Origin of the sequence: Pseudomonas sp. TR47 (genome assembly GCF_044143025.1) — a bacterium.
Lineage (GTDB): Bacteria > Pseudomonadota > Gammaproteobacteria > Pseudomonadales > Pseudomonadaceae > Aquipseudomonas > Aquipseudomonas putida_E.
This window is the reverse complement of the sequence record NZ_JBHFCS010000014.1, coordinates 1-114,627: the sequence shown is the minus strand read 5'-3', so window position 1 is coordinate 114,627 and position 114,627 is coordinate 1. Positions and strand designations below refer to the sequence as shown.

99 protein-coding genes and 1 other RNA gene (1 of these 100 only partly in view) are annotated in these 114,627 nt (G+C 63.1%); 53 read left to right on the top strand and 47 right to left on the bottom strand.

The genetic code is table 11. The features are described 5' to 3' along the window. The 18 genes from fliP to ACEWE8_RS16105 all read left to right on the top strand — a co-directional run. Nucleotides 1–43 carry the 3' end of a flagellar type III secretion system pore protein FliP gene (fliP, locus tag ACEWE8_RS16190; protein ID WP_012315511.1) on the top strand. The gene continues 725 nt to the left of window position 1, outside the view, so 43 of the gene's 768 nt are visible here — the last part of the coding sequence; its start codon lies off the left edge, out of view; it ends in the stop codon at nt 41–43. Nucleotides 44–64: 21 nt separating this feature from the next. Continuing rightward, on the top strand, nt 65–334 hold the full coding sequence (fliQ, locus tag ACEWE8_RS16185; RefSeq protein WP_012315510.1) for a flagellar biosynthesis protein FliQ: 270 nt from the start codon (nt 65–67) through the stop codon (nt 332–334). A gap of 7 nt (nt 335–341) precedes the next feature. Beyond that, nucleotides 342–1,118, top strand: coding sequence for a flagellar biosynthetic protein FliR (fliR, locus tag ACEWE8_RS16180; RefSeq protein WP_012315509.1), 777 nt, complete (start codon nt 342–344; stop codon nt 1,116–1,118). A 2-nt stretch (nt 1,119–1,120) separates the two neighbouring features. After that, nucleotides 1,121–2,263, top strand: a complete 1,143-nt coding sequence (gene flhB / locus ACEWE8_RS16175) for a flagellar biosynthesis protein FlhB (RefSeq protein ID WP_046785347.1) — start codon at nt 1,121–1,123, stop codon at nt 2,261–2,263. 241 nt (nt 2,264–2,504) lie between these two features. Beyond that, on the top strand, nt 2,505–4,634 hold the full coding sequence (gene flhA, locus ACEWE8_RS16170; RefSeq protein ID WP_046785346.1) for a flagellar biosynthesis protein FlhA: 2,130 nt from the start codon (nt 2,505–2,507) through the stop codon (nt 4,632–4,634). Nucleotides 4,635–4,645: 11 nt separating this feature from the next. After that, entirely contained in the window at nt 4,646–5,953 is a 1,308-nt protein-coding gene (gene flhF, locus ACEWE8_RS16165) for a flagellar biosynthesis protein FlhF (protein ID WP_046785345.1), read from the top strand. A gap of 93 nt (nt 5,954–6,046) precedes the next feature. Further along, nucleotides 6,047–6,880: a flagellar synthesis regulator FleN gene (gene fleN, locus ACEWE8_RS16160; RefSeq protein ID WP_011534890.1), complete on the top strand. Its 834-nt coding sequence runs from the start codon at nt 6,047–6,049 to the stop codon at nt 6,878–6,880. After that, nucleotides 6,877–7,617 (top strand): RNA polymerase sigma factor FliA, encoded by a 741-nt coding sequence (gene fliA, locus ACEWE8_RS16155; protein WP_012315498.1) that lies wholly within the window; start codon nt 6,877–6,879, stop codon nt 7,615–7,617. The genes fleN and fliA overlap by 4 nt, the downstream gene beginning before the upstream one ends. 104 nt (nt 7,618–7,721) lie before the next feature. Next, on the top strand, nt 7,722–8,096 hold the full coding sequence (locus tag ACEWE8_RS16150) for a chemotaxis response regulator CheY (RefSeq protein ID WP_115274187.1): 375 nt from the start codon (nt 7,722–7,724) through the stop codon (nt 8,094–8,096). An 18-nt stretch (nt 8,097–8,114) separates the two neighbouring features. Next, nucleotides 8,115–8,903, top strand: coding sequence for a protein phosphatase CheZ (locus ACEWE8_RS16145; RefSeq protein WP_046785344.1), 789 nt, complete (start codon nt 8,115–8,117; stop codon nt 8,901–8,903). Nucleotides 8,904–8,915: 12 nt separating this feature from the next. Next, entirely contained in the window at nt 8,916–11,147 is a 2,232-nt protein-coding gene (locus ACEWE8_RS16140; protein WP_046785343.1) for a chemotaxis protein CheA, read from the top strand. 46 nt (nt 11,148–11,193) lie between these two features. Further along, nucleotides 11,194–12,324: a chemotaxis response regulator protein-glutamate methylesterase gene (locus ACEWE8_RS16135; protein ID WP_046785342.1), complete on the top strand. Its 1,131-nt coding sequence runs from the start codon at nt 11,194–11,196 to the stop codon at nt 12,322–12,324. Beyond that, nucleotides 12,324–13,064, top strand: a complete 741-nt coding sequence (locus tag ACEWE8_RS16130) for a flagellar motor protein (protein WP_012315493.1) — start codon at nt 12,324–12,326, stop codon at nt 13,062–13,064. Before ACEWE8_RS16135 ends, ACEWE8_RS16130 begins: the two co-directional genes overlap by 1 nt. 3 nt (nt 13,065–13,067) lie before the next feature. Next, nucleotides 13,068–13,925, top strand: a complete 858-nt coding sequence (gene motD, locus ACEWE8_RS16125; RefSeq protein WP_046785341.1) for a flagellar motor protein MotD — start codon at nt 13,068–13,070, stop codon at nt 13,923–13,925. Nucleotides 13,926–14,016: 91 nt separating this feature from the next. Beyond that, on the top strand, nt 14,017–14,808 hold the full coding sequence (locus tag ACEWE8_RS16120) for a ParA family protein (protein ID WP_046785340.1): 792 nt from the start codon (nt 14,017–14,019) through the stop codon (nt 14,806–14,808). Further along, nucleotides 14,805–15,680, top strand: coding sequence for a CheW domain-containing protein (locus tag ACEWE8_RS16115; RefSeq protein ID WP_046785339.1), 876 nt, complete (start codon nt 14,805–14,807; stop codon nt 15,678–15,680). Before ACEWE8_RS16120 ends, ACEWE8_RS16115 begins: the two co-directional genes overlap by 4 nt. 42 nt (nt 15,681–15,722) lie before the next feature. Beyond that, the gene (locus ACEWE8_RS16110) at nt 15,723–16,202 is read left to right on the top strand and encodes a chemotaxis protein CheW (RefSeq protein WP_003254393.1); all 480 of its coding nucleotides are present in this window, start codon (nt 15,723–15,725) and stop codon (nt 16,200–16,202) included. 1 nt (nt 16,203) lies between these two features. Further along, nucleotides 16,204–16,599, top strand: coding sequence for a DUF2802 domain-containing protein (locus ACEWE8_RS16105; protein WP_046785338.1), 396 nt, complete (start codon nt 16,204–16,206; stop codon nt 16,597–16,599). Nucleotides 16,600–16,705: 106 nt separating this feature from the next. On the opposite strand, the gene ACEWE8_RS16100 is transcribed toward ACEWE8_RS16105, so the two are convergent. The 3 genes from ACEWE8_RS16100 to ACEWE8_RS16090 all read right to left on the bottom strand — a co-directional run bounded on the left by ACEWE8_RS16100 (nt 16,706) and on the right by ACEWE8_RS16090 (nt 21,509). Beyond that, nucleotides 16,706–19,501 carry a dermonecrotic toxin domain-containing protein gene (locus ACEWE8_RS16100; RefSeq protein WP_046785337.1) on the bottom strand — a complete coding sequence of 932 codons (2,796 nt, stop codon included), beginning with the start codon at nt 19,499–19,501 and terminating at the stop codon, nt 16,706–16,708. A 122-nt stretch (nt 19,502–19,623) separates the two neighbouring features. Continuing rightward, nucleotides 19,624–19,956 carry an EscU/YscU/HrcU family type III secretion system export apparatus switch protein gene (locus tag ACEWE8_RS16095; RefSeq protein WP_046785336.1) on the bottom strand — a complete coding sequence of 111 codons (333 nt, stop codon included), beginning with the start codon at nt 19,954–19,956 and terminating at the stop codon, nt 19,624–19,626. Continuing rightward, nucleotides 19,953–21,509 (bottom strand): flagellar hook-length control protein FliK, encoded by a 1,557-nt coding sequence (locus ACEWE8_RS16090; protein ID WP_395589328.1) that lies wholly within the window; start codon nt 21,507–21,509, stop codon nt 19,953–19,955. Before ACEWE8_RS16090 ends, ACEWE8_RS16095 begins: the two co-directional genes overlap by 4 nt. A gap of 133 nt (nt 21,510–21,642) precedes the next feature. On the opposite strand from ACEWE8_RS16090, the gene ccmA reads away from it, so the two are divergent. From ccmA to ACEWE8_RS16015, 15 genes are all read left to right on the top strand, one after another. Continuing rightward, on the top strand, nt 21,643–22,275 hold the full coding sequence (ccmA, locus tag ACEWE8_RS16085) for a cytochrome c biogenesis heme-transporting ATPase CcmA (RefSeq protein WP_046785334.1): 633 nt from the start codon (nt 21,643–21,645) through the stop codon (nt 22,273–22,275). Then, entirely contained in the window at nt 22,263–22,940 is a 678-nt protein-coding gene (ccmB, locus tag ACEWE8_RS16080) for a heme exporter protein CcmB (protein ID WP_371316859.1), read from the top strand. Before ccmA ends, ccmB begins: the two co-directional genes overlap by 13 nt. 46 nt (nt 22,941–22,986) lie before the next feature. After that, nucleotides 22,987–23,751 carry a heme ABC transporter permease gene (locus ACEWE8_RS16075; protein WP_046785333.1) on the top strand — a complete coding sequence of 255 codons (765 nt, stop codon included), beginning with the start codon at nt 22,987–22,989 and terminating at the stop codon, nt 23,749–23,751. Beyond that, a complete protein-coding gene (gene ccmD / locus ACEWE8_RS16070; RefSeq protein WP_039601249.1) occupies nt 23,751–23,927 on the top strand; it encodes a heme exporter protein CcmD in 177 nt (58 codons plus the stop codon). The genes ACEWE8_RS16075 and ccmD overlap by 1 nt, the downstream gene beginning before the upstream one ends. Further along, nucleotides 23,924–24,379 (top strand): cytochrome c maturation protein CcmE, encoded by a 456-nt coding sequence (ccmE, locus tag ACEWE8_RS16065; protein WP_046785332.1) that lies wholly within the window; start codon nt 23,924–23,926, stop codon nt 24,377–24,379. The genes ccmD and ccmE overlap by 4 nt, the downstream gene beginning before the upstream one ends. An 11-nt stretch (nt 24,380–24,390) precedes the next feature. Further along, the gene (locus tag ACEWE8_RS16060) at nt 24,391–26,364 is read left to right on the top strand and encodes a heme lyase CcmF/NrfE family subunit (protein WP_177010805.1); all 1,974 of its coding nucleotides are present in this window, start codon (nt 24,391–24,393) and stop codon (nt 26,362–26,364) included. Continuing rightward, nucleotides 26,361–26,897: a DsbE family thiol:disulfide interchange protein gene (locus ACEWE8_RS16055; protein WP_012315479.1), complete on the top strand. Its 537-nt coding sequence runs from the start codon at nt 26,361–26,363 to the stop codon at nt 26,895–26,897. The genes ACEWE8_RS16060 and ACEWE8_RS16055 overlap by 4 nt, the downstream gene beginning before the upstream one ends. After that, on the top strand, nt 26,894–27,370 hold the full coding sequence (locus tag ACEWE8_RS16050) for a cytochrome c-type biogenesis protein (RefSeq protein ID WP_046785330.1): 477 nt from the start codon (nt 26,894–26,896) through the stop codon (nt 27,368–27,370). The genes ACEWE8_RS16055 and ACEWE8_RS16050 overlap by 4 nt, the downstream gene beginning before the upstream one ends. Beyond that, complete coding sequence (gene ccmI, locus ACEWE8_RS16045) at nt 27,363–28,553, top strand: c-type cytochrome biogenesis protein CcmI (protein WP_046785329.1); 1,191 nt, start codon at nt 27,363–27,365, stop codon at nt 28,551–28,553. The genes ACEWE8_RS16050 and ccmI overlap by 8 nt, the downstream gene beginning before the upstream one ends. Before the next feature lie 12 nt (nt 28,554–28,565). Then, nucleotides 28,566–28,985, top strand: coding sequence for a lipoprotein (locus ACEWE8_RS16040; protein WP_039601243.1), 420 nt, complete (start codon nt 28,566–28,568; stop codon nt 28,983–28,985). Between the two features lie 115 nt (nt 28,986–29,100). Continuing rightward, on the top strand, nt 29,101–30,039 hold the full coding sequence (locus tag ACEWE8_RS16035) for a 2-hydroxyacid dehydrogenase (protein ID WP_046785328.1): 939 nt from the start codon (nt 29,101–29,103) through the stop codon (nt 30,037–30,039). Between the two features lie 51 nt (nt 30,040–30,090). Continuing rightward, nucleotides 30,091–30,879, top strand: a complete 789-nt coding sequence (locus tag ACEWE8_RS16030; protein ID WP_046785327.1) for a PhzF family phenazine biosynthesis protein — start codon at nt 30,091–30,093, stop codon at nt 30,877–30,879. Between the two features lie 177 nt (nt 30,880–31,056). Continuing rightward, nucleotides 31,057–31,464 carry a GFA family protein gene (locus ACEWE8_RS16025; RefSeq protein ID WP_046785326.1) on the top strand — a complete coding sequence of 136 codons (408 nt, stop codon included), beginning with the start codon at nt 31,057–31,059 and terminating at the stop codon, nt 31,462–31,464. A 72-nt stretch (nt 31,465–31,536) separates the two neighbouring features. After that, on the top strand, nt 31,537–31,875 hold the full coding sequence (locus ACEWE8_RS16020) for an FKBP-type peptidyl-prolyl cis-trans isomerase (RefSeq protein WP_046785325.1): 339 nt from the start codon (nt 31,537–31,539) through the stop codon (nt 31,873–31,875). A gap of 211 nt (nt 31,876–32,086) precedes the next feature. Beyond that, nucleotides 32,087–32,749 (top strand): hypothetical protein, encoded by a 663-nt coding sequence (locus ACEWE8_RS16015; RefSeq protein ID WP_046785324.1) that lies wholly within the window; start codon nt 32,087–32,089, stop codon nt 32,747–32,749. 122 nt (nt 32,750–32,871) lie between these two features. Here ACEWE8_RS16015 and ACEWE8_RS16010 read toward each other — a convergent pair whose 3' ends face one another. The 3 genes from ACEWE8_RS16010 to ACEWE8_RS16000 all read right to left on the bottom strand — a co-directional run bounded on the left by ACEWE8_RS16010 (nt 32,872) and on the right by ACEWE8_RS16000 (nt 36,037). Continuing rightward, a complete protein-coding gene (locus tag ACEWE8_RS16010) occupies nt 32,872–33,600 on the bottom strand; it encodes an aspartate/glutamate racemase family protein (RefSeq protein WP_046785323.1) in 729 nt (242 codons plus the stop codon). Between the two features lie 16 nt (nt 33,601–33,616). Continuing rightward, on the bottom strand, nt 33,617–35,149 hold the full coding sequence (locus ACEWE8_RS16005; protein WP_046785322.1) for an NCS1 family nucleobase:cation symporter-1: 1,533 nt from the start codon (nt 35,147–35,149) through the stop codon (nt 33,617–33,619). 450 nt (nt 35,150–35,599) lie between these two features. After that, nucleotides 35,600–36,037 carry an Lrp/AsnC family transcriptional regulator gene (locus ACEWE8_RS16000; protein WP_039603292.1) on the bottom strand — a complete coding sequence of 146 codons (438 nt, stop codon included), beginning with the start codon at nt 36,035–36,037 and terminating at the stop codon, nt 35,600–35,602. A gap of 133 nt (nt 36,038–36,170) precedes the next feature. Here ACEWE8_RS16000 and ACEWE8_RS15995 point away from each other — a divergent pair, with 133 nt between their 5' ends. After that, the gene (locus ACEWE8_RS15995) at nt 36,171–37,067 is read left to right on the top strand and encodes a DMT family transporter (protein WP_046785321.1); all 897 of its coding nucleotides are present in this window, start codon (nt 36,171–36,173) and stop codon (nt 37,065–37,067) included. A 98-nt stretch (nt 37,068–37,165) separates the two neighbouring features. Then, the gene (locus tag ACEWE8_RS15990) at nt 37,166–38,101 is read left to right on the top strand and encodes a class I SAM-dependent methyltransferase (protein ID WP_144415444.1); all 936 of its coding nucleotides are present in this window, start codon (nt 37,166–37,168) and stop codon (nt 38,099–38,101) included. 57 nt (nt 38,102–38,158) lie between these two features. On the opposite strand, the gene ACEWE8_RS15985 is transcribed toward ACEWE8_RS15990, so the two are convergent. The 8 genes from ACEWE8_RS15985 to gcl form a co-directional block, all read right to left on the bottom strand. After that, complete coding sequence (locus tag ACEWE8_RS15985) at nt 38,159–39,157, bottom strand: sulfate ABC transporter substrate-binding protein (RefSeq protein WP_395589327.1); 999 nt, start codon at nt 39,155–39,157, stop codon at nt 38,159–38,161. Nucleotides 39,158–39,245: 88 nt separating this feature from the next. Continuing rightward, complete coding sequence (locus ACEWE8_RS15980) at nt 39,246–40,070, bottom strand: ion transporter (protein WP_046785318.1); 825 nt, start codon at nt 40,068–40,070, stop codon at nt 39,246–39,248. A gap of 45 nt (nt 40,071–40,115) precedes the next feature. Next, entirely contained in the window at nt 40,116–40,985 is an 870-nt protein-coding gene (locus tag ACEWE8_RS15975) for an urea transporter (protein WP_046785317.1), read from the bottom strand. A gap of 191 nt (nt 40,986–41,176) precedes the next feature. After that, nucleotides 41,177–42,592 (bottom strand): pyruvate kinase, encoded by a 1,416-nt coding sequence (gene pyk / locus ACEWE8_RS15970; protein WP_046785316.1) that lies wholly within the window; start codon nt 42,590–42,592, stop codon nt 41,177–41,179. Continuing rightward, nucleotides 42,589–43,863, bottom strand: a complete 1,275-nt coding sequence (locus tag ACEWE8_RS15965) for a glycerate kinase (RefSeq protein WP_395589326.1) — start codon at nt 43,861–43,863, stop codon at nt 42,589–42,591. Before ACEWE8_RS15965 ends, pyk begins: the two co-directional genes overlap by 4 nt. A gap of 166 nt (nt 43,864–44,029) precedes the next feature. Further along, the gene (locus ACEWE8_RS15960) at nt 44,030–44,923 is read right to left on the bottom strand and encodes a 2-hydroxy-3-oxopropionate reductase (RefSeq protein ID WP_039603965.1); all 894 of its coding nucleotides are present in this window, start codon (nt 44,921–44,923) and stop codon (nt 44,030–44,032) included. 180 nt (nt 44,924–45,103) lie between these two features. Further along, nucleotides 45,104–45,886, bottom strand: coding sequence for a hydroxypyruvate isomerase (gene hyi, locus ACEWE8_RS15955; protein WP_046785314.1), 783 nt, complete (start codon nt 45,884–45,886; stop codon nt 45,104–45,106). Between the two features lie 68 nt (nt 45,887–45,954). After that, the gene (gcl, locus tag ACEWE8_RS15950) at nt 45,955–47,730 is read right to left on the bottom strand and encodes a glyoxylate carboligase (protein ID WP_046785313.1); all 1,776 of its coding nucleotides are present in this window, start codon (nt 47,728–47,730) and stop codon (nt 45,955–45,957) included. 256 nt (nt 47,731–47,986) lie between these two features. Between gcl and ACEWE8_RS15945 the strand changes: the two genes are divergently transcribed. Continuing rightward, a complete protein-coding gene (locus ACEWE8_RS15945; RefSeq protein WP_012315453.1) occupies nt 47,987–48,427 on the top strand; it encodes a heme-binding protein in 441 nt (146 codons plus the stop codon). 105 nt (nt 48,428–48,532) lie between these two features. Here ACEWE8_RS15945 and ACEWE8_RS15940 read toward each other — a convergent pair whose 3' ends face one another. Then, on the bottom strand, nt 48,533–49,144 hold the full coding sequence (locus ACEWE8_RS15940; protein WP_039604598.1) for a TetR/AcrR family transcriptional regulator: 612 nt from the start codon (nt 49,142–49,144) through the stop codon (nt 48,533–48,535). 132 nt (nt 49,145–49,276) lie between these two features. Here ACEWE8_RS15940 and ACEWE8_RS15935 point away from each other — a divergent pair, with 132 nt between their 5' ends. Beyond that, nucleotides 49,277–50,191 (top strand): DUF808 domain-containing protein, encoded by a 915-nt coding sequence (locus tag ACEWE8_RS15935; protein ID WP_046785312.1) that lies wholly within the window; start codon nt 49,277–49,279, stop codon nt 50,189–50,191. 99 nt (nt 50,192–50,290) lie between these two features. Here ACEWE8_RS15935 and ACEWE8_RS15930 read toward each other — a convergent pair whose 3' ends face one another. The 7 genes from ACEWE8_RS15930 to puuE form a co-directional block, all read right to left on the bottom strand. Continuing rightward, nucleotides 50,291–51,073, bottom strand: coding sequence for an outer membrane protein OmpK (locus ACEWE8_RS15930; RefSeq protein WP_039601601.1), 783 nt, complete (start codon nt 51,071–51,073; stop codon nt 50,291–50,293). A 353-nt stretch (nt 51,074–51,426) separates the two neighbouring features. Further along, on the bottom strand, nt 51,427–52,212 hold the full coding sequence (locus tag ACEWE8_RS15925) for an outer membrane protein OmpK (RefSeq protein WP_012315449.1): 786 nt from the start codon (nt 52,210–52,212) through the stop codon (nt 51,427–51,429). Nucleotides 52,213–52,353: 141 nt separating this feature from the next. Then, nucleotides 52,354–53,709 carry a nucleobase:cation symporter-2 family protein gene (locus tag ACEWE8_RS15920; protein ID WP_039601600.1) on the bottom strand — a complete coding sequence of 452 codons (1,356 nt, stop codon included), beginning with the start codon at nt 53,707–53,709 and terminating at the stop codon, nt 52,354–52,356. 158 nt (nt 53,710–53,867) lie between these two features. Then, entirely contained in the window at nt 53,868–55,196 is a 1,329-nt protein-coding gene (locus tag ACEWE8_RS15915) for a urate hydroxylase PuuD (RefSeq protein WP_046785311.1), read from the bottom strand. A 43-nt stretch (nt 55,197–55,239) separates the two neighbouring features. Further along, nucleotides 55,240–55,743: an ureidoglycolate lyase gene (locus ACEWE8_RS15910; protein WP_012315446.1), complete on the bottom strand. Its 504-nt coding sequence runs from the start codon at nt 55,741–55,743 to the stop codon at nt 55,240–55,242. Nucleotides 55,744–55,800: 57 nt separating this feature from the next. Next, nucleotides 55,801–56,316, bottom strand: coding sequence for a 2-oxo-4-hydroxy-4-carboxy-5-ureidoimidazoline decarboxylase (gene uraD, locus ACEWE8_RS15905; protein WP_012315445.1), 516 nt, complete (start codon nt 56,314–56,316; stop codon nt 55,801–55,803). After that, nucleotides 56,316–57,242 carry an allantoinase PuuE gene (gene puuE / locus ACEWE8_RS15900; protein ID WP_046785310.1) on the bottom strand — a complete coding sequence of 309 codons (927 nt, stop codon included), beginning with the start codon at nt 57,240–57,242 and terminating at the stop codon, nt 56,316–56,318. Before puuE ends, uraD begins: the two co-directional genes overlap by 1 nt. A gap of 377 nt (nt 57,243–57,619) precedes the next feature. Between puuE and uraH the strand changes: the two genes are divergently transcribed. Next, nucleotides 57,620–57,973 carry a hydroxyisourate hydrolase gene (gene uraH, locus ACEWE8_RS15895; RefSeq protein WP_012315443.1) on the top strand — a complete coding sequence of 118 codons (354 nt, stop codon included), beginning with the start codon at nt 57,620–57,622 and terminating at the stop codon, nt 57,971–57,973. Nucleotides 57,974–58,272: 299 nt separating this feature from the next. Here the strand turns inward: uraH and ACEWE8_RS15890 are convergent, their stop codons facing one another. Then, the gene (locus ACEWE8_RS15890) at nt 58,273–59,622 is read right to left on the bottom strand and encodes an NCS2 family permease (protein WP_012315442.1); all 1,350 of its coding nucleotides are present in this window, start codon (nt 59,620–59,622) and stop codon (nt 58,273–58,275) included. Nucleotides 59,623–59,906: 284 nt separating this feature from the next. On the opposite strand from ACEWE8_RS15890, the gene ACEWE8_RS15885 reads away from it, so the two are divergent. Continuing rightward, nucleotides 59,907–60,662, top strand: coding sequence for a GntR family transcriptional regulator (locus ACEWE8_RS15885; RefSeq protein WP_046785309.1), 756 nt, complete (start codon nt 59,907–59,909; stop codon nt 60,660–60,662). Nucleotides 60,663–60,783: 121 nt separating this feature from the next. After that, on the top strand, nt 60,784–61,482 hold the full coding sequence (gene aqpZ, locus ACEWE8_RS15880; RefSeq protein WP_046785308.1) for an aquaporin Z: 699 nt from the start codon (nt 60,784–60,786) through the stop codon (nt 61,480–61,482). Here aqpZ and guaD read toward each other — a convergent pair. From guaD to xdhA, 4 genes are all read right to left on the bottom strand, one after another. Next, nucleotides 61,479–62,783, bottom strand: a complete 1,305-nt coding sequence (guaD, locus tag ACEWE8_RS15875) for a guanine deaminase (RefSeq protein WP_046785307.1) — start codon at nt 62,781–62,783, stop codon at nt 61,479–61,481. The two genes, aqpZ and guaD, sit on opposite strands and share 4 nt — an antisense overlap. A gap of 10 nt (nt 62,784–62,793) precedes the next feature. Beyond that, nucleotides 62,794–63,639 carry a xanthine dehydrogenase accessory protein XdhC gene (gene xdhC / locus ACEWE8_RS15870; RefSeq protein WP_046785306.1) on the bottom strand — a complete coding sequence of 282 codons (846 nt, stop codon included), beginning with the start codon at nt 63,637–63,639 and terminating at the stop codon, nt 62,794–62,796. Nucleotides 63,640–63,801: 162 nt separating this feature from the next. Continuing rightward, nucleotides 63,802–66,201, bottom strand: a complete 2,400-nt coding sequence (xdhB, locus tag ACEWE8_RS15865) for a xanthine dehydrogenase molybdopterin binding subunit (protein WP_046785305.1) — start codon at nt 66,199–66,201, stop codon at nt 63,802–63,804. Beyond that, a complete protein-coding gene (gene xdhA / locus ACEWE8_RS15860) occupies nt 66,194–67,648 on the bottom strand; it encodes a xanthine dehydrogenase small subunit (protein ID WP_046785304.1) in 1,455 nt (484 codons plus the stop codon). Before xdhA ends, xdhB begins: the two co-directional genes overlap by 8 nt. 267 nt (nt 67,649–67,915) lie before the next feature. Between xdhA and ACEWE8_RS15855 the strand changes: the two genes are divergently transcribed. The 5 genes from ACEWE8_RS15855 (at nt 67,916) to ffs (ending at nt 76,086) form a co-directional block, all read left to right on the top strand. Next, the gene (locus tag ACEWE8_RS15855) at nt 67,916–68,575 is read left to right on the top strand and encodes a GntR family transcriptional regulator (protein ID WP_012315435.1); all 660 of its coding nucleotides are present in this window, start codon (nt 67,916–67,918) and stop codon (nt 68,573–68,575) included. A gap of 3 nt (nt 68,576–68,578) precedes the next feature. Continuing rightward, the gene (gene smc, locus ACEWE8_RS15850) at nt 68,579–72,067 is read left to right on the top strand and encodes a chromosome segregation protein SMC (protein ID WP_367903709.1); all 3,489 of its coding nucleotides are present in this window, start codon (nt 68,579–68,581) and stop codon (nt 72,065–72,067) included. A gap of 204 nt (nt 72,068–72,271) precedes the next feature. Next, nucleotides 72,272–73,156 (top strand): cell division protein ZipA, encoded by an 885-nt coding sequence (zipA, locus tag ACEWE8_RS15845; RefSeq protein ID WP_039601674.1) that lies wholly within the window; start codon nt 72,272–72,274, stop codon nt 73,154–73,156. A 275-nt stretch (nt 73,157–73,431) separates the two neighbouring features. After that, nucleotides 73,432–75,762, top strand: a complete 2,331-nt coding sequence (ligA, locus tag ACEWE8_RS15840; RefSeq protein WP_046785302.1) for an NAD-dependent DNA ligase LigA — start codon at nt 73,432–73,434, stop codon at nt 75,760–75,762. A gap of 227 nt (nt 75,763–75,989) precedes the next feature. Next, an RNA gene (ffs, locus tag ACEWE8_RS15835) (signal recognition particle sRNA small type) lies at nt 75,990–76,086 on the top strand. A 36-nt stretch (nt 76,087–76,122) separates the two neighbouring features. Here ffs and ACEWE8_RS15830 read toward each other — a convergent pair. Beyond that, the gene (locus tag ACEWE8_RS15830) at nt 76,123–76,536 is read right to left on the bottom strand and encodes a helix-turn-helix domain-containing protein (RefSeq protein WP_046785301.1); all 414 of its coding nucleotides are present in this window, start codon (nt 76,534–76,536) and stop codon (nt 76,123–76,125) included. Nucleotides 76,537–76,618: 82 nt separating this feature from the next. Here ACEWE8_RS15830 and ACEWE8_RS15825 point away from each other — a divergent pair, with 82 nt between their 5' ends. From ACEWE8_RS15825 to recR, 4 genes are all read left to right on the top strand, one after another. Beyond that, nucleotides 76,619–77,104 (top strand): DUF2938 domain-containing protein, encoded by a 486-nt coding sequence (locus tag ACEWE8_RS15825; protein WP_046785300.1) that lies wholly within the window; start codon nt 76,619–76,621, stop codon nt 77,102–77,104. Between the two features lie 138 nt (nt 77,105–77,242). Further along, nucleotides 77,243–79,312 (top strand): DNA polymerase III subunit gamma/tau, encoded by a 2,070-nt coding sequence (gene dnaX, locus ACEWE8_RS15820; RefSeq protein WP_046785299.1) that lies wholly within the window; start codon nt 77,243–77,245, stop codon nt 79,310–79,312. A 63-nt stretch (nt 79,313–79,375) separates the two neighbouring features. Then, the gene (locus tag ACEWE8_RS15815) at nt 79,376–79,711 is read left to right on the top strand and encodes a YbaB/EbfC family nucleoid-associated protein (protein ID WP_012315418.1); all 336 of its coding nucleotides are present in this window, start codon (nt 79,376–79,378) and stop codon (nt 79,709–79,711) included. A 204-nt stretch (nt 79,712–79,915) separates the two neighbouring features. Continuing rightward, the gene (gene recR / locus ACEWE8_RS15810; protein WP_012315417.1) at nt 79,916–80,518 is read left to right on the top strand and encodes a recombination mediator RecR; all 603 of its coding nucleotides are present in this window, start codon (nt 79,916–79,918) and stop codon (nt 80,516–80,518) included. 111 nt (nt 80,519–80,629) lie between these two features. Here the strand turns inward: recR and ACEWE8_RS15805 are convergent, their stop codons facing one another. The 16 genes from ACEWE8_RS15805 to ccoN (ACEWE8_RS15730) all read right to left on the bottom strand — a co-directional run bounded on the left by ACEWE8_RS15805 (nt 80,630) and on the right by ccoN (ACEWE8_RS15730) (nt 96,233). Beyond that, nucleotides 80,630–81,178 carry an adenine phosphoribosyltransferase gene (locus ACEWE8_RS15805; protein ID WP_003254303.1) on the bottom strand — a complete coding sequence of 183 codons (549 nt, stop codon included), beginning with the start codon at nt 81,176–81,178 and terminating at the stop codon, nt 80,630–80,632. Between the two features lie 55 nt (nt 81,179–81,233). Continuing rightward, nucleotides 81,234–81,968, bottom strand: coding sequence for a Crp/Fnr family transcriptional regulator FnrA (gene fnrA / locus ACEWE8_RS15800; protein ID WP_012315416.1), 735 nt, complete (start codon nt 81,966–81,968; stop codon nt 81,234–81,236). A 185-nt stretch (nt 81,969–82,153) separates the two neighbouring features. Continuing rightward, nucleotides 82,154–83,536, bottom strand: coding sequence for an oxygen-independent coproporphyrinogen III oxidase (gene hemN / locus ACEWE8_RS15795; protein WP_046785298.1), 1,383 nt, complete (start codon nt 83,534–83,536; stop codon nt 82,154–82,156). A gap of 108 nt (nt 83,537–83,644) precedes the next feature. Further along, nucleotides 83,645–84,328, bottom strand: coding sequence for a sulfite exporter TauE/SafE family protein (locus ACEWE8_RS15790; RefSeq protein ID WP_046785297.1), 684 nt, complete (start codon nt 84,326–84,328; stop codon nt 83,645–83,647). Further along, on the bottom strand, nt 84,321–84,533 hold the full coding sequence (ccoS, locus tag ACEWE8_RS15785) for a cbb3-type cytochrome oxidase assembly protein CcoS (protein WP_046785296.1): 213 nt from the start codon (nt 84,531–84,533) through the stop codon (nt 84,321–84,323). The genes ACEWE8_RS15790 and ccoS overlap by 8 nt, the downstream gene beginning before the upstream one ends. Before the next feature lie 13 nt (nt 84,534–84,546). After that, on the bottom strand, nt 84,547–86,991 hold the full coding sequence (locus ACEWE8_RS15780) for a heavy metal translocating P-type ATPase (RefSeq protein ID WP_046785295.1): 2,445 nt from the start codon (nt 86,989–86,991) through the stop codon (nt 84,547–84,549). A 188-nt stretch (nt 86,992–87,179) separates the two neighbouring features. Further along, nucleotides 87,180–87,707, bottom strand: a complete 528-nt coding sequence (locus ACEWE8_RS15775) for a FixH family protein (RefSeq protein ID WP_046785426.1) — start codon at nt 87,705–87,707, stop codon at nt 87,180–87,182. Between the two features lie 15 nt (nt 87,708–87,722). Beyond that, nucleotides 87,723–89,138, bottom strand: a complete 1,416-nt coding sequence (gene ccoG, locus ACEWE8_RS15770) for a cytochrome c oxidase accessory protein CcoG (protein ID WP_046785294.1) — start codon at nt 89,136–89,138, stop codon at nt 87,723–87,725. Nucleotides 89,139–89,414: 276 nt separating this feature from the next. Beyond that, the gene (ccoP, locus tag ACEWE8_RS15765; RefSeq protein WP_046785293.1) at nt 89,415–90,395 is read right to left on the bottom strand and encodes a cytochrome-c oxidase, cbb3-type subunit III; all 981 of its coding nucleotides are present in this window, start codon (nt 90,393–90,395) and stop codon (nt 89,415–89,417) included. Beyond that, entirely contained in the window at nt 90,392–90,589 is a 198-nt protein-coding gene (locus ACEWE8_RS15760; protein WP_012315408.1) for a CcoQ/FixQ family Cbb3-type cytochrome c oxidase assembly chaperone, read from the bottom strand. Before ACEWE8_RS15760 ends, ccoP (ACEWE8_RS15765) begins: the two co-directional genes overlap by 4 nt. Nucleotides 90,590–90,594: 5 nt before the next feature. Further along, on the bottom strand, nt 90,595–91,203 hold the full coding sequence (ccoO, locus tag ACEWE8_RS15755) for a cytochrome-c oxidase, cbb3-type subunit II (protein ID WP_046785292.1): 609 nt from the start codon (nt 91,201–91,203) through the stop codon (nt 90,595–90,597). Next, the gene (ccoN, locus tag ACEWE8_RS15750; RefSeq protein ID WP_012315406.1) at nt 91,203–92,645 is read right to left on the bottom strand and encodes a cytochrome-c oxidase, cbb3-type subunit I; all 1,443 of its coding nucleotides are present in this window, start codon (nt 92,643–92,645) and stop codon (nt 91,203–91,205) included. Before ccoN (ACEWE8_RS15750) ends, ccoO (ACEWE8_RS15755) begins: the two co-directional genes overlap by 1 nt. 406 nt (nt 92,646–93,051) lie before the next feature. Further along, nucleotides 93,052–93,993: a cytochrome-c oxidase, cbb3-type subunit III gene (ccoP, locus tag ACEWE8_RS15745; RefSeq protein ID WP_046785291.1), complete on the bottom strand. Its 942-nt coding sequence runs from the start codon at nt 93,991–93,993 to the stop codon at nt 93,052–93,054. Then, on the bottom strand, nt 93,990–94,181 hold the full coding sequence (locus tag ACEWE8_RS15740; protein WP_012315404.1) for a CcoQ/FixQ family Cbb3-type cytochrome c oxidase assembly chaperone: 192 nt from the start codon (nt 94,179–94,181) through the stop codon (nt 93,990–93,992). The genes ccoP (ACEWE8_RS15745) and ACEWE8_RS15740 overlap by 4 nt, the downstream gene beginning before the upstream one ends. A gap of 5 nt (nt 94,182–94,186) precedes the next feature. Continuing rightward, entirely contained in the window at nt 94,187–94,795 is a 609-nt protein-coding gene (gene ccoO, locus ACEWE8_RS15735) for a cytochrome-c oxidase, cbb3-type subunit II (RefSeq protein WP_023381403.1), read from the bottom strand. 13 nt (nt 94,796–94,808) lie between these two features. After that, a complete protein-coding gene (gene ccoN / locus ACEWE8_RS15730) occupies nt 94,809–96,233 on the bottom strand; it encodes a cytochrome-c oxidase, cbb3-type subunit I (RefSeq protein WP_012315402.1) in 1,425 nt (474 codons plus the stop codon). A gap of 49 nt (nt 96,234–96,282) precedes the next feature. Between ccoN (ACEWE8_RS15730) and ACEWE8_RS15725 the strand changes: the two genes are divergently transcribed. Next, the gene (locus tag ACEWE8_RS15725; protein ID WP_046785289.1) at nt 96,283–96,975 is read left to right on the top strand and encodes an alpha/beta family hydrolase; all 693 of its coding nucleotides are present in this window, start codon (nt 96,283–96,285) and stop codon (nt 96,973–96,975) included. A 111-nt stretch (nt 96,976–97,086) separates the two neighbouring features. Here the strand turns inward: ACEWE8_RS15725 and ACEWE8_RS15720 are convergent, their stop codons facing one another. Then, entirely contained in the window at nt 97,087–97,371 is a 285-nt protein-coding gene (locus ACEWE8_RS15720) for a pyrimidine/purine nucleoside phosphorylase (protein WP_012315400.1), read from the bottom strand. A gap of 93 nt (nt 97,372–97,464) precedes the next feature. Next, entirely contained in the window at nt 97,465–98,010 is a 546-nt protein-coding gene (locus ACEWE8_RS15715; protein WP_046785288.1) for an exonuclease domain-containing protein, read from the bottom strand. Between the two features lie 163 nt (nt 98,011–98,173). Here ACEWE8_RS15715 and ACEWE8_RS15710 point away from each other — a divergent pair, with 163 nt between their 5' ends. Next, on the top strand, nt 98,174–98,974 hold the full coding sequence (locus ACEWE8_RS15710) for an ABC transporter substrate-binding protein (protein WP_046785287.1): 801 nt from the start codon (nt 98,174–98,176) through the stop codon (nt 98,972–98,974). A 64-nt stretch (nt 98,975–99,038) separates the two neighbouring features. Continuing rightward, nucleotides 99,039–100,052, top strand: a complete 1,014-nt coding sequence (locus tag ACEWE8_RS15705; RefSeq protein WP_046785286.1) for a GNAT family N-acetyltransferase — start codon at nt 99,039–99,041, stop codon at nt 100,050–100,052. A gap of 81 nt (nt 100,053–100,133) precedes the next feature. On the opposite strand, the gene ACEWE8_RS15700 is transcribed toward ACEWE8_RS15705, so the two are convergent. Then, nucleotides 100,134–100,664: an RNA polymerase factor sigma-70 gene (locus ACEWE8_RS15700; RefSeq protein ID WP_046785285.1), complete on the bottom strand. Its 531-nt coding sequence runs from the start codon at nt 100,662–100,664 to the stop codon at nt 100,134–100,136. Between the two features lie 305 nt (nt 100,665–100,969). Here ACEWE8_RS15700 and ACEWE8_RS15695 point away from each other — a divergent pair, with 305 nt between their 5' ends. Beyond that, nucleotides 100,970–113,923, top strand: coding sequence for a non-ribosomal peptide synthetase (locus ACEWE8_RS15695; RefSeq protein WP_395589325.1), 12,954 nt, complete (start codon nt 100,970–100,972; stop codon nt 113,921–113,923). The last annotated feature ends 704 nt before the right edge of the window (nt 113,924–114,627 follow it).

The window sequence follows — 114,627 nt, the reverse complement described above, 5'->3', positions numbered from 1 at the left end:
GCTGATCATGGGCACCCTGGCCGGCAGTTTCGGCGGCGTCTGACGCCGTCAAGGAGAGCCTTGCATGACCCCTGAAGTTGCCGTCGACCTGTTCCGCGACGCCCTGTGGCTGACCACGCTGATGGTGGCCATCCTGGTGGTGCCGAGCCTGCTGGTCGGCCTGGTGGTGGCGATGTTCCAGGCCGCCACGCAGATCAACGAACAGACCCTGAGCTTCCTGCCGCGCCTGCTGGTGATGCTGGTGACACTGATCGTCGCCGGGCCGTGGCTTACGCAGAAGTTCATGGAATACATCACGGGCCTGTACACCAGCATCCCGCAGCTGATCGGTTGAGGCTGCCATGCTGGAGCTGACCGACGCACAGATCGGCACCTGGGTCGCCACCTTCATCCTGCCGCTGTTCCGGGTGACCGCGGTGCTGATGACCATGCCTATCTTCGGTACCCGCATGCTGCCGGCGCGCATTCGCCTGTACGCGGCAGTGGCCATTACCGTGGTGATCGTGCCAGCGTTACCGCCGTTGCCTGAATTCGACCCGCTGAGCTTGCGCGGCCTGTTGTTGTGCGGTGAGCAGATCATCGTCGGGGCGTTGTTCGGTTTTTCGTTGCAGTTGCTGTTCCAGGCGTTCGTCATCGCCGGGCAGATCATCGCGATACAGATGGGTATGGCCTTCGCATCGATGGTCGACCCGGCCAACGGCGTAAACGTGGCGGTGGTCAGCCAGTTCATGACCATGCTGGTGAGCGTGCTGTTCCTGGTGATGAACGGCCATCTGGTCGTGTTCGAGGTGCTGACCGAAAGCTTTACCACCTTGCCGGTGGGCAATGCGCTGGTGGTCAACCACTTCTGGGAGATGGCCGGGCGCCTTAGCTGGGTATTTGGTGCCGGTCTGCTACTGATCCTGCCGGCAATCGCTGCGCTACTGGTGGTGAACATCGCCTTTGGCGTGATGACCCGCGCCGCACCGCAGTTGAACATCTTCTCTATCGGTTTCCCGCTGACACTGGTGCTGGGTATGGGCATCTTTTGGGTGGGCCTGGCCGATGTTCTTTCCCACTACCAGGCATTGGCCAGCGAAGCGCTGCAATGGCTGCGTGAACTGGCGAGGGCGCGCTGAGCATGGCTGAGAGCGAGAGTGGTCAGGACAAGACAGAAGACCCCACCGACAAACGCAAGCGCGACGCGCGCGAAAAAGGTGAGATCGCCCGGTCCAAGGAGCTGAACACGGTGGCGGTGACCCTGGCGGGTGCCGGCGGTTTGCTGGCGTTCGGTGGGCACCTGGCCGAGACGCTGCTGGAAATGATGCGCCTCAACTTCAGCCTGACCCGTGAAGTGATCGTCGACGAGGGTGCCATGGGCGCCTTCTTGCTGGCCTCGGGCAAGATGGCGATCTGGGCAGTGCAGCCGGTGCTGATCTTGCTGTTCGTGGTGGCATTCATTGCGCCCATCGCGTTGGGCGGCTTTCTGTTCTCCGGCAGCCTGCTGCAGCCAAAATTCAGCCGCATGAACCCGCTGGCGGGGATCAAGCGCATGTTCTCTATGAATGCCCTGACCGAGCTGCTCAAGGCCGTTGCCAAGTTCGTCGTCATCCTGGTGGTGGCGTTGGTGGTGCTGGCCAACGACCGCCAGGCGTTGCTGGCGATCGCCAACGAGCCGCTGGACCAGGCGATCATCCATAGCGTCCAGGTGGTGGGGTGGAGTGCATTGTGGATGTCGGCGGGGCTGTTGCTGATTGCCGCAGCAGACGTGCCGTTCCAGCTTTGGCAGACGCACAAGAAGCTGAAGATGACCAAGCAGGAGGTCAAGGACGAGTACAAGGACAGCGAAGGCAAGCCTGAGGTCAAGCAACGGATTCGCCAGTTGCAGCGCGAGGTGTCGCAGCGGCGCATGATGGCTGCCGTACCCGATGCGGATGTGATCATCACCAACCCGACCCACTATGCCGTGGCGCTGCAGTATGACCCCGAGAAGGGTGGGGTGGCACCGCTGCTGCTGGCCAAGGGTACGGATTTCATTGCCTTGAAAATTCGCGAGATCGGGGTCGAGCACAAGGTGCAGATTCTAGAGTCGCCTGCGCTGGCGCGTGCGATCTACTACTCCACCGAAGTCGAGCAGGAGATTCCCGCAGGGTTGTACCTCGCGGTGGCGCAGGTGCTGGCGTATGTGTTCCAGATCCGTCAGTACCGGTCCGGCAAGGGCAAGCGGCCGGAGCCGTTGAAGGAAGATCTGCCGATACCGCCGGATTTGCGGCGTGATGGTTGAGGTATACAGGTAATTGGCCTCTTTTTTGTAGGAGCGGCCTTGCGTCGCGAAGGGGCTGCGATGAGTCCCCTGGTTGTCAGCGGCGCTGCATGAATTGCCGGGGCTGCGATGCAGCCCTTTCGCGACGCAAGGCCGCTCCTACAGGCAAATAAAAGTGACCTGAGCAAAGTTGGAAAGCTTCTTGCAAAGCCACACCCAAGCGCCCCTTGGGCGTCAAAGTTTTGCTTGAAGAGGGCTCTCGGTGGATCGCAGTCAGTTAATCAACAACGCACGCCACAACCTGGCCGGCCTGGGCCGGGGCAACCTGGGTGTGCCGCTGTTGCTGCTGGTGATGTTGGCAATGATGATGTTGCCGATACCGCCGTTCCTGCTCGACGTGTTCTTCACCTTCAATATCGCGCTGTCGATCGTGGTCCTGCTGGTCTGCGTGTATGCCTTGCGGCCACTTGATTTTGCCGCCTTCCCCACCATTTTGCTGGTCGCGACGCTGCTGCGACTGGCGTTGAACGTCGCCTCCACGCGCGTGGTCATGCTCCATGGCCAGGAGGGCCATGGTGCCGCAGGCCAAGTGATCCAGGCTTTCGGTGATGTGGTGATCGGCGGCAACTATGTGGTCGGTGCGGTGGTGTTCGCCATCCTCATGATCATCAACTTCGTGGTGGTCACCAAGGGGGCCGGGCGCATCTCTGAAGTGAGCGCGCGTTTCACCCTCGACGCCATGCCCGGCAAGCAGATGGCGATCGACGCCGACCTCAACGCCGGCCTCATCGATCAGGCCCAGGCCAAGGCGCGGCGCGCTGAGGTCGCCCAGGAGGCCGAGTTCTACGGTTCGATGGACGGTGCCAGCAAATTCGTGCGCGGTGACGCCATCGCCGGCCTGTTGATCCTGTTCATCAACCTCATCGGCGGCATGCTCATTGGCATGCTCCAGTACAACATGTCCTTCAGCGAGGCCGGCAAGGTCTACGCGCTGCTGACCATCGGTGACGGTTTGGTGGCGCAATTGCCATCACTGCTGCTGTCCACCGCTGCCGCGATCATGGTGACCCGTGCCTCCGGCTCCGAGGACATGGGCAAGCTGATCAACCGGCAGATGTTCGATTCGCCCAAAGCGCTGGCGGTGTCGGCAGGCTTGATGATCGTCATGGGCCTGGTGCCGGGCATGCCGCACTTCGCTTTCATCAGCCTTGGCCTGTTGGCCGGCGGTGGTGCCTATCTGGTGTGGAAGAAGCAGCAGAAGGCCAAGCTCGCCGCGCAGCAAGAGGTGCAACGCCAGCAGGACCTGTTGCCGTCGCCGCAACGGGCGATGGAAACCAAGGAGCTTGGCTGGGATGACGTGACGCCGATCGACATGATCGGCCTGGAGGTCGGCTACCGCCTGATCCCGCTGGTCGATCGCAACCAGGGTGGGCAGTTGCTGGCCCGGATCAAGGGGGTGCGCAAAAAGCTCTCCCAGGACCTGGGCTTCCTCATGCCCACCGTGCACATCCGCGACAACCTCGACCTGCAGCCCAGCGCCTACCGCCTGACGCTGATGGGCGTGATTCTGGCCGAGGCCGAGATCTACCCGGACCGCGAGCTTGCCATCAACCCGGGGCAGGTATTCGGCACCCTCAACGGTATCGCCGCCCGTGACCCGGCCTTCGGCCTGGAAGCGGTCTGGATCGATATTGGCCAGCGCGCCCAGGCGCAGTCGTTGGGCTACACCGTGGTCGATGCCAGTACCGTGGTTGCCACGCACCTCAACCAGATCCTGCAGAAGCATTGCCATGAACTGATCGGCCACGAGGAAGTGCAGCAACTGCTGCAGGTGCTGGCCAAGGCTTCGCCTAAACTTGCCGAAGAGCTGGTGCCTGGTGTCATTTCCTTGTCGGGGCTGCTCAAGGTCCTGCAGGCACTGCTCGCCGAGCAGGTGCCGGTGCGTGACATTCGCAGCATTGCCGAGGCCATCGCCAATAATGCCGGCAAGAGTCAAGATACCGCCGCGCTGGTGGCGGCAGTGCGCGTCGGATTGTGTCGCGCCATCGTGCAAAGCATTGTCGGCGTTGAGTCCGAGCTGCCTGTGATCACTCTTGAGCCAAGGTTGGAACAGATTTTGCTCAATAGTCTGCAAAGGGCCGGGCAAGGTCAGGAAGACGGTGTTCTTCTGGAGCCGAGCATGGCCGAAAAGCTGCAGCGTTCGTTGATCGAAGCGGCCCAGCGTCAGGAGATGCAGGGCCAGCCGGCCATCCTTCTGGTTGCCGGCCCGATCCGAGCCATGCTGTCGCGCTTCGGCCGCCTGGCTGTACCGAATTTGCATGTTCTGGCGTATCAGGAAATACCGGATAACAAGCAAGTCACCATCGTTGCCACCGTGGGCCCCAACGGCTGAGGTAGTGGGTTATGCAAGTTAAGCGTTTTTTCGCCGCCGATATGCGCCAGGCCATGAAGCTGGTCCGTGATGAGCTGGGCTCCGACGCCGCCATCATCGGTAACCGGCGCATCGCTGGCGGTGTCGAACTGACGGCCGCGCTGGACTACAAACTGTCCGCGTTGGCCCCGCGCGTGCCCAATGCCGAGCTCGAGCACGAGCTGCGCAAGACCCAGACGCGCATCGCCACTGCCCAGGCCGAGCTGGACAACCGCAGTGATGCCACCGAAGGCAGCCGCCAATTGTTCGCCGGCCAGTCGCTGACCGCCTCGCAGCCGTTGATCGAACCGCATGTGGATGTACCGGCCCCTGCAGCACCTGCTGCGCCGGCACCGGTCGACCCGCGCCTGTTCGATGCCATGCGCTCTGAGCTGTCGGGCCTGCGCGAGCTGCTTGAAGTGCAGCTTGGCTCGCTGGCCTGGAGCCAACTGCAAGGCAGCAAGCCGGCGCAGGCCAACCTCTGGCGCCGGCTGCAGCGCATCGGCCTGTCCGGGCCGATCGCTCGCGAACTGCTTGACCTCACCGCCGAAATCGAGGAGCCGCGCCAGGCTTGGCGAATGCTGCTGGCGCACTTGGCACGCATGATCGAAGTGCCTGAGATCGAACCGATCGAAGAGGGTGGTGTGATCGCCATGGTCGGCCCCGCCGGCATGGGCAAGACCACCACCCTGGCCAAGCTGGCGGCGCGCTATGTGCTCAAGTACGGCCCGCAGAACCTGGCCCTGGTCAGCATGGACAGTTTCCGCATTGGTGCCCAGGAGCAGCTCAAGACCCTGGGGCGCATCCTCAACGTGCCGGTGACCTATGTAGACCCCGGCCAGTCGCTGGCCCAGGCGTTGGAGCCGCTGCTGCGCAAGCGCGTGGTGCTGATCGATACCGCCGGCCTGCAGGCCAGCGACCCGGCCCTGCGCATGCAGCTGGAAAGCCTCGCCAGCCGCGGCATCGCCTCGAAGAATTACCTGGTGCTGGCCACCACCAGCCAGAAGCAGGTGCTGACGGCTGCCTATCACAGCTACAAACGCTGTGGGCTGGCCGGCTGCATCCTGACCAAACTCGATGAAACGGCGAGCCTCGGCGATGTGCTGAGCCTGGCCATCAGTCATGAACTGCCCGTTGCCTATCTTACCGATGGCCCGCGCATTCCTGACGACCTGCACTTGCCGCGGGCGCACCAACTGGTTACCCGCGCGGTCAATGTGCAGTTGCAGGACGAGCCCAGCGAAGAGGCCATGGCCGACATGTTCGCTGATCTCTATCACAACCCAAGGAGAGCGGGTTGATGATCAAGCGTATGCAAAATACCTACACCAAGGGGGCCGTAGTCATGCCCCACGTGTGGCTTGGGTCCAAGCGAGACAAGGTGAACAACGAACATGGGTAGCATGCATCCCGTACAGGTGATCGCCGTAACCGGTGGCAAAGGTGGCGTCGGCAAGACTAACGTTTCAGTGAACCTGTCCCTGGCGCTGGCCGAGCTCGGCCGCCGGGTCATGCTGCTGGACGCCGACCTGGGCCTTGCCAACGTCGACGTATTGCTGGGCCTGACCCCCAAACACACCCTGGCCGATGTCATTGAAGGGCGCTGTGAGCTGCGCGACGTGCTGCTGCAGGGGCCGGGCGGCGTGCGCATCGTGCCGGCGGCCTCTGGCACGCAGAGCATGGTGCACCTGGCCCCGGCCCAGCATGCCGGGCTGATCCAGGCCTTCAGCGAGATCGGCGACAACCTCGACGTGTTGGTGATCGACACCGCTGCGGGGATTGGTGACTCAGTAGTCAGCTTCGTCCGTGCAGCCCAGGAAGTGCTGCTGGTGGTGTGCGACGAACCCACCTCGATCACCGATGCCTACGCGCTGATCAAGCTGCTCAATCGCGATTATGGGATGAACCGTTTCCGCGTGCTGGCCAACATGGCGCAGAGCCCGCAGGAAGGGCGCAACCTGTTCGCCAAGTTGACCAAGGTCACCGACCGCTTCCTCGACGTTGCCCTGCAATACGTCGGCGCCGTGCCGTACGACGAGTGTGTGCGCAAGGCGGTGCAGAAGCAGCGGGCAGTCTACGAAGCCTTCCCCCGTTCCAAGTGTGCGCTGGCCTTCAAGGCCATTGCGCAGAAGGTCGACAGCTGGCCGTTGCCGGCCAACCCGCGCGGGCATCTGGAGTTCTTCGTCGAGCGCCTGGTGCAGCCCACCAGCGCAGGGCCGGTCCTATGAGTGCGAGCGGGTTCAAGATGTACAGCAAGGCGTCCAAGGACGCCCAGTACGATCTGGTTGAACGCTACGCGCCGCTGGTCAAGCGCATTGCCTACCACCTGCTGGCGCGCTTGCCTGCCAACGTGCAGGTGGAAGACCTGATCCAGGCCGGCATGATCGGCTTGCTTGAGGTGGCCAACAAATACGACGCCAGCAAGGGCGCCAGCTTTGAAACCTATGCTGGCATCCGCATCCGCGGCGCCATGCTCGACGAGGTACGCAAAGGTGACTGGGCACCGCGCTCGGTGCACCGCAACACGCGCATGGTCAGCGATGCGATGCGCGCTGTGGAAGCAAGAACCGGCCGTGACGCTAAAGATCATGAAGTTGCGGCCGAACTCAAGTTGAGTCTCGATGATTACTACGGGATTTTGAACGATACCCTGGGTAGCCGCCTGTTCAGCTTCGACGACCTGTTGCAGGACGGCGAGCACGAAGGGTTGCACGAGGAGGGCGCCAGTGGCCAGGTCGAGCCGTCGCGCGACCTGGAAGACGAGCGCTTCCAGGCCGCACTGACCGATGCCATCGCCAACTTGCCGGAGCGCGAGCGGCTGGTGCTGGCGCTGTACTACGACGAAGAGCTGAACCTCAAGGAAATCGGTGAGGTACTGGGGGTCAGCGAATCGCGTGTCAGCCAGTTGCACAGCCAGTGCGCCGCGCGACTGCGCAGCCGTCTTGGGGAATGGCGGGCGCGTTGAGCTCGGGGTCGTTGCAGTCGTTTTCACGTTGTACCGAATTGATTGAATGCGCGCTCGGGGCCGAGCGCGTTTGAGACTGCTTGGAGGTCTAATTGAACAAAGACATGAAAATCCTCATCGTTGACGACTTTTCGACGATGCGGCGGATCATCAAGAACCTGTTGCGTGATCTGGGCTTCACCAATACCGACGAAGCCGACGACGGCACCACGGCATTGCCGATGCTCGAAAGCGGCCATTACGACTTCCTGGTGACCGACTGGAACATGCCTGGCATGTCCGGCATCGACTTGCTGCGCAAGGTACGTGCCCACGACCGCCTGAAGGCCATGCCGGTACTGATGGTGACGGCCGAAGCCAAGCGCGACCAGATCATCGAAGCGGCTCAGGCCGGCGTGAATGGGTATGTGGTCAAGCCGTTCACCGCCCAGGTGCTCAAAGAAAAGATCGAGAAGATCTTCGAACGCGTCAACGGCTGAACAAAGTCAGGGGGCGCCATGGAATCAACACAAACGTCTTTGGGGGAGTTTGAGTCAACCCTGAAGAAGCATGCCCAGGAACTGGTCGAAAGCCTGGAACGGGGCCGGTTCGGCGAGGCGGTGCAGCTGATTCATCAGCTCAACCAGACCCGCGACCGCGGCTTGTATCAGGAAGTCGGCAAGCTCACCCGCGAGCTGCACAGTGCGATCGTCAGCTTCCAGATCGACCCGCACATGCCGCAGGCCGAGGAAGTCTCGCAGATCACCGACGCCACCGAACGTTTGTCCTATGTGGTCAAGCTTACCGAAGGCGCCGCCAACCGCACCATGGACCTGGTGGAGGAGAGCACGCCCGTGCTCAACGACCTGGCCGCTGAGGCGCAGAACCTGAGTGTCGACTGGCAGCGCTTCATGCGCCGCGAAGTCGCTGCGCCGGAATTCCGCGAGTTGGTCAAGCGTGTCGACAGTTTCCTGACGCACAGCGCTGAAGGTAACCGCAAGGTATCTGGCCACCTCAATGACATTCTGCTGGCTCAGGACTATCAGGACCTGACCGGCCAGGTGATCAAGCGGGTGACCGCGCTGGTGACCGAAGTCGAAAGCAATCTGCTCAAGCTCGTGCTGATGGCCAGTCAGGTCGACCGTTTTGCCGGTATCGAACATGACCACCAACAGCTGCGCGCTGAAAAAGATGAAGAAAAATATCCGGCTCGGGGTGAAGGTCCGCAGATTCATGCCGATAAGCGTGAAGACGTTGTGTCCGGTCAGGACGATGTCGATGATCTGCTGTCCAGCCTGGGTTTTTAAGGAGCACGTTTAATGAGCTTCGGCGCCGATGAAGAAATCCTTCAGGATTTCCTGGTAGAAGCCGGCGAAATTCTTGAGCAACTGTCCGAGCAACTGGTCGAGCTGGAAAGCCGGCCCGATGATGCCGACCTGCTCAATGCGATCTTTCGCGGTTTCCACACTGTAAAAGGGGGCGCCGGCTTCCTCCAGCTCAATGAGCTGGTGGAGTGCTGCCATATCGCCGAGAACGTGTTCGACATCCTGCGCAAAGGTGAGCGCCGGGTCGACGCGGAACTGATGGACGTGGTGCTCGAAGCGCTGGACACGGTCAACAGCATGTTCGGCCAAGTGCGCGAGCGCAGTGAAGTGACCCCGGCCACGCCTGAGTTGCTGGCGGCCTTGGCCCGCCTGGCCGAGCCGGGTAGCGCCGAAGCTGCTGCGCCGGTGGCCGAGGCTGCGCCTGCGCCGGCCGAGCCTGCTGCCGAGGCAGACATCACCGACACCGAATTCGAGCAGTTGCTCGATTCGCTCGATGCGGTCAAAGCCCAAGCAGCGGCTGCCGAACAGCAGCTGCAGGGCGAAACGTTGGCCGGCTCCGGTGACGAGATCACCGACGACGAATTCGAGTCGTTGCTTGACCAGTTGCACGGCAAGGGCCAGTTCTCGGCCGAAGTCGTTGCCACAGAGCCCGTGGCCGCTGCAGCCAGCGCGCCAGCCAGCGACGAAATCACCGACGAAGAGTTCGAGTCGCTGCTGGATCAGCTGCACGGCAAGGGCACGTTCCAGGCGGACGCGCTGCCTGCTGCCGTTGCTCCGGTGGCCGGTGAAGTGCCAGCTGCCGGTAGCGGCGATGAAATCAGCGAGCACGAGTTCGAGGCATTGCTCGATCAGTTGCATGGCAAAGGCAAGTTCACCGGCGATGCCGTGACCGCTGAAGCGCCCGCCGCCGTTGCCACCCCTGTCGCCGCCAAGCCGCAAACCCAGCCTGTGGCCAAGCCGGCACTGGCACCGGCACCGGCACCTGCTGCTGCGGCCAAGCCTGCCGCGCCGGCCCGCGCGCCCGCACCGGCTGCCGAAAAACACGCGGTAAGCGAAGCGGAAACCACCGTGCGCGTCGACACTGCGCGCCTGGACGAGATCATGAACATGGTCGGCGAGCTGGTGCTGGTGCGTAACCGCCTGGTGCGCCTGGGCCTGAACAGCGGTGACGAGGCCATGTCCAAGGCCGTGTCGAACCTCGATGTGGTCACGGCCGACTTGCAGACTGCGGTGATGAAGACCCGCATGCAGCCGATCAAGAAAGTCTTCGGCCGCTTCCCGCGCCTGGTCCGCGACCTGGCCCGCCAGTTGAAGAAAGAGATCAACCTGGAACTGGTCGGTGAAGAGACCGACCTGGACAAGAACCTGGTCGAGGCATTGGCCGACCCGCTGGTGCACTTGGTGCGCAATGCGGTTGACCACGGTGTCGAGATGCCTGAAGAACGTGAAGCCTCGGGCAAGGCGCGTACCGGCCGCGTGGTGCTGTCGGCCGAGCAGGAAGGCGACCACATCCTGCTGTCGATTTCCGACGACGGCAAAGGCATGGACCCTAACATTCTGCGCGCCAAGGCCGTGGAAAAGGGCTTGATGGACAAGGACGCCGCCGACCGTCTGAGCGAGTCGGACTGCTACAACCTGATCTTCGCTCCGGGCTTCTCGACCAAGACGGAAATCTCCGATGTGTCCGGCCGTGGTGTCGGTATGGACGTGGTCAAGACCAAGATTTCCCAGCTCAACGGCTCGATCAACATCTTCTCGGCCAAAGGCCAGGGTTCGAAGATCGTCATCAAGGTGCCGCTGACGTTGGCGATCATGCCGACCCTGATGGTGATGCTGGGCAACCAGGCGTTCGCCTTCCCGCTGGTCAACGTCAACGAGATTTTCCACCTGGACCTGTCGCGCACCAACGTGGTCGACGGCCAGGAGGTGGTGATCGTACGCGACAAGGCGCTGCCGCTGTTCTACCTCAAGCGCTGGCTGGTTCAGGGCCAGGTGCATGAGGAGCAGCGCGAGGGCCACGTGGTGATTCTGTCTGTGGGCACCCAGCGCATCGGCTTCGTGGTCGACCAACTGGTGGGCCAGGAAGAAGTGGTGATCAAGCCGCTGGGCAAGATGCTGCAGGGCACCCCGGGCATGTCCGGCGCCACCATCACCGGCGACGGTCGCATTGCGCTGATTCTCGACGTACCGAGCATGCTCAAGCGTTACGCGGCGCGGCGTATTTGATTTCGGTGGCGCGCCCTTGCCGGCTGCGCCACCTAATGGAGTGTTTATGGCAGTCAAGGTCCTGGTGGTGGATGATTCGGGTTTCTTCCGCCGCCGCGTCTCGGAAATCCTCTCGGCGGACCCGACGATCCAGGTCGTCGGTACCGCGACCAACGGCAGGGAAGCGATCGACCAGGCGCTGGCGCTCAAGCCCGATGTCATCACCATGGACTACGAAATGCCCATGATGGATGGCATCACCGCAGTGCGGCACATCATGCAGCGCTGCCCGACGCCGGTGTTGATGTTCTCCTCGCTGACCCACGAAGGCGCCCGGGTGACCCTCGACGCGCTGGATGCCGGTGCGGTGGATTACCTGCCGAAGAACTTCGAGGACATCTCGCGCAACCCGGAGAAGGTCAAGCAGATGCTGTGCGAGAAGGTTCACACCCTTTCGCGCAGCAACCGCCGTTTCGGTGGTTACGCAAGCCCCGCTGCGGCGGCTGCGCCGGCACCTGCCAGCGTTGCGCACACCGCCACCAGCAGCCTGGCCAGCCCGGCGCCAACGCGCAGCGTGGCGCCTGCCCGTGCGGCGGCGGCACCGGCGTCAACCCATTCGCCAGCGCCCAAGCGCAAGCCCTACAAACTGGTGGCTATCGGTACGTCGACCGGTGGCCCGGTCGCCCTGCAGCGGGTACTGACGCAACTGCCTGCCGGGTTCCCGGCGCCGATCGTGCTCATCCAGCACATGCCGGCGGCGTTCACCAAGGCTTTTGCCGAGCGCCTGGACAAGCTGTGCAAGATCAGCGTCAAGGAAGCCGAGGACGGCGACTTGCTGCGCCCAGGCCTGGCCCTGTTGGCCCCCGGTGGCAAGCAGATGATGATCGATGGCCGGGGCACGGTGAAGATCCTGCCCGGTGACGAGCGCCTGAACTACAAGCCCTGCGTGGACATCACCTTCGGTTCGGCAGCCAAGTCGTACGGTGACAAGGTGCTGTCGGTGGTGCTTACCGGCATGGGCGCCGACGGCCGTGAGGGCGCGCGCCTGCTCAAGCAGGGCGGCAGCACCGTGTGGGCCCAGGATGAAGCCAGTTGCGTGATCTATGGCATGCCCATGGCCATCGTCAAGGCCAACCTGGCCGATGCGGTGTACAGCCTGGATGAGATCGGCAAGCACTTGGTCGAGGCGTGTGTCTGATGGATGTCCTTAGCCTGATCGGTCTGATCCTGGCCTTCGTCGCCATCGTCGGTGGCAACTTTCTCGAAGGGGGCCATGTCGGGGCGTTGCTCAATGGCCCGGCAGCCCTGATCGTGTTGGGCGGTACCCTGGCGGCGGCGCTTTTGCAGTCACCGTTGTCATCGTTCAAGCGTGCCTTGCAGATCTTGCGCTGGATCATCTTTCCGCCAAGGGTTGACCTGGCTGGCGGTATCGACCGGGTGGTGAACTGGAGCCTGACCGCACGCAAGGAAGGCCTGCTGGGCCTGGAGGGTGTGGCCGATGGCGAGCCCGACCCGTATGCCCGCAAGGGCTTGCAGTTGCTGGTCGACGGCGCCGAGCCCGAGGCCATTCGCAGTATCCTCGAAGTCGATTTTCTCACCCAGGAAGGCCGCGATATCCAGGCTGCCAAGGTGTTCGAAAGCATGGGTGGCTATGCGCCGACCATAGGTATCATCGGTGCGGTGATGGGCCTGATCCACGTGATGGGCAACCTGGCCGACCCGTCGCAGTTGGGCAACGGCATCGCTGTGGCGTTCGTTGCCACCATCTATGGCGTGGCCAGTGCCAACCTGATCCTGCTGCCGGTCGCCAGCAAGCTCAAGGCCATTGTCATGCGTCAGTCGCGCTACCGCGAAATGCTGCTCGAAGGCCTGTTGTCGATCGCCGAGGGTGAGAACCCGCGTTCGATCGAGTTGAAGCTGCAAGGCTTCATGGAGTAACCCATGCGTCGCCGTCGCCATACCGAAGAACACGAAAATCACGAGCGCTGGCTGGTGTCGTACGCCGACTTCATTACCTTGCTGTTCGCTTTTTTCGTGGTCATGTACTCGATTTCCTCGATCAACGAGGGCAAGTACAAGGTCATTTCGCAAGCACTGCTCGGGGTGTTCAACGACCCTGAGCGGAGCATGAAGCCAATCCCTATCGGCGATGAGCAACCGCTCAGCATCAAGCCGGCCGAGCCGTTGATCAAGGACAGCGAGCAGACCGACGCAGGCCTTGCGCAGAGCAGCGTCGACCCACTCAAAGCCATCAGTGACGACGTACGCGATGCCTTCGGTGACCTGATCAAGTCCGACCAGATGACCATCCGCGGAAACGAGCTGTGGGTGGAGATCGAGCTGAATTCCTCACTCCTGTTCGGCAGTGGCGATGCCATGCCCAGCGACAAGGCTTTCGACATCATCGAGAAGGTGGCGAATATCCTCAAGCCGTTCGCCAACCCGGTGCACGTCGAAGGCTTTACCGACAACCTGCCGATCCGTACCGCGCAATACCCGACCAACTGGGAGCTGTCTTCGGCGCGGGCGGCGAGCATCGTCCGCCTGCTGGCGATGGAAGGCGTCAACCCGGCGCGCATGGCCTCGGTGGGGTATGGCGAATATCAGCCTGTGGCCGGCAATGACACTGCTGAGGGCCGGGCGCGAAACCGCCGTGTGGTGCTGGTGATCTCCCGCAACCTTGAAGTACGCCGCAGCCTGACCGGCTCCGGCAGTGCCAACGCCACACCGGACGCTGCCTTGCGCCGCGCTGGCACACAAAGTGCACCGGCAACCCCAGCAGCGATGGCGGGGCAGTGACTCGTCAATTCTCTGTCACCGCAAACCCATTGCGGTCCGGAAAACCGGATCGCACAGGGGGCAGCGGCCTCCATGAATCAAGAGTTGTCCTATGAGAGTCTGGGCAGTAGCCAATCAGAAAGGCGGGGTCGGCAAGACCACCACCACTATCGCCCTGGCCGGTTTGCTGGCCGAGGCGGGCAAGCGCGTGGTCGTCGTCGACCTCGACCCGCATGGTTCGATGACCAGCTATTTCGGGCACAACCCCGATGCTCTGGAGCACAGCTGTTACGACCTGTTCCTGCACAAGGGCCAGGTGCCGGATGGCTTGCCCGGGCAACTGCTGCTGCCCACCAGCGACCAGCGTATCTCGCTGCTGCCCTCGAGTACCGCATTGGCGGTGCTGGAGCGTCAGTCGCCGGGGCAGAGTGGCCTGGGCCTGGTGATCGCCAAGAGTCTGGCGCAGCTGTGGCAGGACTTCGACTTCGCCCTGATCGACAGCCCGCCGCTGCTCGGGGTGCTGATGGTCAATGCACTGGCCGCCAGCCAGCAACTGGTGATTCCGGTGCAGACCGAGTTCCTCGCGGTCAAGGGCCTGGAGCGCATGATCGGCACGCTGGCCATGATCAACCGTTCGCGCAAGCAGGCCTTGCCGTACCAGATCGTGCCGACCCTGTTCGACCGCCGTACCCAGGCCTCGCTGGGTACGCTGAAAGTGCTACGTGATGCCTATGAGCATCAGGTATGGCAGGGCTACATTCCGGTCGATACGCGCTTGCGCGATGCCAGCCGCAACGGCGTCACGCCGTCACAGTTCGATGGCAAGAGCCGCGGCGTGATCGCTTACCGGGCATTGCTCAAGCACCTGCTCACCTACAAGACTGCAGTACAGGTGGCTTCATGACGGTGAAGACCGGTACCCGGCCGCAACTGGCCCTGCAATCCTATCTGGATGGTCTGCTGCAGGAAGCCACCGAGGCTGAGGGCATTCTTGACCTGCCGGCTGCGAGCGACGAATTTGCCGCTGCCGTGCGCGAAGAACAGGCCCGAGATGCGCAGCCGCAGGTCCAGAGCCCTGCAGTCAGCATCCCGGCAAGGCCTTTTGCCGAACCGCAGGGCGGGGTGCTTGCGACCGTCTTGCCGGTCGAAGCGCCGGTCGTGGCGGTGGTCGAGACCAAGGTGGTGGCCGAAGCCGCCATTCCTGTACTGACCCAGGTTCAATCGCCCGAGCCCGTCGCGCCGCTGGTTGAAGTCAACCTGCCCGCGCCGAGTGCGCCCGTGCCACCGGCAACGGTCGATGGTCGCCCGGCCTGGGCGGCCGAGCCCTTCGAGTGCCTGCTGTTCGACGTCGCCGGGCTGACGCTGGCGGTGCCGCTGGTGTGCCTGGGCTCTATCTACAGCCTGGAGGGCCAGGAGCTGACGCCGCTGTTCGGCCAGCCGGACTGGTTCCTTGGCATCCTCACCTGTCAGGCGGGCAACCTGAAGGTGCTGGACACGGCGCGCTGGGTCATGCCGGATCGCTACCGGGACGATTTCCGCCAGGGCCTGCACTACGTCATTTCCGTTCAGGGCTACGAATGGGGGCTGGCGGTGCATCAGGTCAGCCGTTCGCTGCGCCTGGACCCGTCCGAGATCAAATGGCGCAGCCAGCGTGGCCAGCGACCGTGGCTGGCCGGCACGGTGATCGAACACATGTGTGCGCTGCTGGACGTCGCCGAACTGGCCGAGCTGATCGCCAGTGGCGCGGTCAAGCAGTTGCATGCCAAACACAAATAACTGCGAACACACCGCCATCGGCGGAATTTGAGGGCTAGGGGAATGAAAAAGTCGTCTGCACAAGGTTCGGAAGATCCGATTCTGCAATGGGTAACCTTCCGTCTGGACAACGAGTCCTACGGCATCAATGTCATGCAGGTGCAGGAAGTCCTGCGCTACACCGAGATCGCCCCGGTACCGGGTGCGCCGAGCTACGTGCTGGGTATCATCAACCTGCGTGGCAATGTGGTGACGGTGATCGATACCCGTCAGCGCTTCGGCCTGATGCCTACCGAGGTGACCGACAACACCCGTATCGTCATCATCGAGGCTGACAAGCAAGTGGTCGGCATCCTGGTCGATAGCGTCGCCGAGGTGGTCTACCTGCGTCAGTCGGAGATCGAGACTGCGCCGAACGTGGGTAACGAAGAGTCGGCCAAGTTCATCCAGGGTGTATGCAACAAGAATGGAGAACTGTTGATCCTGGTCGAGCTGGACAAGATGATGACCGAGGAAGAGTGGTCCGAGCTGGAGAACATCTGAGTTGATTTTCGAGGTTGCTGTCATCTTCCTGGCGCTGTTGTGGGCGCTGAGCCTGTGGTTCTTCCTCAACTACAGCAAGCGCCAGCGCGAACTCGCTGCCCAGCAGGCCCAGGGCGATGCGGTGCGTGACCAGCGCATCAAGGACCTGGCCAAGCGCCTGGATGACTACCAGAACGGTACCGTGCGCATGGGTGAAGCCATCCATGAGTTGCGCGCGGTGGTGGCCACCTTGCCAGACCGGTTGGAGCGTCTGGAGCAACGCGACCCGAGCAATGTCACCTTCAGCCAGGCGGCCAAACTGGTAGGGATGGGGGCGAGTGTGTCGGAGTTGACCGAAAGCTGCGGATTGACGCAAGCCGAGGCCGAGCTGATGAGCAAGTTGCATCGCAGCGAGTAGTTGAAGCAGCGAGTAGTTGAAAAGGCGACCCAGGTCGCCTTTTCCTTTTCTGTACCGGCTCGTTCAAGCCAGCCTGCGGCTCACACAAACCCAATGAATATGCCGCTCAGGGCCTGACCCAGGAATTGAATCCGCCGATCCTGGCAACCCGGTCAAGCGGGAGCATCTGCCTTTGCACCGCCCGCAAGTCAGTAAGGTTCACGAACTGCCATGAGTGGGTTCGGGGGAAGGCGTACAGGTTGATGATCTGGCGCATGACGCCGAGCTCTGGCAGGTGGCGATCGACCATGTCGGTGAGCAGCCTCGGCCCGGTGAGGCGGCAAAGGGTCTGGGCATATTGATAGAAGCCGTGCGGGTCAGTCTGCAGGGTAGGCTTGCTGTCGTAGAAGCCTGGTTCCTCCAGGTAGCGCGCATGCATCTCTTCGAGGATTGCCCTTAGTGTCGGATTACCCGCATGGCTGCCTATCAGGCTGCTGTTATAGAGGGTGTTCATGCCCATTTTTTCATTGGACACAGGGGGGTAGAGCAGCAGGCCGCTTTCGGTGGTGGCGAGTGTCACGTCATCAAGCCGCTCACCCGGTTGCCCCCTGGGTACACCGTCGATGACCAAAGGGTACTCACCCGGTGCCAGCAATGCATCGTCGATGTCCATGTACAAGCCTCCCTCGTGCTCTAGCAGGGCAAAGCGCAAGATGTCTGCGGCGGAGGCAAAGTTGCTGGCCACGCCGCCGTTCCCGTTGATCGCCGCCTGATACTGGGTGTAGTTGACGCTGCCCCGCAAGCTTGCATAGAACGGCTGGTCTTCAAGTGCCAGTACCTCGACCCCCGGGGCATGCGCTGTCAGGCGAGCCAGGTTTTCCTGGAAGGCAGCAGGCTCGGCCCTGGAAAGATAGAGACGCAGCGCGTACTGCGTATCCTGCACTTTCAGGGCGTTGCTGGCGACGTTGTCGATCAACAAGTCTGGAATGACCTTGTCGCCCACCCACACGTTGAGGATCTGCTTGGGGATCGGGCGCAGGTCTGCGGCGTGTGGCGCGGGCAAATCGATGGGGAGCTCCAAGTCCACGCCCAATGCACGCAGGGTTGCCATGCGCATGGCATTGGTGACCGGACGCGTTCGCACATCTACTTCAACCAGGTTGAGCGAGCCCGGCGTTGCGATGTAATAGGTCGGCTCGACTTCATTGAGATCGCTTTGCAGGCGAAACGCATCTGTTTGCATGTCGTAAAGCATTTCTGCCTGATAACCCCCGATCATTGCGGCTAGCAGGTCAGGCGTACCGTCGTAGCGAGGAGTCCTGATGATTGCCCCGGCAACGGCAGTGTTTGCGTCAGCCAGTGGTGCAATAGGGTCCGGGATATGGAAATAATCAGCCACTTCGGCCAGCGGCAGGTGGGGCGGCGTGATGGGGCTCAATGGGTAGCCAGGTTTCCCGTTGACCCTGCTGGGTAGCACGAAACCATCGTTTTTGATGCGCAGCAGCGTGGGGGCTTCGGACAAGCCGGCAGTGATCAGCGGCGCGGCATTGAGCAACCCGAAGACCGACGTACTGACGCCTTCGGCTTTCTGTTGTGCGCTCTTGCCTTCAATGGCCTGGTCCAGGCCCAGGCCAAACTGGGCGACGCCGCCCAGGGCGAACAGCGGGGCCAGCTCGGGGACCACCAAAGCCAGGGGTGCCAGCAGGTTGATCGCTGAGTTCAGGTAGCCGCGCCACCTGGCCTTGGTCACCTCTCGGTCGCTGGTGATGATGAAACTCGCATCCTGGTAGCTGCGCTGCTTCTGGCGTTTGGCCAAGGTAAGGAACAGGTCGCCCTGGATCAGCGGGCTGTAGTCCTTGGCCTTGTAGTTGATGTAGTCCTTTGGTGGCCAGATGCCTTCTGCCGTGAAACCGGGGCGGTTGCTGTCCAGATGATAGGGTTCTGGATAGCTGCCAAGGCCACATAGGGCAGTGTGAAGGCCGCTGTAGCTCAAACCGTCTTCGCGGTCAGCAAGCGCGAAGTGGGCTTGAAGAGCATCGCGTTTATCGGGTGCGCGGCATTGTTCGGCGAACCAGTCCAGCAGCGCCTGTTTGCCCCTGAACTCATGCAGCGGCGAAGCGTTGCCCGGAATGTAGAGCAGAACCAGGTCGCTGACGGCGTCGTTGATACATAGCAGGTCGGTGGCCGCATAACCGTACACATTCAGCAGCCTGGCCCGCACCCTCGGTTTGCTGCTGGCCGTGCCGTCGCTGCGCAGTACCGGGGCCGCAGCTTCCAGGCCGCATGCCTGCCAGGCCAGTTGCCTGCCAGCGTCAGTGAGGCTGCCTTCGGCCACTTGCTTGTTGCAGGCGGCGATGAAGTTGATTTTTGCACCGATGCGGTAGTGGTCGAAGTGAGCATCCCAGTAGCTGTCGAGCATCGACTTGTAATGCTCGTGCAAGTCCAGTTCCCAGATAAAGGACTCAAAGGCCTCGGCGTCCAGTGGTACATGGGTGCTGGTGTTGTATTGCTGCTTGTCGCTATGCCTGAACAGGCCGTTGTAGACGCCATACGGTGAGTGGTTGTCCAGCAGGCTTTGTTCGCGCAGGCTGTCGACGATGGTCAGCGGGCCATCGGGTAGATGTCCGGCCCAAGGCGCACCGATTGCCGCGCCCAGCCAGTTGTTGGCCGATTCACCTTGCCAGTTCGACAGCACCGCTTGGGTCAGTGTCATTTTCTGCGCAATGACGGCAACCCAGCCGAGCTTGGGGTTGAACTGGCAGTGCAGCGTGACGGCATCGACCCTGTCGGGGTCAAGGTCTATGGTGCGTTCTTTGGCCCACTGGCGTATGGCGTCGGCTGCTGCCCGGTCCGGGCGCGGAAAACCGGCGAGGCTGTCGCGCACATATTGCACACCCTTGGCATTTACGTATTGGTTCTTCATGGTATTCACTTTCGCAGCGGGGAAGGGCTGGCAAAAGTGACTTGTGCTGAGAGGGGGGTGGGGCTAATTAATTGTGGGGTTGTTCACCGGCCTTTAGCGATGCGCCCGCGCGCCTCACCGTATCAACCCGAGGGCAGACGCAATGTTTGCGGGGTGATGTCACGGCTTGGGGCTGGCTCGTCGTCGAAGCCAACAGGGACTTTACCGCGCAATTGCCAGGCGAAGGCGATGATCTCGGCGATGGTCAGGTACAGCGCTTCGGGAATCTGCTCGCCCAGCTCCAGGCGAGCCAGCAGGCGCACCAGCTCGGCGTTCTCGTAGATCGGCACTTCATGTTCACGTGCCAGCGCCAGGATGGCCTCGGCCAGTTCATCGTCGCCTTTGGCACTCAGGGTGGGGGCTTGCTGGCCATCGTAGCTCAGGGCGATGGCCTGACGCGGTTGCTTGCTGCTCATGCGGTTTCGTCCACCCAGCGTTGTTCCACACGTGTGCGCGGCCCTTGAGGCGGGATGCCGGGATGACATTCGAGGTCGCCAACGTCCAATCCGCGGGCCAGAAGGCGTTCACGCAGCGCGCCGAGCTGGCTGTCGATCAGCCGGGCGGTTTGTTCACGTTCAGCCCACAACTGGCCGGACAGCCGGCCCTGGCTCAGTTGCGCCTGCACCTGCAGGGGGCCGAGCGGTGCCAGGTCGAAGGCCAGGTCGATGCGCCACAGCGCCTGCAGTGGGTCCTGTTGTTCACGCTCCCGGTCAGCTTGTTGCTGTGCGGTTTCCTCGCGCTGCAGCTTGACCTGAAGCGGGATGAAATCCAGGCCATGGCGCACGGGTATCTCGGTTTGCCAGGTGGTCTGCAGGTTGCCGTTTTCCAAGCTGCCGGATTGTTGCAGGCTGCTCAGGGCGTGGCTTTGCAGGCGCGAGATGGCCGCAGCGGCGAGGCGCAGCAGCTGCTGCAGGTCGCCTTCGTGTTCCATGGCCTGCAGTAACCGGGAGGGCAGCGGAAACCCGCCTGGCTGTTGCTTCGGGCTCGCCCGCTCGAGCATGCCCAGGGCGCCGCGTGCCATGGTTGGCAAAGCCTGGGCCAAGGTGGTCGAGACGAAGGCAGGACTTGCCGGTGCGTACGCCGAGGCCTGGGCCACCAGCCTGATCAGATGGGCCTTCAGGTCGGTTGCCACGTGTGTGCTCTGGCCGCCAAGCAGTTTCGCTTCAAGGAATGCCCCGCTGTTGCTCAAGGCCTGGGCAAACGCTTTGCCATCGCCCAGTTGGCGAGCGTCCGGCAGGCTGGCCAGCAGGCGCTCGGCGCTGGTGCGCAGTTCGCCGTTGCCGCTCGGGTCGCTGGCTATTCGCTGCAAAGCGTTGAGCAGGCCGGGCAAGGAGGCCTGGCGGCCCTGTTGGGTGAGCAGCTGCTGGGCGATGTTCAATTGCTCCTGACGGCCGCTGAGCGGCATGAAGCGTAGCGACTGGTCGCCTTGCACCAGCGCGCTGAGCAGGCTGCCGACCGGCAACGGGCGCGGGCTGTCGATGGTCAGGACGGCGCCTGCCTGTGCGCTGTTGAGCAAGCTCACCAGCGCGCGAAAGCTGGTGGCGGCACCAGGGCCAAGGGCAAGTGCCTGGTTGATCAGGACCTTGCCTTGCAGGAGGGTGCCGACTGGCACCTTGCTGGTATCGAGTTGAGTGAGGAGGGTGACGTTGCTGGCGCTGGCCTGTTGCACCATTACCGCGAGGCGGTTGCTCTCTGGCTGGCTGACGGTGATCTGGCTGCCTTGGGGGATGGGTTGGCTGGTGGTGACCTGCAGCTGGTTCTGCTTGCCGTTGGCCTGGATCAGCTTGAGCACCAGTTGAAACTCGCCACCTGACTGGCGCAGCGTCAGTACCTCGGCCTGGGCGGTCTCGCCAGGCTTGAGCAGCCCGGGTTGTGCCTGGGTCAGGTTCAGCAGCTCGCCGGTCAGCGCCGCCTTGATCGCCTGCGGGTTGACGACGTTTTGTGCGCCGAGACTATTGATTTCAGTCATGATTGTATACAACCTGTCGAGCCCGCCCTCTTGGCAGCGGGGCAGCGCATGTAATAATGCCGGCCGTCCGCCACTGCCAGTATAACGGCAGCCTGGGGGGCGACTTGAGCCGTAAACTGGATAAGGCGAAACCGTGACCCTTCACCTCCAAGCCGTGGGCCTGGCCTGCGAGCGCGACTGGCGCCTGCTGTTCGAGCACCTGGATTTCGAGCTGCGGCCAGGCGACATGCTGCAGATCAGCGGCCCCAACGGCAGCGGCAAGACCAGCCTGCTGCGCCTGTTGGCCGGGCTGATGCAGCCGACTGCCGGGCAGATCCTGCTGGGCGGCAAGCCGTTGGCCGAACAACGCCATGCGCTGGCCAGCATCCTGCTGTGGATCGGCCATGCTGCCGGTATCAAGGACTTGCTCAGCGCTGAAGAAAACCTGGCCTGGCTGTGTGCCTTGCACCAGCCTGCCACAGCCGAAGCGATCTGGGCTGCTCTGGAAGCGGTCGGCTTGCGCGGTTTCGAAGATGTTCCCTGCCATACCCTGTCTGCCGGGCAGCAGCGCCGTGTAGCGCTGGCCCGGCTGTACTTGCACAGCCCGCCGTTGTGGATCCTCGATGAACCCTTCACCGCGCTGGACAAGCAAGGGGTCGCGCAGTTGGAGGCCCATCTGGCACGCCATTGCGAGCGCGGCGGCACGGTGGTGCTGACCACCCACCACACGCTTGACCAAAAGCCCTCCGGCTATCGCGAACTGAACCTGGGGCAATGGGCGGCATGAGCGTATTCATTCTGTTATTGCGCCGTGAAGCGCGCCTGTTGTTCCGCCGCCCGGCGGAACTGGCCAACCCTTTGGTGTTCTTCGCTATCGTGGTGGCGCTGTTCCCGCTGGCGGTTGGGCCGGAAAGTCAATTGTTGCAAACCTTGTCGCCCGGTTTGGTCTGGGTGGCGGCCCTGCTGGCAGTGCTGCTGTCGCTCGATGGCCTGTTTCGCAGCGATTTCGAAGACGGCTCGCTGGAGCAGTGGGTGCTGTCGCCGCACCCTCTGGCAGTGCTGGTGCTGGCCAAGGTGCTGGCGCACTGGATCTTTTCCGGGCTGGCGCTGGTATTGTTGGCGCCACTGCTGGCACTGATGCTGGGGCTGCCAAGCCATTGCCTGCCGGTGCTGCTGGGCTCGCTGTTGCTGGGCACGCCGGTGCTGAGCCTGCTGGGTGCGGTAGGTGCGGCGCTGACGGTTGGCCTCAAGCGCGGTGGGTTGCTGCTGGCATTGCTGATTCTGCCGTTGTATATCCCTGTATTGATCCTGGGCAGTGGTGCGTTGCAGGCGGCGTTGCAAAATATGCCGGCGACCGGCCATCTGCTCTGGCTGGCCAGCCTTACGGCCCTGGCGGTGACACTGGCACCCTTTGCGATAGCGGCCGGCCTGAAGATCAGCGTCGGTGAATAACGAGTCCCGGGCTCTCAAGCCCGGCTAATACCCTGGATGTACCCTGATGAAAATTAGCTGGACGTGGTTCCACAAGCTTGGCTCCCCAAAATGGTTCTATGCCATCAGCGGCCGCATGCTGCCGTGGCTGACCGTATCGGCCATCCTGCTGCTGGTGACGGGGGTGATCTGGGGCCTGGCCTTTGCCCCCCAGGACTACCAGCAGGGCAACAGCTTCCGCATCATCTATATCCACGTGCCGGCGGCCATGCTTGCACAATCGTGCTACGTGCTGCTGGCGGTGGCTGGCGTGGTGGGGCTGGTGTGGAAGATGAAGCTGGCGGATGTGGCCCTGCAGTGCGCAGCGCCCATCGGCGCCTGGATGACTGCCGTGGCGCTGGTGACCGGGGCCATCTGGGGCAAGCCGACCTGGGGCAGCTGGTGGGTCTGGGATGCGCGGCTCACGTCGATGCTGATTCTGCTGTTCCTGTACTTCGGCATCATCGCCCTGGGCCAGGCAATCAGTAACCGTGACAGCGCGGCCAAGGCCTGTGCCGTGCTGGCCATCGTTGGGGTTATCAATATCCCGATCATCAAGTATTCGGTGGAGTGGTGGAACACCCTGCACCAGGGCGCCACCTTCACCCTGACCGAAAAACCGGCCATGCCCGCCGAGATGTGGCTGCCGCTGCTGTGCACGGCGCTGGGCTTCTACTGCTTCTTCGGCGCCGTGCTGTTGCTGCGCATGCGCCTTGAAGTACTCAAGCGCGAAGCGCGTGCCAGCTGGGTCAGGGAAGAAGTATTGAACAGCCTGGGCCGGAGGGCCGTGTGATGAGCTTTTCTTCATTCGGCGATTTCCTCGCCATGGGCCACCATGGCCTGTATGTCTGGTCGGCCTACGCCATCTGCATGGCAGTGCTGGCGGTCAATGTCGCCGCGCCGTTGCTGGCCCGCCGTCGCTATCTGCAAGATGAGGCGCGCCGTCTGCGCCGGGAGAACAACCAGTGAATCCGCAGCGCAAGAAACGCCTGTTCCTGATACTCGGCCTGCTGGTCGGGGTGGCGGTTGCCGTCGGCTTTGCCCTGAGCGCCCTGCAACAGAACATCAACCTGTTCTACACACCGACGCAGATCGCCAATGGCGAGGCGCCGCTGGACACCCGCATCCGCGCAGGCGGCATGGTCGAGAAGGGCTCGCTGCAGCGCTCGGGCGACTCCCTTGATGTGCGTTTCGTGGTCACCGACTTCAACAAGTCGGTGCCAATCACCTACCGCGGCATCCTCCCCGACCTGTTCCGCGAAGGGCAGGGCATCGTCGCCCTGGGCAAGCTCAATGCCGAGGGTGTGGTGGTGGCCGATGAAGTGCTGGCCAAACACGATGAGAAATACATGCCGCCAGAAGTCACCAAGGCCCTGAAGGAAAGCGGCCAGGCCGCCAGTGCCGCGGAGGCCAAACCATGAATGCGGCGTTGGTGATCCCTGAACTGGGCCAGTTGGCGATGATCCTGGCGATCTGTTTCGCCGTTGTGCAGGCGACCGTGCCGTTGCTCGGCGCCTGGCGCGGCGACAGCCTGTGGATGAGCCTGGCACGCCCGGCGGCCTGGGGCCAATTTGCCTTCCTGGCCTTTGCTTTCGTTTGCCTGACCCACGCCTTCATGACCGACAACTTCTCGGTTGCGTACGTGGCCAGCAACTCCAACAGCGCCTTGCCCTGGTACTACAAGTTCAGTGCCGTGTGGGGCGCGCACGAAGGCTCGTTGCTGCTGTGGGCGCTGATTCTCGGTGGCTGGACCTTCGCCGTGTCGGTGTTCTCGCGCCAGCTGCCGCAAGTGATGCTGGCGCGGGTGCTGGCGGTGATGGGCATGATCAGTGTGGGCTTCCTGAGCTTTTTGATCATCACCTCCAACCCGTTCCAGCGCTTGCTGCCGCAAGTGCCGACCGATGGCCGCGACCTCAACCCGCTGCTGCAGGACTTTGGCCTGATCGTTCACCCGCCGATGCTGTACATGGGTTATGTGGGCTTTTCGGTGGCCTTCGCCTTCGCCATCGCCGCGCTGCTGGGCGGGCGCCTGGATGCTGCGTGGGCGCGCTGGTCGCGGCCCTGGACCATCATTGCCTGGGCGTTTCTCGGCGTGGGCATCACCTTGGGCTCCTGGTGGGCCTATTACGAACTGGGCTGGGGCGGCTGGTGGTTCTGGGACCCGGTGGAAAACGCTTCTTTCATGCCTTGGCTGGTGGGCACGGCACTGATCCACTCGCTGGCGGTGACGGAAAAACGCGGCGTGTTCAAGAGCTGGACCGTGCTGCTGGCGATTGCCGCGTTCTCGCTGAGCCTGCTGGGGACGTTCCTGGTGCGTTCCGGCGTGCTGACCTCGGTGCATGCGTTCGCCTCCGACCCTTCACGTGGCGTGTTCATCCTGATCTTCCTGCTGTTCGTGGTCGGTGGTTCGCTGACCCTGTTCGCCCTGCGTGCCCCAGTGGTCAAAAGCCAGGTGGGCTTTGCCCTGTGGTCGCGCGAGACGCTGCTGCTGGCCAACAACCTGGTGCTGGTGGTGGCGGCTTCGATGATCCTGCTCGGCACCCTCTACCCGTTGGTGCTCGATGCCCTGACCGGGGCCAAGCTGTCGGTGGGCCCGCCGTACTTCGATGCCTTGTTCCTGCCGCTGATGGCACTGCTGATGGTGGTGCTCGGCATCGGTGTGGTGGTGCGCTGGAAGGACACCCCAGGCAAGTGGCTGGCGAGCATGATGACGCCGGTACTGATCGCGAGCGCAGTGCTGGCGCCAGTGGCCGGTTTCATCGTCGACGACTTCGACTGGCCGACCCTGACCGCTTTTGCCCTGGCAGCCTGGGTGGTGCTCAGCGGGTTGCGCGACATTTTCGACAAGACCCGCCACAAGGGCCTGGCCAAAGGCGTGCGTGGCCTGACGCGCAGCTACTGGGGCATGCAACTGGCGCACTTGGGGCTTGCGGTGTGCGCCCTTGGCGTGGTGCTGTCGAGCAACAACAGTGCCGAGCGTGACCTGCGCCTGGCCCCGGGTGAAAGCGTGGAGCTGGGTGGTTATCAGTTCCTGTTCCAGGGCGCCAAGCACTTCGAAGGGCCGAACTTCATTTCCGACAAGGGCACCGTCGTCGTCAGCCGTGATGGCCGAGAGGTGACCACGCTGCACCCAGAGAAGCGGCTCTATACCGTGCAGCAGTCGATGATGACCGAGGCCGGCATCGATGCCGGTTTCACCCGCGACCTGTACGTTGCCTTGGGCGAGCCGCTGGACAACGGCGCCTGGGCCGTGCGCGTGCATATCAAGCCTTACGTCCGCTGGATCTGGCTGGGCGGTCTTTTGACTGGCCTGGGCGGTTTGCTGGCGGCCCTCGACCGGCGCTACCGCGTCAAGGTCAAGACCCGGGTGCGTGATGTCCTGGGCGTGTCTGGAGCAGCTGCATGAAGCGTTGGATCATGGTGGTGCCACTGGCGGTATTCCTGCTGTTGGCCGTTTTCCTCTACAAGGGCCTGTTCCTCAAGCCCGACGAGCTGCCCTCGGCAATGATCGGCAAGCCGTTCCCGGCGTTTTCCCTGGCCTCGACCCAGGGCGATCGCACCCTGACCCAGGCCGACCTGCAAGGCCGCCCGGCGCTGGTCAACGTATGGGCCACCTGGTGCCCGTCGTGCAAGGTCGAGCACCCTTACCTCAACCAGCTTGCCGGGCAGGGCGTGGTGATCTACGGCATCAACTACAAGGACGACAATGCTGCCGCCCTGAAGTGGCTGGCCGAGTTCCACAACCCGTACCAGCTGGATATTCGCGACGAGCAGGGCAGCCTGGGCCTGGACCTGGGCGTCTATGGCGCGCCGGAAACCTTCCTGATCGACGCCAAGGGCATCATCCGCTACAAGCATGTGGGCGTCGTCGATGCCACCGTGTGGCGCGAGCAACTGGCACCGCTGTATCAGGGCCTGGTCGACGAGGCCAAGCCATGAGGCGCTGGCTTGCGGCCGTAGTACTGGGTTTGAGTGTTGCCGGCATGGCCAGGGCGGCCATCGATACGTACCAGTTCCGCGACGACGCCGAGCGTGGGCGTTATCAGCAACTGACCAAGGAACTGCGCTGCCCCAAGTGCCAGAACCAGGACATCGCCGACTCCAACGCACCGATTGCCGCCGACCTGCGCCGCGAGATCTTCCGCATGCTGGGCGAAGGCAAGAGCAATCAGCAGATCGTCGACTTCATGGTCGACCGCTATGGCGACTTCGTGCGCTACAAGCCTGCCCTCACTGGGCGTACCTGGCTGCTCTGGTTCGGCCCGGGCATTCTGCTGGTCGGTGGCTTTGCGGTGCTGGCGGTGATTGTCCGCCGCCGCCGTGTGCCGGCTACCCAAGGCTCGCACGAGTTGTCTCTCGAAGAACGCGAGCGTCTCGCCAAACTGCTGGATAAAGAACAGAACCATGACTGAATTCTGGCTTGGTGCGGGCCTGCTGCTGCTCGCCGCCCTCGGCTTTCTGCTGATCCCGACCCTGCGTGGCCGTCGCCAGCAGCAGGAAGAAGACCGTACTGCGCTGAACGTGGCGCTGTATCAGGAACGTGTCGCCGAACTGGCTGCCCAACAGGCCGCCGGTGTGCTGGATGACGCGCAACTGGCCAGCGGCCGCGATGAGGCCGCCCGTGAACTGCTGGCCGATACCGAAGGCGCCGAAGCGCCGCGCCAGGGGCACTTGGGCAAGGTGCTGCCACTGCTGGCCGCAGTACTGGTGCCGGTGGTGGCGCTTGGTCTGTATCTGCACTTTGGTGCTGCGGACAAAGTGGAGCTGACTCAGGAGTTCGCTGCTGCGCCCAAGACGATGGAAGAAATGACCACGCGCCTTGAGCGCGCCGTCCAGGCTCAGCCGGATTCGGCCGAAGGCCTGTATTTCCTAGGCCGCGCCTACATGGCCGAACAGCGCCCGGCAGATGCGGCCAAGGCCTACGAGCGCGCCGTGGCCCTGGCCGGTCGCCAGCCCGAATTGCTCGGCCAATGGGCCCAGGCCCTGTATTTCGCTGCCAACAAGCAGTGGAGCGCACAGGTGCAGGCGCTGACCGACGAGGCGCTCAAGGCCGACCCGAACGAAGTGACCAGCCTTGGCCTGCGCGGCATTGCGGCCTTTGAGGGCGAGCGCTACCAGGAAGCCATCGACTACTGGAACCGCCTGCTGGCGCAGTTGCCTGAGGGCGATGCCTCGCGGGCGGCCTTGCAAGGCGGCATCGACCGTGCGGCAGAGCGCCTGGGTGGCAATACCGGCAAGCCCGAGACCCCGGTGGCGGCACGCCTGAAGGTGCGGGTAGAGCTTGCACCGGCGCTCAAGGACAAGGTCAAGCCCGACGACACTGTGTTCATCTTCGCCCGCGCCACCAGCGGCCCGCCCATGCCGCTGGCGGCCAAACGGGTGACCGTTGCCCAATTGCCGCTGGAGGTAGAATTGTCTGACGCCGATGCGATGATGCCGCAGATGAAACTGTCCGACTTCGCCGAAGTCCAATTGGTTGCAAGGGTATCGCGCGCAGGCCAGCCCACCCATGGTGAGTGGATCGGCCAGGGCGCACCGCTGCCCAGCAAGACCCAGGCCACCCAGCTCCTGACCATCGACAGCCCCGACCCGTAAGAGAACCCTGCCATGCGAAACGCCGTCCGCCTGACCCTGATCACCCTGGCCCTGGGTTTGTCTGCGTGTACGGTGCGCGAGCCGTACGAACAGCCGGCGCCACCGATCGAAACGGTGCCGCCGCACAAGGGGCCGGTGGTCAAGCCACTGCCTGGCGGCCAACCGGCCACGCAGCCGAGCAAACCGGCAGCGACCCCCAAACCGATGCCGCGGACCTCCGCAAGCTTTGCACCGCCGCCGGGGGGCGCCAGCCATTGGGATCCGAAACTGGGTGTTTATGTATTGGAGAAGAAGCCCAATACGTTCTATCGGCAGCGCACCTACTACCGTTATGACAATGGCTGGAGCTGGTCTTTGAGCCCGGATGGCCCGTGGCAGGAGACCGACAGCAGTGGTGTACCCGGTGGGCTGGGCCGGGCGTTCGCTCAGTAATGGTTTTGCCGTTTTCGGCCAACCGATACAGTACAGTTGACCCGCGATTTACAGATTGACTGTACCGCCCGCCGACTCCGCATAATGCCCCTTCGAATTTGAGCCGGAGGGGTGCATGAGCAAGACAGTCCTGGTTTTGGTGGAAACCGTCGATGATTACCTGCCCCTGCTCGAACAGGCCGGCTACCGGCTGATCCGTGCACCGTCCGCGCCACTGCGTGCCGACGCCATTCAGCGCCAGGGCGCTGAGATCGATGCGGTGCTTACCCGCGGCCCGCTGGGCCTGACCGCTGTGGAAATCCAAGCGTTGCCCAACTTGCAGATCATCTGCGTGATCGGCGCCGGTTACGAACACGTCGACCTGGCCGCCGCCGCTGCCCGTGGCATTACCGTCACCAATGGCGCGGGTGCCAATGCCGCCGCCGTGGCCGACCACACCCTGGCGATGCTGCTGGCCCTGCTGCGCGACATTCCCCGCGCCGATGCCGGTATCCGCCGCGGCGAGTGGCACCGGGTCATCAGCCCCTCGGTTAGTGGCAAGCGCCTCGGCATCCTCGGCCTGGGCGCAGTTGGCCTGGCTATCGCCAAACGTGCCAGCCTCGGCTTCGACATGAACATCAGCTACCACAGCCGCACACCGCGCCAGGGCGTGCCTTACACCTGGTACGACAGCCCGTTGCACCTGGCCGATGCCGTCGACATTCTGGTCGTGGCCACCCCGGGCGGTGCCAATACGCACCATCTGGTCGATGCTCGGGTGCTCGAGGCTTTGGGCCCCGAGGGCTATTTGGTGAACATCGCCCGTGCCAGCGTGGTGGATACCCAGGCCCTGGTCGGCGCGCTGCAGCGCGGGCAAGTTGCGGGTGCAGCACTTGATGTGTTCGATGACGAACCGGCCGTGCCCGATGCCCTCAAGGCCCTCGGCAATACGGTGCTCACCCCGCATGTGGCCGGGCAATCCCCTGAAGCGGCGCGCGACACGGTGGCCTTGGTCCTGCGCAATCTACAGGCCTTCTTTGCCGGCGAACCGGTACTCACACCAGTCCATCCGTAACCTTCGTTTAAGTTTCTGCCCGGCGCTGCCCGGGCCACAAGGAGTGTTCGCATGCAACTCGAGATCTTCCAGGTCGATGCCTTTTCCGCCGAACCGTTCGGTGGCAACCCGGCAGCAGTGATCGCGCTTGAAAGCTGGCTGCCTGATGACGTGCTGCAGCGTATCGCCGAAGAGAACAACCTCTCCGAAACCGCCTATTTCGTGCGCAATGGCGAAACCTTCGACCTGCGCTGGTTCACCCCGGCGGTGGAGGTCGAGCTGTGTGGCCATGCCACTTTGGCGTCGGCCTATGTGCTGTTCGAGCAGTTGGGCGAGCAGGCAGAAGTACTGCGCTTCAACACCCGCAGCGGTGAATTGCGGGTTAGCCGCGGGGCCGACGGCTTGCTGGCCATGGACTTCCCGGCCAAGCAGCCGCTGGCCGTCGAGGCGCCCGCCGGTTTGCTGAAGGCGCTGGGGTTGAGCGGGGCGAGTGCGGTGTATCAGTCCGACGACTATGTCGTGATGATCGATGACGCCTCGCTTTTGGACCCGCTGCAGCCTGACTTCGTCGCCTTGTCGGCCTTCGATGTGCGTGGCATCGCCGTGACCGCGCCCGGGCGCGGATACGATTTCGTCACGCGCTGGTTCGGCCCGCGAGTCGGTGTCAACGAAGACCCGGTCACAGGTTCTGCGCACACCTCGCTTGCGCCTTTGTGGGCGCAGCGGTTGGGCAAGCGCACCCTGACCTGCGAGCAGGGCGGCGCGCGCAAGGGCCAGCTGCACTGTGAGGTGCCAGGTAATGGCCGAGTGATCATCAGCGGGCGGGCGGCGTTGTACCTGCGCGGTACTGTCTACATCTAGACGTTTGTGTAGTCCACTGTAGGAGCGGCCTTGTGTCGCGATGGGCTGCAAAGCAGCCCCCTGGTTTAATGATGATTGCGTAACTCGAGAGGCCGCGTTGCGGCCTGATCGCGACACAAGGCCGCTCCTACCGGGCATCTATAATTGCTGGCCCAATCCTCGCTAATGGAGCACCCCATGGTCATGGAGAAACAAGGCGCCTGCCTGTGCGGCGCCACGAAGCTCACGGTCACCCTCGACAACACCCATATCAGTGCCTGCCATTGCAGCATGTGTCGCAAGTGGACCGGTGGGCCGTTGCTGGTCGTTCACTGTAGCCAGCCGCCGGTCATCGAAGGGCGTTCGCCCGGCGTCTACGATTCATCCGATTGGGCCCAGCGCGGCTTTTGCGGGCGCTGCGGCACTCACCTGTATTACCGGCTCAAGGCCAACGATTTCTACGCGGTGCCGGTGGGCCTGCTGGACGGCGATGAGGCTTGGGATTTCGACCTGCAGATATTCGTCGAGCAGAAACCTGCCTGGTACTGCTTCGCCAACCAAACCAAGGAATTGACTGGACAGCAAGCCTTCGAGCAGTTGGGTTGAGCCTGGCGGCTTGCCAAACCCGTGCATTCCTGAGAAAAGGGCGGCCTTGAATTTCAGCGTTGGAGCATGCCCATGAGCAGCGAACTGCAAATCACCGACCTCGTCGAAGGCGACGGCAAGGCCGCCGTCAAAGGCGCCCTGATCACCACCCAGTACACCGGCTGGCTGGCCGATGGCAGCGAGTTCGACTCGTCCTGGTCGCGCGGCAAGCCGTTCCAGTGCGTGATCGGCACGGGCCGCGTGATCAAGGGCTGGGACCTAGGCCTGATGGGCATGCGCGTGGGGGGCAAACGCACGCTGCAGGTGCCGGCGCACCTTGGCTATGGCGAACGTAGCGTGGGCGCGATCCCGCCGAATTCGGACCTGACGTTCGAGATCGAATTGCTCGAGGTGTTGACGCGGGATGACTGAGTGTCGGATGCGGCCGGCAGGCTTTAAATAATTCGGCAACATGTATGCCTTAACGTAAGTCTTGCCCAGGGAGGAACCAAACGCGTTGAGGGCACTCTGACCCCTACTCGTTGGCCAGGGATGGCATTCACTACAAGGTTGCCTTGCGGCTTGAGCCTCAGGGCAATGTGGCGGGTCGACCCGAAACTGTCTGCCACAAGAGCCTGCCTACATGAAGTTGCCACCGTTTGTTCGCCGTAGTCGCCACCTGCTGCTGAGCCTCGCACTCGTCGCTGCGGCGGTGCCCTTGGCACTGGAAGTGGTCGAAAGCCGCGCTCAACCGGTCGACGGCACCCAGACCCTGGTGTTTCTGCGCCATGCCGAGAAACCCGGCGAAGGGTTGGGGCAGTTGAACTGTCAAGGCCTCAACCGTGCACTGGACTTGGCCACGCTGCTGCCCGAGCGCTTCGGCAACGCCGATTTCGTCTTCGCAGCCAACCCGACTCGAGAGGTCGAGGAAGGCAGCAGTGACCAGAGCTACAGCTACATCCGGCCACTGATGACCATCACCCCGAGTGCGATACGTCTCGGCCTGCCGGTGAATATCGATTACGGTGCAAACGACACCGATGAGCTAGCCGATGAATTGCTCAGTGGCAAGTACCGCAACGCCACCGTCTACACTGCCTGGTCCCATGGTTACCTGCCGGAGCTGATCAATACTGTCGCCGGCAAGGCGCTGGGTGAGGACCGGGTGATCACCGAAGATTGGCAGGGCGATGACTTCGACACCCTGTATGTTCTGACCTTGACCTGGCGCGACGGCAAGGCCAGCCTGCTCAGCCGCAACATACGCCAGGGCCTGGATGGCGGTGCGCATAGCTGTCCGACCTGATCTGCTGTTACTGTCTTGGCAAGCAAGCCGACTCCCACTGGGTTGAGCTGAATTTGAGAGCAGCGGGGCAACCTGTGTGAGCCGGCTTGCCGGCGATAGGGCCGGCGAAGACCCCTGAGGCTTTACCGCCCGAACCGCATCGGCCAGCCCACCACTTTCTTCGCCCGCGGGGTGGCATAGGTCCGCACCTTGGACGTGCTCAGCCCCATCCGCACCAACGATTCGGCAATGGACACCGCCGCGCTCACGCCATCGACCACCGGCACCCCGGTACGTTGGCGAATCTGCTCGTCCAGCCCGGCCATGCCGCCACAGCCAAGGCAGATCACCTCGGCCTTGTCTTCGCGCACCGCCCGTTCGGCCTGTTCGACGATGGCCTGTACCGCACGCTGCGGGTCTGCCTCCAGTTCCAGCACGGCCAGGCCACTGGCGCGCACCGAGGCGCAGCGGTCGTATAGCCCCGAAAGCTTCAGGCGGTCTTCGATAAGTGGCACGGTACGGTCCAGGGTGGTCACCACCGAGTAGGCGTGGCCCAGGTACATCGCAGTGCTGGCGGCGGCATCTGTGATGTCCACCACCGGCACGTTCAGCAGTTCCTGCAGACCTTCGCGGCCATGTTCGCCGTAGCCGGCCTGGATCACGGCATCGTACGGGCCCTCGTAGGCCAGCACGCGGTCCATCACGGCAATGGCGGCCAGGTAGCTCTCGAAATTGCCCTCCACCGACTCGGCACCGAACCATGGGGTCAGGCCGATGATCTGCGTGCCGGGCGACGCCACGCTGCGGGCCTGTTCGGCGATGGCCTCGGTGATGGCTTCGGTGGTGTTGACGTTGGCGATCAGAATACGCATGAACACTGCTCCTTGATCAGTGGCTGCTGTGGTCGACGGCGATGCATTCGCCGCTGACATCAGCGTAATGGCGGTTGCGCGGGGCGATCAGCAGGTACAGCGCAGCGGCGATGCCGGCACCGATCAGCCAGGAAAAAGGCGCGATGGCATGGAAATTGGGCACCAGCGCCAGGACGATGGCCAGCAGCGCGGCCGGCAGGAACGCGGCGACCGCCCGCAGGTTGATGCCCTTGCTGTAGTGGTAGGCCCCGGCCGGGTGTTCGCTGTACAGCTCCGGCACGTTGATGCAGCCTTTGCGCAGCAGCCAGTAGTCGGCCATGATCACCCCGTACAGTGGGCCCAGCAGGGCGCCCAGGCCGGACAGGAAGTAGACGATCACCAGCGGGCTGTTGTAGAGGTTCCATGGCAGGATCAACACGGCCAGGGTGGCGCTGATCAACCCCGCGCGGCGAAAGTTCAGGTGCCGCGGCGCCAGGTTGCTCAGCACGAAGGCCGGGGCGACGAAGTTGGCCATGATGTTCACCGCAACGGTGACGATCAGGAAGGCCAGGCAACCGAGCACCAGGAAAGCGGTGTTGGGGATGCTGGCAACGATCTGGGTCGGGCTGTCGATGATCTGGCCATTGATCTGGAACTGTGCGCCGCACAGCACCACGGTGATGACCGCGAAGACCAGGATGTTCACCGGCAGGCCCCAGAAGTTGCCTACGCGGATGGTCTTGCGGCACGGCGAGGAACGGGCGAAGTCGCAGAAGTTGAGCACCAGGGTGCCGTAGATCGCCAGCCACAGCGCGCCGCCGGCGAATATGTTGCGCCACATCTCGTAACCGGTCAGCGGCTCGGCCACCGACCAGGCGATGCGCGCATCGGCCTTGAAGTACATGAACACCGCCAGGCTGGCCACGGTCAGCAGGATCACCGGGCCGGCGAATGCCTCGTAGCGGCGCACCATCTCCATGCCGTAGGCGAGGATCACCAGTTGCACCAGCCAGATCGCCACGAAGCACACCCAGCCCAGGCTCGACAGGCCGAGGATGCTGTCCTGGTCATAGCTGGCGAGTTGCGGCCACACGGCCGTGAGTAGCACGCGCAGCACTACAGAGGCCAGGTAGGTCTGGATGCCGAACCAGGCGATGGCAATCACTGCACGGATCAGCGCAGGGATCTGCGCGCCATGGATGCCGAAGGCGATGCGGCTGATCACCGGGAACGGCACGCCGGTCTTCTGCCCCATGTAGCCGGACAGGTTCATGAAGAAGTACACCAGCGCGGCGCCGATCGCCAATGACAAGAGTATCTGCCAGCCGCCCAGGCCCAGGGCGAACAAGCCCATGGCGAATGAGTAGTTGGCAATGTTGTGCACATCGTTGGTCCACAGCGCGAAGATGCTGTAGCGCCCCCAGCGGCGGCCCTCTATGCGCGTCGGGGCAAGGTCGCGGTTATGCAGGCGCGGGCTCAGTTCAAGTTGTGGCGCATGGCCGGCCAGGGAGGAAGCGGGGGTGGTGCTGGCGACGGATAGTTCAGGGGCAAGGTCGAGGCTGGTACTCATTCCGGCAGGCTCCTGATGCACGTGGACTGCGATGAGCGGGCATGCGCACGGGCTCGCCATCTCGTCAGTGCAGCGTTGGCATCACTGGGTTCTGGGCGCGGCGGCCGGTTTGGGGCGGCGTCGCGGGTTCTTGTGTATTTATGTTCTGTTTAACTTGTATACAAAACACGAACACACAAAAGCGAGTTCCATGCCACTCAAAAACCGTACTTCGAGTTGTCACTATCTCGAATCTATCTCTCTGAAAGCTAAGTTGATGAATTAAAGAAACTATAAATTGACCAATTGAACAGGTTTAATTTTTTGTTCGGATAATTAGTTGATCATTTGGTCAGATTAAGTTGCGCGAACTGTGTAACGTAATGGGGCAGTGCTAGCACTTATGCACACAAAAATGGCACCTAAGGTGACATTTATGTGTACAGAGGTGGGTCAGGTTTTCCAGGCGCCTCAGTCCATCGGCGGCAAGCGCCGCTTTACCGGGCTCTTCTTGATGATCGCCGTGTTGGTGTCAGCTAGCACATTGATACGGTCAAGCAGGGCGTCGAGCTGTTCCATCGACCGCACATGCAGCCGGGCAATGAAGCAATCCTCGCCCGTTACCTTGTCGCACTCGGTGAACTCGGGAATCGCGACAATCTGCCGTTCCACCTCCTGCAACTGCCCCGGCAGCGGGCGAATGCGCACGATGGCCTGCAATTGGTAACCAAAGCTGCGCGCATCGACATCCACGGTGTAACCCCGCAGCACGCCGCGCTCCTCCAGACGGCGCAGGCGCTCGCTGACGCTGGGTGCAGAAAGGCCACTGATCTGCGCCAGTGCTTTCAGTGAGCGGCGGGAATCTTCCATCAGGGCATTGATCAGGAGTTGGTCGATGGCATCGGTCATATACGCCTCATTAGGTTAAGGAGAGATTTCCCCTTGATAGTAAAGGCGCACTGGCCATTTTGCCTTGGTTATCCGCTGGTAGGTTAATCGTCAGCCTCTGCATACTGTGGCCATCATCAATGGGAGGTGTGAGATGGACAGTTCGTTGCGCCGTGGCTCGCTGGAAATGGTCGCTGCCATGCTGATTTCCGGGACCATTGGCTGGTTCGTGCTGGTATCCGGGCAGCCGGTGCTGGACGTGGTGTTTTGGCGTTGCGTGTTCGGTACTGGCACGTTGCTGGTGATCTGCGCGGCGTTCGGGTTCCTCAAGCCCGGCGTGATAAGCCGCACGGCTTTGCTCTTGGCCATTGCCAGCGGCGTGGCCATCGTCGGCAACTGGGTGTTGCTGTTCGCTTCCTATTCGCGGGCGTCGATCGCCATCGGCACAGCGGTGTACAACGTCCAGCCGTTCCTGCTGGTGGGGCTGGCGGCAGTGTTTCTGGGCGAGAAGATCACTATGGCCAAGCTCACCTGGCTGAGCGTGGCGTTCCTTGGCATGCTGGCCATCGTCAGCGCCCATGGCGCAGGGCAGGGCAGCGGTGAAGAGTACTTGGTGGGCATTGCGCTGGCGCTGGGGGCGGCGTTTCTGTATGCCATTGCCGCATTGATCATCAAGCACCTGAGCGGCACGCCACCGCATCTGATTGCCTTGATCCAGGTAGCGACCGGCGTAATGCTGCTGGCGCCGTGGGTCAAGCTGGGCGGGTTGCCTCGCGAGCCTTCGGCGTTGGCCAGCCTGGTGACGTTGGGCATGGTGCACACGGGGCTGATGTACGTGCTGCTGTACAGTGCCATCCAGCGCCTGCCCACGGCGTTGACCGGTGCCCTTTCATTCATCTACCCGATTGCCGCGATCCTGGTCGACTGGGTGGCCTTCGGGCACCGCCTGGCGCCACTGCAGTGGCTCGGTGTGGCGCTGATCTTGCTGGCGGCGGCGGGCATGCAGCAAGGTTGGTGGTTCCGTTCGGCGCCGATCATTGCCAAAGGATAGTGAGGACGCTGAATGACCTATCGCCGAACAAGCCGGCGATAGGGCGCGCAGCGGCCTCGCGGGGTAGAATGCTCCCTTTTATCTGCTTGCGACCCGCCATGACTTCGCCGATCCACACCCTCGAACAGCATCTGCTCACCGCCCTCGACCCCGCCCCGCAGGAAACCCGCCGCCTGTTCCATGGTCGCGGCCGTTGCTGGCCGGGGCTGGAGCAGGTCACCGTCGACTGGCTGCAGGGCGTGCTGTCGGTAGCGTTGTTCCGTGAGCCACCCGAAGGCCAGCTGGCAGAACTGGAGGCCATGCTGCGCAACTTCGCCGAGCGTCCACAGTGGGCCGGCCAAGCGATCCTCATCCAGCACCGTTACCTGCCGGACAGCCCGGGCCAGTGGTTGTGGGGCGAGCCGTGCCAGCAGCGCGAGGTGGTCGAAGATGGCCTGACCTATCTGCTCGACCTGGGCGTGCGGCAGAACAACGGCCTGTTTCTCGACATGCGCTACGGCCGACGCTGGGTGCGTGAGCAGGCGGCGGGCAAGCGCGTGCTGAACCTGTTCGCCTACACCTGCGGCTTCTCGGTGGCAGCGATTGCCGGGGGCGCCGAGCAGGTGGTGAACCTGGACATGGCCAAGTCGGCGCTGTCCCGTGGCAGAGACAACCATCGCCTCAATGGCCACGATGCATCGCGGGTGGCGTACCTGGGGCATGAACTGTTCAAGTCGTGGGGCAAGGTGCGCAATTACGGACCCTACGATTTGATCATCATCGACCCGCCCACCTTCCAGAAAGGCAGTTTCGTGCTGACCCAGGATTACGCGAAGATCTTGCGGCGCTTGCCAGAGTTGCTGACCGAGGGTGGGACTGTGCTGGCGTGCGTGAATGATCCGGCGATCGGGCCGGAGTTTCTGATCGAGGGCATGGCTGAGCAGGCCCCGGCGTTGGCTTTCGTCGAGCGTCTGGATAACCCGCCGGAGTTTCCGGATGCCGATCCGGCGGGGGGCTTGAAGGCCTTGGTATTCCGCAGTAAATCACCAGCCTGATGCTGGGGAACCTTCACTTGGGCGCAATGGTGGCGCACAAGTGAAGGTAGAACTCAATTACTGACCGGTATAGATCTGGTCGAACACCCCACCATCGTTGAAGTGGGTCTTCTGCACGGTGCGCCAGTCACCGAAGGTTTTCTCCACCGACAGGAAGTCGACCTTCGGGAAGCGGTCGGTGTACTTGGCCAGTACGGTTGCATCACGCGGACGCAGGTAGTTCTGTGCGGCGATTTCCTGGGCTGCCGGCGACCACAGGTACTTGAGGTATTCCTCGGCCACGGCCTGGGTACCCTTCTTCGCTATCACTTTGTCGACCACACTCACCGGTGGTTCGGCTTCGGCCGACACGCTCGGGTAGACCACTTCGAACTGGTCGCGGCCGAATTCGCGGGCGATCATTTCGGCTTCGTTCTCGAAGGTCACCAGCACATCGCCGATCTGGTTGGTCATGAAGGTCGTGGTCGCGGCGCGGCCACCGGTATCGAGTACCGGTGCCTGTTTGAACAGCTTGCCGACGAAGTCCTTGGCCTTGTTCTCGTCACCGCCCTGCTTGAGCACATAACCCCAGGCCGACAGGTAGGTATAGCGCCCGTTACCTGACGTCTTGGGGTTGGGCACGATGACCTGTACACCATTCTTGAGCAGGTCAGGCCAGTCTTTGAGTGCCTTGGGGTTGCCCTTGCGCACGATGAACACAGTGGCCGAGGTGAACGGGGCGCTGTTGTTGGGCAGGCGTGTAACCCAATTGTCTGGCACCTGCTTGCCGATATCGGCCAGCGCATTGATGTCGGTGGCCATGTTCATGGTGATGACATCGGCTGGCAGGCCATCGATCACTGCACGTGCCTGTTTGCTCGAACCGCCGAAGGACATCTGCACGTTGACCTTCTCGTCGTGCTCGGCTTCCCAGTGTTTCTGGAACGCTGGGTTGTAATCCTTGTAGAAGTCGCGCATCACGTCGTAGGAAACGTTGAGCAGGGTCGGAGCGGCCTGAGCGAGGGTGCCGCACGCCAGGCCGGCGGCCAGCAGCGAAGCAGTGAAGAGTTTTTTCACGACGCGTCCTTGTTCCGGAGTGTTTGGTAACTTATGCGCGACTATAGCGTTTCGTTATTGAACGACTAAAGACCAAATGGCTCTTTGCTTATTCTGTTTTCGGGAACAGCAGGTTACCGCAGCGCGAGCAAAATGCAGCGCCGTGTTCATGGGCCTTTTTGCTGCACCTTGGGCAGTCGTGCTGCAACTGTTCGGCGCGCATGGCATTGGCCAGTTCGGCGGTGAAAATCCCTGTGGGCACGGCAATGATCGAATAACCGGTGATCATCACCAGTGAGGACAGCACCTGGCCCAGCGGTGTTTTCGGCACGATATCGCCAAAGCCCACGGTCGTGAGCGTGACAATGGCCCAGTAGATGCCTTTGGGGATGCTGGTAAAGCCGTGCTCGGGGCCCTCGATCACATACATCAAGGTGCCGAACACAGTGACCAGGGTCGACACGCTGAGCAGAAACACGATGATCTTCTGCTTGCTGCCACGCAGTGCCGCCATCAGGTAATTCGCTTGGTTCAGGTACTGGCCGAGCTTGAGCACACGGAAAATCCGCAGCATGCGGATCACCCGGATGATCAGCAGGTACTGCGCGTCGCTGTAGTACAGGGCGATGATCCCCGGCACGATCGCCAGCAGGTCGACCAGGCCGTAGAAGCTGAAGGCGTAGCGCATGGGCTTGGGCGAGCAGTAAAGGCGAGTGATGTACTCGGCCAGGAAGATCGCGGTGAAGCCCCATTCGATACCGGCCAACAGGCCTGCGTAGTTCTGGTGAATCTCGTCGATGCTGTCGAGGATCACCGTGACCAGGCTGGCCAGGATGATCAGCAGGAGGGTCTTGTCGAAGCGCCGGCCGGCGACGGTGTCGGTCTGGAATACGATGACGTAGAGCCGTTCGCGCAGGCTCGCAGGGTTGTTCATGGGCTCGTTCCACAAAAGCGATGGGCTGAGCCTAGGGGTTGCGTTTCAGCTGTGCAAGCGCCTGGCATTGCGCTGCCTGGGCTGGGCCAGGTAGCTGCCCAAGTGCATCAGCCAGCAGGCGGCGACGAACGGGGCGGTCAGGCCGGGCACCGGTAGCAGCTTGAACAGCGGTTGCAGCAGTAGAGCCAGGGCAATCGCCAGCAGGGTCACCCAAGGCTTTTCACCCTGCCTGCTGAAGGCCAGCGCCGCCAGTGCCGCGTTGAAGCCGTGCAGACCCAGCCAGGCAGATTGCGCTTCGGCAAACAAGGCTACGCTGCCACCGATGGCCGAGCCGATCACCGCCCACATCGCGGCATAGGGGTTGGCGATGAACATGCCTAAGATGATCAGCAACCCGGCCAATGGCTGGTCGAGCAGGAAAATCTGGCCTACGCCCCGCGCCAGAGCATACAGCGGGTCGGCTTCGACGAAGCCGCTGGGTGAGGGGCTGGCGAACAGCAGTGTGCCCCAACCCAGCAGCACGAAAGGGGCGGTGTAGGCGATCAGCAGTTTGCCCCCGCGCTTGCGCCACTGGTGGGTAATGATGCTGGACAGCCCACCGGCAGCGATGATCAGCGGCGGCATGATTGCCGACCAGGGCAGTACCGCGCAGATCAGGATGCCGATCAGCACGCCGTTATAACAGTAAAGCCCGGCCTGGCGGTCGGCGCGGTCATAGCCGCGGCGCTGTGCGGTGAGCAGGCCGGCGAGGGCGCCGAGCAGGGCGCCGCCGACCAGGTCGGGGGCGGTCAGCAGGATGGCCAGCAGGCAGCACAGGCCGCACAGGGGGCTGCGCAGCAGCAGCACCTGGCTGAAGCCGTTGAGTAGCGCCGTGGCCCAGTCGGGGCACGGGTTGACGAAATTTTTGGTGTACATGGGCAGTCGGTAAGGTTGATGGAAGAGCGGTGGGCCTCTTTGGGCCTCGGTTTTCCGCGTGTCTGTTGTTGGGGTGCAAGGGGAGGGCTTTGCCCTCCTTTCGCGACGCAAGGCCGCTCCTACAGGGTTTCGCGTTCGCCGGTAGGAGCGGCCTTGCGTCGCGAAAGGGGCGCAAAGCGCCCCCGGCAATCTCAGACCAAGGTCTCGATCCGCAGGCTGTTGGTCGAGCCTGGCTTGCCGAACGGCACACCGGCAGTGATCAGCAACGTATCACCACGGCTGGCCATGCCTTGGGCCTGGGCAATTTCCAGTGCGGTGGAGACCACCTCATCTACCTGGCGCAAACGGTCATTGACCACCGAGTGCACGCCCCAGGTCACGCTCAGGCGGCGGGCGGTGACCAGGTTCGGCGTCAGGTTGAGGATCGGCGCCCGTGGCCGCTCGCGTGCTGCGCGCAGGGTCGAAGCCCCCGACTCGCTGTAGTTGACCAGCACCGCCACCGGCAGGATGCCGCTGATGCGACGGATCGCGCAGCTGATGGCGTCCGACACGGTGGCTTCAGCTTTGGGCCGGCCAACGTCGAGCTGGGCCTGGTAATCCGGGCCGTTCTCCACCTGGCGGATGATCTTGCTCATCATCTGCACGGCTTCCAGTGGGTAGTCACCCGAGGCGGTCTCGGCCGACAGCATCACCGCATCGGCACCTTCGGCCACGGCATTGGCGACGTCGGTGACTTCGGCGCGGGTCGGGGCGGGCGAGAAACGCATGGATTCGAGCATCTGCGTGGCCACCACCACCGGTTTACCCAGCTGGCGGCAGGTGCCGATGATGCGTTTCTGGATCTGCGGCACGCTCTCGGCCGGCACTTCCACACCCAGGTCGCCACGCGCCACCATGATTGCATCGGACAGTTCGGCAATCGCCTGCAGCTGCTCGACGGCCGACGGTTTCTCGATCTTGGCCATCAGGTAGGCACGGTCGCCGATCAGCTGGCGGGCCTCAAGGATGTCTTCGGGGCGTTGCACGAACGACAGCGCCACCCAGTCCACGCCCAGTTCCAGGCCGAAGGCCAGGTCGCGGCGGTCCTTTTCGGTGAGTGGGGAGAGGTCAAGCACCGCTTGCGGCACGTTGACCCCCTTGCGGTCGGACAGCTCGCCACCGGCCAGCACTTCGGTGTCGATGGCATCGCTGTGCTTGGCGGTCACCCGCAGGCGCAGCTTACCGTCGTCCAGCAGCAGGTCCATGCCGGGCTCCAGCGCGGCGATGATCTCCGGGTGCGGCAGGTTGACCCGGCGGCTGTCACCCGGGGCCTTGTCCAGGTCCAGGCGCAGCCCCTGGCCGCGCTGCAGTTGCACCTTGCCTTCGGCAAAGCGGCCAACGCGCAGCTTGGGGCCCTGCAAGTCCATGAGGATGCCCAGTGGGTAGTTCAGTTGCTGCTCGACCTCGCGGATCCACTGGTAGCGCAGGGCGTGGTCGGCGTGTTCGCCATGGCTGAAGTTGAGGCGGAAGATGTTCACCCCGGCTTCTACCAGCTGGCGGATATCGTCGATGCCATTGATCGCAGGGCCAAGCGTTGCGAGGATTTTGACTTTTTTATCAGGCGTCATGATTGTGCAGTCTCAAGGATCAGGATGGCGCGGAAGTCGTTGACGTTGGTGCGGGTCGGCTCAGTGACGATCAGCGCATCGAGTGCGGCGAAATAGCCGTAGCCGTTGTTGTTGTCCAGCTCGTCACTGGCCGACAGGCCCAGTGTCTCGGCGCGGGCGAAGCTGGCTGGCGTCATGACGGCGCCGGCGTTTTCTTCCGAGCCGTCGATGCCGTCGGTATCACCAGCCAGGGCGTACACGCCCGGCAGGCCCTTCAGGCTTTCGGTGAGGCTGAGCAAAAACTCCGCATTGCGCCCGCCACGGCCATTGCCGCGTACGGTGACAGTGGTTTCGCCGCCAGAAAGGATCACGCAAGGTGCTTTGAGCGGCTGCCCGTGCTGGACGATTTGCCGGGTGATACCGGCATGCACCTTGGCCACTTCGCGCGATTCACCTTCCAGGTCGCCGAGGATCAGCGGGCTGAAGCCGGCCTGGCGGGCTTGCACTGCAGCGGCTTCAAGCGATTGCTGGGGCTTGGCGATCAGCTGGAAGTGGCTGCGGGCCAGGGCCGGGTCATCGGCCTTGACGGTTTCCGAGGCGGGGTTGTTGAGCCAGTCGATGACGGCCTTGGGCGCTTCGATGTTGTAGCGCTTGAGGATCGCCAGGGCATCGGCCGAGGTGCTCGGGTCGGCCACGGTGGGGCCGGAGGCGATGACCGTAGCCAGGTCGCCGGGCACATCGGAAATGGCATAGGTGTAGACAGTGGCGGGCCAGCAGGCTTTGGCCAGGCGGCCGCCCTTGATCGCCGAGAGGTGCTTGCGCACGCAGTTCATCTCGCCGATGGTGGCACCGGATTTGAGCAGCGCCTTGTTGATCTGTTGCTTGTCGGCCAGGGTCAGGCCTTCGGCTGGCAGCGCCAGCAGGGCCGAACCACCGCCAGAGAGCAGGAAGATGACGCGGTCGTCTTCGTTCAGGTCGCTGACCAGTTCCAGCACACGTTTGGCCACGGCCAGGCCAGCGGCGTCGGGGACCGGGTGGGCGGCTTCGACCACTTCGATCTTCTGGCAGTTGGCGCCATGACCGTAACGTGTGACCACCAGCCCGGACACTTCACCCTGCCAGCTCTTCTCGACCACTTCGGCCATGGCCGCTGCGGCTTTGCCGGCGCCGATGACGATGACCCGGCCGCTACGGTCGGCGGGCAGGTAGGGTTCGAGGACTTGACGGGGGTGGGCGGCAGCGATGGCTGTGTCGAACAGGTCGCGGAGAAGTTTTTGCGGATCGACCGACATGGCAGGCTCCCAATTATTGTTGTTCTGCAGAATCGAAAACGCCCCTGGAACTGCCTCCGTGCAGGCCGAACCAGGGGCGGTCCCCAGAGCTGCAAGCTTCAAGCTACAAGCCGCAAGTAAAAGCAGACCTGCTTTTACTTGCCGCTTGAGGCTTACAGCTTGAAGCTTATTTCTCGCCGCGGATCGAGAAGTTGGCCATGTGCTCCAGGCCTTTGATCAGCGCCGAGTGGTCCCAGTTGCCGCCGCCCAGTGCCACGCAGGTGCTGAACACTTGCTGGGCGTTGGAGGTGTTGGGCAGGTTGATGCCCAGCTCCTTGGCGCCTTGCAGGGCCAGGTTCAGGTCTTTCTGGTGCAGGTTGATGCGGAAGCCTGGGTCGAAGGTACCTTTGATCATGCGCTCGGCATGCACTTCGAGGATCTTCGAGGAGGCGAAGCCGCCCATCAGCGCTTCGCGCACCTTGGCAGGGTCTGCACCGTTCTTGGCCGCGAACAGCAGAGCTTCGCTGACGGCCTGGATGTTCAGGGCGACGATGATCTGGTTGGCGACCTTGGCCGTCTGGCCGTCACCGTTGCCGCCGACGCGTGTGATGTTCTTGCCCATGGCTTCGAACAGCGGCAGGGCGCGTTCGAAGGCGTTCGGGCAGCCACCGACCATGATGCTCAGGGTCGCGGCCTTGGCACCGACTTCACCACCGGACACTGGTGCGTCGAGGTAGGCGGCACCGGTGGCCTTGATCTTCTCGGCAAAGGCCTTGGTGGCGGTCGGCGAGATCGAGCTCATGTCGATCACCACCTTGTTCGGGCCCACGCCTTCGGCGACACCGTTCTGGTCGAACAGTACGCTTTCGACCTGCGGGGTGTCCGGCACCATGACGATGATGAACTCGGCTTCCTGGGCAACCTCTTTCGGGTTGGCCAGCGCCACTGCGCCAGCGGCGATCAGGTCAGCCGGTGCGGCCTCGTGGTGGGTGGAAACGAAAATGCTGTGACCTGCTTTTTGCAGGTTCTGAGCCATGGGCTTGCCCATGATGCCGGTGCCGAGGAAACCGATTTTAGCCATGAGAAATTACCTCTTTTATATTTATGTGAGCAGGCGACTCGGCCCCCTGTAGGGGCGGCCTTGTGTCGCGAAGGGGCGCGCAGCGGCCCCTCGATCTCAGTTGCGCAGGCAATCTGCCGGGGCTGCTTTGCAGCCCTTCGCGACACAAGGCCGCTCCTACAGCAGGTTCTGCGAGCGTTCTTAGATTGCGTTGTGTGTCTTCAGCCAGCCCAGGCCTGCTTCGGTGGTAGTCAGCGGCTTGTACTCCGCGCCTACCCAACCCTGGTAACCGATGCGGTCCAGATGTTCGAACAGGAAGCGGTAGTTGATTTCGCCGGTACCCGGTTCGTTACGGCCCGGGTTGTCGGCCAGCTGGATGTGGTTGATCAGTTTCAGGTTGGCTTCCATGGTGCGAGCCAGGTCACCTTCCATGATCTGCATGTGGTAGATGTCGTACTGCAGGAACAGGTTGTCGCTGCCCACTTCGGCCTGGATTTCCAGGGCCTGCCGGGTGGTGTTCAGGTAGAAGCCTGGGATGTCGCGGGTGTTGATCATTTCCATGACCAGGCGAATGCCAGCGGCTTTGAGCTTGTCGGCGGCGTACTTCAGGTTGTCGACGAAAGTCTTGCGCACGTCGGCGCACTGCAGGCCTTGCGGGCGAATGCCGGCCAGGCAGTTGACCTGGGTGTTGCCCAGCACCTTGGCGTATTCGATGGCCTTGTCGACACCGGCGCGGAATTCTTCGACGCGGTCGGGATGGCAGGCGATTCCGCGCTCACCTTTGCCCCAATCACCGGCCGGCAGGTTGAACAGCACCTGGGTCAGGCCGTGGGCGTCGAGCTGCTGCTTGATTTCGGCAGCGCTGAAGTCGTACGGGAAGAGGTATTCGACGCCGCTGAAACCAGCATCGGCGGCAGCCTTGAAGCGGGCCAGGAAGTCCTGTTCGGTGAACAGCATGGACAGGTTGGCAGCGAAGCGAGGCATGATGTGTCTCCTTGCGATGAAGGCCCCCGGCGCCCCCAGTTAGGGCGCAGCACGGGGGCGTCAGGCGATCAGTCCAGCATCGAGATGGCGGTTGGCGCGTCGTTGCCGACCAGCGCCAGGTCTTCGAACTCGTTGACCGCGTTGATCTCGGTGCCCATGGAAATGTTGGTCACACGCTCCAGAATCACTTCCACCACGACCGGTACTCGGAACTCTTCGGCCATCTTCTGTGCCTTGAGCAGGGCCGGGGCGATCTCACCTGGCTCGAAGACACGGATGGCTTTGCAGCCCAGGCCTTCGACCACGGCGACGTGATCGACACCGTAGGTGGCGGCGTCGGTGGAGTTGATGTTCTCGAACGCCAGTTGTACACAGTAATCCATGTCGAAGCCACGCTGCGCCTGACGGATCAAGCCCAGGTAGGCGTTGTTCACCAGCACGTGTACGTACGGCAGGTTGAACTGCGCGCCCACGGCCAGCTCTTCGATCATGAACTGGAAGTCGTAGTCACCCGACAGTGCCACAACCTTGCGTTTCGGGTCGGCCTTGACCACACCCAGTGCCGCCGGGATGGTCCAGCCGAGCGGGCCGGCCTGGCCACAGTTGATCCAGTGACGTGGCTTGTACACGTGCAGGAACTGTGCACCGGCAATCTGCGACAGGCCAATGGTGCTGACGTAGCAGGTGTCCTTGCCGAACACCTGGTTCATCTCTTCGTAAACGCGCTGCGGCTTGACCGGCACGTTGTCGAAGTGAGTCTTGCGCTGCAGGCTCGATTTACGCTGCTGGCAGTCTTCCAGCCAGGCCTTGCGGCACTGCAGCTTGCCGGCGGCTTTCCACTCGCGGGCCACTTCGATGAACACGTCCAGCGCCAGGCCTGCGTCGGAAACGATACCCAGGTCCGGGGTGAACACGCGGCCGATCTGGGTGGGCTCGATGTCGACGTGAACGAACTTGCGGCCTTCGGTGTAAACGTCAACGGAACCGGTGTGGCGGTTGGCCCAACGGTTACCGATACCGAACACCAGGTCGGACTTGAGCAGGGTGGCGTTGCCGTAGCGGTGCGAGGTCTGCAGGCCGACCATGCCGACCATCTGGGCGTGGTCGTCCGGGATGGTGCCCCAGCCCATCAGGGTAGGGATCACGGGCACGCCGGTCAGTTCGGCGAACTCCACCAGCTTGTCGCTGGCGTCGGCGTTGATGATGCCGCCACCGGCCACCAGCAGCGGGCGCTCGGCGTCGTTGAGCAGGGCCAGGGCTTTTTCAGCCTGTACGCGAGTGGCGGACGGCTTGTTGACGGCCAGCGGCTCGTAGGCGTCGATGTCGAATTCGATTTCGGCCATCTGCACGTCGAACGGCAGGTCGATCAGCACAGGGCCTGGGCGGCCGGTACGCATTTCGTAGAAGGCTTTCTGGAAGGCATAAGGCACTTGGCCGGGTTCCAGAACGGTGGTCGCCCACTTGGTGACGGGCTTGACGATGCTGGTGATGTCGACAGCCTGGAAGTCTTCTTTGTGCAGACGGGCACGTGGCGCCTGGCCGGTGATGCAGAGAATCGGGATGGAGTCGGCCGATGCGCTGTACAGGCCGGTGACCATGTCGGTGCCGGCGGGGCCGGAGGTGCCGATGCACACGCCGATGTTGCCTGGGTTGGCGCGGGTGTAACCCTCGGCCATGTGCGAGGCGCCTTCAACGTGACGAGCGAGGACGTGATCGATGCCACCGACTTTTTTCAGGGCCGAGTACAACGGGTTGATGGCAGCCCCTGGGATGCCGAACGCGGTATCTACACCTTCACGGCGCATGACCAGAACGGCTGCATCGATTGCTCTCATTTTGCTCATGGGTTGTGCCTCATCGATTTTGTAATTGTATACAACTTGCTTTGTGCCAGAGTGTATTCACGGCTGGCGGTTCAGGTCAATGGGTTTTCATCGGGGGAGGTTGCTTTCGTCCGAGCGCCCATGAAAACGGCGATTTGCGTCATCGCATACGATCGTTTCAATTTATTGTATACAAAAGTGGTTGCAGTTGTGTTCTATTTGAGTGATCGATTTTCAACTGCCCTCGGGCTTCTCACAACAAGAAGAGGACCTTTCCATGAACGCTTTGAACCTGAAAGTCGCTGTCAGCCTGGTGAACGCGGCGCTGGCGGCGGGCCGCAAGATCAATGCTGCGCCGTTGACGGTGGTGGTGCTGGATGCCGGTGGGCATGTGCTGGCCCTGCAGCGCGAAGATGGCGCCAGCCTGATTCGCCCTGAGGTGGCCACGGGCAAGGCCTGGGGCGCGATTGCCCTGGGCAAGGGCTCGCGCTTGCTGGCGCTGGATGCGCAGCAGCGGCCGGCGTTTTTTGCCGCGTTGAATGGTGTGGGTGAGCGGCCGGTGGTGCCGGCGCCAGGTGGCGTGCTGATCCGCGATCAGGACGGCAAGGTGCTGGGTGCCGTAGGGATCAGCGGCGATACGTCGGATATCGACGAGCAGTGTGCGATCAGTGCGATCGAAGAGGCGGGGTTGACGGCGGATGCGGGTGTAGCTGCGTAAGGCTTTAAATTGCCGGGGCCGCGTTGCGGCCCTATCGCGACACGAGGCCGCTCCTACAGCGGCCTTGTGTCGCGACAGGGCTGCAGAGCAGCCCCACTGGCCTTGTCAGGCCGCCTCGGGCTCACAGCCTTTGAGCACCAGCCGAATGATGGTCTCGGCTGCTGCTTCGTAATCACTGTCGGCCAGCTTGGCCTTGCCGGTGATCACCGAAATCTGCCAATCGAAATCGGCATAGGTCTGAGTCGCCGCCCAGATGCTGAACATCAGGTGGTGCGCGTCGACCTTGGCAATCTGCCCGCGCTCGATCCAGCGCTCGATGCACTCGATGTTGTGGCGGGCCTGCTCGTTGAGCTGTTCCACCTGGTTGGGCGAAAGGTGCGGCGCACCGTGCATGATCTCGCTGGCGAACACCTTCGAGGCATGCGGCAGGTCGCGCGAAATGCGGATCTTCGAGCGGATGTAGGCACTCAGCACTTCCTTGGGGTCGCCGTCGGCATTGAACGGCGTGGACGCCTGCATGATCGGCGCGATGATGCTCTCCAGGACCTCGCGGTAGAGGTTGTCCTTGGACTTGAAGTAGTAATACACGTTCGGCTTGGGCAGGCCGGCCTTGGCCGCGATATCGCTGGTCTTGGTGGCGGCGAAGCCCTTGTCGGCGAATTCCTCGCTGGCCGCGCGCAGGATCAGTTCCTTGTTGCGCTCGCGAATGGTGCTCATGGTCAGGGATCTTCCTCGTGTCTGGCCACCTCTAAGAGGGATCGGGCATGGTAGCACCGGGCTCGAGGGGCGCTCAAGGCAGCGACTTTGGGCTAGACTCCGGCCCATTCATTTCACGGGAAACAGGCAGACATGGCAGGAAGCAGTTTACTGGTACTGATCGACGACATTGCCACGGTACTCGACGATGTCTCGTTGATGACCAAGGTGGCGGCGAAGAAAACCGCAGGTGTGCTGGGCGACGACCTGGCACTCAACGCCCAGCAGGTCACCGGTGTGCGCGCCGAGCGCGAGATCCCGGTGGTGTGGGCGGTGGCCAAGGGCTCGTTCGTCAACAAGGCGATCCTGGTGCCGGCGGCGCTGCTGATCAGCGCGTTCATCCCATGGGCGGTGACGCCGCTGCTGATGATCGGTGGCGCGTACCTGTGTTTCGAAGGCTTCGAAAAGCTGGCGCACAAGTTCTTGCACAGCAAGGAGGAGGATGCTGCCGAGCACAGTGCGCGCAGCGAAGCCGTTGCCGATGCGAACGTCGACCTGGTGGCCTTTGAGAAGACCAAGATCAAGGGGGCGGTGCGCACCGACTTCATCCTCTCGGCAGAAATCATCGCCATCACCTTGGGCACTGTGGCCGATGCGCCGCTGACTCAGCAGATCATCGTGCTGTCGGGCATTGCGATCGTCATGACCGTGGGTGTCTATGGGTTGGTGGGCGGTATCGTCAAGCTCGATGACCTGGGCTTGTGGATGACTCAGAAAGCCTCGAAAGCGGCCCAGGTGGTGGGCAACGGCATTCTGCGGGCGGCGCCCTACATGATGAAAAGCCTGTCGGTGATCGGGACTGCGGCGATGTTCCTGGTCGGTGGCGGGATTCTGGTACACGGTGTTGCGCCGCTGCATCACGCCATCGAGGCGTTCAGTGAAGGGCGGGGCGGGGCGCTTACTGGCGCGTTGCTCAATGGTGGGGTGGGGATTGTTGCGGGGGCCGTGGTGTTGGCGGTGGTCAGCGGATTTGGCAAGTTGTGGCGAGTGCTGCGCCCGGCTCGATGATGGTGAATTGGGCCGCCTTGCGGCCCTTCGCGACACAAGGCCGCTCGGCGATTGGAGCGGCCTTGTGTCGCGAAAGGGCTGCACAGCAGCCCCCCTGGATCAGAAGTGAACCTTGACCAGGAAGCTTGCAGTGTTCTGGTCGGTGGTGAACCCGTCGGAATCCTTGATGCCGTACTTGTTCTTCCAGTAGTCGTACTCAAAGCCCACATACAGCTGCTTCTCGCCCAGGTGCAACGCCTTGCCCAGGTCATATTTGACCTGCGGGTTGAAGTGCAGGTTGGCCTGATAGGTACCGCGGCGGTTCTCGTCGTTGTCGACCACCCAGTCCATGAAGCCGTCGATGAGGATGTCGGAGGAGCCCACAGGGATGGTGTACGACCATACCGGGGTGATCTGCCAGACGTTGTCACCGGCCCGGCTGCCGTCGGTGGTGCGCTGGTAGAAGTTCAGCTGGAAGTAGTCGAAGCCCGGGATGTCCAGGTCGAAGCCAGGGCCGATCAGGTAGGACTCGGTATCACCCTCGCCAAACTCATAGGTCATTGCCAGCAGCACGTCCTTGACCGGGCCGAATGCCAGCTTCTGGTCGAAGATCTTGCCGAACGACAGGCGCGGGCTGATTTCACCGTAGTAGGTGTTGTCGCCGTTACCCGAGTCCTTCTTGCCGTTGTAGAAGATCTTGTCGACGAAGACGAAGTTGTCGCCGTACTTCCAGCCATCGGCGTGCTCGAAGGTGACGGTTTGCTGGATCGCCGGGTTGACCTTGAAGTTCTTGCCCCACAGGTAGGTCAGGCTGTTGTTCTGCCACTGCAGCAGGTCATCGGCGTAGGTGGTGCCGCAGGCCAGCAGGCCGCCCGCGAGAATCAGGCTATTGATGGTACGCATTGCGAGTGTCGCTCCCTTGATTGGTCTGTTGTCAGCGCTCGGTATTGGCGCTTTTTTTGTCTTTTGAGTCAGCTTTTTTCGATTGGCCACAGTTGTTTGGCAAGAGCTGCGCCAACTTTCCGGATTGGCTACAACCTTCCTGCTCGACTCGTTCTGAACGGCTGAAAATGGGTATTTCCGGCTGGCAACGCGTTGGCCAACCGCCCGAATTCATTGACTGAGCGGTCAGTAAACGCGGGCAGGATCCATCCTGCCCTGTTCGAGGGGGCGCGCAGATTACTGGCTTGCGCGCCTGGCCTCAAGTGCTCCGTCCTGGAGCAGCGTGTATCAAACTTGGGCGTTTGATCAGGTTTTCAGAAATGTACCTTTATCAGGGCGCTGGCGACACTCTGGTTACTCTCCAGATTGCCGCGGCTGTCGATGCCGTACTTGTCCTTCCAGTAGCTGTACTCAAAGCCTACATACAGCTGTTTGGCGCCCAGGTTGAGCGCTTTGCCCAGGTCGTATTTGACCTGCGGGTTGAAGTGCAGGTTGGCGTGATAGGTGCCGCGGCTGTTCTGGTCGTTGTCGGGCACCCAGTCCATGTAGCCGTCGATCAGAATGTCCGACCTGCCCACGGGAATGGTGTACGACCAACCGGGGGTGATCTGCCAGACGTCGTCGCCAGGGCGGCCGCCTTCGGTGTTGCGCAGGTAGAAATTGAGGGTGAAATAGTTGAAGCCGGGAATGTTCAGGTCGAAACCGGGGCCGATCAGGTAGGCCTCGTTGTCGCCTTCGCCACGCTCGTAGGTCATTGCCAGCAGCACGTCCTTGATCGGGCCGAAGGCGAGCTTCTGGTCGAAGATCTTGCCGAACGACAGTCGCGGGCTGAACTCACCGTAGTAGGTGGTCACGCCTTTGCTGGCATCGGGCTTGCCGTTGTAGAAGATCTTGTCGACGAACAGGAAGGTGTCGCCGTACTTCCATTTGTTGGCGTGCTCGAACGTGATGGTCTGCTGAATGTCTGGGTTGACCTTGAAGTCCTTGCCATACAGATAGGTCAGGCTTTCGCCGTGCCACAGCAGCCATTCGCCTGCATGCGAGGGGAGGGTGGCCAGCAGGCTGCTGCCCAGCAACAGGGTTGATGCGATGCGCTTCATGTTGTGATTCCCGGACTTATTGTTTTTGTTGGCGGATTTTTTGGCGCGCAGGCGCCCCGGGCGGCCCATTCCGGCGGGCCGACGGTGTGGCAGTTACAACGGACAAGAGCAGGGGCGACGCACGGCGCCGCCCCGCTTGGCTCAATGCTGGTGACAGGCGTCGTTGTGCGCCGCGCGGTCGGCACCACCGAGGATGTTGAACAGCACGTTCAGCACCAAGGCACTGACCGTGGCCATGGCGATACCGCTGTGGGTGATGGGTTCCATCCACTGCGGCATCTGTGCGAAGAACTCCGGGCGGACCACCGGGATCAGGCCGAAGCCGACGCTGACCGCAACCAGCAGCTGGTTGCGGCGGTCGCCGATGTCTGCCTCCTGAAGGATCTTGATCCCGGTGGCGGTGACCATGCCGAACATGGCAATGGACGCACCACCCAGCACTGCAGGCGGAATCGAGGCGATCAGGTAAGCCGCCTTGGGCAGCAGGCTGAGCAGGATCAGCAGCGCGCCTGCCACCACGGTGACATAGCGGCAGCGTACCCCGGTCATCTGCACCAGGCCGATGTTCTGGGCGAACGAGGAGTGGGTGAAGGTGTTGAAGAACCCGGCGATGAACGACGCGCCGGCATCGCACAGCAGGCCCCGGCGCAGCATCCCTGGGGTGACTTCGCGATCGGTCACCTTGCCCAGGGCGAGGAACATGCCCGTGGACTCGACGAAGATGATCACCACCACCAGGCACATCGACAGGATCGGTGCCAGGCTGAAGGTCGGCATGCCGAAGTGCAGTGGCGTCACCACTTGCAGCCACGGTGCCTGGCTCAGGCCGGACAGGTCGACCATGCCGATGGAACCGGCCAGGATGTAACCCAGGCCCATGCCTACCAGCACCGACACGTTGACCCAGAAGCCACGCATGAAGCGGTTGATCAACAGGATCACGGCCAGCACCAGGCCTGCCACCATCAGGTAGATCGGCGAGCCGAAGGCTTCTGCCTCATGGCCGCCACCGGCCCAGTTGACTGCGACCGGGAACAGCGAGAGGCCGATCGAGGTGATCACGGTACCTGTGACCAGCGGCGGGAAGAAGCGTACGACCTTGGACATGAACGGCGCGATGAGCATGCCGAAGAACCCGGCGGCGATGGTTGCACCGAAGATCCCCTGCAGGCCTACGCCAGGCATGCCGGCCATGGCCACCATGCTGCCGACGGCAGCGAAACTGGCGCCCATCATCACCGGCATGCGGATCCCTACCGGGCCGATACCGAACGACTGGATGATGGTGGCTACGCCTGCGACCAGCAGGTCGGCGTTGATCAGGAAAGCGACTTCTTCACGGGACAATCCGGCTGCCTGGCCGATGATCAAAGGCACGGCAATCGCGCCTCCGTACATCAGCAGAACGTGTTGCAGGCCGACCAGGATCAGTTGGAACAGGGGCAGAGGTTCGCGCGGTGGCGCCACAGGAATGTACGCCTTGCGTGACTCGGACATGCAGCACCTCGAGTTTTGTTTTTATTCTCGGATCCAAGCGGCAAGCTCCAAGCGGCAAGCTTCAGGAAGAAGCTTGGTGATCCGCGTTGGAGCCTGACGCTCGATGCTTGCTTGTTACTTGGGACTTACAGCTTGAAGCTTGAAGCGTGCGGCTTCGATCAGTTGACCTGGGCGCCTTTGGCGATCCAGTCACCGACGAGCTTGCGCTCCTCGACGGTCATCTGGGTGATGTTGCCCAGCGGCATGATCTGGCTGGCGACCGCTTGCGCCTGAATGCGCGCGGCCTGGGCCTGGATCTGCTGCGGGGTGTCGAACACCACGCCGCCAGGGGCGGTGCTGAACAGCGGGCTGGTCGGTTTCGACGAGTGGCACACTGTGCAGCGTTCCTGGATGACGGTGTGGATCTTGTCGAAGGCGCCGCCACCGGCCTGCGCAGTCGCCTGGGCTGGGGCTTGAGCCGGTGCGGCAGGCGCTTGGGCCGCCTTGGCAGCGTCCTCGGCGCGCTGTTCGGCAGCGGTCTTGCCACCTACTGCCGTCGCTGGCAGTGGCTGGTACTCGACCTTCGCTGCGGCCTGCTCAGGGGCAACAGCCATCGGTTTCGGGCCGGTGACGTAAGCCAGGCAGATCATCGCCAGGGCGCCGGCCGGCAGGGTCCAGGCGTACTTGCTGCTGTCGTGGCGGGTGTTGAAGTAGTGGCGGATCAGTACCGCGGCTACGGCAATGCCGGCCAGGATCAGCCAGTTGTACTGGCTACCGTAGGTGCTCGGGAAGTGGTTGCTGATCATGATGAACAGCACCGGCAAGGTGAAGTAGTTGTTGTGACGCGAACGCAGCAGGCCTTTGGCCGGCAGGCGCGGGTCGGGGGTGGTGTTGTTCTCGATCGCTGCCACCAGCTGGCGCTGGGCCGGCATGATGATGCGGAACACGTTACCGACCATGATGGTGCCGATGATCGCGCCAGTGTGCAGGTACGCGCCACGGCCGCTGAACACCAGGCTGAAGCCCCAGCAGGCGGCGATGATCAGTACGAACAGCACGGCGCCAAGCAGTGCCGGGCGTTTGCCCAGTGGCGAATCGCAGAGCAGGTCGTAGATGAACCAGCCGGCCACCAGCGAACCGATACCGATGGCCACGCCCTCGGCACCGCTCAGGGTGCTGCCAGGGGCCAGCAGGTACAGGGTCGGGTTCCAGTAGAACACCACGCACAGCAGGGCGATACCGGACATCCAGGTGAAGTAGGCTTCCCATTTGAACCAGTGCAGGTTCTCGGGCATTTTCGGCGGCGCCAGCTTGTACTTCTCAAGGTGGTAGATACCACCGCCGTGGATGGCCCAAAGGTCACCCGACAGCCCGTCACGCGGATTGCTCCGGTTCAGGTTGTTTTCCAGCCAGACGAAGTAGAACGATGCACCGATCCAGGCCACGCCGGTGATCATGTGAACCCAGCGAATGCTCAGGTTCAGCCATTCGTGAAGGTGTGCTTCCACAGTATGTACCTCTGCCGATCACCGAACGATGATCGACCTTTTCTTATTGGTGGGGATTGAGGATCAGCATCTGTTCCTCGGTGAAGTAATGCTCATCGCAGTTGTTTCCGGAACCACTGCGATCAACCACCAGGAAATCATCCCGCTTTTCGATCGTAAGCACCGGGTGGTGCCAAACGCCGCGATGGTAATTGACGCCCTGCCTGCCATTACTGCGGAAGGCACGGACCAAGCCTGATACAGGTGCATCGCCAACGGGCGCGACCACGATCAGAAAGGGGTTGCCGAGCAGCGGGATGAAAGCCTGGCTGCCCAGCGGATGGCGTTCCAGCATGCGCACGGTCAGCGGCATGTCCAGCGCGTCGGCGCGGAAGATGCTGATGATCGCTTTGTCTTCAGGCTCGGCGGTCTCGACCGTGGCGAGCTTGTGGAAGCGCATGGTCGAGCCGTTGTTGATCATGAAGTGGTCACTGCCATCGGTTTCGATCACGTCACCGAAGGGGGCGAAGGCTTCTTTGGTCAGGGGCTCGATCATCAGGGTGCGCATGCGGTTATCTCTTCTATGTTCGTTGTTCTGGATAAGGCTCTAACGTTGCCGCGCCGGTTACAGCTGCAGCAGACGGAACAGGGCGATCAGGTTGATCTGCGCCAGGGCTTCCTTGAATTCGGCATCGGTGTCGTTGTGGATGCGTTTTTCAAAAGCGGCGAGGATCTGGTGCCGGTTGCTGCCCTTGACTGCCATGATGAACGGGAACTGGAACTTGGCCTTGTAGGCATCGTTCAGTTCGGTGAACCGGGCGAACTCTTCGGCGGTGCACTGGTGGATACCGGCGCCGGCCTGTTCGTTGGTGCTCGATTCGGTCAGCTCGCCCTGGATGGCGGCCTTACCGGCCAGGTCCGGGTGAGCGTTGATCAGCGCCAACTGGTCGGCGTGGTTGGCACTGAGCAGGATGTCGCTCATGCGCTGGTGCAGCGCTTCGATCTCGTTCAGCTCGTCCAGCTGGCCCAGGTCGTAGGCTTTTTCGGCGACCCACGGCGAATGCTCGTAGATGTCGGCGAAGACCTTGACGAAGGTGTCACGGTCCAAGGTCGATGGCTTGAGGGTCTTGAAGGCGGTCATCAGGCGTTCTCTTTCTTGTACGGGTGGGTGGCGTGCCAGTGGCGGGCGATGTCCGCGCGACGGGCGAACCAGACCTGGTCATGGCTCTTGGCGTAGTCGACGAAACGCTTGAGCGCGGCCAGGCGCGCCGGGCGGCCGACCAGCCGGCAGTGCAGGCCGATGGAAAGCATCTTCGGCGCTTCGGCACCTTCGGCGTACAGCACATCGAAGGCGTCCTTGAGGTACTGGAAGAACTGCTCGCCGCAGTTGAAGCCCTGTACCTGGGTGAAGCGCATGTCATTGGTGTCCAAGGTGTAGGGGATCACCAGGTGCGGCTTGCCGGTCGGGTTGTTCGGTTCCCAGTAGGGCAGGTCGTCATCGTAGGTATCGCTGTCGTAGAGGAAGCCACCTTCCTCCATGACCAGGCGGCGGGTATTGGGGCCGGTGCGGCCGGTGTACCAGCCTACCGGGCGTTCGCCGGTCAGTTCGGTGAGGATGCGGATGGCCTCGAGCATGTACTCGCGCTCCTGGGCCTCATCCATGTTCTGGTAGTCGATCCAACGGTAGCCGTGGCTGCAGATCTCGTGGCCGGCTTCGACCATGGCGCGGATCACGTCCGGATGGCGCTGGGCAGCCATGGCCACGGCGAACACGGTCAGCGGCACGCCGCTGTCCTTGAACAGCTTGAGCAGGCGCCATACGCCGGCCCGGCTGCCATATTCGTACAGCGACTCCATGCTCATGTTGCGCTGGCCCTGCAACGGCTGGGCAGCGACCATCTCGGACAGGAAGGCTTCGGATTCTTTGTCGCCGTGCAGGATGTTGCGCTCGCCACCTTCTTCGTAATTCAGGACGAAAGACAGCGCGATGCGGGCATTGCCCGGCCATTGCGGGTGAGGTGGGTTGTTGCCGTAACCGATCAGGTCGCGAGGATAGTCAGCGCTCACTGCAGTCTTCCTTCTTGTGCGTTAGTGCGGGGGGTGGGCGGGCCGCGTCGGGATGTCGCACCACCGGATGGGCTGATTGTATACAACTTCTGAAATCATTTGTAAGCCTGTTTTTCCGCATTTCTTCCCTTTTGTCGGCTGAGAATCTGTTGCAAGAAACCTGCCTGATTGGTCAGTTAATGAGATTGGCGTCGGCACAGCGCCTGTATTTGCGACTATTGACCCGTTCGAGCGGGCCTCGACGGAAGGGCTCAAAAAATTGTGTACAATCTGCCGACGAAATGTCTTAATAACGGCATTCCCGCCCATCGCAGGTTCCTTGCCGTGCGAATGGCTGTGTATTTTTTGCCCACAGATTGAACAAGAGGCGACAAGCAATGGGACGTTTGACTACACACGTACTGGATGCAGCTCACGGCTGCCCGGGCAGCGCGATCAAGGTCGAGCTGTACCGTGTCGAAGGCCAGCAGCTTGAGCTGGTGAACACTGCCCTGACCAACAGCGATGGCCGCGTCGATGCGCCGCTGTTGCAGGGTGACGATTACCGTACTGGCGTTTACCAGCTGCAGTTCAGTGCTGGCGCCTACTACCGTGCTCGCGGCGTACAACTGCCGGAGCCGGCGTTTCTGGATGTTGTTGTGCTGCGCTTTGGCATCGACGAGAAGCAGGAGCACTACCATGTGCCGCTGCTGATCTCGCCGTATAGCTATTCGACCTATCGCGGGAGCTAGTTGGTCGCTAGAAGAATCTTCGTAGGTCCTTGGCCCGCTCTCACACTGGCGGGCTTTTTTTCGTCTGCTGTTTTGTGTTCTCTCCACTGGCTTCATCGCCGGCAAGCAGGCTCCCACAAAAGGTACGGCGCCGGCCTTATCGAATGGCATCCAAGCGATTTCGCCACTCTCCCGGGCACTGACCTATTCAACTTCTAAAGCTGACGCCACTCCAGTAGAAGCCGGCTTGCCGGCGATGAGGGCGGTGCTAACAGCACAAAAAGGGCGCCGAAGCGCCCTGTTCTGGTGCAATTGTCAGCTCAGAGGAACACGAACTTGGCAATGAAGATCGCGCACAGCACCCACAGGCTGGCCGAAATCTCTTTGTACCTGCCGGTACCGGCCTTCAGCGCCACATAGGTGATGAAGCCCATGGCAATACCGTCTGCCACCGAGAAGGTCAGCGGCATCATGATCACCGTGACGATCGCCGGGATGCTGTCGGTGGCTTCATCCCAATGGATGTGCGCCATGCTGCCCATCATCAGCATGGCCACGTAAATCAGTGCACCTGCAGTCGCGTAGGCTGGAATCATCCCGGCCAGCGGTGCAAAGAACATCGCCGCCACGAACAGCAGGCCAACCACCACCGCGGTCAGGCCAGTGCGGCCACCTGCGGCAACACCCGCGGCACTTTCTACATAGCTGGTTACCGGCGGCACCCCGACCACGGCACCGAACACGCTGGATGCGCTGTCCGCCTTCAATGCCTTCGACAGGCCTTCGATGCGGCCGTCCGGTGCCACCAGGTTGGCCCGCTGGGCGACGCCCATCAAGGTGCCGGCGGTGTCGAACATGTGCACGAAGAGGAACGCCAGCACCACGCTGATCATGCTCACGTTGAACACGCCGGCCACGTCCATGGCCATCCAGGTGGGGGCCAGGCTCGGCGGCATCGACATCACGCCGCCAAATTTCACCAGGCCCAGGCCCCAGCCTGCCAGAGTGACGCCGATGATGCTGATCAGGATGGCGCCGAACACGCGTTTGTAGCTGAGGATGGCAATCGACAGGAAACACAGGGCCGCCAGCAGCGGGCCTGGTTCATGCATTGAGCCCAGCTTGATCAGCGTGGCCGGGCTGTCGACGATGATGCCTGCGGTCTTGAGGCCGATCAGCCCGAGAAACAATCCGACGCCGGCCCCCATGGCATGTCGCAGGCTTACCGGGATGCTGTTGAGCAGCCACTCGCGGACCTTGGACAGGGTCAGGAACATGAACAGCACACCCGATACGAATACCGCGCCCAGCGCTGTCTCCCAGTTGTAGCCCATGGTCCCGACCACGGTGTAGGTGAAAAACGCGTTGAGGCCCATGCCCGGCGCCAGGCCCACCGGCCAGTTGGCGTACAGGCCCATCAGCAGGCAGCCCAGTGCTGCGGCAATGCAGGTGGCGACGAATGCTGCGCCGTGATCGATGCCGGCGTCAGCCATGATGTTGGGATTGACGAAGATGATGTACGCCATGGTGATGAAGGTGGTCACCCCGGCGATCATTTCGGTTTTGACGGTACTGCCGTGTTGCTTGAGTTTGAAAATCCGCTCCAGCCAGCTCGTTTCGAGCGGCGGAGCGAGATCCAGCGTAGGTGCGTCGGATTTGCGGCTTTCCACAGCGGTACTCCTCAAGTCTTTCTTGTTGTTCTTGGAGCCAGTGACCTGCGCAATGCACTTGGTGGCTCCGCGAGGGATGGCAGACGTCTGACGCCGCTTTGTTGACTTACGGGTCAAGAAGTTGCTCGATGGATTATGCTTTTGTGTACAAAGAAAGCAAATAATGTTTTATCTTTTGTGCGCACAATATGCCGCGCATCGGCTATATAGCTAAAAGCCCACCTGCAGAAACGGCTCAGCCTGTGTACAATGCCGCCATACTTTCCTTCGTGCCTCGAGAGCCCATGAACGAACAGCTGCAACCTCTGAAGAAACCTGCACGTACCGGCAAGGCTGGCCGCAGCGGTACCCAGGACGATATCGTCTATGCGCATATCTTCGAGGCGATCCTCGAGCAGCGACTCGCACCGGGCACCAAGTTGAGCGAGGAAGCGCTGGGCGAGATATTCGGCGTCAGCCGTACCATCATCCGTCGTGCCTTGTCGCGCCTGGCCCACGAAAGCGTTGTGCTGCTGCGGCCCAACCGCGGTGCCGTGGTGGCCAGCCCGACGGTCGAAGAGGCGCGCCAGGTGTTCTTCTCCCGGCGCATGGTCGAACGCGCCATCACCGAACTGGCCGTACAGCATGCCACCCTCGAGCAGCTCAACGAACTGCGGCACATGGTGCGTGAAGAGCGTGACAGCTTCTCGCGGGGCGACCGTGGTGCCGGCATCCGGCTGTCCGGCGAGTTTCACCTGAAGCTGGCCGAGGCGGCCGGCAATGCCCCGCTGGTCAGCTTCCAGCGCAGCCTGGTGTCGCAGACGTCGCTGATCATTGCCCAGTACGAAAGCGGCAACCGCTCGCACTGCTCTTACGACGAGCACATGCAACTGATCGATGCCATCGAGGCGCGTGATGCCGAGCAGGCGGTCAGCCTGATGATGCATCACATGGACCATATCGACAGCAAGCTCAACCTGGACGAGGAGAGTGCCTCGGACGATCTGCATGCGGTGTTTTCGCATCTGCTGAAAAAACCCAAGGTTTCGCTCAAGGGTTGATCGTTTGCCTGGCTGAATGAGTGGCCATAAACCAAACGTCTGCTAGATTCTTGTGAGCAAACCTTCATCAAGTAGTTGGGCTTGCGCAGTCTCCTGCGTTCAACTACATGAGGAAAGGTTCATGTCGACGTCTTTGGGTGTGCGCATGGGAGCCGAGCTGATCGGCACCTTCTGGTTGGTACTCGGCGGCTGCGGCAGTGCGGTAATCGCAGCCAGCTCTCCCCTCGGCATCGGCGTTCTCGGTGTCGCCTTCGCTTTCGGTCTTACCGTGCTGACGATGGCATTCGCCATTGGCCATATCTCCGGTTGTCATCTGAACCCTGCCGTTTCCTTCGGGCTGGTAGTGGGCGGGCGTTTTCCGGCCAAAGAGTTGCTGCCTTACGTCATCGCTCAGGTGATCGGTGCGATCTGCGCGGCAGCGGTGATCTACTTCATCGCCAGTGGCAAGGCCGGCTTCGAGCTGTCGGCGGGCCTGGCGTCCAACGGCTATGCCGACCACTCGCCAGGCGGTTACTCGCTGGGCGCAGGTTTTGTCAGTGAAGTGGTGATGACGGCGATGTTCCTGGTGGTGATCATGGGCGCAACCGACGCTCGGGCCCCGGCGGGTTTTGCACCTATCGCCATCGGCCTGGCCCTGACCCTGATCCACCTGATCTCGATCCCTGTGACCAATACCTCGGTCAACCCCGCGCGCAGCACGGGGCCGGCGCTGTTCGTCGGTGGCTGGGCCTTGCAGCAGCTGTGGCTGTTCTGGCTGGCGCCGCTGATCGGGGCAGCGATCGGCGGCGCACTTTACCGGGGCCTGGCGAAAGCGCCTTAGCGCTGGTGCACGCAGCGCCCGGCGGCGTAGGTTTCGCGCACGGTGCGATCATCGCCCAAGGTGGTGAGCACGAACAGGGTCTCTTCGATGCTGCCTGATTGCTGGATACGGTAGTCAAGCAGCGGCGTGGCCTTGTAGTCGAGCACCACGAAGTCGGCATCGTTGCCGGGGCGCAGGCTGCCGATCCGGTCATCCAGGCGCAGCGCACGGGCACCGCCCAGGGTGGCCAGGTACAGCGACTTGTAGGGGTGCAGGCGCGCGCCTTGCAGCTGCATCACCTTGTACGCCTCGTTCAGGGTATTGAGCAGCGAGAAGCTGGTGCCGGCGCCGACGTCGGTGCCCAGCCCTACGTTTACCTTGAAGCGTTCGGCCTGGGGCAGGTTGAACAGACCGCTGCCCAGGAACAGGTTCGAGGTCGGGCAGAAGGCGATCGCCGAGCCGGTCTCGGACAGGCGCTGGCATTCGTTGTCGCACAGGTGCACGCCGTGGGCGAAAACGGAGCGCTCGCCGAGCAGTTCGAAGTGGTCGTAGACGTCCAGATAACCGTTCTGCTCAGGGAACAGTTCCTTGACCCAGTCGATTTCCTTGAGGTTCTCGGACAGGTGGGTGTGCATGTAGACGCCCGGGTGCTCCTTGAGCAACTGCCCGGCCAGCTTCAATTGCTGCGGGGTACTGGTGGGTGCGAAGCGCGGGGTTACCGCGTAGTGCAGGCGGCCCTTGCCGTGCCAGCGCTCGATCAGCGCCTTGCTGTCGGTGTAGCTGGTTTCGGCGGTATCGGTCAGGTAGTCGGGGGCGTTGCGGTCCATCATCACCTTGCCGGCGATCATGCGCAGGTCCAGGCGCTCGGCCTCCTCGAACAGTGCATTGACCGACTGCGGGTGCACACTGCCGAACACCAGCGCAGTGGTGGTGCCGTTGCGCAGCAGTTCCTTGAGGAAGATCTTCGCCACTTTGTCGGCGTGATCCTTGTCGGCGAACTGCTTTTCACAGGGGAAGGTATAGGTGTTGAGCCAGTCCAGCAGTTGCTCGCCGTAGGAACCGATCATGCCGGTCTGCGGGAAGTGAATGTGGGTGTCGATGAAGCCCGGGGTGATCAGGGCGTCCTGGTAATGCACCACTTCGATGTCGGCATCCAGCGTCGGCAGCAGTTCGCTGGCATGACCCAATGCACTGATGCGACCCTCGTCGATCACCAGCAGGCCGTCCTCGTAGTACTCATGGGAGGCGTCCAGGCCCACCTCGGCCGGGTCGGCGATGCTGTGCAGGATGGCGGCACGGTAGGCTTTGCGGGTAACGGTCATAACTCACTCGTCAATTGGCTTGGCTGCGCCGGGAGGGCGGCAGCAACTGGGCGATGGGGCCCGCATTGACGCCAGCGTCATGCTGGCCAAAGCAGGCGTTGTAGGTGGCAATGATTTCGCCGGCGATGGACACGGCGATTTCGATCGGCAGCTTGCCCTTGACCTCGGCGATACCCATCGGGCAACGCATGCGCGCCATCACGGCCTCGTCAAAGCCGCGCTCGCGCAGGCGGTGTTCGAACTTGACCCGTTTGGTCTTCGAGCCGATCAGGCCGAACCAGGTGAAATCGTTGCGCTTGAGAATGGCGGCGGTCAGCTCCAGGTCGAGCTGGTGGTTGTGGGTCATGACGATGCAGTAGCAACCGGCTGGCAGCTCGGCCACTTCGTCGACCGGCTCTTCGCTGACCACCTTGGTCACCCCGTTGGGGATGAGCTCGGGGAATTCCTGTTCACGCGAATCGATCCAGCGCACCCGGCAGGGCAGGGCGGCGAGCAAGGGTACCAGAGCCCGGCCGACATGGCCCGCGCCGAACACAGCGATTTGCGCCTGCACAGCGGTCATGGGCTCGAACAGCAGCACGGTGACGCCGCCACAGCACTGTCCGAGGCTGGCGCCGAGGCTGAAGCGCTCCAGGTGCGGCGTGGTGCGGTGTTCTTCGAGCATTGCCCGGGCAATGTGCAGCGCCTTGAATTCCAGATGGCCGCCGCCGATGGTGTCATACAGGGCTGTGGCACTGACGACCATTTTCGAGCCGGCATTGCGCGGGGTCGAGCCGCGCTCCTCGATGATGGTCACCAGTACGCAGGGTTCGCCGCGGGCCTGGTGGTCGGCGAGGGCGTTGATCCATTGGTGCATGATTCAAAATCCTCTATGGGCGACTCGGTGCTGTGGTAGGAGCGGCCTTGTGTCGCGAAAGGGCTGCGCAGCGGCCCCAAGATCTGTGCAGCAATAAAGATTCTTGGGGCCGCTGCGCGACCCTTTCGCGACACAAGGCCGCTCCTACACAGGTCTGCGGCGTCAGTGAGTGGAGGTTTCCAGTTCCTGCAAGGCAGGCTGCGCGGCAGTTACTTGCTTGCGCATCTGCTCGCACCCCCACAGCACCCGCTCCGGTGTCGCCGGTGCGTCGATGTTCGGTTGCAGCCGGTAATCGGCAATGCTGGCCACGGCATCCTTGATCGCGCACCAGGCGGCGATGCCGAGCATGAACGGTGGCTCGCCAACCGCCTTGGAGTGGAACACGGTGTCTTCCGGGTTCTTGCGGTTTTCCACCAGTTTCACCCGCAGGTCCAGCGGCATGTCGGCCACGGCCGGGATCTTGTAGCTGGCCGGGCCATTGGTCATCAGCTTGCCCTTGGCATTCCACACCAGCTCTTCGGTGGTCAGCCAACCCATGCCCTGGATGAAACCGCCTTCCACCTGGCCAATGTCGATGGCCGGGTTCAGCGAATCGCCGACGTCGTGCAGGATGTCGGCGCGCAACATCTTGTACTCGCCGGTCAGGGTATCGACGACCACTTCCACGCAGGCGGCGCCGAAGGCGAAGTAGTAGAACGGCCGGCCGCGTGCCTGGCTGCGGTCGTAGAAGATCTTCGGCGTGCGATAGAAGCCGGTACTCGACAGCGACACCTGGGCGAAGTATGCCTGCTGCACCAGTTGTTCGAAGCTGACGATCTGGTCGCGCACGCGCACATGGCCGTTGCGGAACTCGACGTCCTCCTCGGTAACCTGATAATGCCGCGCGGCGAACTCGGTCAGGCGCTTTTTGAGAATCTCGGCGGCATTCTGCGCCGCTTTGCCGTTCAGGTCGGCGCCGCTGGATGCCGCCGTTGGCGAGGTGTTGGGCACCTTGTCGGTATTGGTGGCGGTGATCTGGATGCGGCTGAAATCAACCTGGAAAATCTGTGCAACGACCTGGGCCACCTTGGTGTTCAGGCCCTGGCCCATCTCGGTGCCGCCGTGGTTCAGGTGGATGCTGCCATCGGTGTAGATATGAATCAGCGCGCCGGCCTGGTTGAGGAAGGTGGCGGTGAACGAGATGCCGAACTTGACCGGGGTCAGCGCCAGGCCTTTCTTGAGGACCGGGCTGTTGGCGTTGAAGCGGCGGATCGATTCGCGGCGTTCTGCGTAGTCGCTGCTGGCTTCCAGCTCGGCCGTCATCTCCTCGAGCATGTTGTGCTCGACGGTCTGGTAATAGTGGGTGACGTTGCGCTCGGTCTTGCCGTAGTAGTTGGCCTTGCGCACTGCCAGCGGGTCACGGCCCAGGTGACGCGCAATGTGGTCCATCACCTGCTCGATGGCAACCATGCCTTGTGGGCCGCCGAAGCCGCGGTAGGCGGTGTTGGAGGCGGTGTTGGTCTTGCAGCGGTGGCCGTGCACGGTGGCATCGCCCAGGTAGTAGGCGTTGTCGGAGTGGAACATGGCACGATCGACGATCGAGCCGGAAAGGTCGGGCGAGTAGCCGCAGTTGCCGGCCAGGTCCATGTTGATGCCTTGCAGGCGCCCGTCGTCATCGAAGCCGACGTCGTACTCGACATAGAAGGGGTGGCGCTTGCCGGTCATCATCATGTCTTCGACGCGCGGCAGGCGCATCTTGGTCGGTTGGCCGGTCAGGCGTGCGATCACCGCGCACAGGCAGGCCGGGCTGGCGGCCTGGGTTTCCTTGCCGCCGAAGCCGCCGCCCATGCGGCGCATGTCGAGCACCACCTTGTTCATCGGCACGTCGAGCACTTCAGCGACCAGCTTCTGCACTTCGGTAGGGTTTTGCGTGGAGCAGAAGACGATCATGCCGCCGTCTTCGGTGGGCATCACCGAGGAAATCTGCGTCTCCAGGTAGAAATGCTCCTGGCCGCCGATATGCAGGGTGCCCTGCAGGCGGTGCGGGGCGCTGGCCAGGGCGGTGGCCGAATCACCGCGCTGGTGGGTGTGGCTGTCGAGTACGAAGTGCTTCTTGCGCAATGCCTCGACCACGTCCAGTACCGGCTCCAGGTCTTCGTATTCGATGATCGCCGCCATTGCTGCACGGCGCGCGGTGTCCAGGTCACGCGCGGCCACGGCGAGCACCGGCTGGCCGAAGAACTCGACCTTGTCGATGGCCAGCAGCGGGTCACCGGCCACCACCGGGCCGATGTCCTTCAGGCCAGGAATGTCCTCGTGGGTGATGGCGATGCGCACCCCTTCGAAGGCATAGCAAGGCGTGGTATCGATACGCAGGATGCGCGCGTGGGCACGGTCGGCGGTGCGCGCATAGACGTGCAACTGGTTGGGGAATTCCAGGCGGTCGTCGATGTACACCGCTTCACCTGCCACGTGCTTGTCGGCGCTGTCGTGCTTGACGCTGCGGCCAACCCCGGTGGTCAGGTCCTGGCTGAACAGTTCGGCCATCTCGGCCTGGCTCTTGACGGCGTGATGGTTAGACATAGTCGGTCACCCGGGTTTCGATGTGCGGCGTTTGCTGTTCGATGAAGTACTTGCGCAGCAGGTTCTGCGCGGCCAGCAGGCGGTATTCCTTGCTGGCGCGGAAGTCGCTGAGCGGGGTGAAGTCCTCGGCCAAGGCCTGGCAGGCGCGCTCCAGGCTCGCCTGGTTCCAGGGCTTGCCGCGCAGGGCTGCTTCACAGGCGCGGGCACGTTTGGGGATAGCGGCCATGCCACCGAAGGCAATGCGCACCCCGCTGACCACGCCGTCTTCGATGCTCAGGTTGAAGGCGCCGCACACGGCCGAGATATCGTCATCCAGACGCTTGGAGACTTTATAGGCGCGGAAGGCCCAGTCATTGCTGGCACGCGGTACGATGATCTTCTCGATGAATTCGCTGTCCTGGCGGGCAGTGATGCGGTAGTCGATGAAGTAGTCCTCCAGTGGCATCGTGCGCTGGCGGTCGCCCTGGCGCAGCACGATCTGTGCATCGAGGGCGATCAGCAAGGGCGGTGAGTCGCCGATCGGCGAGGCGTTGCCGATGTTGCCGCCCAGGGTACCCTGGTTGCGGATCTGCAGCGAAGCGAAGCGGTGCAGCAGGTCGCCGAAATCGGGGTATTCCTCGTTGAGCGCGCCATAGCAATCGGTGAGCGGCGTGGCGGCACCGATTTCCAGGTGGCTGGCGGTCTTGTCGATGCGTTTGAGTTCGGCCACGTGGCCGACATAGATCATGACCGGCAAGGTCTTGTGGAATTGGGTGACTTCCAGCGCCAGGTCGGTGCCGCCTGCCAGCAAGCGCGCTTCGGGGTGCGAGCTGTACAGGTCGGCGAGGTCGGCCACGGTCAGCGGCACCAGGCAGCGCTTGTCGCCGCTGTTGAGCTCGCCGGTCTGGGTTGGTGTGATGGCTTTCAGGCGGCTGATGGTCAGCGCTTGTTGCGCGTCGAACTGATCGCGGCAGGGTTGGCGGCAGCTCTGTTCGGCAGCATCGAGAATCGGGCGGTAGCCGGTGCAGCGGCACAGGTTGCCCGCCAGCGCCTCCTGGGCCTGATGCAGGTCGTGGCCCTGGCTGTTTTTCTGCAGGGCGAACAGCGACATGACGAAGCCTGGGGTACAGAAGCCGCATTGCGAACCGTGGCAGTCGGCCATGGCTTGTTGCACGCTGTGCAGTTCGCCCTGGTGCTTGAGGCCCTCGACGCTGATCAGTTGCTTGCCGTGCAGCGACGAAACGAAGGTCAGGCAGGAGTTGAGGCTGCGGTAGCGCAGGCTGTCCTGGCCTTGATCATCCTGGGTCAGCTCGCCGACCACCACGGTGCAGGCGCCGCAGTCGCCGCTGGCGCAGCCTTCTTTGGTGCCGGGTTTGCCCAGGTGCTCACGCAGGTACTGCAGCACCGTCATGTTCGGGTCCAGGGCGTGCTCGCTGCGCAGCTCCTGGTTGACGAGAAACTGGATCACGGGGATGGCCTCGCAATGGTTTTATTGTTGTTGAGCGGACAATAAGCAGAGCTGACACGCTGGTCAATAATTTTCTGACTTAAGGGTCAAGAAATTCTCCGCACGGTAGTCTGGCCGCCCAGCCTGCCCATATACAAAGCATAGATCGGGCCGCCTTGACCGTTGCCTGGCGGCTCAAATAAAGGCTGCCGCCCCTCTGCGCGACTGCTGGCCAAGTGCGCTACAATCGCCCACTTGTGCCCAGTTCAATGATTTTGAAGGAAAACCATGACGTTCAAGGCGCCGGACAGCCTCTCCGAGCAGATTGCCGACTACCTGGCCGAACGCATCATCCGCGGCGAGCTCGAGCCGGGTGAGCGCATCCAGGAGCAGAAGGTCACCCAGGCGTTGAATGTCAGCCGCGGCTCGGTGCGTGAAGCGTTGTTGATCCTCGAGCGTCGTCATCTGGTTGCGATCCTGCCGCGCCGCGGCGCCCATGTGACCAGGCTCGACGAACGCAGCGTGCGCAGCTTGTGCGCCCTCATGGGCGAGTTCTACATTCTGCTGGGTAACGCCGTTGCGCAGAAATGGCGCACCGACGCAGACCTGCGCCCGTTCCTGGACATCCAGCAACGCCTGCAGCAGGCCCGTGAACAAGGTGACATCAAGGCCTTCGTCGCCGACAGTTTTGCCGTGATGCGCGCCGCCTATCCGTTTGCCGACAATCCTTACCTGCAGGAAACCGTCGAAAACCTGCAGCCGGCCATGAGCCGGGCCTATTATCTGGCCCTCGACCAGCGCCAGGCCAACATGCTCGATTACCTTGACCTGTTCGCCCACCTGCTCGACGCCGTGGTCGCCCGTGATCTGCCGCGCATCCGCGAGGTACTCACCGCCTATTGCCAGCGCAGTTGCGAGCTGGTGCTGGCGGCGCTGGCCCGAGGCTGACCGATGCGCCTGAAGTGCATTCGCCTGGCCGGGTTCAAGTCGTTCGTCGACCCGACCACCGTCAACTTCCCCAGCAACATGGCGGCCGTGGTCGGGCCCAATGGCTGCGGCAAGTCCAACATCATCGATGCGGTGCGCTGGGTGATGGGCGAAAGCTCGGCGAAGAACCTGCGTGGCGAGTCGATGACCGATGTCATCTTCAACGGCTCCACCAGCCGCAAACCGGTCAGCCAGGCCAGCATCGAGCTGATCTTCGACAACAGCGAGACCACGCTGCTGGGCGAATATGCCGCCTATGCGGAAATCTCCATCCGCCGCAAGGTCACCCGTGACGGGCAGAACACCTATTACCTGAACGGCACCAAATGCCGCCGCCGCGACATCACCGACATCTTCCTCGGCACTGGCCTGGGCCCGCGCAGCTACTCGATCATCGAACAGGGCATGATCTCCAAGCTGATCGAGGCCAAGCCCGAGGAGCTGCGCAACTTCATCGAAGAGGCGGCGGGCATCTCCAAGTACAAGGAGCGCCGCCGCGAGACCGAAAGCCGTATCCGACGCACCCAGGAGAACCTGGCGCGCCTGACCGACCTGCGCGATGAGCTCGAGCGCCAGCTCGAACGCCTGCACCGCCAGGCGCAGGCCGCTGAGAAATACCGTGAGTACAAGGCCCAGGAACGGCAGCTCAAAGCACGCTTGGCGGCGCTGCGCTGGCGTGACCTGGATGAACGCGTACGCCAGCGCGAGTCGGTGATTGGCGATCAAGATGTGGCCCATGAGGCGCTGGTTGCCGAACAGCGCAATGCCGATGCGAGCATCGAGCGGCTGCGTGACGGCCATCACGAACTGTCTGAGCGCTTCAACCAGGTGCAGGGGCGCTTCTATTCGGTGGCCGGTGACATTGCCCGGGTCGAGCAGAGCATTCAGCACGGCCAGCAGCGCCTGCGCCAATTGCAGGACGACCTGAAGGAAGCTGAGCGCACGCGCCAGGAAACCGAGTCGCACCTGGGGCATGACCGCACCCTGCTGGCGACTCTCGGTGAAGAGCTGGCGATGCTCGAACCGGAGCAGGAAATGACCTTGGCCGCAGCCGAAGAGGCTGCCGCTGTCCTCGAAGAGGCCGAGTTGGGCATGCATGGCTGGCAGGAGCAGTGGGACAGCTTCAACACCCGCTCCGCCGAGCCCCGGCGCCAGGTCGAAGTGCAGCAGTCGCGCCTGCAGCAACTTGAAGCCAGCCTGGAGCGCATGGCCGAGCGCCAGCGCAAGTTGGGCGAGGAGCGCGACCAGTTGGGCGCTGACCCGCAGGACAGCGCCATGCTTGAGCTGGCCGAGCAGCTGGCTGCCAGCGAGATATTGCTTGAAGAGCTGCAGCTGTCCGAAGAGCAGGTGGTCGAGCGCCTGGAGGGCGTACGCGCGCAATTGCAGCAGGCGACCCAGGCTCAGCAGCAACAGCAAGGCGACTTGCAGCGCCTGGGGGGCCGTCTGGCATCCCTGGAGGCATTGCAACAGGCCGCGCTCGAACCTGGGGCTGGTGCTGCCGACTGGCTTCGCGGTCAAGGCCTGGAGCAGCGGCCGCGCCTGGCACAAGGGCTGCGTGTGGAGCCGGGTTGGGAGCTGGCGGTGGAAACCGTGTTGGGCGCTGACCTGCAGGCCGTGCTGGTGGAGGACTTCACTGGCCTGGATTTTGCCGAGCTGGAGCAAGGCGAGCTGCGTCTGTTGGTGGCGGGGCAGGAAGGTGCACGCCGGCCCGGCAGCTTGCTCGACAAAGTCGAGGGGCACACCGACCTGGCCCCTTGGCTGGCCCAGGTCCGGCCAGTTGAAGACCTGGCTCAAGCCCTCGCTGAACGCGCCGGGCTTGGCGAAGGCCAGAGCCTGGTCAGCCGCGATGGTTATTGGGTTGGTCGGCATTTTTTACGCGTCAGCCGGGGGGGCGAATCCCAGGGTGGGGTGCTGGCGCGGGGCCAGGAAATCGAGCGCCTCGGCCAGGAGCAGCTGGAGCTGGAAGCTACGCTGGAGCAGATGGAGCAACAGCTGCAAGCCTTGCGTGAGCAGCAACTGGGCCTGGAGGAGCAGCGCGAGCAGCTACGCCGTCGCACCCAAGAAGAGAGCCGCCAGCATGGCGAGCTCAAGGCCAGCCTTTCGGCAGGCCGGGCCCGTGCCGAACAGGTGGAGCTGCGTCGGCGCCGGCTGCAGGAAGAATTGAGCGAACTTCAGGAGCAGCGCGCTCTGGAGCATGAGCAGCTGGGCGAAGCCCGCCTTGTGCTGCAAGAGGCCCTGGACCTGATGGCCCAGGACACCGAGCAACGCGAACAGTTGATGGCCCGCCGCGATACCCTGCGCGAAGGCCTTGACCGGATCCGCCAGGAAGCTCGCCAGCACAAGGATCACGCCCACCAGTTGGCTGTGCGCCTGGGATCACTGCGCGCCCAGCACGACTCGACCCGCCAGGCACTGGAACGCCTGGAGCTGCAGGCGGCACGCCTGAGCGAGCGGCAGGAGCAGCTGAGCCTGAACCTGGAGGAGGGCGAGGCGCCGCTGGAAGAGCTGCGCCTGAAGCTGGAAGAACTGTTGGAGCGGCGCATGAGCGTCGACGAAGAAATGCGCCAGGCGCGTCTGCACATGGACGAAGCCGATCGCGCCCTGCGCGACGCCGAAAAGCGCCGCACCCAGGCCGAGCAGCAGGCGCAGTTGCTGCGTGGCCAGCTCGAGCAGATGCGCCTGGAGTGCCAGGGGCTGGATGTGCGGCGCAAGACCTTGCAGGAGCAATTGCTGGCTGACGGCTACGATTTGCAGGGTGTGCTTGCCACCGTAGAGGCCGAGGCCAGCGAACAGGGTACCGAGCAGGAGCTGGAACAGATCGACGCCCGTATTCAGCGCCTGGGCGCGATCAACCTGGCCGCGATCGAGGAGTACGAACAACAGTCCGAGCGCAAGCGCTACCTTGATGCCCAGGACGCCGATCTGGTCGAGGCGCTGGAGACGCTTGAAAACGTCATCCGCAAGATCGACAAGGAAACCCGCAACCGCTTCAAGGATACCTTTGATCAGATAAATGCCGGATTACAGGCACTTTTCCCAAAAGTTTTCGGTGGTGGCAGCGCTTATCTGGAACTGACGGGCGAAGATCTACTCGATACAGGGGTGACGATCATGGCGCGCCCACCGGGCAAGAAGAACAGCACCATCCATTTGCTGTCCGGGGGCGAGAAGGCACTGACCGCATTGGCGCTGGTGTTTGCCATCTTCAAGTTGAACCCCGCACCGTTCTGCATGCTCGACGAGGTCGATGCGCCGCTGGACGATGCCAACGTCGGCCGGTATGCCCGGTTGGTCAAGGAAATGAGTGAAAGCGTGCAGTTCATCTACATCACCCATAACAAGATTGCCATGGAGATGGCGGATCAATTGATGGGGGTAACCATGCATGAGCCTGGGTGTTCACGTCTTGTTGCAGTGGATGTGGAGGAGGCATTGGCCATGGTCGACGCCTGATGAGCGAAGAGAAGGCGGATTGTGCAGGTAAATGCCCCCGCCATGTGCGACAGACGGTGTAAAGTTGTCTTTGGTCGTGCTAGCTTAATGTCACTCGTTTTTTGCGTGGGTAAAACGCCTGTCAGAACATAGAGTTGGCGCCACGTGTTAAAGGGCTTTGAAGCCTTTGTTTTCAAGCATATTTTTATAGAGGCACGGGATTACATGGAAATCGGTCTGCGCGAGTGGCTGATCCTCATCGGCATCATTGTCATCGCCGGTATTCTTTTCGACGGCTGGCGCCGTATGCGCGGCGGAAAAGGCAAGTTGAAATTCCGTCTGGATCGCAGTTATTCCAACCTCCCGGACGAGGAAGGCAGCGCTGAGGTGCTCGGCCCGTCGCGGGTGCTCGATACCCAGAAGGAACCGGAGCTGGACGAAAGCGACCTGCCGTCGCTCAGTGCGCCGGCGCGTGAACGCGAGCGCGAGCAGAAACCGGCCAAGGCCAGCAAGCGTGGCAAACGTGCCGCTGAACTGCAGCCGCAGGGCGACCTGGACCTGGTGGCCGAGCAGCGCGAGCCCGACCTGTTCGCCGATGCCGATGACGATTTTGCTGGCGACAACAACCGCAACAGTGGTTTTGCTGATGCGGGCAGTGCTGCCAAGGAGCTGCCGCCGGTCGAAGAGGTGCTGGTGATCAGCGTGATCTCCCGCGACGAAGGTGGCTTCAAGGGCCCGGCGCTGCTGCAGAACATTCTTGAAAGCGGTTTGCGCTTCGGTGAAATGGACATTTTCCACCGTCACGAAAGCATGGCCGGTCACGGCGAAGTCCTCTTCTCCATGGCCAACGCGGTCAAACCCGGCATTTTCGACCTGGATGACATCGACCACTTCAGCACCCGTGCGGTGAGCTTCTTCCTCGGGTTGCCAGGGCCGCGTCATCCGAAACAGGCCTTCGATGTGATGGTCGCTGCGGCGCGCAAGCTGGCCCACGAGCTCAATGGCGAGCTCAAGGATGACCAGCGCAGCGTGCTCACCGCCCAGACCATCGAGCATTACCGCCAGCGCATCGTCGAGTTCGAGCGCCGCGCGCTGACCCAGAAACGCTGATGTCATTGAGCGAGCGGACCATGCCCTGGTCTTGCTCGCTTCGTTTCAAGCGCAAGAGCAGCCTGGGGCTAATGCCAGTCAGTTAGCGTTACCAGGGCTGCTTCGCAGCCCATCGCCGGCAAGCCGGCTCCCACAGATACCATGCAGTTCTTGAGGTCTGCGCTGTGCCTGTGGGAGCTGGCTTGCCGGCGATGGCCGCAAAGCGGCCCCAAATCGTTTAACTGACTGGCATTGAGCCTAGGGCTGCTCTTTTGCTTTGCAAGAGAACCTGAAGAATGAACGCCGAATCCCGAATCCACGCACTGCGCGCCGAACTCGACCAGCACAACTACCGCTACTACGTACTCGACGAGCCCAGCGTGCCGGACGCCGAGTACGACCGCCTGTTCAACGAGCTCAAGGCTCTCGAAGCCGAACATCCTCACCTGATCACTCCCGACTCGCCCACTCAACGCGTCGGCGGTGCTGCCCTGGCCGCGTTCAGCCAGGTGCGCCACGAAGTGCCCATGCTCAGCCTGGGCAACGCCTTCGAGGAAGCCGACCTGCGTGAGTTCGGCCGCCGTGTGGTGGAAGGCCTTGACCAGCCGGGCGCGGTCGACTACAGCTGCGAGCCCAAGCTCGATGGCCTGGCGGTAAGCCTGCTCTATCGCGATGGCCAACTGGTCCAGGGCGCGACCCGGGGTGACGGCACCACCGGCGAAGACATCAGCGCGAACGTGCGTACCGTGCGCAACATCCCGCTCAAGCTGCAGGGCAAAGGTTGGCCGGCTGTGCTCGAAGTGCGTGGTGAAGTGTTCATGAGCAAGGCGGGTTTCGATCGCCTCAATGCCGCACAGGCCGAAGCCGGGGGCAAGACTTTCGCCAACCCGCGCAACGCAGCTGCCGGCAGCCTGCGCCAGTTGGACTCGAAGATCACCGCCAGCCGCCCGCTGGAATTCTGCTGCTATGGCGTTGGCCAGGTCTCGGCAAGCATTGGCGAGAGCCATATCGGTATCCTCGAGCAGCTCAAGGCATGGGGCTTGCCGATCAGTCGCGAGCTCAGGCATGCGGCTGGTATCGAGGAGTGCCTGGCTTACTACCGCGATATCGGCGAGCGGCGCAACAGCCTGCCGTACGAAATCGATGGGGTGGTGTTCAAGGTCAACAGCCTGGCCTCCCAGCGCGAGCTGGGCTTTCGCGCCCGCGAGCCGCGTTGGGCCATCGCCCATAAGTTCCCGGCCATGGAAGAGCTCACCGAGGTGCTGGATGTGGAATTCCAGGTCGGGCGTACCGGTGCGGTCACGCCGGTTGCACGCCTCAAGCCGGTCAAGGTGGCTGGCGTGACCGTGTCCAACGCCACCCTGCACAACATGGACGAGATTGCCCGGCTGGGCCTGCGCATCGGCGATACGGTAATTATCCGCCGTGCCGGTGACGTGATCCCGCAAGTCATGCAGGTGGTGCTTGAACGCCGTCCTGAGGACGCCCGCCCGGTGCAGGTGCCAAGCGCGTGCCCGGTGTGTGGCTCCCAGGTTGAGCGTACTCAGCTGGTCAAGCGTAGCAAGGGCAAGGAAACCACCAGCGAAGGTGCAGTGTACCGTTGTGTCGGCCGCCTGGCCTGTGGTGCCCAGCTCAAACAGGCGATCATTCACTATGTTTCGCGGCGAGCCATGGATATCGACGGCCTGGGCGAGAAGAGCGTCGAGCAGTTGGTGGACGAAGGCCTGATCGGTTCGCCGGCGGACCTCTACAAGCTGCAATTCGACCAGATCGTCGGGCTGGAGGGGTTTGCCGAAGTCTCCAGCAAGAAACTGCTGGATGCCATCGAGGCCAGCAAGCGCCCGAGCCTGGCGCGCTTCATCTATGCCCTGGGCATCCCGGATGTGGGGGAGGAGACCGCCAAGGTACTGGCCCGCTCGCTGGGCAGCCTGGCCCGGGTGCAGCAGGCGTTGCCGCAGGTGCTGACGTACCTGCCGGACATTGGTCTGGAAGTGGCCTACGAGATTCACAACTTCTTTGAAGACGAACACAACTGCAAGGTCATCGAACAGTTGCTCGGTTGCGGCATGCAATTGCAGGACGAAGGTGAGCTGGCTGCCGAATTCGCTGCCAGCACTACCCTGGCCGGGATGATCGCCAAGCTCGACATCGCTTCGGTCGGGCCCACGGGCGCGGAAAAGCTGGTCGCCAAGCTGGACAGCCTGGACAAGATCATCGCGGCCGACGGCATCGACCTGCGTCAGGCGCTGGCAGCGAAACAGGCCGAAGCCGTGCGCGAATTTTTCAAGGACGAGGCCAACCAGAAGCTGGCCAGAGACATCGAAGCCCAGTTGCTGGCGTTCGGCATGCACTGGAACAGCGAAAAGAAGGTCGCCGAGGGCTTGCCCCTGGCTGGCCAGACCTGGGTGCTGACCGGCACGTTGGAGCGCATGAGCCGCGACATCGCCAAAGAGAAGCTGGAAAGCCTGGGGGCCAAGGTGGCCGGTTCGGTGTCGGGCAAGACACACTGCGTGGTCGCTGGCCCTGGCGCCGGTTCCAAGTTGGCCAAGGCCAGTGAGCTGGGGGTCAAGGTGCTGGATGAGGATGCGTTCGTTGTGTTCCTGGGCGAGCAGGGTATTGCCATCTGATTGTCCTGGCCCCATCGCCTGCAAGCCGGCCGCAGGTATTGTGTCGCTCTCAGGCTTGGTGCGGCCCCTGTGGGGCCGGCTTGCCGGCGATGAGGCCGGGCCAGACATCTCGATCTGGACAAGTCATTGAGAAATGATGACTTTTTCTCCGGTTAAAGGTTGTAACTTCGCCCCAGACCGGTACAATGGCGCGGCTCGCTGCTTGGCGAGCCGCGTAGTGGTGGCCCCATCGGTCCCCCCGCATTGATTACCCGTTAACCTGGTCAGGCCCGGAAGGGAGCAGCCATAGCGGGAACATCGAGTGCCGGGGTGTGGCTGGTGGGGCCGCCTCCATTTCTGGGGTTCAAAAACCTCAGCCTGTCACGGTACGGCCTTTCCTCTGGCCCGTTTACCTCGCAGCGCCCCTGCTGCTGACAGCTTCATCAAGCGCTGAAATTTCGGACAGGCCAGGTGGTTTTCCTCTGAGCACTGCGCTGCATGCCGCAGCCCCTTGCCAAGTGCCTGCAAGCGTTTGACCTGTGCATCGATTTCGTCCGCCTTGGCCATCAGCCTCTGCCGATCGACCTGCTGGTCCACCAGCATCGCCCCGACTTCATCGAGGGAAAAACCTGCGGCCTGTCCCAAGGCGATCAGTGCCAGCCTGTCCGCAACATCGGCGGCGAACTGGCGCCGCTGGCCACGCCCGGCAAGTGACTCGAGCAGGCCTTTCTTTTCGTAGTAACGCAGTGTCGACGCAGGGACGCCTGTGCGTTTGGCGACATCGGCAATATCCATTGAGGGGCCTTGACTTGAAGTTGACTTCAACTTCTATGCTGCGTGGCAGGTTGCTTAATGTCAATTTCAGAGGGCTGAATCAATGACGCTTGCCATGCTACAAGCTGCTTTGCTGATCGGGGTCGGTGCTACCGTGATCATGGACCTGTGGGGGATGTTGCTGCGGCGCTTGGGTATCGCCACGCTGAACTTCGCCATGGTGGGGCGTTGGGTAGGGCATCTGCTGCGGGGGCGAGTACGGCATCAGGCAATTGCCAGGGCCGAACCGGTGGCGAACGAGCTGATCTGGGGGTGGTTGATCCATTATGGGATTGGTGTGTTGTTTGCGGTGGTGCTGGTAGGGGTGGCCGGCGAGGGCTGGTTGCGCGCGCCGACGGTGTGGCCTGCATTGGCGTGGGGTGTGGTGACGGTGGCGGCGCCGCTGTGCTTCATGCAGCCATTGATGGGGGCAGGGTTCTTTGCCGCCAGGACGCCGACGCCTTGGCGTAATTGTCTGAAGAGTTTGGTTACGCACTTGGTATTTGGGATTGGGTTGTACTTGAGTGCCGGTTTTATTTCGGCTCTTTGAAGAAAGTGCTCGGGATTACAGGTGTCCCAGGATCGTGCGCCAGTTACTCAGCTTAGGCGAGCCATGCAGGGTGCAATTTCGGCCCCGCTCCGCTAGCATTAGCGATCTTCCGCTCGATCAGGCTACGATGGTTTTTCGATGAGTTATCAGGTTCTTGCACGTAAATGGCGTCCGCGCTCGTTCCGCGAAATGGTCGGCCAGGCCCATGTGCTGAAGGCCTTGATCAATGCCTTGGACAATCAGCGCCTGCACCACGCCTACCTGTTCACCGGTACCCGGGGCGTGGGCAAGACGACCATCGCCCGTATTATCGCCAAGTGCCTGAACTGCGAAACCGGCATCACCTCCACGCCATGTGGCACCTGTTCGGTGTGCCGGGAGATCGATGAAGGCCGTTTCGTCGACCTGATCGAGATCGACGCCGCCAGCCGCACCAAGGTCGAGGACACCCGCGAACTGCTCGACAACGTGCAGTACGCCCCCAGCCGCGGGCGCTTCAAGGTCTACCTGATCGACGAAGTGCACATGCTGTCCACGCACTCGTTCAACGCCTTGCTCAAGACGCTGGAAGAGCCGCCGCCCTACGTCAAGTTCATCCTCGCCACCACCGACCCGCAAAAGCTGCCGGCCACCATCCTGTCGCGCTGCTTGCAGTTCTCGCTGAAGAACATGAGCCCGGAGCGGGTGGTCGAACACCTGAGTCATGTCCTGGAGGCCGAGAACGTTCCGTTCGAGCCTGATGCCCTGTGGCTGCTGGGCCGCGCTGCCGATGGTTCGATGCGTGATGCCATGAGCCTCACCGACCAGGCGATCGCGTTCGGCGAGGGCAGGGTGTTGGCCGCCGATGTGCGGGCCATGCTCGGCAGCCTCGATCACGGCCAGGTCTACGGTGTGCTGCAGGCGCTGCTGGAAGGGGATGCGCGGGCGCTGCTGGAGGCGGTGCGCAACCTCGCCGAGCAGGGGCCGGACTGGAGTGGCGTGCTGGCCGAAATGCTCAATGTGTTGCACCGGGTCGCCATTGCCCAGGCGCTGCCCGAGGCGGTGGACAATGGTCAGGGTGATCGCGACCGAGTGCTGGCGCTGGCGTCGGCCTTGCCTGCCGAAGATGTGCAGTTCTATTACCAGATGGGCCTGATTGGCCGACGCGACCTGCCCTTGGCACCCGACCCGCGGGGCGGTTTCGAAATGGTCCTGCTGCGGATGCTGGCGTTCCGACCGGCCGATAGCGACGATGCGCCGAAACCGGTACTAAAGCCGGTGGGGATCAGCCAGGCCACAGCTGATCCTGCAACCCCGGTGGCAGCGCCCACGGTGGTCCCCGACGCGCCTGTCGTTGCTGCCGCAGCACCCGCTGCAGTGGTTGCGGCCCCGCAAGCCGAGCCTGCGGTTGCCGTCGAGGCAATGTCGGCTGTGCCACCACAACCTGAGCCCAAGGCCGAGCTGGCCGAGCCCGAGCCGGCAGCGGAAGAAGAAGTCATCGACCTGCCCTGGGAGGAGCCTGCTGCCAAACCTGCTCCCGTTGCCGTTGAGCCGGAGCCTGCGCCTGCGCCGGCTGCCGCGCCCCAGCCCCCAGTCGCTGAGCCGCAAGATGCCCAGCCGGCCTATGACGAGCCGCCATTCGATCCGTCTGCCTACGCCTCGGCGGGCATGGAGCGTGATGACGAGCCACCGATGGATGAGGACTACTATGGCGGCGAAAGCGACCCGGTGGGCTTCAGCTATCTGGACGAGCTGGTCGAGCACGTTCAGGAAGAGGCCCCCATCGCTGCGCCCGAGCCGCTGCCGGCCGCCAAGCCCGCCACCGGGCTGGCCCTGCAATGGCTGGAATTATTCCCACAGTTGCCTGTGTCGGGGATGACAGGCAACATCGCCGCAAACTGTACGCTGATGGCTGCAGACGGTGACGACTGGCTGCTGCACCTTGACCCGGGTCAGGGCGCCTTGTTCAACGCCACCCAGCAACGCCGGCTGAATGAAGCGCTCAACCAGCACCTGGGGCGCACCCTGAACCTGCGCATCGAGCTTATCCTGCCCGAGCAGGAAACCCCGGCCCAGGCAGCCTCGCGCAAGCGTGCCGAGCGCCAGCAGGACGCCGTGGCGTCGATCGAGCAGGATCCGTTGATCCAGCAGATGATCAAGCAGTTCGGTGCCACCGTGCGACAGGATACTATTGAACCTGTAGAAGCCCTGGTCAGTCAGGGTCAGTAACGGATAACCATGCGGCCGGCCTGTGGCGGGCTGCATCACACGACCCAATCGAGGTATACCCCCATGATGAAAGGTGGCATGGCCGGCCTGATGAAGCAGGCCCAGCAGATGCAGGAAAAAATGGCCAAGATGCAGGAAGAGCTGGCCAACGCCGAAGTGACGGGCCAGTCTGGTGGCGGCCTGGTCAGCGTGGTGATGACCGGCCGTCATGACGTCAAGCGCGTCAGCATCGATCAAAGCCTGATGTCGACTGAAGAAGACGACAAGGAAGTGCTCGAAGACCTGATTGCTGCTGCACTGAACGATGCCGTACGCAAGGTCGAGCAGAGCAGCCAGGAAAAAATGGGTGGCATGACTGCAGGCATGCAGCTGCCGCCGGGCTTCAAGATGCCGTTCTAAGGCATTTGCAGTTGGAAAGCCGCCGCTGGGTTCCAGGGCGGCTTTTTTTGTGGTGTTGTTTGCAGGTCGTTGCTGATGCTGCCGGGCGCATGCCTGGATGTTCTGGCGGCCTTTGGATCGAGCGCCGCTTGTGATAGGTGAGATTTGACGCTGTCAGGCTGCGCCGGTATAAACCGCCTCTCATAGAATTATCAGGCCTTTCCCATGAGCTTCAGCCCCCTTATCCGCCAACTGATCGACGCCCTGCGCACGCTGCCGGGCGTCGGCCAGAAAACCGCCCAGCGCATGGCCCTGCAGTTGCTGGAACGCGACCGCAGCGGTGGTGTGCGCCTGGCCCAGGCGCTCAGCCTTGCCATGGAAGGGGTTGGCCATTGCCGCCAGTGTCGCACCTTGACCGAGCAGGAGTTGTGCCCGCAATGCGCTGATACACGCCGCGACGATACCCAGCTGTGCGTGGTGGAGGGGCCGATGGATGTGTATGCGGTGGAGCAGACCGGCTATCGCGGTCGCTACTTCGTACTCAAGGGGCATCTGTCGCCGCTTGATGGCCTGGGGCCTGATGCTATTGGCGTGCCGCAGCTGATGGCGCGAATCGAAGAGCAGGGCAGCTTTACCGAGGTGATCCTGGCCACCAACCCGACCGTGGAAGGGGAGGCGACAGCACATTACATCGCGCAGTTGCTGGCCGAGAAGGGGCTGGTAGCCTCGCGGATTGCCCACGGCGTGCCGCTGGGCGGCGAGCTGGAACTGGTCGATGGCGGCACCCTGGCGCATGCCTTCGCGGGGCGTAAGCCGATTTCCCTTTGATTTGAATTGCTGGGGCCGCTGTGCGGCCCTTTCGCGACACAAGGCCGTACGCGGTCCCCTGTAGGGGCGGCCTTGTGTCGCGAAAGGGGTGCAAGGCACCCCAAGAATCACTCAGTACTCGCTCAGCGAAAACTCGGTCAGGCAGAAGGTCGGCACACCTGCCGCCTGCAGTCGGCGCGAACCGTCCAGCTCAGGCAGGTCGATGATCGCCGCCGCCTCGAACACCTGAGCACCGGTGCGGCGCACCAGGTTGGCTGCGGCCAGCAGGGTGCCGCCGGTGGCGATCAGGTCATCGAAGATCAGCACCGAATCGCCTTCGCACAGGCTGTCGGCATGCACTTCCAGGAAGGCTTCACCGTACTCGGTCTGGTAACCCTCCGACAGCACGTCAGCCGGCAGTTTGCCTTGCTTGCGGAACAGGATCAGCGGCTTGTTCAACTGGTGGGCGATGATCGAGCCGATCAGAAAGCCCCGGGCATCCATGGCGCCGATGTGGCTGAACTCCGCCTCGACATAACGTTCGATGAACTGGTCGGCGACATAACGCAGCCCGCGTGGCGACTGGAACAGCGGGGTGATGTCGCGGAAGATCACACCCGGCTTGGGGAAGTCCACTACCGGGCGGATCAGGGCTTTGAGGTCGAAGGCTTCGCTGTGCATTGTTGCAGGTATCCTGAAAAACGAATGCGCCAGTATACCTTTTTCAAGCAGGCTTTCAGGCCTCCATCGCACCACCGGCCAGCGCACACAGCTGGATCGGGTCGAGGATGTGCACTTCCTTGCCCTCGGCACGCAGCAGGCCGTTCTGCTGGAAGCGGGTGAACACCCGCGACACGGTTTCAACGGCCAGGCCCAGGTAATTGCCGATTTCGTTGCGCGACATGCTCAGGCGGAACTGGTTGGCCGAATAGCCGCGGGCGCGGAAGCGTGCCGACAGGTTGACCAGGAAGGTGGCAATGCGCTCATCGGCGGTCTTTTTCGACAGCAGCAGCATCATTTGCTGATCGTCGCGGATTTCACGGCTCATCACCCGCATCAGCTGGCGGCGCAGCTGCGGTAGCTGCACAGACAGCTCATCAAGGCGCTCGAACGGGATTTCACACACCGAGGTGGTTTCCTGCGCCTGGGCCGAGACCGGGTAGGCTTCAGTGTCCATGCCGGACAGGCCGACCAGTTCGCTGGGCAGGTGGAAGCCGGTGATCTGCTCCTCGCCGCTGTCGCTCAGGCTGAACGTCTTGAGGGCGCCGGAACGTACGGCGTAAACCGAGCCGAAATTGTCACCCTGGCGGAACAGGAACTCGCCCTTTTTCAGCGGGCGTCCGCGTTTGACGATTTCATCCAGTGCATCCATGTCTTCCAGGTTGAGCGAAAGAGGCAGGCACAGGGGGGCCAGGCTGCAATCCTTGCAATGGGCCTGGCCGTGGGCGCGCAGTTTGACTGGCTCGGACATTTGAATCGATCCTTGTGGGAAAGCACACATAAGTCGTAAGGGTAACCTACGGCATAGGGTGTAGGCCAGTGTGCGCGAGGATGATGCGCCTTGGCCGAACCCCAGCTGCATCATGCCGGGGGTCCGTTCTTGCCCATAGTGTGCCTGGCAAGCGGGCTTGTCCACACGGTCAACGATTCGCTTGGCTAGATCACCCGCGAGAATCGCTGACGGTCGTGCATCGCCAGATACGCGTCGAACACCATGCATACCGAGCGGGCCAGCAGGCGCCCGGCCGGCAGGATGCGGATACCCTTTTCGTCGAGGCGGATCAGGCCGTCCCTTTGCATGTTCAGCAGCGCTGGCCAAAGATCGTTGAAATAGCCCCGAAAATCGATGGTGAAGGCGCTTTCGATCGGCTCGAAGTCGAGCTCGAAGTGGCAGATCAGTTGCTGGATCACTGCCCGTCGCAGGCGGTCATCGTGATTGCACAGCAGGCCGCGCTGGGTTGCCAGCTGGGAGCCGGATAGCGTGTCCTGATAAGTGTTGAGGTCGCTGCTGTTCTGGCAGTACAGGTCGCCGATCTGGCTGATTGCCGAAACCCCCAGGCCGATCAGGTCGCAGTGGCCGTGGGTGGTGTAGCCCTGGAAGTTGCGCTGCAGGGTACCTTCTTCCTGGGCGACGGCCAGCTCGTCGTCGGGCAGGGCGAAGTGGTCCATGCCGATGTAGCGATAGCCGGCGGCGGTGAGCTGCTCGATGGTGGCCCGGAGCATCTCCAGCTTGGCTGCCGGGGCCGGCAGGTCGTTGCTGTCGATACGCCGTTGCGGCATGAAGCGCTCGGGCAGGTGGGCGTAGTTGAAGACCGAGAGGCGATCGGGCTGCAGGCGGATCACCTCCTCGACGGTGCGGGCGAAGCCTTCCGGGGTCTGCTTGGGCAGGCCGTAGATCAGGTCCAGGTTGACCGAGCGGAACTGCAAGGTACGCGCCGCTTCGATCAGGGTGCGCGTCTGCTCTAGGCTCTGCAGGCGGTTGATCGCGCGCTGCACTGCGGGGTCCAGGTCCTGCACGCCGAGGCTCACGCGGTTGAAGCCCAGTTCACGCAATAAGCCCATGGTCGACCAGTCGGCCTCGCGCGGGTCCAGTTCGATGCCGTAGTCGCCGGAATCATCGTCTAGCAGGTTGAAGTGCTGGCGCAGGGTGGCCATCAGCTGGCGCAGTTCCACATGGCTGAGGAAGGTCGGCGTGCCGCCGCCCAGATGCAACTGTTCAACACGCTGTTTAGGGTCCAGGTGGCAGGCGATCAGCTGGATTTCCTGCTCCAGGCGCTGCAGGTAGGGTGCGGCTCGGCCACGGTCCTTGGTGATCACCTTGTTGCAGGCGCAGTAGTAGCAGATGTTGGCGCAGAACGGCACGTGTACGTACACAGACAGCGGGCGCACGGCCCGGCGGCTTTCGCGCAGGGCGTGGAGCAGGTCGAACGAGCCGACTTCGCTGTGCAGTTGCACCGCGGTCGGGTAGGAGGTGTAGCGCGGGCCGGCCAGATCGTAGCGGCGGATCAGGTCGGCATCCCAGCGTAGATCTTCGAGCATGTGGGCGGTCCCCGGAATGAGCAGCAGTGCCCCGGAGTCTATGGTCGTCTGTAGGAATCTGTGTTGATTTGTATCAAGAGCTAGGGGGCCGCTGCGCAGCAGCGCCTGTCAGTGCCCCATCAGCCAATGCTGGTGCGGCCCCGGCAGTGTCCACAGGCCGAACAGGATGACCAGCAGTCCTCCTGCCATGCGCACGCTACGCCGCCGCAACAGGCTGTTGACCCGCTCCGCCGCCAGCCCTGTGGCCAGCAGCACAGGCCAGGTACCCAGCCCGAACGCCAGCATCAGCGCCGCGCTATACCCCGCGTTGCCCTGGCTGGCCGCCCACAGCAAGGTGCTGTAAACCAGCCCGCATGGCAGCCAGCCCCACAGCGCGCCAAGCAGCAGGGCCCGGGGCAGGCTGGAGACCGGCAACAGGCGCGAGGCCACTGGCTGGATATGCCGCCAAAGCCCTCTACCCAGTGCTTCGATGCGTGTCAGCCCGCTCCACCAGCCGGCCAGGTACAAGCCCATGGCGATCAGCAGCAACGCGGCCACCACCCGCAGTGCCAGGGCGGCAGGGCTGCTGGCTACCGCCCAGCCGGCCAGGCCCAGCAGCAGGCCGGCGCAGGCATAACTGAGGACCCGCCCAAGGTTGTACGCCAGCAGCAGGCGCAGGCGCCGGCCCCGTTGCTCCGGCGGGATCGCCAGAGTCAATGCGCCCATCAGGCCGCCGCACATGCCCAGGCAGTGGCCGCCGCCGAGCAGGCCGAGGACCAGCGCGGAGCCGAGCAGGGGAAGCAGGTCAGGCACGGGGTGGTTGGTCCTTGTCTTGCGGCTCGTCGGGCTCTTGTTTGACAGCAGCCTGGTGGCGTGGGTCCTGGTCGTCGAACAGGATGCTGTGGGCAGGGCTTTCAAGGTCGTCGTACTGGCCGCTGTCCACCGCCCAGAAAAAGATGTACACGGCGACGCCGACGAGCAGCAGGGCGGCCGGGATCATGACATAGAGGGCTGGCATGGGCGGCTCCTGATCAGGCAATGGCAGGTTGTGGGGCGCTGGCGGTGGCCGCCACGCCCGGCAGCCGGGTCAGGCGCAGGGCATTGAGGACCACGATCAGCGAGCTGACCGACATGCCGACGGCGGCCCATACCGGGGTGATCCAGCCGAGCGCGGCAAACGGCAGCATGAGGCCATTATACAGGGTCGCCCAAAGCAGGTTCTCGAGGATGTTGCGGCGGGTGCGGCGGGCCAGGTCGAAGGCATGTACCAGCGCTTGCAGGCGGTTGCTCAACAGCACTGCATCGGCACTGGTCTTGGCAAGGTCGGTGGCACTGCCCATGGCAATGCTGATATCGGCGGCGGCCAGCACCGGCACATCGTTGACCCCGTCACCCAGCATCAGCACCTTGCGTCCTGAAGCCTGCAGAGCCTTGAGCCGGTCCAGCTTGTCGTCCGGGCGCAGGCCGCCGATGGCCTGATCGATACCCAGTTGGGCGGCTACTTCGGCGACCATGGGCGAGCTGTCGCCCGACAGCAGCAGGGTGCGCCAGCCACGCGCCTTGCAGGCCGCCAGCAGGGCAGGGGCGTCCTCGCGCAGGCGGTCGTCCAGGCCGAACCAGGCCAGCGGGCCTTGGCGATCACCCAGCAGCAGCCATTGGCCGCGGGGCTCCGGGACAGTCGGGATTTCGGCGCCGCTGAGGGCGCAAACGAACGTGGGCTGGCCGATGCGCAGGCGTTGCCCGCCGACCAGCCCTTCCAGGCCCAGCCCAGGTACCGTTTGCACATCCTCCGCAGGCTCGGCATTGCGACCGAAGGCGCGGGCGATGGGGTGCTCGGAGCGGTTTTCCAGGGCGGCGGCAAGGGCCAGGCAGCGGTCGGCGGCCACCGCGCCCAGCGGGCGAATGCTGCGCAGCGTCAGGCGGCCCTCGGTGAGCGTGCCGGTTTTGTCGAAAATGACCGTGTCGATCTGGTTGAGGCCTTCCAGTACATGGCCGCGGGTGACCAGCAGGCCGAGCTTGTGCAGCGTACCGGTGGCGGCGGTCAGTGCAGTAGGGGTGGCGAGCGAGAGCGCGCATGGGCAGGTGGCTACCAGCATGGCCAGGACAATCCAGAACGCCCGTGTCGGGTCCAGGTGCCACCACCACAGGCCTATGACGATGGCGGCCACCAGCGTGAACAGCAGGAACCATTGCGATGCACGGTCGGCAATCTGCGCCAGGCGTGGCTTTTCCGTCTGCGCGCGTTCCAGCAGGCGGACGATGGCCGACAGTCGCGACTCCTGGCCAAGGGCTTCGATTTCTACGTTCAGCGTGCTTTCGACATTCAGGGTGCCGCCGGTGACCCGGTCGCCGGCCCGCCGCGGTTGCGGCAGGTACTCACCGGTCAGCAGCGACTCGTCGACGCTGGAGCGGCCTTCGACAATGCGCCCGTCAGCCGGGATCACTGCGCCGGGCAACACCTGCACGGTGTCGCCGCGTTGCAGTTCGCTGAGCAGGATGCGCTCGCTGCGGCCAAGGCTGTCCAGGCGCAGGCAAGAGGCCGGTAGCAGGTTGACCAGTTGCGCGGTGGCCGCTGCCGTACGCTCGCGGGCGCGGCGTTCAAGGTAGCGGCCGGTGAGCAGAAACAGTGCGAACATGCCCACGGTGTCGAAATACAGTTCGCCACTGCCGGTGATGGCCGTCCAGATCCCGGCACCAAAGGCCAGGGCGATGGCCAGCGATACCGACACGTCCATGGTCAGGTGGCGAGTGCGCAGGTCGCGTGCGGCCCCTTTGAAGAAGGGCGCGCAGCTGTAGAACACGATCGGGATGGTGAGAAACAGCGCCACCCAGCGCAGGATGGTGTGCAGCTCGGGCGACAGGTCGATGTTGAATTCCGGCCAGGTGGCCATGGTCGCCATCATCGCCTGGAACCACAGCAGCCCGGCAACGCCCAGCCTGCGCAGGGCGCTGCGGTTTTCGCGGGCCAGTTGCTCGGCGGCCTGGTCTGGCTGGTAGGGGTGGGCGGCGTAGCCGATCTGGCGCAGCTCGGCCAACAATCGCGAGAGCGGCAGCCGTTGGTCTTCCCAACTGAGCAGCAGGCGATGGTTGGACAGGTTAAGACGTGCGTCGGCCACGCCGGGCAGGTTGCGCAAGTGCTTTTCGATCAACCAGCCGCAGGCGGCGCAGCTGATGCCTTCGACCAGCAGGGTGGTTTCGGCCAGCTCGCCCTGGTGGCGGACGAAGGTCTGTTGCACGTCGCTGCGGTCGTACAGGGCCAGTTCGTCCTGCAACTGCTTGGGCAGGGCTTCGGGGTTGGCGCTATTGTCGCTGCGGTGCTGGTAGTAGTGTTCCAGCCCGCCGGCGACGATCGACTCGGCCACTGCCTGGCAGCCGGGACAGCAGAACTGCCGGGGCTGGCCGAGGACCACGGCGGTGAAGCGGCTGCCCGGGGGGACGGGCAGGGCGCAGTGGTAGCAGGGGGTGGGCTGGGTCATCACATCATTGCCTTACATATATCGGCTGGCCGGCGCGTTCCCCTGTAGGAGCGGCCTTGTGTCGCGAAAGGGGCGCGAAGCGGCCCCAAATTTTGAGCTTCGCAGCATAGATTGCTCAGCTTGGCAGCATAGGTTGCTGGGGCCGCTTCGCGCCCCTTTCCGACCGGTCCGGCGCCCCGGCAAGGCCGCTACAAGTGTTCAGCGCCCTGGATGGCTTCATCGCCCAACTGCAAGGTCACACCATGCGCCACTTTTTCCTCCTCGAACAAGCGCCACACCTGGCCGCTTTCGCTACCCAGCAGCTCGACAAAGCGGCGCCCGTCCACCTTGTCTTCCAGTTGCCCCACATAGCGCCCTGCCTCGACCCGGCTCAGCAGCACCTTACGGTCCTTCTCTGGCTGGGTAGGTGAAATCAGGTTCAGCTCCAGGCTCTGCGGGTCGCTGCTGCCGGCCAGGCGCAGGTCCACTTCGCCCGTCAGCTCGTCCAGGTGCACGCTGGCCTTCAAACCCAGGTTCTGCGCCAGCAATTCACGGTCCAGCGAGCGGTTGATGCCTTTGCCAGCCTCGTAGTAGTTGTCGTTGACCAGGTTGTCGGGGTTGTTCACGGCGATGCTGACCATGGTCAGGCTCAGGCACACCGAGGTAGTGAGGATGCCGATGATGATCCAGGGCCAGAGGTGCTTGTACCAAGGGCTGGTGGCGGTGGCGGCAGGCATGGTTCGCATTCTCTCTCAGCGGATCTGTGGGCCGATGAAGCGGCTCTTGGCTTCGACCTCGGCAGCGCTGTCATCGGCGCTTTTGAGGGTGAAGGTGATTTCGTTGGTGGTCGAGGGCAGCTTCTCGGGGGCGACCGACAACTGCACCGGCAGGCTGACGATATCGCCGGCGGCCACGCGGATTTCCCGCTGGCCTTCGAGCCGCAGGTCAGGCAGGCCAGCGGCGTCCAGCACGTACACGTGATCACGCTGGTCCTTGTTCATGACCTTGAGGCTGTACACGTTCTCGATCCGCCCCTGGGCGTTCTCGCGGTACAGCACGCGGTCCTTGCTGACGTCGAAGCCCACCAGCGAGCGGGTGGCGAAGGCGGTGGCCAGGGCGCCGATCATCACCAGCAGCACCAGTGCGTAGCCGATCAGCCTTGGGCGCAGCATGTGGGTCTTCTGCCCCGACAGGTTGTGTTCGGTGGTGTAGCTGATCAGGCCTTTGGGGTAGTTCATCTTGTCCATGATGCTGTCGCACGCGTCGATGCAGGCGGCGCAGCCGATGCACTCGATCTGCAGCCCGTCGCGTATGTCGATGCCGGTGGGGCAGACCTGTACGCACATGGTGCAGTCGATGCAGTCGCCCAGGCCCTGGGCCTTGTAGTCCGTGTCCTTCTTGCGCGGGCCGCGAGTTTCACCGCGGCGCGGGTCGTAGGAGACGATCAGGGTGTCCTTGTCGAACATCACGCTCTGGAAGCGTGCGTAGGGGCACATGTACACGCACACTTGCTCGCGCAGCCAGCCGGCGTTGCCGTAGGTGGCCAGGGTGAAGAAGCCGACCCAGAAGTAGGCCCAGCCATCGGCCTGGCCGGTGAAGAATTCGATGGCCAGTTCGCGAATCGGCGAGAAGTAGCCGACGAAGGTCATGCCGGTGACGAAGCCGATCAGCAGCCACAGGCTGTGCTTGGTGAACTTGCGCAGGAACTTGTTGGCGCTCATCGGGGCCCGGTCAAGCTTCATGCGCTGATTGCGGTCGCCTTCGGTGACCTTTTCGCACCACATGAAGATCCACGTCCACACGCTTTGCGGGCAGGTGTAGCCGCACCATACGCGGCCGGCATACACGGTAACGAAGAACAGGCCGAAGGCGGCGACGATGAGGATGCCCGAGAGCAGGATGAAGTCTTGCGGCCAGATGGTGGTGCCGAAGATGTAGAACTTGCGCTCGGGCAGGTTCCACCAGACGGCCTGATGGCCGCCCCAGTTCAGCCAGACAGTGCCAAAGTACAAAAGGAACAGCGCTGCCCCGCCGACCATCCGCAACCTGCGGAACAGGCCGGTGAAGGCGCGGGTGTAGATTTTCTCGCGAGAGGCGTAGAGGTCGACGGAATCCTTCCCTTTGCTGGCAGGCGGGGTAACGTCATGTACCGGAATTTGCTTGCTCATCATCAAGTCCCACGGCAGTGGAGAAATGCCGCGGCCAGTGCGTGCCGGCCGCAGTCTCGCGCATTCTGCTAGCGCTGCGCCCCATGATACGCCGCTGATGGCACGCCGGGGTCGCTCTGCGACCTTTAGTCGCGTTGGGTTCGGGGCGTTGATCGTGTTAAGGCGGGTGTCAATTGATCCAGGTCATCTAGCGCTGAATCTCCCGGCCCTATCGCCGGCATCACTCGGCCCACGCGGTGCGGGGGCCGGCTTGCCGGCGATAGGCCAGTGCAGGCATCACTCGGCCTTTTCAGGCTCCTGCTCCTGATGCGACAGGCTGTACACATAAGCCGCCAGCAGGTGAACTTTGTCATTGCCCTGCAGTTGCTCCTGCGCCGGCATCTGCCCCTGGCGACCATAACGGATGGTCTGTTGCAACTGAGCGAAGCTCGAACCGTAGATGAACGCCTGCGGGTGGGTCAGGTTCGGCGCGCCCATGGCGGGTGTGCCTTTGCCTTCAGGGCCATGGCACGCCACGCAGTTGGCGGCGAAGATCTTCTGCCCGTTCTCGACATCGGCCTTGGCGCCTTCAGGCAGGCTGCGACCATCGAGCTTGCTGATCACGAAGGCTGACACGTCGGCCACGCCTTGCTCGCCGATCACCTCCGCCCACGCCGGCATCACGCCATGGCGGCCGCCCATGATGCTGGCCTTGATGGTTTCCGGCTCGCCGCCCCAGCGCCAGTCGTTGTCGGTGAGGTTGGGGAAGCCGTAGGCGCCCTTGGCGTCGGAGCCGTGGCACACCGAGCAGTTGGACGCAAACAGCCGCGCGCCCATCTTCAGCGCTTGCGGCTGCCTGGCCACTTCTTCGATAGGCATGGCCGCATACTTGGCGAAGATTGGCCCGAAGCGGGCATCGGCCTTGGCCATTTCCTTTTCCCACTCGTGCACGCCGGTCCAGCCGGGCTGACCGTTGGTGAACTCGGTCTGCTTGTCGTTATCCAGGTACGAATACCCAGGCAGCACGCCTTTCCAGTTGCCCAGGCCCGGGTACAGCACCAGGTAGCCGAGGGCGAAAATGATGGTGCCGACGAACAGCCAGAACCACCATTTGGGCAGGGGGTTGTCGTATTCCTCGATGCCATCGAAGGCATGCCCGACGGTTTCGTCGGTGACCTCTTCGCGCTGGCCCTTGCGGGTCGACAGCAGTAGCCAGGTCAACGCGAAGATGGTGCCCAGGGTCAGGACGGTGACGTACAGACTCCAGAAGGTTGTCATTGTTGTTTGCTCCCAGAAGCTTTTGCTTGCGCTTGCTCGACGTGCGTTTTGGCCTCGGGGTCATCGGCGAACGGCAGTTGGGTTGCCTCGTCGAACTCCTGTTTGCGCCGTGGGTTGAACACCCACAGCGCCAGGCCCACGAAGGCCACCATCACCACGACGGTGCCCAGGCCGCGAATCATCCCGATATCCATCAGCGTCACCGTTTGCTTTTGATGATGGTGCCAAGACCCTGCAGGTACGCGACCAGTGCGTCCATTTCGGTCTTGCCCTTGACCGCGTCGCGGGCACCGGCGATGTCGGCATCGGTGTACGGCGTGCCCAGGGTACGCAGCACTTCCAGCTTCTTCGCGGTGTCTTTGCCGTCGAGCGTGTTCTCCACCAGCCACGGGTAGGATGGCATCTTCGACTCCGGCACTACGTTGCGCGGGTTGTACAGGTGTGCGCGGTGCCAGTCATCGGAGTAGCGGCCACCGACGCGGGCCAGGTCCGGGCCGGTACGTTTGGAGCCCCACAGGAACGGGTGGTCCCACACGCTTTCACCGGCCACCGAGTAGTGGCCGTAGCGCTCGGTTTCGGCGCGGAACGGCCGGATCATCTGCGAGTGGCAGCCCACGCAACCTTCGCGGATGTAGATGTCACGGCCTTCGACTTCCAGCGCGGTGCGCGGCTTCATGCCTTCGACGGGTTTGTTGGTGACGTCCTGGAAGAACAGCGGGACGATCTGGGTGAGGCCACCGACGCTCACGGCGATGACCATGAAGAAGGCCAGCAGGCCGATGTTCTTCTCGACAGCTTCATGCTTCATCAGTGGGCTCCCACAACGACGATCTTGGCGGCTTCATCCGCTTCTGCCGGGTTGGCGGCGCGTACGGTGCGCAACACGTTGTAAGCCATCAGCAGCATGCCGGAGGCGAAGAACGCACCGCCCAGTGCGCGGACGATGTAGCCCGGGTGGCTGGCCTGCAGGGCTTCGACGAAGGAGTAAGTCAGCGTGCCGTCATCGTTGATGGCGCGCCACATCAGGCCTTGGGTGATGCCGTTGACCCACATCGAGGCGATGTACAGCACGGTGCCGATGGTCGCCAGCCAGAAGTGCGCGTTGATCAGGCCCACGCTGTGCATCTGATCGCGGCCATACAGGCGCGGGATCATGTGGTACACGGCGCCGATCGAGATCATCGCCACCCAGCCGAGCGCGCCGGCGTGTACGTGGCCGATGGTCCAGTCGGTGTAGTGCGACAGCGAGTTCACGGTCTTGATGGCCATCATCGGGCCTTCGAAGGTGGACATGCCGTAGAACGCCAGCGATACCACGAGGAAGCGCAGGATCGGGTCGGTGCGCAGTTTGTGCCAGGCACCGGAGAGGGTCATCATGCCGTTGATCATGCCGCCCCAGCTCGGCGCCAGGAGGATGATCGACATCACCATGCCCAGCGACTGCGCCCAGTCGGGCAGCGCGGTGTAGTGCAGGTGGTGCGGGCCTGCCCAGATGTACAGGGTGATCAGTGCCCAGAAGTGGACGATCGACAGGCGATACGAGTAGATCGGCCGCTCGGCCTGCTTGGGCACGAAGTAGTACATCATCCCCAGAAAGCCGGTGGTGAGGAAGAAGCCCACGGCGTTGTGGCCGTACCACCACTGGATCATCGCGTCGGTGGCGCCGGAGTAGGCCGAGTAGGACTTGAACAGGCTCACCGGCAGCGAGATGTGGTTGACGATGTGCAGCATCGCGGTAACCACGATGAAGGCGCCGTAGAACCAGTTGCCGACGTAGATGTGCTTGGTCTTGCGCTTGACGATGGTGCCGAAGAACACCAGCCCGTAGGTCACCCAGACGATGGCCAGCAGGATCGCCAGTGGCCACTCGAGCTCGGCGTATTCCTTGGTGGTGGTGTAGCCCATCGGCAAGGTGATCAGCGCACCGACGATCACGGCCTGCCAACCCCAGAAGGTGAAGGCGGCCATGCTGTCGGAAATCAGCCGGGTCTGGCAGGTTCGCTGCACCACGTAGTAGCTGGTGCCGAACAACGCACAGCCGCCGAAGGCGAAGATGACCAGGTTGGTGTGCAAGGGGCGCAGGCGGCCGAAGCTGGTCCAGGGCAGGTCCAGGTTCAGTTGCGGCCACACCAGCTGCGAGGCGATGAAAACGCCCAGGCCCATGCCAAGGATCCCCCAGACCACCGTCATGATGGCGAACTGGCGGACGACCTTATAGTTATAAGCAGTCGGACTGATTGCTGTGCTCATTCTAAGGTTCCACGGTTTTGGTGTTCTTGTTGGTTGAAAAATCGGCGCCAGTATCGATAACCGCCAGGGTTATGGCAACGCAAGGAGCCCTGCGCCGACCCGTGTCCGGGCCCTTATGCCGGTGTCCCGCGGCAATAGGGTTCGGGCGATTGTACACAAATAAATATTTGTAATGTGTACCGTTTTTCATCTTTTTCTGATCGATCGGTCAAGCTTTTTTTCCAGGCGGCGTCAGGCGATGCACCGCGTCTGCTTCGCAGGATTGACAGCGAAGGCCACTGTGGCAACAAGCTTAGTTCTGTTCGGAGGGGGTGCAAGGCGGGGCTAGGGGCGGGGAGGTGCCGGGGCCGCTTTGCGGCCCAATCGCCGGCAAGCCGGCGAATGGGCTGCAGAGCAGCCCGGGGTGTTACTTGGCGGTCACGGTTGCAGGCATATCACCCTGCGAAAGGCTGTACACATAAGCCGCCAGCAAATGCACCTTGTCATTGCCCTGGATGTCCACCTGGGCCGGCATTTGCCCCTGGCGGCCATAGCGAATGGTCTGCTGCAGTTGGGCAAAGCTCGAACCGTAGATGAACGCCTGCGGATGGTTCAGGTTAGGTGCGCCCATGGCTGGGGTGCCATTGCCCTCGGGCCCGTGGCAGGCCACGCAGTTGCCCGCGAAGATCTCCTTGCCCTTGGCCACATCAGCCTTGGCGCCTTCCGGCAGGCTGCGGCCATCGAGGTTGCTCAGCACGTAGGCGGCTACATCCGCCACGCCCTGTTCGCCGATCACCTCAGCCCAGGCGGGCATCACGCCGTGGCGGCCATTCATGATCGACGCCTTGATGGTTTCGGGCTCGCCGCCCCAGCGCCAGTCATTGTCGGTCAGGTTGGGGAAACCATAGGCGCCTTTGGCGTCCGAGCCGTGGCACACCGAGCAGTTGGAGGCGAACAGGCGGCCGCCCATCTTCAATGCCTGCGGGTCCTTGGCCACTTCCTCGACCGGCATGGCCGCGTATTTGGCGAAGATCGGGCCGAACCTGGCGTCGGCCTTGTCCATTTCCTTCTGCCATTCGTTCGCGCCGGTCCAACCATTCTCGTAGCCGGGCAGGACGCCCTTCCAGTTGCCCAGGCCCGGGTAGAGGATCAGGTAGCCCACCGCGAACACCAGGGTGCCGACGAACAGCCAGAACCACCACTTGGGCAGCGGATTGTCATACTCCTCGATGCCGTCGAAGCTGTGCCCCATGGTCTGGTCGGTGGTGTTGCTGCTCTGGCCCTTGCGGGTCGACAGCAGCAGCCAGGTCAGGCCGATCAGGCTGCCGATGGTCAGTACGCAGATGTACGTACTCCAGAAGGTAGTCATTGGGGATTACTCCTCATGCCAGTGTCCTGCCCGGCAGGGGGCAGGCGGTCGTCGACGAAGGGCAGCAGGCGCGCTTCGGCGAAATCATGGTCGCGGCGGCGGTTGAACACCCACAGCGAGAGGCCGATGAAGGCAATCATCACCACCAGGGTGCCCACGCCGCGGATCATGCCGATATCCATTTCCATCGCACTCACCTCTTGTTCTTGATCGCGGTGCCGAGCACCTGCAGGTAGGCGACCAGGGCGTCCATCTCGGTCTTGCCCTTGACCGCATCACGCGCACCGGCAATGTCCTCGTCGGTGTACGGCACCCCCAGGGTGCGCAGGGTGCGCATCTTGGTGTCGGTGTGGCTGTTGTCGACCTGCTGGGCGACGAGCCATGGGTAGGACGGCATCTTCGACTCCGGTACCACGTTGCGCGGGTTGTACAGGTGCGCGCGGTGCCAGTCGTCGGAGTAGCGCCCGCCGACCCGGGCCAGGTCCGGGCCGGTACGCTTGGAGCCCCACAGGAACGGGTGGTCCCACACACTTTCACCGGCCACCGAGTAGTGGCCGTAGCGTTCGGTCTCGGCGCGGAACGGGCGGATCATCTGCGAGTGGCAGCCCACGCAACCTTCGCGGATATAGATATCGCGGCCTTCAAGCTGCAGCGCGGTGTAAGGCTTCATGCCTTCGACCGGCTTGTTGGTGACGTCCTGGAAGAACAGCGGGACGATCTGGGTCAGGCCGCCGATGCTGACGGCGAACACCATCAACAGGGCCAGCAGGCCGACGTTTTTTTCGATGACTTCATGTTTCATCAGGCAGGTCTCCTCAGGCCAGCTGGGCGTTGGCAGGGGCGGCCTCGGTGGCCGGTGCACGTACGGTGCGCCAAGTGTTCCAGGCCATCAGGAACATGCCACTGAGGAAGATCGCGCCACCGACGAAACGCACGATGAAGCCCGGGTGGCTGGCCACCAGGGTTTCCACGAACGAGTAGGTGAGCGTGCCGTCGCTGTTCACCGCGCGCCACATCAGGCCCTGGGCGATGCCGTTGACCCACATCGAGGCGATGTACAGCACGGTGCCGATGGTCGCCAGCCAGAAGTGCGCGTTGATCAGGCCGATGCTGTACATGCGTGCCTTGCCGAACACTTGCGGAATGGTGTGGTACAGCGCGCCGATGGAGATCATCGCCACCCAGCCGAGGGCGCCGGCATGCACGTGGCCGATGGTCCAGTCGGTGTAGTGGGACAGGGCGTTGACCGTCTTGATGGCCATCATCGGGCCTTCGAAGGTGGACATGCCGTAGAACGCCAGCGATACCACGAGAAAGCGCAGGATCGGGTCGCTGCGCAGTTTGTGCCAGGCACCGGAGAGGGTCATCATGCCGTTGATCATGCCGCCCCAGCTGGGGGCCAGCAGGATCAGCGACATCACCATGCCCAGCGACTGCGCCCAGTCGGGCAGCGCGGTGTAGTGCAGGTGGTGGGGGCCGGCCCAGATGTACAGGGTGATCAGCGCCCAGAAGTGGACGATCGACAGGCGATAGGAATACACCGGGCGTTCGGCCTGCTTGGGCACGTAGTAGTACATCATCCCCAGGAAGCCTGCAGTGAGGAAGAAGCCCACGGCGTTGTGGCCGTACCACCACTGCACCATGGCGTCGGTGGCCCCGGCGTAGACCGAGTACGACTTGGTCAGGCTGACCGGCAGTTCGAGGTTGTTGATGATGTGCAGCATGGCCACGGTCAGGATGAAGGCACCGAAGAACCAGTTGCCGACATAGATATGCTTGGTGGTGCGCTTGATCAAAGTGCCGAAGAACACGATGGCGTAGCAGACCCAGACGATGGTGATCAGGATGTCGATCGGCCATTCCAGCTCGGCGTATTCCTTGGAGCTGGTGTAACCCAGCGGCAAGGTAATGGCCGCCAGCAGGATGACCAGTTGCCAGCCCCAGAAAGTGAACGCGGCCAGCCCTGGTGCGAAGAGGGTGGTCTGGCAGGTGCGTTGCACCGAATAATAGGAGGTGGCGAACAGTGCACAGCCGCCGAACGCGAAGATCACCGCATTGGTATGCAGTGGGCGCAGGCGGCCGAAGCTGGTCCAGGGGAGGTCGAAGTTCAGGGAAGGCCAGGCGAGCTGGGCGGCGATGAAGACGCCGAGCCCCATCCCGACGATTCCCCACACCACCGTCATGATGGCGAATTGGCGGACCACCTTGTAGTTATAGGCGGTACTGCTGGTTGTGTTCATGTATGGGTTCCCATCCACGGTTATTGGCAGGCTTTACAGCGAGGCAAGCATGATTAATGGGCAATGTGCCGGTATTGACGGGGATCAATGGGCGAAGATCGCAAATGTCCCAGGCTTGCACTGCAATCCGGCGCAGAATCAGCAAGATGGCCATGCTGCGGCGTGCCTGATCCTGGCCCATGGCGCTGGCGCGCCGATGGACAGCGGGTTCATGGATGAAATGGCGCAAAGGCTGGCGGCGCTTGGCGTAGGGGTGGTTCGCTTCGAGTTCCCCTACATGGCCGAGCGCAGGGTTGGGGGTGGCAAGCGGCCACCCAATCCACAGAAGGTGCTGCTCGAATGCTGGCGCGAGGTGTACCGGCAGGTGCGACCTTTGGTCGCGGTCAAGCTGGCGATTGGTGGCAAGTCCATGGGCGGGCGCATGGCCAGCCTGCTGGCCGACGAGTTGGGTGCTGATGCGCTGGTGTGCCTGGGCTATCCGTTCTATGCCGTGGGCAAACCCGAAAAACCACGGGTCGAGCATTTGGCGGGCTTGCAGACACCGACGTTGATCGTGCAGGGCGAGCGGGATGCGCTGGGTAATCGTGAGGCCGTGCAGGGGTATGCGCTGTCACCGTCGATCGAGGTGAGCTGGCTGGTGGCAGGCGATCATGATCTGAAACCGCTGAAGGCTTCGGGGTTCAGCCATGAGCAGCATTTGCAGGCGGCGGCTGAGAAGGTTGCGGGGTTCCTGTTGGAATAGCGTTGCCTTTATCGCCGGCAAGCCGGCCCACAGGGATATCACAGTGTTCGAACATTGTGGGGTTGCTGTGGGAGCCGGCTTGCCGGCGATGAGGCCGGTGCAGACTACCGCTTAGTCGCGGTACTCGCACAGGTAGGCAGTGTCCACCGCCACTTTCAGCTGGAACTTGCTGTCGGCGGCCACATTGAATTTGTCGCCGGCGTTGAAGGTTTCCCAGTTGTCGCTGCCCGGCAGCTTGACGGTCAGCGCGCCGGAAACCACATGCATGATTTCGCGCTTGGCGGTGCCGAACTCGTATTCGCCCGGTGCCATGACGCCGACGGTGGCCGGGCCTTCAGTGCCTTCGAAGGCGATCGACTTGACGGTACCATCGAAGTACTCGTTGACCTTGAACATGGGGCGACTCCTGAAAAAGAGGGGGATGAAAAAGGGCTGGCCAGTATGCCCAAGCCCATTCCCCCCGTCATCTGCTTTCAGGGGCCTCTGAGCTCAAATGCCCGGCAAGCTCAAGGGCAATAGCCGCGCGGTATTGCGGGCATCCTCCAGCGCCCGGTGCTGTTGCCCGCAAAAATGCATGCCGGCCAGTTGCAGGGCACCGTTGAGGCCCGTCGGGCGCTGCAGGTGACGAGCCTTGGCGAAGCGCTGCTTGAGGTTGATATGCGGCAGGTTGCGCAACAGGCTGTCGAGTTGATGTTGCTGCCATTCCTGCAGCAATTGCTGGCGGTCGTAATCACCCCAGCTGACCCAGGCCTGCAACTGCCCGCGATGGTGCCCCAGCCAGCGTTCGAAACGCGCCCATACCTCGGGAAATGGCGCTGCGCTGTCCACATTGGCCTGGCTGATGTGTGTCAGTTCGCGGCAGAACGGCGTCAGTTGCGGCCGCCGCCGGGGCCGCACGAAGCGCTGGAAGTGGTCTACTTCGCGGCCTTCACGGGTCACCAGGCTGGCGCCGATTTCAATGATTTCCATCTCCGTCACCGGCCAGCCACCGTCATCGGTGGTAGCTTCCAGGTCGATCACCAACCAGTGGCCCATACCAGGCTCCCTCGCCATACATGCCAAAGCAGCGTAGCCAATGTCGGGCGTCACGGCATCCCCTGGCAAAATGCCCTCACTTTGGCATAACCAGCAGTTGTGCCTTGCCAGGAAAACGCCTAGCTTAGGCGCATCCAGGTATGAACCGTGATGAGTGTCCGTCTTGACTCCAGCGCCCGGCCTGAAGGCTTTGACCACCCTGTTGATGCTGGCCGCGGTATGGCTGGCGGCACCGGTCTGGGCTGCCGACGCCATCGAGGTAAAGGTCGGCGCTGCGCATTTTCCGCCTTATACGGTTCGCCCCGAGCAGGGTGCCGACACCGGGCTGCTGCCGCAACTGGTCGAAGCGTTGAACCGCCTGCAGCAAGATTATCGCTTCGTGCTGGTGCCCACATCGATTCAGCGGCGCTTTGGCGATTTCCAGCAAGGCCGCACCGACATGGCCATCTTCGAAAACCCGCAGTGGGGCTGGCAACGGATACCGCATCAGGCGGTGGACATGGGCCTGGAAGATGCCGAGGTGTTCGTCGCCAAACAGGCCGATGGCCGGGACCAGCACTATTTCGATGACCTCGCCGGCAAACGGCTGGCGCTGTTCAACGGCTACCACTATGCATTCGCCCGTTTCAACCCGGACCCCAACTACCTGCGCAAGGCCTACAACGCCACGCTGACCTATTCGCACGACAGCAACCTGCTGATGGTGCAGGCCGGCCGAGCCGACATCGCCCTGGTGACGCGCTCGTACCTCAGTGATTTCCTGGCGCGCAACCCGGCCAGTCACGACCAGTTGATGGCCTCCACGCGCATCGACCAGGCCTACCATCACTATGCTTTGCTGCGCCCCGGCGCGCCTATCAGCGACGCGCAATTGGCCGCGCTGCTGCGCCACCTGCGTGATACCGGGGAGCTTGCCCGCATCTTCCAGCCTTACCGGATCACCGTCCACGCTCCCCATGACTAAATTCCCCGATTGCAGTGACGTTTTCAGAAGTGAGCCTTTCTTTCATTTTCTGTGAGCCCTGACCATGCCGTTCGATGCCGCTTCGCAACCCTTGTCACAGCCTCGCTGGCGCAGCCTGAGCGCTGAAGAGGGCGATTGCTGGTTGAGCCTGACCCTGGCGGGCCGCCCGCTGATCCAGGTGCGCCTGGCGCCAGCCGCTACCCTGGCGGTGCATGTTGAACGCCTGTGCCCCGAACGCCCACAGCAGGCCCTGTGGGCCGCCTGTTATTGGTTGTTGTCGCGTGACCCAGCCTGCCGGCGCCTTGCCTGGCACCTGCCGCAGTCTGTACCTGAGGCCCTCGCCAGCGGCCTGCTGCTCACCACGCAACAGCCAGGCGTATACCTGTGCGAGCGCTCCATGTTCTGGCAATTGCCACAGCCCTGGCTCGGCCAGCCGGACAGCGGCGCGTACCCGCAACAGATGCAGATCAGCAATGGCAAACGCCACCCGCGCCGCGCACCCAAGCCCCGTGGCGAGGTGTATCGGCGCTTCGATGCGCGCCTGGGGAGTTGGGTGTCGCTGCGCACCCTGGAGCTCGAACAGGACCTGGAGCGCTTCAATCGCTGGCAGAACAATCCGCGTGTGGAGCAATTCTGGCAGGAGGGCGGGTCGTTGGAGCAGCACAGGGAATACCTGGCCAAGCTGGAAGCCGACCCGCACACCGTGACCTTGATCGGCTGTTTCGACGATCAGCCATTTGCCTACTTCGAGGCTTATTGGGCCAAGGAGGACCGCATCGCGCCGTTCTATCAAGCCGACGACTACGACCGCGGCATCCACATGCTGGTGGGTGAACAGGCGCATCGCGGTCCGCACAAGGTCGCCAGCTGGCTGTCGGCGCTGGTGCACTACCTGTTTCTGGATGACCCACGCACCCAGCGGGTGGTGGCCGAGCCCCGTGCCGACAATGGCAAGATGATCGGCTACATGCACGACCAGTGCTTCCATTGCGACAAGGAGTTCGATTTTCCGCACAAGCGCGCAGCGTTGATGATCCTGGGGCGGGAGCGGTTTTTCGATCGCTGCAGGCTGGCTTAGGGGGGGCGCTTCGAGCTGCAAGCTTCAAGCTGCAAGAGAAGGGCGCGTCGCCGCTGATTCATCTTGCAGTTTGCAGCTGCTTCAGGCCTGGCGGCTGGCGGTCTTGCGGCAATGAACCAGCGCATCACGGATCATGAAGTTGACCAGCGTGGGCGACACGCCCAGCTCCTTGGCGATGTCTTTCTGCGGCACGCCGTGCAGGCGGTACATCTCGAAAGCGTAACGGGTGCGCTGGGGCAGCTCGTTGAGCGCCTCGGCAATGTGCTCGAGGGCCGCCAGGTTGATGTGCGTGGCCTCGGGCGAGGTGTTCTGGATGACCACGTTCAAACCTTCCTCTTCGCTGCCTGAGTACCTCAGCTCCATCGCCTGCTTGCGGTAATGGTCGATGGCCAGGTTGCGCACGATCTGGAACAGGTAGCTGAGCTGGGCCTTGAACGACGAGGTGATCTGGGGGGCGGCGCCGAGCCGGAAGAAAGCGTCCTGCACCACGTCTTCGGCCCGTGAGCGGCAGCCGGTGATGCGGGCTGCGATCTTGACCAGGATGCTGCGGTTGTCGACGAATGCCTGGAGTAATGGTGAATCGCACTTACTTGTGGATAGTTGTTCCGCCATGGAAATCACCTTGTCACAGAGGGGAATAGGAGCACCCCACTTGGGGAAGCTTCCTACGACGTGCGACAAACTATTCAGAATGATAATGATTGTCAAATACGAAAGTTAATGAGTATCTATTAGTTTCAGTTCTAAGCAGGCGATCGTGATGCGCGTCACTTTCCGTGCGCCTGGTCGCTGCGACTTCCCGGTAATTTCTTGCGTTGCCCATCCGTTCCCCTGTGTACATCCGGCCGCCGGACGCTGCCCGCCGAACCACGCGCGGCAGCCGGCCCGACTTACCCAGACACTGGCAGGAACACCCCATGATGGACGCCTTCGAACTCCCGCTCTCGCTGGTCCAGGCCCTGGCGCAACGTGCTGCGCACACCCCTGAGCGCATCGCCTTGCGCTTTTTGGCCGATGCGCCCGGCGAGCAGGCGGTGCTCAGCTATCGGGACCTGGACATGCGTGCACGCACCATCGCCGCAGCCTTGCAGGCCCGCGCCGCGTTCGGTGATCGCGCCGTGCTGCTGTTCCCCAGCGGGCCGGACTACGTGGCGGCGTTCTTCGGTTGCCTGTATGCCGGTGTCATCGCCGTACCGGCCTACCCGCCGGAGTCTTCGCGCCAGCATCACCAGGAGCGCCTGCTGTCGATCATCGACGACGCCGAGCCCCGCCTGCTGCTGACCGTGGCAGCGCTGCACGACAGCCTGCAGGGCCTGCAAGCACTCGGCGCAGACAGCGCCCCTGAGCTGCTGACAGTGGACGGCCTGGACCCGGCCCTGGCCAGTGACTGGCGCGAACCGGCGCTGGCCGGCGACGACATCGCCTTCCTCCAGTACACCTCCGGCTCCACCGCCCTGCCCAAGGGCGTGCAGGTCAGCCACGGCAACCTGGTGGCCAACGAGCAGTTGATTCGCCATGGGTTTGGCATCGACCTCAACCCCGACGATGTGATCGTCAGCTGGTTGCCGCTGTACCACGACATGGGCCTGATCGGCGGGCTGCTGCAGCCCATCTTCAGTGGCGTACCGTGTGTGCTGATGTCGCCAGGTTACTTTCTCGCGCGGCCGCAGCGCTGGCTGCAGGCGATCAGCGAATACGGCGGCACCATCAGCGGCGGGCCGGACTTTGCCTACCGCCTGTGCAGCGAACGGGTCAGTGAGGCGGCCCTGGCCAGCCTCGACCTGAGCCGCTGGCGTGTGGCCTATTCCGGCTCCGAGCCGATTCGCCAGGACAGCCTGGACACCTTCGCCGAGAAGTTCGCCCCCTGCGGTTTCACGCCCAGCAGCTTCTTTGCCAGTTATGGCCTGGCCGAGGCCACCTTGTTCGTCAGCGGCAGCCGCCGTGGCCAAGGCATCGGCGCGCTGGAACTCGACGGCGACGCCTTCGCCGCCAACCGCGCAGAAGCCGGCAAGGGCAGCGTGCTGATGAGCTGCGGCTACCCGCAGCCAGGGCATGCGGTCCGTATCGTCGAGCCACAGTGCCTGGACGTGCTGAGTGACAATCGGGTTGGCGAAATCTGTGCCGCTGGCCCCAGCATCGCTTCGGGCTACTGGCGCAACCCTGAGGCCAGCGCGCGGACCTTTGTCGAAATGGACGGCCAGACGTGGCTGCGCACCGGTGACCTGGGCTTCATGCGTGAAGGTGAAGTGTTCGTCACCGGGCGCCTGAAGGACATGCTGATCGTCCGTGGCCAGAACCTCTACCCGCAGGACCTGGAAAAAACCCTGGAACGTGAAGTCGATGTGCTGCGCAAGGGCCGTGTAGCGGTATTTGCCGTGGACGACCAGGGTGAAGAGGGGATCGGTGTTGCGGTGGAAATCAGCCGTAACGTGCAGAAGGCGTCCACCCCCGAGGCGCTGATCAAGACGCTGCGCCAGGTCGTCGCCGACGCCTGCCGGCAGGCGCCTGCCGTGGTCCTGTTGCTCAACCCGGGGGCCTTGCCCAAGACCTCCAGCGGCAAGCTGCAGCGATCGGCCTGCCGCCTGCGCATGGACGATGGCAGCCTGGACTGCTACGCACGCTTCCCGACGCCCGTCGAAACCGGTGAAACTGCCGCTGCCGGCGACGGCCTGCAAGCACACATCGCGGCCCTCTGGTGCGAGGTGCTCAAGGCCGAATCAGTTGCCGCCGATGATCACTTCCTGCTGCTGGGCGGCAACTCCATCGCTGCCACCCAGGTGACTGCGCGTCTGGCCGATGAACTGGGTATCGCGCTGGGCCTGCGCACCCTGTTCGAAGCACCGACCCTGGCGCAGTACAGCGCTGCCGTGGCGGCAATCCTCGCCCAGGGAGGTGGCGAAACGGCGACCATTGCCCGCCTTGACCGTGGGCAGGCCCTGCCGCAGTCGTTGGCGCAAAACCGCCTTTGGCTGCTGTGGCAGCTGGCGCCGCAGTCGGCGGCCTACAACATACCTGCCGGCCTGCACCTGCGCGGCGAGCTGGACGAAGCTGCGCTGGATGCCGCATTCCAGGCGCTGGTGGCGCGCCACGAATCGTTGCGCACCGTGTTCAGCGAAGAGCACGGCCAGGCGCTGCAGTGCATCCTGCCCCGGCAGGCGTTCACCCTGCTGCACCTGGACCTGCAAGGGCTGCCAGCCACCGACGTGGCCGAGCGCCGCGAAGCCGAAGCACAGCTACCGTTCGACCTGGGCCAGGGCCCGTTGCTGCGCGTGACCCTGGTGCGGCTGGGTGACGAAGACCATCAGCTGTGGGTGACCTTGCACCACATCGTCGCCGATGGCTGGTCGCTGAACATCCTGCTCGACGAATTCGCCAAACTGTACGCCGCCCGTTGCCAGGGCCTTGAGGCTTCGCTGGCGCCTTTACCACTGGGTTACGCCGACTATGGCAACTGGCAGCGCCAATGGCTGGCTGAAGGCGAAAGCACGCGCCAGCTTGAATACTGGAAAGCCCGGCTGGGCGATGCGCTACCGGTGCTCGACCTGCACCCGGACCGGCCGCGTTCCAGCCAGCAGGCAAACCGTGCGGCACGCTTGAACGTCAAAGTACCGGCCAAGCTGAGCGAAGCCCTCAAGGGCCTGGCCCGCGAACATCAGGCCAGCCTGTTCATGGTGCTGCTGGCAGCCTGGCAGGGCCTGCTACACCGCTACACCGGCCAGCACGACATCCGTGTCGGTGTGCCCAATGCCAACCGCCCGCGCCAGGAAACCCAGGGCATGGTCGGTTTCTTCATCAACACCCAAGTGCTGCGAGCGCAGCTCGATGGCCGCCAGCCGTTCGCGCAGCTGCTGGCTGAGGTAAGGCAGGCGACACTCGATGCCCAGGCCCACCAGGACCTGCCGTTCGAGCAACTGCTCGAAGCGTTGCCCGACGCCCGTGAGCAGGGCCTGTTTCAGGTCATGTTCAACCACCAGCAGCGCGACCTCTCGGCCCTGCGCCGCCTGCCCGGCTTGCTGGCAGAAGAGTTGCCGTGGCACAGCCGCGAAGCCAAGTTCGACCTGCAGCTGCACAGCGAGGAAGACCACTTGGGCCGCCTGAGCCTGGCCTTCGACTACGCCGCCGAGCTGTTTGCCGAAGATACCGTCACCCGCCTGGCACAGCACCTGCTGGCGCTGCTCGAGCAAGTGTGCGCGGACCCGCAACTGGCCCTGGGCGACGTCGCTTTGCTGGATGAGCAAGGCCGCCAACAATTGCTGGCCTGGGGCCAGGCGCCGGCGCCGGCACTGCAGCGCCTGGTGGTCGAGCAACTCAATGAACAGGCGCGCCAGACCCCTGAGCGCAGGGCGCTGGTTTGGGAAGGTGGCAGCCTGGATTACGCCGAACTGCACCAACAAGCCAACCGCCTGGCCCATTACCTGCGCGACAAAGGCGTCGGCCCCGACTGCTGCGTGGCCATCGCCGTGGAGCGCTCGCCGCAACTGCTGGTCGGTCTGCTGGCGATCCTCAAGGCGGGCGGTGCCTATGTGCCGCTTGATGTCGACTACCCGGCCGAACGCCTGGCCTACATGCTGCGCGATTGCCAGGCCAGCCTGCTACTGAGCAACAGCGGCATGCTGGCCAACCTGCCGCAAGTCGATGGCGTCAGTGCCATTGCCCTCGATCAGCTGCACCTGGACAGTTGGCCAAGCCACGCGCCTGGCCTGCACCTGCACGGCGACAACCTGGCCTATGTGATCTACACCTCCGGTTCCACCGGCCAGCCCAAAGGCGTGGGCAACACCCATGCAGCTTTGGCCGAACGCCTGCAGTGGATGCAGGCCACCTATGCGCTGGATGCTGGCGATGTGCTGATGCAGAAGGCGCCGATCAGTTTCGACGTGTCGGTCTGGGAGTGCTTCTGGCCGCTGATCACCGGTTGCAAGCTGGTGCTGGCCGGCCCCGGCGAGCACCGTGACCCGCAGCGCATCGCCGCGCTGGTGCAGCAGCACGGGGTCACCACGCTGCACTTCGTGCCGCCTTTGCTGCAGGTGTTCGTGCAAGAGCCGCTGGCCGCTGGCTGCAGCAGCTTGCGCCGGCTGTTCTGCGGTGGCGAGGCGTTGTCGGCGAGCTTGCGCGACCGCGTGCTGCAACGGCTGCCGCAGGTCCAACTGCACAACCGCTATGGTCCGACCGAAACCGCCATCAACGTCACCCATTGGCACTGCCAGGCTGAAGACGGCGAACGCTCGCCCATTGGCCGGCCGTTGGGCAACGTGATCTGCCGTGTGCTCGACGGTGAACTGCAACTGGCCGCACCGGGCGTGCCAGGCGAGCTGTACCTGGGAGGCGCGGGGCTTGCCCGCGGCTACCTCGGCCGCCCTGGCCTGACCGCCGAACGCTTCGTACCGCAGGCCGATGGCAATGGCGAGCGCCTGTACCGCAGTGGCGACCGTGCCCGCTGGCAGGTACAGGCCCAGGCTCTGGAATACCTCGGTCGCCTGGACCAGCAGGTGAAAGTGCGAGGTTTTCGCGTCGAGCCCGAAGAAGTCCAAGCCTGCCTGCTTGTTCAGCCGGGTGTCGAGCAAGCGCTGGTGCTGATCCATCAGGACGCCGTGGGCGCGCAGCTGGTCGGCTACTACAGCGGCCCGGGGCAAGCCGAGGCATTGCTCGCCAGCCTGGCCGAACGCCTGCCTGCCTACATGGTGCCAGCGCAACTGATCGCGCTTGAACACATGCCGCTGGGGCCCAGTGGCAAGGTCGATCGCAAGGCGCTGCCGGCACCGGTCTGGCAGCAGCGCGAACATGTCGCGCCGCAGACAGCGTTGCAGCAGCAGGTTGCAGCCATCTGGTGCGAGGTGCTGAACCTGCCGCGCATCGGCTTGCACGACGATTTCTTCGCCCTTGGCGGGCACTCGCTGCTGGCCACCCAGATCGTCTCGCGCACCCGCCAGGCCTGCGATGTCGAGCTGCCCTTGAAGGTGCTGTTCGAAGCCAGCGAGCTGGGCGCCTTCTGCGCCGAGATCGCCCGCATCCGCGAAGCCGGCGAACGCAACCTGCAGGGCGAGATCACCCGCGTCGACCGCCGCCAGGCTGTGCCGCTGTCGTATTCGCAACAACGCATGTGGTTCCTCTGGCAGATGGAGCCGGACAGCCCGGCCTACAACGTCGGCGGCATGGCGCGCCTGCGCGGCACGCTGCATGTGGATGCGTTCGAGCGCGCACTGCAGGGGTTGATCGTGCGCCATGAAACCTTGCGCACCACGTTCCCCGCCATTGATGGTGTGCCGTACCAGTGCGTGGCCGGCGAAGGCGCCGTACACCTGGACTGGCAGGATTTCAGCACCTTGCCGGCAGCCCTGCGCGAGCAGCGCCTGCAGCAACTGGCCGACGCCCAGGCGCACCAGCCGTTCGACCTGGAGCGTGGCCCGCTGCTGCGTGCCTGCCTGGTCAAGGCCGCGGAGCGAGAGCACTATTTCGTGCTCACGCTGCACCATATCGTCACCGAAGGCTGGGCCATGGACATCTTCGCCCGCGAACTGGGCGAGCTGTACGAAGCGTTCGTCGATGAGCGCGAGTCGCCACTGACGCCGTTGCCGGTGCAGTACCTGGACTACAGCGTCTGGCAGCGGCAGTGGCTGGAAAGCGGCGAAGGGGCGCGCCAACTGGCCTACTGGAAAGCCCGCCTGGGCGACGAACACCCGGTCCTGGCCCTGCCGGCTGACCGGCCACGCCCGGCCGTGCAGAGCCACCGTGGCGAGCTGTACCGCTTCGAGCTGGACCCGGCGCTGGTTGCCCGCGTGCATGCCTTCAACAGCCAGCGCGGGCTGACCTTGTTCATGACCATGACCGCCACCCTGGCCGCCTTGCTGCACCGCTACAGCGGCCAGCGCGACCTGCGCATCGGTGCGCCGGTGGCCAACCGTATCCGCCCCGAAAGCGAAGGGCTGATCGGCGCCTTCCTCAACACCCAGGTGCTGCGCTGCGAGGTGGACGGGCAGATGACCGCAGCCGCCTTGCTCGACCAGGTGCGCCGGGCCGCCATCGAAGGCCAGTCGCACCAGGACCTGCCATTCGAGCAACTGGTAGAAGCCCTGCAGCCCCCGCGCAGCAGCGCCTACAACCCGCTGTTCCAGGTGATGTGCAACGTGCAGCGCTGGGCCTTCCAGCAAAGCCGTGAGCTGGCAGGCATGCAGGTGGATTACCTGGTCAACGATGCCAGCGCCACCAAGTTCGACCTGTACCTGGAAGTGACCGACCTCGATGGCCGTCTTGGCTGCTGTCTGACCTACAGCCGCGACCTGTTCGATGAACCGCGGATCGCGCGCATGGCCGAGCATTGGCAACAGTTGCTGGTCGGCCTGCTGGACAACCCGCAACAGCGCCTGTGCGAGCTGCCGATGTTGGCCGGGGCCGAACAGCAGGTATTGCTCGACCAGTTGCAGGGTGAGCATGATCTCGCCTCTGAGCAGACCCTTCACGGCCTGTTCGCCGCCCAGGCTGCGCGCACGCCACAAGCCGGCGCGCTGACCTTCGCCGGCCGGCACCTGAGCTATGCCGAGCTCGACCAGCAGGCCAACCGCCTGGCCCGTGCCCTGCGCGAGCGGGGTGTCGGCCCGCAGGTGCGCGTGGGCCTGGCGCTGGAGCGTTCGCTGGAGATGGTCGTCGGCCTGCTGGCCATCCTCAAGGCCGGTGGCGCTTACGTGCCGCTCGACCCGGAATACCCGCTCGACCGCCTGCGTTACATGATCGAGGACAGCCGTATCGGCCTGCTGCTGAGCCAGCGTGCGCTGCTCGAAACCCTTGGCGAACTGCCCGACGGCGTAGCGCGCTGGAGCATGGAGGACGACGCCGCAGGCTTGTCCGCCTACAGCGATGCACCCTTGGCCAACCTCAACCTGCCGCAGCACCAGGCCTACCTGATCTACACCTCGGGGTCCACCGGCAAACCCAAGGGTGTGGTGGTCAGCCACGGCGAAATCGCCATGCATTGCCAGGCGGTGATCAAGGCCTTCGGCATGCGCAGCGACGACTGCGAACTGCACTTCTATTCGATCAACTTCGACGCGGCCAGCGAGCGCCTGCTGGTGCCGCTGCTGTGCGGCGCCCGCGTGGTGCTGCGTGCCCAGGGGCAATGGGGCGCCGAAGACATCTGCCAACTGGTACGCGAGCAGCAGGTCAGTATCCTCGGTTTCACCCCAAGCTACGGCAGCCAGCTGGCCCAGTACCTGGCCGGGCAGGGCGAGCAACTGCCGGTACGCCTGGTGATCACCGGCGGCGAGGCGCTGACCGGCGAGCACCTGACGCGTATCCGTCAGGCCTTCGCCCCCCAGCAGTTCTTCAACGCCTACGGCCCGACCGAGACGGTGGTCATGCCCCTGGCTTGTCTTGCCCCTGACACCTTGCCCGCCGATGCCGGCAGCGTGCCGATCGGCCGGGTGATCGGTGCCCGCAGTGCCTATATCCTCGATGACGATCTGGCGTTGCTGCCACAAGGTGGCATCGGCGAGTTGTACATCGGCGGGGTAGGGCTTGCCCAGGGCTATCACGACCGCCCTGGCTTGAGCGCCGAGCGTTTTGTCGCCGACCCGTTCAGCCATGACGGTGGGCGCCTGTACCGCACCGGTGACCTGGTGCGCCTGCGCGCCGACGGCCTGGTGGAGTATGTCGGGCGTGCCGACCAGCAGGTGAAGATCCGCGGCTTCCGTATCGAGCTTGGCGAAATCGAGAGCTGTCTGCAGGCGCATGCCGATATCGAAGAGGCTGTGGTGCTGGCTCACGACTTGCCCGGCGGCAAACAGCTGGTCGGTTACCTGGTGTGCAAGCAGGCCAGCGCTGACAGTGAGGTCCAAGCCCGGTTGCGCGAAGCGGTCAAGGCGCACACCCGTCAGCACCTGCCCGATTACATGGTGCCAACGCACCTGGTGCTGCTGGGCAGCCTGCCGCTGATGGGCAACGGCAAGCTGGACCGCCGTGCCTTGCCGCTGCCAGACCTGGAACAGGCCCGCGAACAGTACCAGGCACCTGCGAACGCGCTTGAGGAGCAACTGGCGCAGATCTGGCGCGAGGTGCTCAACATCTCCCGCGTGGGCGTGCAGGACAACTTCTTTGAACTGGGCGGTGATTCGATCCTGTCCATCCAGGTGGTCAGCCGGGCCCGTCAGCTTGGCCTGCAGTTCACCCCGCGCGACCTGTTCCAGCACCAGACCATCCAGACACTGGCCGCCGTGGCCAGCCGCAGCGAGGTGGCGAACAGCATCGAGCAGGGCCAGCGCCAGGGCCGCAGCGGCCTGACGCCGATTCAGCACTGGTTCTTCGACAGTGAGGTGGCCCAACCGCAACACTGGAACCAGGCCGTCTTGCTTCAGGCGCGCGTGCCGCTGGACAGCGCCCTGCTGGAGCGGGCCCTGGCCACCCTGGTGGCACACCACGACAGCCTGCGCCTGCGGTTTACCCAGGCAGATGGCCGCTGGCAGGGCGAATACGCCGCATCGCCTGGCGAGCAACTGCTATGGACTGCCACGGTGGCCGATTTCAATGCCTGTCAGGCGCTGTACACCGACGTACAACGCAGCCTGGATCTGGCTCAGGGGCCATTGCTGCGGGCCTTGCTGGTCAGCGACGGGCAGGGCGCCCAGCGGCTGTTGCTGGCGATCCATCACCTGGTGGTCGATGGAGTGTCCTGGCGCGTGCTGCTCGAAGACCTGCAGGCGCTGTACCGTGGTCAGCCGCTGGCGGCCAAGACCCACGCCATGGCCGACTGGGCTGCGCGCCTGGCAAGCTACGCCGGCAGCGATTCGCTGCGCGATGAGCTCGGCTGGTGGCAAGACCGGCTGGGGGATGTGCGCCATGAACTGCCATGTGATCACCCGCAGGGCGGCAACCTGCAGCGGCATGCCGATACCCTGGCCATCGCCCTGGATGTGGAGCAGACCCGTCAGTTGTTGCAGCAGGCCCCCGCGGCGTACCACACCCAGGTCAACGACCTGCTGCTGACTGCCCTGGCGCGCACGCTTTGCCGCTGGACCGGTGACGACGAGGTGCTGGTGCAGCTAGAAGGCCATGGCCGTGACGGGCTGTTCGAAGACATGGACCTGACCCGCAGCGTGGGCTGGTTCACCAGTGCCTACCCGCTACGCCTGAACCCTCAGGCGGGTGAGGACGACAGCGCCCGCGCCACCTCGATCAAACGCATCAAAGAACAGCTGCGCGAGGTGCCGCACAAAGGCCAGGGTTACGGCGTGCTGCGTTACCTGGCTGATGACGCCGGGCGCGAGAGCATGGCCGCGCTGCCGCAAGCACGCATCACCTTCAACTACCTCGGCCAGTTCGACCAGCAGTTCGACAGTGCGGCGCTGTTCCAGCCGCTGGATGCCCCTGCGGGCCTGGCCCACGACCTCGACGCGCCACTGCCGAACTGGCTGAGCGTCGACGGCCAGGTCTATGGCGGTGCCTTGCAACTGCGCTGGACCTATAGCCGCGAGCGTTTCGACGAGCAGACCATTGCGCGCCTGGCCGAGGCTTATCGCCACGAACTGCTTGCCCTGGTCGGCCACTGCCTGGCCCAGGGTACGGGCAGCTTCACGCCCTCGGACTTCCCACTGGCGCACCTGACCCAGGAACAGATCGACGCGCTGCCGGTTCCGGCTGCCGAAATCGAAGACGTCTACCCGCTGACCCCAATGCAGGAGGGCCTGCTGCTGCATACCCTGCTGGAGCCGGGTACCGGCATCTACTACATGCAGGACCGTTACCGCATCAACAGCGCCCTCGACCCGCAGCGCTTCGCCCAGGCCTGGCAGGCGGTGGTGGCGCGCCACGAGGCACTGCGGGCATCGTTCAGCTGGAATGCCGGCGAAGCGATGCTGCAGATCATTCACAAACCGGGTAACACCCCTGTCGACTACCAGGACTGGCGTGGCCTCGACGACGCGGCCCAGGAACAACGCCTGCAAGCGCTGCACAAGCAAGAGCGCGAGGCTGGCTTCGAGCTGCTGCGCCAGGCGCCGTTCCACCTGCGGCTGGTCCGCGTGGACGATGAGCGTTACTGGTTCATGATGAGCAACCACCACATCCTCATCGATGCCTGGTGCCGCTCGTTGTTGATGAACGACTTCTTCGAGCTCTACCAGGCCCTCGGCGAAGGCCGCCAGGCCCAGCTGCCGGTGCCGCCACGCTACCGCGACTACATCGGCTGGCTGCAACGCCAGGACCTGGGCGAAGCACGAGCCTGGTGGCAGGCCAACCTGGCCGGCTTCGAGCGCGCCACGGCGATCCCAAGCGACCGCCCGCTGCGTCATGACCATGCCGGTGACGGCATGCTGGTCGGTGACTGCTACACCCGCCTGGAGGTGAGTGATGGCGTGCGCCTGCGCGAACTGGCCCAGGCTCACCAACTGACCATCAACACCTTTGCCCAGGCGGCCTGGGCCCTGGTGCTTGCCCGCTACAGCGGCGAGCGCGACGTCGCCTTTGGCGTGACCGTGGCCGGGCGGCCGGTGAGCATGCCGCAGATGCAGCGCACCGTCGGCCTGTTCATCAACAGCATCGCCCTGCGTGTGCAATTGCCCGAACCGGGCCAGCGCTGCAGCGTGCGCCAGTGGCTGCAAGGCCTGCTGGAGCGCAACATGGAGCTGCGCGAGTACGAATACCTGCCGTTGGTGACGATCCAGGAGTGCAGCGAACTGCCCAAAGGCCAGCCGCTGTTCAACAGCTTGTTCGTGTTCGAGAACGCCCCGGTGGAAACCGCGGTGCTCGACCACGCCCAGCACCTCAACGCCAGCTCGGACTCGGGCCGTACTCACACCAATTTCCCGTTGACGGCGGTGTGCTACCCGGGCGACGACCTTGGCCTGCACCTGTCGTTCGACCAGCGCTACTTCGACCATTCAACCGTCGAGCGCCTGCTGGCCGAGTTCAAGCGCCTGTTGCTGGCGTTGGTGCAAGGTTTCGACGGGCAGGTCAGCGAGCTGCCGTTGCTGGGTGAGGCAGAGGAACGCTTCCTGCTTCAGGCGTGCAACCGCACCGAACGGGCCTATGCCCTGGAGCAGAGCTACGTCGCGCAGTTCGAGGCACAGGTCGCCGCGCACCCAGAGCGCACGGTGGCCCGTTGCATGGAGGCGAGCTATGACTATGCCGGCTTGAACCTGGCAGCCAACCGCCTGGGCCATGCGCTGGTCGCTGCGGGTGCAGGCATCGATCAGCCGGTCGCGCTGCTGGCCGAGCGTGGCCTGCCACTGCTGGGCATGATCGTCGGCAGCTTCAAGGCAGGTGCCGGTTACCTGCCGTTGGACCCTGGCCTGCCGTCGGCGCGCCTGCAGCGTATCGTCGAGCTCAGCCGCACGCCGGTGCTGGTGTGCAGCGCAGCCTGTGCCGAGCAGGCGCGCCTGTTGCTGGACGAACTGGCCGGCGTGGCGCGGCCGCGCCTGTTGATATGGGAGGAGGTGCAATCGAGCAACATCGCCAGCCACAACCCGGGTATCCACAGTGGGCCGGACAATCTTGCCTACGTGATCTACACCTCAGGCTCCACTGGCCTGCCCAAAGGCGTGATGGTCGAGCAGCGCGGCATGCTCAACAACCAGCTGAGCAAGGTGCCGTACCTGGCGCTGAGCGAGCATGATGTGATTGCCCAGACCGCCTCGCAGAGCTTCGATATCTCGGTCTGGCAGTTCCTTGCCGCGCCATTGTTCGGCGCCAGGGTCGAGATCGTGCCAAACGCCATCGCCCACGATCCGCAGGGCCTGCTGACGCATGTTCAGGCCACCGGCATCACGGTGCTGGAGAGCGTGCCCTCGCTGATCCAGGGCATGCTGGCCAACGATCATCAGGCGCTGGGCGGCTTGCGCTGGATGCTGCCGACCGGCGAAGCCATGCCGCCGGAGCTGGCCGCGCAATGGCTGCAGCGCTACCCGGGCATCGGCCTGGTCAACGCCTACGGCCCGGCGGAGTGCTCCGATGACGTGGCGTTCTTCCGCGTCGACCTGGCCTCGACCCGTGGCAGCTACCTGCCGATCGGCACGCCAACCGACAACAACCGCCTGTACCTGTACGGCGAGGACCAGGCCTTGGTACCGCTGGGCGCGGTGGGCGAGCTGTGCGTAGCCGGTACCGGCGTGGGCCGGGGCTATGTCGGCGACCCGGTGCGTACCGCTCTGGCCTTCATCCCCCACCCGCATGGTGCGCCGGGCGAGCGCCTGTACCGCACTGGTGACCTGGCACGGCAGCGCCCGGATGGCGTGTTCGAATATGTCGGTCGCATCGACCACCAGGTGAAGATCCGCGGTTACCGGATCGAACTGGGTGAAATCGAAGCCCGCCTGCACGAGCAGGTCGAAATCCGCGACGCCGCCGTGGGTGTACAGGACGGTGTCAACGGCAAGCACCTGGTCGGATACCTGGTGGCTCATCAGGGCGTCACCGCCGATGCCGCGCTGCTGGAGCAGGTCAAGCAACGCTTGCGTGCTGATTTGCCGGAATACATGGTGCCGCTGCACTGGGGCTGGTTCGACAGCCTGCCGCACAACGCCAACGGCAAGCTTGACCGCAAGGCTTTGCCGGCCATCGACATCGGCGGCCAGCATGGCCAGGCCTACCTGGCGCCACGCGACGAGCTGGAAGAGGAGCTCGCCAGTATCTGGGCCGACGTGCTGAAGGCCGAGCGGGTAGGGGTGCACGACAACTTCTTCGAGCTGGGCGGGCATTCGCTTCTGGCAACGCAGATTGCCTCGCGGGTGCAGAAACAGCTGCAGCTGAACGTGCCGCTGCGGGCGATGTTCGAGTGCAGTACGGTTGAGGAGCTGGCGGAGTATGTGCGTGGGCTGCAGGGCAGCGCGCTGGATGAGGGCAAGGTGGATCGGTTGAGTGATCTGATGGCGGAGCTGGAGGGGTTGTGACAGCCACAGCTTAGTCTGTAACGGCCTCTTCGCGGGCTACCCCGCTCCCACAGGTTTTGCGTTGTATCACATACAGCGGCGAGCCTGTGGGAGTCGATTTACCCGCAAAGAGGTGGCTGCGGTCACCCAGTATTCGATACGTTTCGGGAGGTTTTCTTCATTGTTTTGAATGGTGGCGTTGATGATCGTGTAGCCAATGAGATGAGTGCACAATAATAGAGTGATGTTTGTCCTCTGGCATGGCCGAGGCGGGGAGGTCCGGTGCTTTAGGTTGTTGTTTGGGGGTGGTTCAAAGTTAAGTATTTCATAGTTGTAGGTTCTTATTGTTTTCATTTCGTCTCTGGGATGCAATTCAAGTGCTGGGACTGAAGCCAGCCAGGCTGCAGAGTAAGCCTGCGTCAAGAGTTGCTGTAGGGTTGGCAAATGTCAACCTGTGTTAATCCGGCCCTGAGCGAGCGAAACTGATGTGGCGGTTTATTGGGATTTTTAAATGTAAGAATAATGCTTAGGTATTTTCCTACAGAGACTAAGTAGGATGGGTGGATCTTGTCGTTTATTGAGGTGTTCTGGCAGGTTTTTTTGAGGTGGTGTAGTACTTTTCGCTTTTATTCTTTGAATTGATTGCGATGCGTTTATAGCGTTTTTTTTGTGATTAGTGTTTCATGATGTTTTCGGCGGGCAACTCAATAGCCGGGTGGAAGGGG

Bases quoted from the DNA above. Each gene is read 5' to 3' on its own strand.
- ACEWE8_RS16115 (WP_046785339.1), top strand. From the start codon at position 14,805: ATGACGGTGAAGACCGGTACCCGGCCGCAACTGGCCCTGCAATCCTAT.
- fnrA (WP_012315416.1), bottom strand. From the start codon at position 81,968: ATGTCCGAGCCAGTCAAACTGCGCGCCCACGGCCAGGCCCATTGCAAG.
- ACEWE8_RS15885 (WP_046785309.1), top strand. From the start codon at position 59,907: ATGAACGAACAGCTGCAACCTCTGAAGAAACCTGCACGTACCGGCAAG.
- xdhC (WP_046785306.1), bottom strand. From the start codon at position 63,639: ATGCACCAATGGATCAACGCCCTCGCCGACCACCAGGCCCGCGGCGAA.
- ACEWE8_RS16030 (WP_046785327.1), top strand. From the start codon at position 30,091: ATGCAACTCGAGATCTTCCAGGTCGATGCCTTTTCCGCCGAACCGTTC.
- ligA (WP_046785302.1), top strand. From the start codon at position 73,432: ATGAACGCCGAATCCCGAATCCACGCACTGCGCGCCGAACTCGACCAG.
- ACEWE8_RS16000 (WP_039603292.1), bottom strand. From the start codon at position 36,037: ATGACCGATGCCATCGACCAACTCCTGATCAATGCCCTGATGGAAGAT.
- ACEWE8_RS16040 (WP_039601243.1), top strand. From the start codon at position 28,566: ATGCGAAACGCCGTCCGCCTGACCCTGATCACCCTGGCCCTGGGTTTG.
- dnaX (WP_046785299.1), top strand. From the start codon at position 77,243: ATGAGTTATCAGGTTCTTGCACGTAAATGGCGTCCGCGCTCGTTCCGC.
- ACEWE8_RS15805 (WP_003254303.1), bottom strand. From the start codon at position 81,178: ATGCACAGCGAAGCCTTCGACCTCAAAGCCCTGATCCGCCCGGTAGTG.
- ccoP (WP_046785293.1), bottom strand. From the start codon at position 90,395: ATGACAACCTTCTGGAGTCTGTACGTCACCGTCCTGACCCTGGGCACC.
- ACEWE8_RS15695 (WP_395589325.1), top strand. From the start codon at position 100,970: ATGATGGACGCCTTCGAACTCCCGCTCTCGCTGGTCCAGGCCCTGGCG.
- ACEWE8_RS15925 (WP_012315449.1), bottom strand. From the start codon at position 52,212: ATGAAGCGCATCGCATCAACCCTGTTGCTGGGCAGCAGCCTGCTGGCC.
- ACEWE8_RS15980 (WP_046785318.1), bottom strand. From the start codon at position 40,070: ATGAACAACCCTGCGAGCCTGCGCGAACGGCTCTACGTCATCGTATTC.
- ACEWE8_RS15825 (WP_046785300.1), top strand. From the start codon at position 76,619: ATGACGCTTGCCATGCTACAAGCTGCTTTGCTGATCGGGGTCGGTGCT.
- ACEWE8_RS15945 (WP_012315453.1), top strand. From the start codon at position 47,987: ATGAACGCTTTGAACCTGAAAGTCGCTGTCAGCCTGGTGAACGCGGCG.
- ACEWE8_RS15720 (WP_012315400.1), bottom strand. From the start codon at position 97,371: ATGTTCAAGGTCAACGAGTACTTCGATGGTACCGTCAAGTCGATCGCC.
- ACEWE8_RS16135 (WP_046785342.1), top strand. From the start codon at position 11,194: ATGGCAGTCAAGGTCCTGGTGGTGGATGATTCGGGTTTCTTCCGCCGC.
- ccoO (WP_023381403.1), bottom strand. From the start codon at position 94,795: ATGAAACATGAAGTCATCGAAAAAAACGTCGGCCTGCTGGCCCTGTTG.
- zipA (WP_039601674.1), top strand. From the start codon at position 72,272: ATGGAAATCGGTCTGCGCGAGTGGCTGATCCTCATCGGCATCATTGTC.
- ccoG (WP_046785294.1), bottom strand. From the start codon at position 89,138: ATGAGCAAGCAAATTCCGGTACATGACGTTACCCCGCCTGCCAGCAAA.
- ACEWE8_RS15960 (WP_039603965.1), bottom strand. From the start codon at position 44,923: ATGGCTAAAATCGGTTTCCTCGGCACCGGCATCATGGGCAAGCCCATG.
- ACEWE8_RS16025 (WP_046785326.1), top strand. From the start codon at position 31,057: ATGGTCATGGAGAAACAAGGCGCCTGCCTGTGCGGCGCCACGAAGCTC.
- ACEWE8_RS16130 (WP_012315493.1), top strand. From the start codon at position 12,324: ATGGATGTCCTTAGCCTGATCGGTCTGATCCTGGCCTTCGTCGCCATC.
- ACEWE8_RS15705 (WP_046785286.1), top strand. From the start codon at position 99,039: ATGCCGTTCGATGCCGCTTCGCAACCCTTGTCACAGCCTCGCTGGCGC.
- ccoP (WP_046785291.1), bottom strand. From the start codon at position 93,993: ATGACTACCTTCTGGAGTACGTACATCTGCGTACTGACCATCGGCAGC.
- ACEWE8_RS16110 (WP_003254393.1), top strand. From the start codon at position 15,723: ATGAAAAAGTCGTCTGCACAAGGTTCGGAAGATCCGATTCTGCAATGG.
- ACEWE8_RS15715 (WP_046785288.1), bottom strand. From the start codon at position 98,010: ATGGGCCACTGGTTGGTGATCGACCTGGAAGCTACCACCGATGACGGT.
- ACEWE8_RS16005 (WP_046785322.1), bottom strand. From the start codon at position 35,149: ATGAGTACCAGCCTCGACCTTGCCCCTGAACTATCCGTCGCCAGCACC.
- ACEWE8_RS15930 (WP_039601601.1), bottom strand. From the start codon at position 51,073: ATGCGTACCATCAATAGCCTGATTCTCGCGGGCGGCCTGCTGGCCTGC.
- gcl (WP_046785313.1), bottom strand. From the start codon at position 47,730: ATGAGCAAAATGAGAGCAATCGATGCAGCCGTTCTGGTCATGCGCCGT.
- fliQ (WP_012315510.1), top strand. From the start codon at position 65: ATGACCCCTGAAGTTGCCGTCGACCTGTTCCGCGACGCCCTGTGGCTG.
- ACEWE8_RS16035 (WP_046785328.1), top strand. From the start codon at position 29,101: ATGAGCAAGACAGTCCTGGTTTTGGTGGAAACCGTCGATGATTACCTG.
- ACEWE8_RS15920 (WP_039601600.1), bottom strand. From the start codon at position 53,709: ATGTCCGAGTCACGCAAGGCGTACATTCCTGTGGCGCCACCGCGCGAA.
- ccmI (WP_046785329.1), top strand. From the start codon at position 27,363: ATGACTGAATTCTGGCTTGGTGCGGGCCTGCTGCTGCTCGCCGCCCTC.
- ACEWE8_RS15940 (WP_039604598.1), bottom strand. From the start codon at position 49,144: ATGAGCACCATTCGCGAGCGCAACAAGGAACTGATCCTGCGCGCGGCC.
- ACEWE8_RS16090 (WP_395589328.1), bottom strand. From the start codon at position 21,509: ATGACTGAAATCAATAGTCTCGGCGCACAAAACGTCGTCAACCCGCAG.
- ccoN (WP_012315406.1), bottom strand. From the start codon at position 92,645: ATGAGCACAGCAATCAGTCCGACTGCTTATAACTATAAGGTCGTCCGC.
- ccoN (WP_012315402.1), bottom strand. From the start codon at position 96,233: ATGAACACAACCAGCAGTACCGCCTATAACTACAAGGTGGTCCGCCAA.
- ACEWE8_RS15700 (WP_046785285.1), bottom strand. From the start codon at position 100,664: ATGGCGGAACAACTATCCACAAGTAAGTGCGATTCACCATTACTCCAG.
- uraD (WP_012315445.1), bottom strand. From the start codon at position 56,316: ATGACCGCCTTCAAGACCCTCAAGCCATCGACCTTGGACCGTGACACC.
- ACEWE8_RS15725 (WP_046785289.1), top strand. From the start codon at position 96,283: ATGATTAATGGGCAATGTGCCGGTATTGACGGGGATCAATGGGCGAAG.
- ACEWE8_RS15910 (WP_012315446.1), bottom strand. From the start codon at position 55,743: ATGCGCACCCTGATGATCGAGCCCCTGACCAAAGAAGCCTTCGCCCCC.
- flhF (WP_046785345.1), top strand. From the start codon at position 4,646: ATGCAAGTTAAGCGTTTTTTCGCCGCCGATATGCGCCAGGCCATGAAG.
- fliR (WP_012315509.1), top strand. From the start codon at position 342: ATGCTGGAGCTGACCGACGCACAGATCGGCACCTGGGTCGCCACCTTC.
- recR (WP_012315417.1), top strand. From the start codon at position 79,916: ATGAGCTTCAGCCCCCTTATCCGCCAACTGATCGACGCCCTGCGCACG.
- ACEWE8_RS15760 (WP_012315408.1), bottom strand. From the start codon at position 90,589: ATGGATATCGGGATGATTCGCGGCCTGGGCACCGTCGTGGTGATGGTG.
- xdhB (WP_046785305.1), bottom strand. From the start codon at position 66,201: ATGTCTAACCATCACGCCGTCAAGAGCCAGGCCGAGATGGCCGAACTG.
- ACEWE8_RS15775 (WP_046785426.1), bottom strand. From the start codon at position 87,707: ATGCCTGCCGCCACCGCCACCAGCCCTTGGTACAAGCACCTCTGGCCC.
- ACEWE8_RS15975 (WP_046785317.1), bottom strand. From the start codon at position 40,985: ATGTACACCAAAAATTTCGTCAACCCGTGCCCCGACTGGGCCACGGCG.
- aqpZ (WP_046785308.1), top strand. From the start codon at position 60,784: ATGTCGACGTCTTTGGGTGTGCGCATGGGAGCCGAGCTGATCGGCACC.
- hyi (WP_046785314.1), bottom strand. From the start codon at position 45,886: ATGCCTCGCTTCGCTGCCAACCTGTCCATGCTGTTCACCGAACAGGAC.
- ACEWE8_RS16055 (WP_012315479.1), top strand. From the start codon at position 26,361: ATGAAGCGTTGGATCATGGTGGTGCCACTGGCGGTATTCCTGCTGTTG.
- ccmB (WP_371316859.1), top strand. From the start codon at position 22,263: ATGGGCGGCATGAGCGTATTCATTCTGTTATTGCGCCGTGAAGCGCGC.
- ACEWE8_RS15935 (WP_046785312.1), top strand. From the start codon at position 49,277: ATGGCAGGAAGCAGTTTACTGGTACTGATCGACGACATTGCCACGGTA.
- ACEWE8_RS15990 (WP_144415444.1), top strand. From the start codon at position 37,166: ATGACTTCGCCGATCCACACCCTCGAACAGCATCTGCTCACCGCCCTC.
- pyk (WP_046785316.1), bottom strand. From the start codon at position 42,592: ATGACGCCTGATAAAAAAGTCAAAATCCTCGCAACGCTTGGCCCTGCG.
- ccmD (WP_039601249.1), top strand. From the start codon at position 23,751: ATGAGCTTTTCTTCATTCGGCGATTTCCTCGCCATGGGCCACCATGGC.
- ACEWE8_RS16015 (WP_046785324.1), top strand. From the start codon at position 32,087: ATGAAGTTGCCACCGTTTGTTCGCCGTAGTCGCCACCTGCTGCTGAGC.
- ccoO (WP_046785292.1), bottom strand. From the start codon at position 91,203: ATGAAGCATGAAGCTGTCGAGAAGAACATCGGCCTGCTGGCCTTCTTC.
- motD (WP_046785341.1), top strand. From the start codon at position 13,068: ATGCGTCGCCGTCGCCATACCGAAGAACACGAAAATCACGAGCGCTGG.
- smc (WP_367903709.1), top strand. From the start codon at position 68,579: ATGCGCCTGAAGTGCATTCGCCTGGCCGGGTTCAAGTCGTTCGTCGAC.
- ACEWE8_RS16075 (WP_046785333.1), top strand. From the start codon at position 22,987: ATGAAAATTAGCTGGACGTGGTTCCACAAGCTTGGCTCCCCAAAATGG.
- ACEWE8_RS16020 (WP_046785325.1), top strand. From the start codon at position 31,537: ATGAGCAGCGAACTGCAAATCACCGACCTCGTCGAAGGCGACGGCAAG.
- ACEWE8_RS15740 (WP_012315404.1), bottom strand. From the start codon at position 94,181: ATGGAAATGGATATCGGCATGATCCGCGGCGTGGGCACCCTGGTGGTG.
- flhB (WP_046785347.1), top strand. From the start codon at position 1,121: ATGGCTGAGAGCGAGAGTGGTCAGGACAAGACAGAAGACCCCACCGAC.
- ACEWE8_RS15965 (WP_395589326.1), bottom strand. From the start codon at position 43,863: ATGTCGGTCGATCCGCAAAAACTTCTCCGCGACCTGTTCGACACAGCC.
- ACEWE8_RS16120 (WP_046785340.1), top strand. From the start codon at position 14,017: ATGAGAGTCTGGGCAGTAGCCAATCAGAAAGGCGGGGTCGGCAAGACC.
- ACEWE8_RS16050 (WP_046785330.1), top strand. From the start codon at position 26,894: ATGAGGCGCTGGCTTGCGGCCGTAGTACTGGGTTTGAGTGTTGCCGGC.
- ccoS (WP_046785296.1), bottom strand. From the start codon at position 84,533: ATGCCAGCCCTCTATGTCATGATCCCGGCCGCCCTGCTGCTCGTCGGC.
- ACEWE8_RS16140 (WP_046785343.1), top strand. From the start codon at position 8,916: ATGAGCTTCGGCGCCGATGAAGAAATCCTTCAGGATTTCCTGGTAGAA.
- ACEWE8_RS15995 (WP_046785321.1), top strand. From the start codon at position 36,171: ATGGACAGTTCGTTGCGCCGTGGCTCGCTGGAAATGGTCGCTGCCATG.
- hemN (WP_046785298.1), bottom strand. From the start codon at position 83,536: ATGCTCGAAGATCTACGCTGGGATGCCGACCTGATCCGCCGCTACGAT.
- ACEWE8_RS16100 (WP_046785337.1), bottom strand. From the start codon at position 19,501: ATGAAGAACCAATACGTAAATGCCAAGGGTGTGCAATATGTGCGCGAC.
- ACEWE8_RS16010 (WP_046785323.1), bottom strand. From the start codon at position 33,600: ATGCGTATTCTGATCGCCAACGTCAACACCACCGAAGCCATCACCGAG.
- ACEWE8_RS15815 (WP_012315418.1), top strand. From the start codon at position 79,376: ATGATGAAAGGTGGCATGGCCGGCCTGATGAAGCAGGCCCAGCAGATG.
- ACEWE8_RS16145 (WP_046785344.1), top strand. From the start codon at position 8,115: ATGGAATCAACACAAACGTCTTTGGGGGAGTTTGAGTCAACCCTGAAG.
- fliA (WP_012315498.1), top strand. From the start codon at position 6,877: ATGAGTGCGAGCGGGTTCAAGATGTACAGCAAGGCGTCCAAGGACGCC.
- fleN (WP_011534890.1), top strand. From the start codon at position 6,047: ATGGGTAGCATGCATCCCGTACAGGTGATCGCCGTAACCGGTGGCAAA.
- uraH (WP_012315443.1), top strand. From the start codon at position 57,620: ATGGGACGTTTGACTACACACGTACTGGATGCAGCTCACGGCTGCCCG.
- guaD (WP_046785307.1), bottom strand. From the start codon at position 62,783: ATGACCGTTACCCGCAAAGCCTACCGTGCCGCCATCCTGCACAGCATC.
- ACEWE8_RS15780 (WP_046785295.1), bottom strand. From the start codon at position 86,991: ATGACCCAGCCCACCCCCTGCTACCACTGCGCCCTGCCCGTCCCCCCG.
- ACEWE8_RS16150 (WP_115274187.1), top strand. From the start codon at position 7,722: ATGAAAATCCTCATCGTTGACGACTTTTCGACGATGCGGCGGATCATC.
- ACEWE8_RS15830 (WP_046785301.1), bottom strand. From the start codon at position 76,536: ATGGATATTGCCGATGTCGCCAAACGCACAGGCGTCCCTGCGTCGACA.
- ACEWE8_RS16095 (WP_046785336.1), bottom strand. From the start codon at position 19,956: ATGAGCAGCAAGCAACCGCGTCAGGCCATCGCCCTGAGCTACGATGGC.
- ACEWE8_RS15855 (WP_012315435.1), top strand. From the start codon at position 67,916: ATGACGTTCAAGGCGCCGGACAGCCTCTCCGAGCAGATTGCCGACTAC.